The 115,343-nt window shown below is 53.7% G+C and carries 102 protein-coding genes and 1 pseudogene (1 of these 103 running past the window's edge); 57 read left to right on the forward strand and 46 right to left on the reverse strand.

The window, feature by feature from the left end:
- Nucleotides 1-119 precede the first annotated feature (119 nt).
- On the reverse strand, nucleotides 120-2,237 hold the full coding sequence (locus EYY67_RS01845; protein ID WP_095921776.1) for a TonB-dependent siderophore receptor: 2,118 nt from the start codon (nucleotides 2,235-2,237) through the stop codon (nucleotides 120-122).
- 353 nt (nucleotides 2,238-2,590) lie between these two features.
- Here EYY67_RS01845 and EYY67_RS01850 point away from each other — a divergent pair, with 353 nt between their 5' ends.
- The gene (locus EYY67_RS01850) at nucleotides 2,591-3,274 is read left to right on the forward strand and encodes an O-methyltransferase (RefSeq protein ID WP_131692688.1); all 684 of its coding nucleotides are present in this window, start codon (nucleotides 2,591-2,593) and stop codon (nucleotides 3,272-3,274) included.
- 146 nt (nucleotides 3,275-3,420) lie between these two features.
- Here EYY67_RS01850 and EYY67_RS01855 read toward each other — a convergent pair whose 3' ends face one another.
- Nucleotides 3,421-3,939, reverse strand: a complete 519-nt coding sequence (locus EYY67_RS01855) for a chromate transporter (protein ID WP_131692689.1) — start codon at nucleotides 3,937-3,939, stop codon at nucleotides 3,421-3,423.
- On the reverse strand, nucleotides 3,939-4,523 hold the full coding sequence (locus EYY67_RS01860; RefSeq protein ID WP_095921779.1) for a chromate transporter: 585 nt from the start codon (nucleotides 4,521-4,523) through the stop codon (nucleotides 3,939-3,941). Before EYY67_RS01860 ends, EYY67_RS01855 begins: the two co-directional genes overlap by 1 nt.
- A gap of 123 nt (nucleotides 4,524-4,646) precedes the next feature.
- On the opposite strand from EYY67_RS01860, the gene EYY67_RS01865 reads away from it, so the two are divergent.
- Nucleotides 4,647-5,564, forward strand: a complete 918-nt coding sequence (locus EYY67_RS01865; protein WP_195817035.1) for a LysR family transcriptional regulator — start codon at nucleotides 4,647-4,649, stop codon at nucleotides 5,562-5,564.
- On the opposite strand, the gene EYY67_RS01870 is transcribed toward EYY67_RS01865, so the two are convergent.
- Nucleotides 5,561-5,914, reverse strand: a complete 354-nt coding sequence (locus EYY67_RS01870; RefSeq protein WP_013575288.1) for an ArsR/SmtB family transcription factor — start codon at nucleotides 5,912-5,914, stop codon at nucleotides 5,561-5,563. The genes EYY67_RS01865 and EYY67_RS01870 overlap by 4 nt on opposite strands.
- Nucleotides 5,915-6,151: 237 nt before the next feature.
- On the opposite strand from EYY67_RS01870, the gene fusA reads away from it, so the two are divergent.
- The 3 genes from fusA (at nucleotide 6,152) to EYY67_RS01885 (ending at nucleotide 8,944) form a co-directional block, all read left to right on the forward strand.
- Complete coding sequence (gene fusA, locus EYY67_RS01875) at nucleotides 6,152-8,257, forward strand: elongation factor G (protein WP_131692690.1); 2,106 nt, start codon at nucleotides 6,152-6,154, stop codon at nucleotides 8,255-8,257.
- A gap of 139 nt (nucleotides 8,258-8,396) precedes the next feature.
- Nucleotides 8,397-8,633, forward strand: a complete 237-nt coding sequence (locus EYY67_RS01880; RefSeq protein ID WP_119262237.1) for a type II toxin-antitoxin system CcdA family antitoxin — start codon at nucleotides 8,397-8,399, stop codon at nucleotides 8,631-8,633.
- A complete protein-coding gene (locus EYY67_RS01885) occupies nucleotides 8,633-8,944 on the forward strand; it encodes a CcdB family protein (RefSeq protein WP_095921782.1) in 312 nt (103 codons plus the stop codon). The genes EYY67_RS01880 and EYY67_RS01885 overlap by 1 nt, the downstream gene beginning before the upstream one ends.
- Nucleotides 8,945-8,979: 35 nt before the next feature.
- On the opposite strand, the gene wrbA is transcribed toward EYY67_RS01885, so the two are convergent.
- The 4 genes from wrbA to EYY67_RS24650 form a co-directional block, all read right to left on the reverse strand.
- Nucleotides 8,980-9,579, reverse strand: coding sequence for an NAD(P)H:quinone oxidoreductase (gene wrbA, locus EYY67_RS01890; protein WP_165497931.1), 600 nt, complete (start codon nucleotides 9,577-9,579; stop codon nucleotides 8,980-8,982).
- A gap of 304 nt (nucleotides 9,580-9,883) precedes the next feature.
- A complete protein-coding gene (locus EYY67_RS01895; protein WP_095921784.1) occupies nucleotides 9,884-10,108 on the reverse strand; it encodes a hypothetical protein in 225 nt (74 codons plus the stop codon).
- On the reverse strand, nucleotides 10,105-10,410 hold the full coding sequence (locus tag EYY67_RS01900; protein WP_242675558.1) for a hypothetical protein: 306 nt from the start codon (nucleotides 10,408-10,410) through the stop codon (nucleotides 10,105-10,107). Before EYY67_RS01900 ends, EYY67_RS01895 begins: the two co-directional genes overlap by 4 nt.
- Before the next feature lie 159 nt (nucleotides 10,411-10,569).
- Nucleotides 10,570-11,721, reverse strand: a complete 1,152-nt coding sequence (locus EYY67_RS24650; RefSeq protein ID WP_242675559.1) for a YadA C-terminal domain-containing protein — start codon at nucleotides 11,719-11,721, stop codon at nucleotides 10,570-10,572.
- Nucleotides 11,722-12,081: 360 nt separating this feature from the next.
- On the opposite strand from EYY67_RS24650, the gene EYY67_RS01910 reads away from it, so the two are divergent.
- Nucleotides 12,082-12,408: a hypothetical protein gene (locus tag EYY67_RS01910; RefSeq protein WP_131692692.1), complete on the forward strand. Its 327-nt coding sequence runs from the start codon at nucleotides 12,082-12,084 to the stop codon at nucleotides 12,406-12,408.
- A gap of 112 nt (nucleotides 12,409-12,520) precedes the next feature.
- Here the strand turns inward: EYY67_RS01910 and EYY67_RS01915 are convergent, their stop codons facing one another.
- A complete protein-coding gene (locus tag EYY67_RS01915; protein ID WP_242675560.1) occupies nucleotides 12,521-12,925 on the reverse strand; it encodes an EthD family reductase in 405 nt (134 codons plus the stop codon).
- Nucleotides 12,926-12,979: 54 nt separating this feature from the next.
- On the opposite strand from EYY67_RS01915, the gene EYY67_RS01920 reads away from it, so the two are divergent.
- Nucleotides 12,980-14,359, forward strand: coding sequence for a cation:proton antiporter (locus EYY67_RS01920; protein WP_119827218.1), 1,380 nt, complete (start codon nucleotides 12,980-12,982; stop codon nucleotides 14,357-14,359).
- Between the two features lie 32 nt (nucleotides 14,360-14,391).
- Here EYY67_RS01920 and znuB read toward each other — a convergent pair whose 3' ends face one another.
- Together znuB and znuC are read right to left on the reverse strand one after the other, a co-directional pair.
- Entirely contained in the window at nucleotides 14,392-15,177 is a 786-nt protein-coding gene (gene znuB / locus EYY67_RS01925; RefSeq protein WP_131692693.1) for a zinc ABC transporter permease subunit ZnuB, read from the reverse strand.
- Entirely contained in the window at nucleotides 15,174-15,932 is a 759-nt protein-coding gene (gene znuC, locus EYY67_RS01930; protein ID WP_131692694.1) for a zinc ABC transporter ATP-binding protein ZnuC, read from the reverse strand. Before znuC ends, znuB begins: the two co-directional genes overlap by 4 nt.
- A gap of 95 nt (nucleotides 15,933-16,027) precedes the next feature.
- On the opposite strand from znuC, the gene znuA reads away from it, so the two are divergent.
- From znuA to lpxM, 3 genes are all read left to right on the forward strand, one after another.
- Nucleotides 16,028-16,960 carry a zinc ABC transporter substrate-binding protein ZnuA gene (znuA, locus tag EYY67_RS01935; RefSeq protein WP_095921790.1) on the forward strand — a complete coding sequence of 311 codons (933 nt, stop codon included), beginning with the start codon at nucleotides 16,028-16,030 and terminating at the stop codon, nucleotides 16,958-16,960.
- Nucleotides 16,961-16,980: 20 nt separating this feature from the next.
- The gene (gene mepM, locus EYY67_RS01940; protein ID WP_119827214.1) at nucleotides 16,981-18,315 is read left to right on the forward strand and encodes a murein DD-endopeptidase MepM; all 1,335 of its coding nucleotides are present in this window, start codon (nucleotides 16,981-16,983) and stop codon (nucleotides 18,313-18,315) included.
- Between the two features lie 93 nt (nucleotides 18,316-18,408).
- Nucleotides 18,409-19,389 (forward strand): lauroyl-Kdo(2)-lipid IV(A) myristoyltransferase, encoded by a 981-nt coding sequence (gene lpxM, locus EYY67_RS01945; RefSeq protein WP_095921792.1) that lies wholly within the window; start codon nucleotides 18,409-18,411, stop codon nucleotides 19,387-19,389.
- A 45-nt stretch (nucleotides 19,390-19,434) separates the two neighbouring features.
- Here lpxM and EYY67_RS01950 read toward each other — a convergent pair whose 3' ends face one another.
- The 6 genes from EYY67_RS01950 to EYY67_RS01975 all read right to left on the reverse strand — a co-directional run bounded on the left by EYY67_RS01950 (nucleotide 19,435) and on the right by EYY67_RS01975 (nucleotide 29,206).
- Entirely contained in the window at nucleotides 19,435-20,655 is a 1,221-nt protein-coding gene (locus tag EYY67_RS01950) for an MFS transporter (protein ID WP_131692695.1), read from the reverse strand.
- Between the two features lie 81 nt (nucleotides 20,656-20,736).
- Nucleotides 20,737-23,121: a GNAT family N-acetyltransferase gene (locus tag EYY67_RS01955; protein ID WP_131692696.1), complete on the reverse strand. Its 2,385-nt coding sequence runs from the start codon at nucleotides 23,119-23,121 to the stop codon at nucleotides 20,737-20,739.
- A gap of 14 nt (nucleotides 23,122-23,135) precedes the next feature.
- Complete coding sequence (locus EYY67_RS01960; RefSeq protein ID WP_131692697.1) at nucleotides 23,136-24,446, reverse strand: lysine N(6)-hydroxylase/L-ornithine N(5)-oxygenase family protein; 1,311 nt, start codon at nucleotides 24,444-24,446, stop codon at nucleotides 23,136-23,138.
- Between the two features lie 13 nt (nucleotides 24,447-24,459).
- Nucleotides 24,460-26,028, reverse strand: coding sequence for a pyridoxal phosphate-dependent decarboxylase family protein (locus EYY67_RS01965; RefSeq protein WP_131692698.1), 1,569 nt, complete (start codon nucleotides 26,026-26,028; stop codon nucleotides 24,460-24,462).
- Nucleotides 26,029-26,661: 633 nt separating this feature from the next.
- Nucleotides 26,662-28,104: a pyruvate kinase gene (pyk, locus tag EYY67_RS01970; protein ID WP_095921797.1), complete on the reverse strand. Its 1,443-nt coding sequence runs from the start codon at nucleotides 28,102-28,104 to the stop codon at nucleotides 26,662-26,664.
- A 232-nt stretch (nucleotides 28,105-28,336) separates the two neighbouring features.
- Complete coding sequence (locus EYY67_RS01975; protein WP_013575314.1) at nucleotides 28,337-29,206, reverse strand: MurR/RpiR family transcriptional regulator; 870 nt, start codon at nucleotides 29,204-29,206, stop codon at nucleotides 28,337-28,339.
- Between the two features lie 372 nt (nucleotides 29,207-29,578).
- On the opposite strand from EYY67_RS01975, the gene zwf reads away from it, so the two are divergent.
- Together zwf and EYY67_RS01985 are read left to right on the forward strand one after the other, a co-directional pair.
- Nucleotides 29,579-31,054 carry a glucose-6-phosphate dehydrogenase gene (gene zwf / locus EYY67_RS01980; protein ID WP_131692699.1) on the forward strand — a complete coding sequence of 492 codons (1,476 nt, stop codon included), beginning with the start codon at nucleotides 29,579-29,581 and terminating at the stop codon, nucleotides 31,052-31,054.
- 266 nt (nucleotides 31,055-31,320) lie between these two features.
- Nucleotides 31,321-31,962, forward strand: a complete 642-nt coding sequence (locus tag EYY67_RS01985) for a bifunctional 4-hydroxy-2-oxoglutarate aldolase/2-dehydro-3-deoxy-phosphogluconate aldolase (protein WP_131692700.1) — start codon at nucleotides 31,321-31,323, stop codon at nucleotides 31,960-31,962.
- A 65-nt stretch (nucleotides 31,963-32,027) separates the two neighbouring features.
- On the opposite strand, the gene EYY67_RS01990 is transcribed toward EYY67_RS01985, so the two are convergent.
- Nucleotides 32,028-32,372 (reverse strand): RidA family protein, encoded by a 345-nt coding sequence (locus EYY67_RS01990; protein ID WP_119827204.1) that lies wholly within the window; start codon nucleotides 32,370-32,372, stop codon nucleotides 32,028-32,030.
- A gap of 142 nt (nucleotides 32,373-32,514) precedes the next feature.
- Between EYY67_RS01990 and yoaA the strand changes: the two genes are divergently transcribed.
- The 5 genes from yoaA (at nucleotide 32,515) to rnd (ending at nucleotide 39,227) form a co-directional block, all read left to right on the forward strand.
- Nucleotides 32,515-34,428, forward strand: a complete 1,914-nt coding sequence (gene yoaA, locus EYY67_RS01995) for a DNA repair helicase YoaA (RefSeq protein ID WP_095921800.1) — start codon at nucleotides 32,515-32,517, stop codon at nucleotides 34,426-34,428.
- Nucleotides 34,429-34,558: 130 nt separating this feature from the next.
- The gene (gene tsaB / locus EYY67_RS02000) at nucleotides 34,559-35,260 is read left to right on the forward strand and encodes a tRNA (adenosine(37)-N6)-threonylcarbamoyltransferase complex dimerization subunit type 1 TsaB (protein WP_095921801.1); all 702 of its coding nucleotides are present in this window, start codon (nucleotides 34,559-34,561) and stop codon (nucleotides 35,258-35,260) included.
- A gap of 62 nt (nucleotides 35,261-35,322) precedes the next feature.
- Nucleotides 35,323-35,955 carry a Slp family lipoprotein gene (locus EYY67_RS02005; RefSeq protein ID WP_131692701.1) on the forward strand — a complete coding sequence of 211 codons (633 nt, stop codon included), beginning with the start codon at nucleotides 35,323-35,325 and terminating at the stop codon, nucleotides 35,953-35,955.
- Between the two features lie 355 nt (nucleotides 35,956-36,310).
- On the forward strand, nucleotides 36,311-38,008 hold the full coding sequence (gene fadD / locus EYY67_RS02010; protein WP_131692702.1) for a long-chain-fatty-acid--CoA ligase FadD: 1,698 nt from the start codon (nucleotides 36,311-36,313) through the stop codon (nucleotides 38,006-38,008).
- Nucleotides 38,009-38,105: 97 nt separating this feature from the next.
- A complete protein-coding gene (rnd, locus tag EYY67_RS02015; RefSeq protein ID WP_131692703.1) occupies nucleotides 38,106-39,227 on the forward strand; it encodes a ribonuclease D in 1,122 nt (373 codons plus the stop codon).
- Nucleotides 39,228-39,604: 377 nt separating this feature from the next.
- On the opposite strand, the gene minE is transcribed toward rnd, so the two are convergent.
- From minE to minC, 3 genes are read right to left on the reverse strand one after another with little or no spacing between them, the layout of a single operon-like run.
- Nucleotides 39,605-39,874 carry a cell division topological specificity factor MinE gene (gene minE, locus EYY67_RS02020; protein ID WP_095921805.1) on the reverse strand — a complete coding sequence of 90 codons (270 nt, stop codon included), beginning with the start codon at nucleotides 39,872-39,874 and terminating at the stop codon, nucleotides 39,605-39,607.
- A gap of 3 nt (nucleotides 39,875-39,877) precedes the next feature.
- Nucleotides 39,878-40,690, reverse strand: a complete 813-nt coding sequence (minD, locus tag EYY67_RS02025) for a septum site-determining protein MinD (RefSeq protein ID WP_013575324.1) — start codon at nucleotides 40,688-40,690, stop codon at nucleotides 39,878-39,880.
- A gap of 24 nt (nucleotides 40,691-40,714) precedes the next feature.
- Complete coding sequence (minC, locus tag EYY67_RS02030) at nucleotides 40,715-41,404, reverse strand: septum site-determining protein MinC (RefSeq protein ID WP_095921806.1); 690 nt, start codon at nucleotides 41,402-41,404, stop codon at nucleotides 40,715-40,717.
- A 136-nt stretch (nucleotides 41,405-41,540) separates the two neighbouring features.
- On the opposite strand from minC, the gene EYY67_RS02035 reads away from it, so the two are divergent.
- From EYY67_RS02035 to EYY67_RS02050, 4 genes are all read left to right on the forward strand, one after another.
- A complete protein-coding gene (locus tag EYY67_RS02035; RefSeq protein WP_095921807.1) occupies nucleotides 41,541-41,813 on the forward strand; it encodes a YcgL domain-containing protein in 273 nt (90 codons plus the stop codon).
- Between the two features lie 122 nt (nucleotides 41,814-41,935).
- Nucleotides 41,936-43,099, forward strand: a complete 1,164-nt coding sequence (locus EYY67_RS02040; protein WP_131692704.1) for a lytic murein transglycosylase — start codon at nucleotides 41,936-41,938, stop codon at nucleotides 43,097-43,099.
- A 25-nt stretch (nucleotides 43,100-43,124) separates the two neighbouring features.
- Nucleotides 43,125-43,781 (forward strand): fumarylacetoacetate hydrolase family protein, encoded by a 657-nt coding sequence (locus EYY67_RS02045; protein ID WP_119827196.1) that lies wholly within the window; start codon nucleotides 43,125-43,127, stop codon nucleotides 43,779-43,781.
- Nucleotides 43,782-43,887: 106 nt separating this feature from the next.
- Nucleotides 43,888-44,337, forward strand: coding sequence for a YcgN family cysteine cluster protein (locus tag EYY67_RS02050; protein ID WP_119827194.1), 450 nt, complete (start codon nucleotides 43,888-43,890; stop codon nucleotides 44,335-44,337).
- Nucleotides 44,338-44,409: 72 nt separating this feature from the next.
- Here the strand turns inward: EYY67_RS02050 and iraP are convergent, their stop codons facing one another.
- From iraP to nhaB, 4 genes are all read right to left on the reverse strand, one after another.
- Entirely contained in the window at nucleotides 44,410-44,751 is a 342-nt protein-coding gene (gene iraP, locus EYY67_RS02055; RefSeq protein WP_119827192.1) for an anti-adapter protein IraP, read from the reverse strand.
- Nucleotides 44,752-44,877: 126 nt separating this feature from the next.
- Entirely contained in the window at nucleotides 44,878-45,987 is a 1,110-nt protein-coding gene (locus EYY67_RS02060) for an AI-2E family transporter (protein WP_131692705.1), read from the reverse strand.
- 167 nt (nucleotides 45,988-46,154) lie between these two features.
- On the reverse strand, nucleotides 46,155-46,685 hold the full coding sequence (gene dsbB / locus EYY67_RS02065) for a disulfide bond formation protein DsbB (protein WP_095921813.1): 531 nt from the start codon (nucleotides 46,683-46,685) through the stop codon (nucleotides 46,155-46,157).
- A 139-nt stretch (nucleotides 46,686-46,824) separates the two neighbouring features.
- Complete coding sequence (nhaB, locus tag EYY67_RS02070; protein ID WP_095921814.1) at nucleotides 46,825-48,402, reverse strand: sodium/proton antiporter NhaB; 1,578 nt, start codon at nucleotides 48,400-48,402, stop codon at nucleotides 46,825-46,827.
- Between the two features lie 244 nt (nucleotides 48,403-48,646).
- On the opposite strand from nhaB, the gene fadR reads away from it, so the two are divergent.
- Nucleotides 48,647-49,369, forward strand: coding sequence for a fatty acid metabolism transcriptional regulator FadR (gene fadR / locus EYY67_RS02075; RefSeq protein ID WP_131692706.1), 723 nt, complete (start codon nucleotides 48,647-48,649; stop codon nucleotides 49,367-49,369).
- A gap of 67 nt (nucleotides 49,370-49,436) precedes the next feature.
- Here the strand turns inward: fadR and EYY67_RS02080 are convergent, their stop codons facing one another.
- On the reverse strand, nucleotides 49,437-50,972 hold the full coding sequence (locus tag EYY67_RS02080) for a SpoVR family protein (RefSeq protein ID WP_131692707.1): 1,536 nt from the start codon (nucleotides 50,970-50,972) through the stop codon (nucleotides 49,437-49,439).
- Between the two features lie 646 nt (nucleotides 50,973-51,618).
- Between EYY67_RS02080 and EYY67_RS02085 the strand changes: the two genes are divergently transcribed.
- Nucleotides 51,619-52,920, forward strand: coding sequence for a D-amino acid dehydrogenase (locus EYY67_RS02085; protein WP_131692708.1), 1,302 nt, complete (start codon nucleotides 51,619-51,621; stop codon nucleotides 52,918-52,920).
- Nucleotides 52,921-52,985: 65 nt separating this feature from the next.
- Nucleotides 52,986-54,059 (forward strand): catabolic alanine racemase DadX, encoded by a 1,074-nt coding sequence (gene dadX, locus EYY67_RS02090; RefSeq protein WP_131692709.1) that lies wholly within the window; start codon nucleotides 52,986-52,988, stop codon nucleotides 54,057-54,059.
- Nucleotides 54,060-54,069: 10 nt separating this feature from the next.
- Here the strand turns inward: dadX and EYY67_RS02095 are convergent, their stop codons facing one another.
- Together EYY67_RS02095 and nadE are read right to left on the reverse strand one after the other, a co-directional pair.
- Nucleotides 54,070-55,266: a multidrug effflux MFS transporter gene (locus EYY67_RS02095; protein WP_131692710.1), complete on the reverse strand. Its 1,197-nt coding sequence runs from the start codon at nucleotides 55,264-55,266 to the stop codon at nucleotides 54,070-54,072.
- Nucleotides 55,267-55,416: 150 nt separating this feature from the next.
- Nucleotides 55,417-56,247: an ammonia-dependent NAD(+) synthetase gene (gene nadE / locus EYY67_RS02100; protein WP_095921819.1), complete on the reverse strand. Its 831-nt coding sequence runs from the start codon at nucleotides 56,245-56,247 to the stop codon at nucleotides 55,417-55,419.
- 468 nt (nucleotides 56,248-56,715) lie between these two features.
- Here nadE and EYY67_RS02105 point away from each other — a divergent pair, with 468 nt between their 5' ends.
- Nucleotides 56,716-57,480: a DUF481 domain-containing protein gene (locus EYY67_RS02105; RefSeq protein WP_095921820.1), complete on the forward strand. Its 765-nt coding sequence runs from the start codon at nucleotides 56,716-56,718 to the stop codon at nucleotides 57,478-57,480.
- A gap of 143 nt (nucleotides 57,481-57,623) precedes the next feature.
- On the opposite strand, the gene EYY67_RS02110 is transcribed toward EYY67_RS02105, so the two are convergent.
- Nucleotides 57,624-58,898: a YeaH/YhbH family protein gene (locus EYY67_RS02110; RefSeq protein ID WP_119827182.1), complete on the reverse strand. Its 1,275-nt coding sequence runs from the start codon at nucleotides 58,896-58,898 to the stop codon at nucleotides 57,624-57,626.
- Between the two features lie 34 nt (nucleotides 58,899-58,932).
- Nucleotides 58,933-60,867 carry a protein kinase YeaG gene (gene yeaG, locus EYY67_RS02115; RefSeq protein ID WP_095921875.1) on the reverse strand — a complete coding sequence of 645 codons (1,935 nt, stop codon included), beginning with the start codon at nucleotides 60,865-60,867 and terminating at the stop codon, nucleotides 58,933-58,935.
- Nucleotides 60,868-61,400: 533 nt separating this feature from the next.
- Between yeaG and EYY67_RS02120 the strand changes: the two genes are divergently transcribed.
- On the forward strand, nucleotides 61,401-62,150 hold the full coding sequence (locus EYY67_RS02120; protein ID WP_131692711.1) for a MipA/OmpV family protein: 750 nt from the start codon (nucleotides 61,401-61,403) through the stop codon (nucleotides 62,148-62,150).
- A gap of 110 nt (nucleotides 62,151-62,260) precedes the next feature.
- The gene (locus EYY67_RS02125; protein ID WP_131692712.1) at nucleotides 62,261-63,115 is read left to right on the forward strand and encodes an aldo/keto reductase; all 855 of its coding nucleotides are present in this window, start codon (nucleotides 62,261-62,263) and stop codon (nucleotides 63,113-63,115) included.
- A 74-nt stretch (nucleotides 63,116-63,189) separates the two neighbouring features.
- On the opposite strand, the gene EYY67_RS02130 is transcribed toward EYY67_RS02125, so the two are convergent.
- Together EYY67_RS02130 and gapA are read right to left on the reverse strand one after the other, a co-directional pair.
- A complete protein-coding gene (locus EYY67_RS02130; RefSeq protein ID WP_095921878.1) occupies nucleotides 63,190-64,059 on the reverse strand; it encodes a D-hexose-6-phosphate mutarotase in 870 nt (289 codons plus the stop codon).
- A gap of 166 nt (nucleotides 64,060-64,225) precedes the next feature.
- Nucleotides 64,226-65,224, reverse strand: a complete 999-nt coding sequence (gene gapA, locus EYY67_RS02135) for a glyceraldehyde-3-phosphate dehydrogenase (RefSeq protein WP_165497932.1) — start codon at nucleotides 65,222-65,224, stop codon at nucleotides 64,226-64,228.
- Between the two features lie 349 nt (nucleotides 65,225-65,573).
- Between gapA and msrB the strand changes: the two genes are divergently transcribed.
- The 3 genes from msrB (at nucleotide 65,574) to EYY67_RS02150 (ending at nucleotide 67,051) form a co-directional block, all read left to right on the forward strand.
- Nucleotides 65,574-65,987, forward strand: coding sequence for a peptide-methionine (R)-S-oxide reductase MsrB (gene msrB, locus EYY67_RS02140; RefSeq protein WP_131692714.1), 414 nt, complete (start codon nucleotides 65,574-65,576; stop codon nucleotides 65,985-65,987).
- Nucleotides 65,988-66,082: 95 nt separating this feature from the next.
- Nucleotides 66,083-66,355 (forward strand): YeaC family protein, encoded by a 273-nt coding sequence (locus tag EYY67_RS02145; protein ID WP_013575364.1) that lies wholly within the window; start codon nucleotides 66,083-66,085, stop codon nucleotides 66,353-66,355.
- Nucleotides 66,356-66,448: 93 nt separating this feature from the next.
- Entirely contained in the window at nucleotides 66,449-67,051 is a 603-nt protein-coding gene (locus tag EYY67_RS02150) for a LysE family translocator (protein WP_131692817.1), read from the forward strand.
- 69 nt (nucleotides 67,052-67,120) lie between these two features.
- Here the strand turns inward: EYY67_RS02150 and pncA are convergent, their stop codons facing one another.
- The 3 genes from pncA to sppA form a co-directional block, all read right to left on the reverse strand.
- Entirely contained in the window at nucleotides 67,121-67,750 is a 630-nt protein-coding gene (gene pncA, locus EYY67_RS02155; RefSeq protein WP_131692715.1) for a bifunctional nicotinamidase/pyrazinamidase, read from the reverse strand.
- Between the two features lie 12 nt (nucleotides 67,751-67,762).
- Nucleotides 67,763-68,776, reverse strand: a complete 1,014-nt coding sequence (gene ansA, locus EYY67_RS02160; protein WP_095921882.1) for an asparaginase — start codon at nucleotides 68,774-68,776, stop codon at nucleotides 67,763-67,765.
- Nucleotides 68,777-68,924: 148 nt separating this feature from the next.
- Complete coding sequence (sppA, locus tag EYY67_RS02165; protein WP_131692716.1) at nucleotides 68,925-70,778, reverse strand: signal peptide peptidase SppA; 1,854 nt, start codon at nucleotides 70,776-70,778, stop codon at nucleotides 68,925-68,927.
- Nucleotides 70,779-70,957: 179 nt separating this feature from the next.
- On the opposite strand from sppA, the gene EYY67_RS02170 reads away from it, so the two are divergent.
- The 3 genes from EYY67_RS02170 (at nucleotide 70,958) to EYY67_RS02180 (ending at nucleotide 73,990) form a co-directional block, all read left to right on the forward strand.
- A complete protein-coding gene (locus EYY67_RS02170) occupies nucleotides 70,958-71,509 on the forward strand; it encodes an NAD(P)H nitroreductase (RefSeq protein WP_131692717.1) in 552 nt (183 codons plus the stop codon).
- A 224-nt stretch (nucleotides 71,510-71,733) separates the two neighbouring features.
- Entirely contained in the window at nucleotides 71,734-73,698 is a 1,965-nt protein-coding gene (locus EYY67_RS02175) for a DNA topoisomerase III (protein ID WP_165497933.1), read from the forward strand.
- Nucleotides 73,676-73,990, forward strand: coding sequence for a DUF1496 domain-containing protein (locus EYY67_RS02180; RefSeq protein ID WP_119827168.1), 315 nt, complete (start codon nucleotides 73,676-73,678; stop codon nucleotides 73,988-73,990). The genes EYY67_RS02175 and EYY67_RS02180 overlap by 23 nt, the downstream gene beginning before the upstream one ends.
- Before the next feature lie 68 nt (nucleotides 73,991-74,058).
- Here EYY67_RS02180 and EYY67_RS02185 read toward each other — a convergent pair whose 3' ends face one another.
- Together EYY67_RS02185 and xthA are read right to left on the reverse strand one after the other, a co-directional pair.
- Nucleotides 74,059-74,472: a pyrimidine (deoxy)nucleoside triphosphate diphosphatase gene (locus tag EYY67_RS02185; RefSeq protein WP_131692718.1), complete on the reverse strand. Its 414-nt coding sequence runs from the start codon at nucleotides 74,470-74,472 to the stop codon at nucleotides 74,059-74,061.
- Complete coding sequence (gene xthA, locus EYY67_RS02190) at nucleotides 74,472-75,281, reverse strand: exodeoxyribonuclease III (protein ID WP_119827164.1); 810 nt, start codon at nucleotides 75,279-75,281, stop codon at nucleotides 74,472-74,474. The genes EYY67_RS02185 and xthA overlap by 1 nt, the downstream gene beginning before the upstream one ends.
- A gap of 255 nt (nucleotides 75,282-75,536) precedes the next feature.
- Between xthA and tyrR the strand changes: the two genes are divergently transcribed.
- Complete coding sequence (gene tyrR, locus EYY67_RS02195; protein WP_095925130.1) at nucleotides 75,537-77,111, forward strand: transcriptional regulator TyrR; 1,575 nt, start codon at nucleotides 75,537-75,539, stop codon at nucleotides 77,109-77,111.
- Between the two features lie 84 nt (nucleotides 77,112-77,195).
- Here the strand turns inward: tyrR and tpx are convergent, their stop codons facing one another.
- Nucleotides 77,196-77,699 (reverse strand): thiol peroxidase, encoded by a 504-nt coding sequence (gene tpx, locus EYY67_RS02200; RefSeq protein WP_095921888.1) that lies wholly within the window; start codon nucleotides 77,697-77,699, stop codon nucleotides 77,196-77,198.
- Between the two features lie 118 nt (nucleotides 77,700-77,817).
- Between tpx and ycjG the strand changes: the two genes are divergently transcribed.
- Both ycjG and EYY67_RS02210 read left to right on the forward strand, forming a co-directional pair.
- The gene (gene ycjG / locus EYY67_RS02205; protein ID WP_131692719.1) at nucleotides 77,818-78,795 is read left to right on the forward strand and encodes an L-Ala-D/L-Glu epimerase; all 978 of its coding nucleotides are present in this window, start codon (nucleotides 77,818-77,820) and stop codon (nucleotides 78,793-78,795) included.
- A gap of 144 nt (nucleotides 78,796-78,939) precedes the next feature.
- A complete protein-coding gene (locus tag EYY67_RS02210; protein WP_131692720.1) occupies nucleotides 78,940-80,574 on the forward strand; it encodes an ABC transporter substrate-binding protein in 1,635 nt (544 codons plus the stop codon).
- Nucleotides 80,575-80,639: 65 nt separating this feature from the next.
- Here the strand turns inward: EYY67_RS02210 and EYY67_RS02215 are convergent, their stop codons facing one another.
- Complete coding sequence (locus EYY67_RS02215) at nucleotides 80,640-81,842, reverse strand: MFS transporter (RefSeq protein ID WP_095921891.1); 1,203 nt, start codon at nucleotides 81,840-81,842, stop codon at nucleotides 80,640-80,642.
- A 113-nt stretch (nucleotides 81,843-81,955) separates the two neighbouring features.
- Here EYY67_RS02215 and EYY67_RS02220 point away from each other — a divergent pair, with 113 nt between their 5' ends.
- From EYY67_RS02220 to EYY67_RS02230, 3 genes are all read left to right on the forward strand, one after another.
- Nucleotides 81,956-82,891, forward strand: a complete 936-nt coding sequence (locus EYY67_RS02220) for a LysR family transcriptional regulator (protein WP_095921892.1) — start codon at nucleotides 81,956-81,958, stop codon at nucleotides 82,889-82,891.
- A gap of 68 nt (nucleotides 82,892-82,959) precedes the next feature.
- On the forward strand, nucleotides 82,960-83,943 hold the full coding sequence (gene zntB, locus EYY67_RS02225) for a zinc transporter ZntB (RefSeq protein ID WP_095921893.1): 984 nt from the start codon (nucleotides 82,960-82,962) through the stop codon (nucleotides 83,941-83,943).
- Nucleotides 83,944-84,236: 293 nt separating this feature from the next.
- Nucleotides 84,237-84,914 (forward strand): hypothetical protein, encoded by a 678-nt coding sequence (locus EYY67_RS02230; protein WP_131692721.1) that lies wholly within the window; start codon nucleotides 84,237-84,239, stop codon nucleotides 84,912-84,914.
- A gap of 63 nt (nucleotides 84,915-84,977) precedes the next feature.
- On the opposite strand, the gene ttcA is transcribed toward EYY67_RS02230, so the two are convergent.
- On the reverse strand, nucleotides 84,978-85,913 hold the full coding sequence (ttcA, locus tag EYY67_RS02235) for a tRNA 2-thiocytidine(32) synthetase TtcA (protein ID WP_095921895.1): 936 nt from the start codon (nucleotides 85,911-85,913) through the stop codon (nucleotides 84,978-84,980).
- A gap of 82 nt (nucleotides 85,914-85,995) precedes the next feature.
- Nucleotides 85,996-86,121, reverse strand: a pseudogene (locus EYY67_RS24655) (site-specific integrase); the annotation flags it as partial.
- A gap of 616 nt (nucleotides 86,122-86,737) precedes the next feature.
- Here EYY67_RS24655 and EYY67_RS02240 point away from each other — a divergent pair.
- The 3 genes from EYY67_RS02240 to nudI all read left to right on the forward strand — a co-directional run bounded on the left by EYY67_RS02240 (nucleotide 86,738) and on the right by nudI (nucleotide 87,807).
- Nucleotides 86,738-86,971, forward strand: a complete 234-nt coding sequence (locus EYY67_RS02240) for a YgdI/YgdR family lipoprotein (RefSeq protein WP_131692722.1) — start codon at nucleotides 86,738-86,740, stop codon at nucleotides 86,969-86,971.
- A gap of 32 nt (nucleotides 86,972-87,003) precedes the next feature.
- Nucleotides 87,004-87,246 carry a YgdI/YgdR family lipoprotein gene (locus tag EYY67_RS02245; RefSeq protein WP_095921897.1) on the forward strand — a complete coding sequence of 81 codons (243 nt, stop codon included), beginning with the start codon at nucleotides 87,004-87,006 and terminating at the stop codon, nucleotides 87,244-87,246.
- 135 nt (nucleotides 87,247-87,381) lie between these two features.
- On the forward strand, nucleotides 87,382-87,807 hold the full coding sequence (gene nudI / locus EYY67_RS02250) for a nucleoside triphosphatase NudI (protein ID WP_131692723.1): 426 nt from the start codon (nucleotides 87,382-87,384) through the stop codon (nucleotides 87,805-87,807).
- Between the two features lie 40 nt (nucleotides 87,808-87,847).
- On the opposite strand, the gene EYY67_RS02255 is transcribed toward nudI, so the two are convergent.
- On the reverse strand, nucleotides 87,848-89,647 hold the full coding sequence (locus tag EYY67_RS02255) for a sodium:solute symporter family transporter (protein ID WP_131692724.1): 1,800 nt from the start codon (nucleotides 89,645-89,647) through the stop codon (nucleotides 87,848-87,850).
- Between the two features lie 256 nt (nucleotides 89,648-89,903).
- On the opposite strand from EYY67_RS02255, the gene EYY67_RS02260 reads away from it, so the two are divergent.
- The 7 genes from EYY67_RS02260 to EYY67_RS02290 all read left to right on the forward strand — a co-directional run bounded on the left by EYY67_RS02260 (nucleotide 89,904) and on the right by EYY67_RS02290 (nucleotide 100,225).
- Nucleotides 89,904-91,238: an alginate lyase family protein gene (locus EYY67_RS02260; protein ID WP_131692725.1), complete on the forward strand. Its 1,335-nt coding sequence runs from the start codon at nucleotides 89,904-89,906 to the stop codon at nucleotides 91,236-91,238.
- Nucleotides 91,235-93,373 (forward strand): heparinase II/III domain-containing protein, encoded by a 2,139-nt coding sequence (locus EYY67_RS02265; protein ID WP_131692726.1) that lies wholly within the window; start codon nucleotides 91,235-91,237, stop codon nucleotides 93,371-93,373. Before EYY67_RS02260 ends, EYY67_RS02265 begins: the two co-directional genes overlap by 4 nt.
- Before the next feature lie 36 nt (nucleotides 93,374-93,409).
- Nucleotides 93,410-94,186, forward strand: coding sequence for an SDR family NAD(P)-dependent oxidoreductase (locus EYY67_RS02270; RefSeq protein ID WP_095921902.1), 777 nt, complete (start codon nucleotides 93,410-93,412; stop codon nucleotides 94,184-94,186).
- A gap of 94 nt (nucleotides 94,187-94,280) precedes the next feature.
- Complete coding sequence (locus EYY67_RS02275; protein ID WP_095921903.1) at nucleotides 94,281-94,991, forward strand: FadR/GntR family transcriptional regulator; 711 nt, start codon at nucleotides 94,281-94,283, stop codon at nucleotides 94,989-94,991.
- 255 nt (nucleotides 94,992-95,246) lie between these two features.
- Nucleotides 95,247-96,116: a helix-turn-helix domain-containing protein gene (locus EYY67_RS02280; protein WP_095921904.1), complete on the forward strand. Its 870-nt coding sequence runs from the start codon at nucleotides 95,247-95,249 to the stop codon at nucleotides 96,114-96,116.
- A gap of 105 nt (nucleotides 96,117-96,221) precedes the next feature.
- Complete coding sequence (locus EYY67_RS02285; protein WP_131692727.1) at nucleotides 96,222-97,520, forward strand: MFS transporter; 1,299 nt, start codon at nucleotides 96,222-96,224, stop codon at nucleotides 97,518-97,520.
- A 47-nt stretch (nucleotides 97,521-97,567) separates the two neighbouring features.
- On the forward strand, nucleotides 97,568-100,225 hold the full coding sequence (locus EYY67_RS02290) for a glycoside hydrolase family 78 protein (RefSeq protein ID WP_131692728.1): 2,658 nt from the start codon (nucleotides 97,568-97,570) through the stop codon (nucleotides 100,223-100,225).
- A gap of 180 nt (nucleotides 100,226-100,405) precedes the next feature.
- Here the strand turns inward: EYY67_RS02290 and nifJ are convergent, their stop codons facing one another.
- Nucleotides 100,406-103,936 carry a pyruvate:ferredoxin (flavodoxin) oxidoreductase gene (gene nifJ / locus EYY67_RS02295; RefSeq protein ID WP_131692729.1) on the reverse strand — a complete coding sequence of 1,177 codons (3,531 nt, stop codon included), beginning with the start codon at nucleotides 103,934-103,936 and terminating at the stop codon, nucleotides 100,406-100,408.
- Between the two features lie 242 nt (nucleotides 103,937-104,178).
- Entirely contained in the window at nucleotides 104,179-104,838 is a 660-nt protein-coding gene (locus EYY67_RS02300; RefSeq protein ID WP_095921908.1) for an MgtC/SapB family protein, read from the reverse strand.
- 237 nt (nucleotides 104,839-105,075) lie between these two features.
- On the opposite strand from EYY67_RS02300, the gene EYY67_RS02305 reads away from it, so the two are divergent.
- Nucleotides 105,076-105,360 carry a putative hemolysin gene (locus EYY67_RS02305; RefSeq protein WP_095921909.1) on the forward strand — a complete coding sequence of 95 codons (285 nt, stop codon included), beginning with the start codon at nucleotides 105,076-105,078 and terminating at the stop codon, nucleotides 105,358-105,360.
- A 43-nt stretch (nucleotides 105,361-105,403) separates the two neighbouring features.
- On the opposite strand, the gene hslJ is transcribed toward EYY67_RS02305, so the two are convergent.
- Nucleotides 105,404-105,826: a heat shock protein HslJ gene (gene hslJ, locus EYY67_RS02310; RefSeq protein ID WP_095921910.1), complete on the reverse strand. Its 423-nt coding sequence runs from the start codon at nucleotides 105,824-105,826 to the stop codon at nucleotides 105,404-105,406.
- A 244-nt stretch (nucleotides 105,827-106,070) separates the two neighbouring features.
- On the opposite strand from hslJ, the gene EYY67_RS02315 reads away from it, so the two are divergent.
- From EYY67_RS02315 to EYY67_RS02335, 5 genes are read left to right on the forward strand one after another with little or no spacing between them, the layout of a single operon-like run.
- A complete protein-coding gene (locus EYY67_RS02315) occupies nucleotides 106,071-107,174 on the forward strand; it encodes an ABC transporter ATP-binding protein (RefSeq protein WP_131692730.1) in 1,104 nt (367 codons plus the stop codon).
- A gap of 59 nt (nucleotides 107,175-107,233) precedes the next feature.
- The gene (locus EYY67_RS02320) at nucleotides 107,234-108,514 is read left to right on the forward strand and encodes an ABC transporter substrate-binding protein (protein ID WP_131692731.1); all 1,281 of its coding nucleotides are present in this window, start codon (nucleotides 107,234-107,236) and stop codon (nucleotides 108,512-108,514) included.
- An 8-nt stretch (nucleotides 108,515-108,522) separates the two neighbouring features.
- A complete protein-coding gene (locus EYY67_RS02325; RefSeq protein WP_095921913.1) occupies nucleotides 108,523-109,434 on the forward strand; it encodes a carbohydrate ABC transporter permease in 912 nt (303 codons plus the stop codon).
- Nucleotides 109,431-110,246, forward strand: a complete 816-nt coding sequence (locus EYY67_RS02330; RefSeq protein ID WP_131692732.1) for a carbohydrate ABC transporter permease — start codon at nucleotides 109,431-109,433, stop codon at nucleotides 110,244-110,246. Before EYY67_RS02325 ends, EYY67_RS02330 begins: the two co-directional genes overlap by 4 nt.
- 20 nt (nucleotides 110,247-110,266) lie before the next feature.
- Nucleotides 110,267-111,196: a metallophosphoesterase gene (locus tag EYY67_RS02335; RefSeq protein WP_095921915.1), complete on the forward strand. Its 930-nt coding sequence runs from the start codon at nucleotides 110,267-110,269 to the stop codon at nucleotides 111,194-111,196.
- A gap of 63 nt (nucleotides 111,197-111,259) precedes the next feature.
- Here EYY67_RS02335 and EYY67_RS02340 read toward each other — a convergent pair whose 3' ends face one another.
- Nucleotides 111,260-112,246 carry a 2-hydroxyacid dehydrogenase gene (locus EYY67_RS02340; protein ID WP_095921916.1) on the reverse strand — a complete coding sequence of 329 codons (987 nt, stop codon included), beginning with the start codon at nucleotides 112,244-112,246 and terminating at the stop codon, nucleotides 111,260-111,262.
- A gap of 242 nt (nucleotides 112,247-112,488) precedes the next feature.
- Between EYY67_RS02340 and EYY67_RS02345 the strand changes: the two genes are divergently transcribed.
- Both EYY67_RS02345 and EYY67_RS02350 read left to right on the forward strand, forming a co-directional pair.
- Entirely contained in the window at nucleotides 112,489-115,215 is a 2,727-nt protein-coding gene (locus EYY67_RS02345) for a YdbH family protein (RefSeq protein WP_131692733.1), read from the forward strand.
- Nucleotides 115,212-115,343, forward strand: the 5' portion of a protein-coding gene (locus EYY67_RS02350) for a YnbE family lipoprotein (protein ID WP_095921918.1). The gene runs 63 nt beyond the window's last position; the window shows 132 of its 195 coding nt (coding positions 1-132); the start codon lies at nucleotides 115,212-115,214; its stop codon lies beyond the right edge, outside the window. The genes EYY67_RS02345 and EYY67_RS02350 overlap by 4 nt, the downstream gene beginning before the upstream one ends.

The following is a 115,343-nucleotide window of genomic DNA, read 5'->3' on the forward strand; positions in this document are numbered from 1 at the left end:
GGGTTGGGGTGGGGTATTAAGTAATAAATCAAAAAGTTAAGGTTTTCTTAAACAAGGTGTTAGCCCTTAAAACCCCCTCCCAGCCTCTCCCTTCGCAGGGGGAGGAGCTGAAAAATCTATCAGAAGTCATAACCTACAGTGGCTACCACGGTACGTTCCTGACCCCAGTAGCAGTAGCTGGTGCCGTAACAGGCTGCGACATATTTCTTGTCGAACAGGTTGTTGGCATTCAGCTGTACATACGCGCCTTTCAGCTGCGGATTAAACTGCACCAGATTCATACGCAGTGACGCATCGACCAGCGTGGCAGAAGGCATGTGACGGGTGTTTTCGTTATCCGCCCATTGTGTGCCGATGTAACGCACGCCCGCACCCATATCCACCCCAATCGGCGTGTTGTACTGACCCCAGATGGACGCCATTTGTTTTGGCGTCACATACGGCGTGTTGCCGTTGTTTTCAGCGGAATCACGGATACGCACTTTGTTATAGGTATAACCGGCCATGACGTTGAAGCGTTCGGTAACCTGTTTCTTGGCTTCCAGCTCCAGACCCTGCGAACGGATTTTCCCTGCCGGCTCATAATAACTGCCGACCACCACGCGGTTACCCACGTCTTTTTGCGTCAGATCATACAACGCCGCGCTGTACATATCGGAGGTGCCGACCGGTTGGTATTTGATCCCGGCTTCGTATTGCTCGCTCTGCATCGGTTTCAGCAGGGTGCCATCAGCGCCCGGCAGGGCAGACGGTGTCATCGCCTGGCTGTAGCTGACGTACGGAGAAATGCCGCTGTCAAAGGCGTACAGCAGGGAAGCACGGCTGTTGAAATGACTGTCTTTACGTTCGCTGTTGCTGGTGGTGCCGTAGATGCTTTCGTAGCTGCGGCTGGAGGTTTTCAGCGTGTCGTAACGGCCTGACAGAGTCAGATACCATTTGTTCCAGTTCATCTCATCTTGCAGATAAGTGCCCATCTGCTCATAACGGTTTTTACCGCGCTTAAGGCTGTAATAATCCAGCGCATCACCGCCCACACCGGTATACGGGTTGAGGTTTTCTGCGTAGGCACCGTCAGATTTCACGTCATTGATAAAGTGGGAGTAGTCAAAGCCCAGCACCACTTTATGCGCCAGTTCACCGGTGGCGAAATCGGCTTCCAGCTGGTTATCAATCGCGAAGGTATCCAGAGACGATTTTTCACCGGAATAGTAACGGCTCATCTCGGTACGATCCGCATTCCAGCCCGCCTGATACACCTGATCCAGTTCGGTATTGGAATGGGTGTAGTTGGCGTTCTGGCGGAATGACCAGACGTCGTTAAATGCGTGCTGGAATTCGTAGCTGTAGATTTGCTCCCAGCGTTTGAACTGGTTGCGCGTGCTTTCACCATCGAAGAATCCACGGCTCAGTTTCTGACCGTAGAGGCTGCCGTCAGCCGGAACCGCGGCGTGATAGCCACCGGACGGATCTTTTTGCAAATAAGCGCGCAGTAACAGCGAGGTGTTTTCATCCGGCGTCCACAGTAACTGTGGAGAAATCGCGTAACGCTCTTCACGCTGGTGATCGTACTGCGTGTCGCTGCTGCGGGTCATACCGGTCAGACGGAAGGCCAGCTGATCGTTGATGGCGTTGGTGTAATCGAACGCGCCACCTTTGGTATTTTGCGTGCCGCCGGAAAGCTGGAAGTGACCTTCTTCAGCAAACTGCGGGCGCTTGGTGGTTTCCACGACGACACCGCCGGGAATGCTCTGACCATAAAGGGCAGAGGACGGGCCTTTTACCACATCAATACGTTCGAGGAACCACGGATCCACCTGAATGGAGTTGTAGGTCGCGCCATCGCTGAGAATACGCAGGCCATCGAGGAAGGTGTTGTTGACGTCACCGCCGTGGAAACCGCGCAGGGAAATGGTGTCATAACGCGTGGCACCACCGGCAAAGTTGGTGAAGACGCCCGGCGTGTAGTTCAGCGCGGCGTTCACGGTGGTGGCGTTCTGGTCGGTCATTTGCTGACGGGTGACAACAGAAACTGCCTGTCCGGTGGTGATCAGTGGCTGATCGGTTTTCGTCGCGCTTTTACTGGTTTTCGCGCTGTAACCCTGCGTCGGTGCATCTGCGGTATCCGCAGGTGCGGCTTTGACAACGACGGTATCTTCAGCAGCCATAGAGGCAGCCGGCACAGCCAGCGCCAGGGCGCACATAAGCACCGAGCGTTTGAGGGGGAAAGCCAACAACATATTCATAGTCCCTATAAATAACTCAATTAATTATCGAGTGATTAATTTATGCGTGTGTAATAAACCCAAAAGCCAACATATGTTCCGCACGAAAGCCGCCGCACATTGAAGGGCGGCAACTTAACAGAATCGAGACGAATGTTAAACTTAATGATAATTGTTATCATTATTATTTTATAAACTCAAGGGAACTTTACGCCAAAAGTGTGAAGTGACGCATTTTTATCCGCATGAAATTGATGGTTTTTTGAGTGGCGGCAGAAAAAACTGAGCAAACTCGTCGGAAGAGATTAGGGTTAATAGTGAGTTTTTTAACGTTTTATTTACGCATAAGTCACGGCCGGGAGGCAGGAATGGTTCAGGAGAGGCAGGCGGAATACAGCGATAAATGGGCGGCGGTTGATCACTATCTGGTGAGCCATTTAGTCGAAAGCGATCCTGTGTTAGATCAGGTGCTGAAAAACAATCATCACGCCGGTTTACCCGCGCACGATGTGGCGCCGAATCAGGGGAAATTACTGGCATTGTTCGCACAGATCACTGGCGCGCAAAAAGTGTTAGAGATTGGCACTCTGGGTGCGTACAGCACCATCTGGCTGGCGCGGGCCTTACCGGCGCTGGGTAAAGTGGTGACGCTGGAAGCCGATCCGCATCACGCCCGTGTCGCGCAGACCAATATTGACCTCGCGGGTCTGCAGGACAAAATTACGTTGCATAGCGGACCCGCGTCAGAAACGTTGCCCACACTGGCGGCTGAAGCGCCGTTTGATCTGATTTTTATTGATGCTGATAAACCGAACAACCCGCTTTATCTGGAATGGGCGCTGAAATTGTCGAAGCCGGGAACATTAATTATCGGTGATAACGTGGTGCGGGACGGGGCGGTGGCCGATCCGCACAGCGACGACGCCCGGGTGCAGGGCGTGCGTCGCTTTATTGAGATGATTGAGCAGGAACCGCGGTTATCGGCGACCGCGCTGCAAACCGTCGGCAGCAAAGGCTGGGACGGGTTTGTGCTGGCGCGGGTGACCCGTTAACCGAAGGCTTTAACGCGCCAGACCAAAGCCAATGTCAAACAATGGATTTTCGCTGTCATGCGGCATATCAGACTGTTGTTTGAGTACGGCTTCCATGGATGACGGCAGTTTACCTGCTCAATATTGCGATCTGCTTCGCAATGATTTCAACCTAATAACAGCCCGAGCACTGCGCCGACGGCCAGTACCCACAGCGGATGAATGCGTTTATTGAGCGCGAGCAGGGTACACAGGGCGATCACGCCTGCCAGCGTCAGCGTGGTCGCCGAGGCTTTGGCAATCAGTAATCCGCTCGATACCACCAGCCCGACGGTCACCGGCACCAGCCCGCGCTGGATGGTCTGTCGCCACGAACGGTCTTTGTAACGCTTCCAGCCGCCCATCACGATCAGCGTGATAATGGAAGACGGTCCAAATTTTGCCAGCGAAGACACCAGCAATCCTGACCATCCCGCGACCTGCCAGCCAATCAGCGGCACGATCATCATATTCGGGCCAGGCGCCGCCTGCGCCAGCGCGAACAGGGCGCTGAATTCCTGCGCGCTCATCCAGTGATGCACGTCCACTACCGCACGTTGCATCTCGGGGAGAATGGTATTTCCGCCGCCAAAGGCCATCACGGAAAGTTCGGTAAATAACAGGGCAAGAGAAAGTAAAACCGGCATCAGAATTTACCTCTCGCGCAGATGAAAATACTGACCGGTGCCAGCACCAGCATCACCGGCAGCATCGGCATGCGGAACGCGGCAATGGCAATCACCCCCACCGCCACCAGCGCCAGTTGCAGCCATTTACCGCGCAAAGGGGCGAGCATTTTGATGCCGGTCGACAGCAGTAAACCGGCCGCCGCTGCCGCCATCCCTGCAAATAAATGTTCCACCAGCGGTTCATTCTGATAACGCGCATACACCAGCCCGAGCAGCACGACGCAAATCGTCGGTGCGAGGATCAGCCCGAGTAAGGCGGATAACGCACCGCGCAACCCGCGAAACTCCATGCCCAGCGCCACCGACAGATTAATGATATTGCCGCCTGGCAAGAACTGGCACAGGCCCAGCAGTTCGGTGAACTGTCCGGCGGTCAGCCAGCGGCGTTTATCCACCAGCATGTGTCGCGCCATGGGCAACACGCCGCCGAAACCGGTCAGGCCAAGGACGAAAAAGCCCATAAACAGTTGTCCGCAACCGGGGTGCGGCGCGGTCTGGTCATCAGTATCTGGCATTAATTTTTCCTGCGTTTGTGCTGACATTTTCACCCACTCCCTCAAATGTAATTCAAAGCCGCCAGAGGCGTAAATTCTGTTAAGGATCATGCGCGTGGATGTGCCATGATGTCTAATGCCTTTATTAATGCCAAAAGATACCCTGAGGGTATGGATATGATTGAACTGAAACGTCTGCATGCCTTCGTCACTGTGGTGGAAGCGGGCAGTATTACCCGTGCCGCAGAACGGCTGTTTATCCAGCAACCGCCGCTGACCCGTTTGTTACAGGGGCTGGAGCAGGAGTTGGGTGTTGCGCTGTTAAACCGGCTACCGCGCGGGGTGATCCCGACCGAAGCGGGCGAAGTGTTATTGCAGGAAGCGCGTGCGGTACTGGCGCGAGCCGCGCAACTCAGCGCCGCCATGCAGCGTGCCGCGCAGGGTGAGCAGGGGCGCGTGCGTATTGGTTTTACCAGCTCCGCCGCGTTGCATACTTTTGTGCCCGCACTGCTGCGGCGCTATCGGGAAATCTATCCGGCGGTCAGTACACAACTCGAAGAAAGCGGCAGCGGCGAGTTACTCAGCGCCGTGGTGGCGGGTGAGCTGGATGTGGCGTTTGTGCGTATGCGGGTCAAAGATATGCCGGAATTAGAGATGGAGAAAGTGCTGGAAGAACCGATGTGGGTGGCGGTGCCGGCCGGACACAAACTGGCGTCGCAAACCGCCGGTCAGCCGCTCAGACTGGAAGATCTGAGCAATGAGCCTTTTGTGTTATATCGCCGCCGCGCCGGGCAGGGGTTGTACGATGCCATACTGGCAGCGTATGTCCGCGCCGGTTTCAGCCCGCATATTGTGCAGGAAGCGCCGCGGTTAACCTCCTGTCTGAGCCTGGTCGGCGCGGGGCTGGGGATTTCGATTGTGCCGGGATCCATGACCCGTCTCGGCGGTGAGGGCGTGGTGTTTTTACCGCTGGATGCCGCCACGCAACTCAGTGCGCCACTGTATCTCGCGCGACGGGAAGACAGCCATTCATCGGCTATAATCAATACGTTTTGTGCGCTGGTAAAATCGCAGTTAACGCCAGATTAAAGATGTTGCTCAGAAATATGTTTCTGGGTGGATTCCAGCGTGATGCCGTCGGATTCGATGGCGCTGAGCAGGGAATCAAGCAGGCCGGGGAAACGGGCGTCGAGGTCTTCGCGGCGCAGGGAGAGCAAATTGGCGCGGCCATCCGGACGCTGCCAGATCACGCCGCTGTCCCGCAATACGCGCCAGTGGTGAGTCAGCGTTGATTTCGACAGGCCCTGCAATAAGGTGCCGCAGGGATGTTCGCCGCCTTTCGCCAGCGTGCGCACCACCGCCAGACGTAACGGGTTGCCCAGCGCAGTCAGGACATTTTCGAGGCGGATCTGCTCGCGCTCAGGGTGGTTGGCTATCATATTGTTCCTTTACTTTCACGTCGTTCATCGGCGGCCGCGCAATATAGCCTATCCCTTTGCTGCTGTACAACGCGACGGCCTCAGACCAATTTCATCGATAGAATAAAATAATTGTACGAATATACACGTACAATTGTAGTATACTCTCCGCATTAAGAATTTTAGTACTCAATACTTTGTGACGGGACGTGAAAACCACTCTCCGCCAACTTAGCCATCAACCAGTAAGGACGTTATATGGCTCGCAAAACGCCAATCGAGCGCTACCGCAATATCGGTATCTCAGCACACATCGACGCAGGTAAAACCACCACCACCGAGCGTATTCTTTTCTATACCGGCATGAATCATAAGCTGGGAGAAGTGCATGACGGCGGTGCGACCACAGACTGGATGGCTCAGGAGCAGGAGCGCGGTATCACCATTACGTCTGCCGCCGTGACCTGTTTCTGGCGCGGGATGGATCACTCGTTCGATGAGCACCGTATCAATATTATCGACACTCCGGGGCACGTGGATTTCACCATTGAGGTGGAACGTTCCATGCGTGTTCTCGATGGTGCCGTCATGGTGTATGACGCCGTCGGCGGCGTGCAGCCGCAGTCTGAAACCGTGTGGCGTCAGGCCAATAAATACAAAGTGCCGCGTCTGGCCTTCGTCAACAAAATGGATCGTCAGGGTGCCGATTTCTTCCGTGTCCGTCAGATGATGGTCGATCGCCTGAAAGCCAATCCGGTGCCGATTGTGATCCCGATCGGCAAGGAAGAGCATTTCACCGGCGTGGTGGATTTGCGCAAAATGCGCGCCATTTTGTGGGACGACGCGACACAAGGCATGACCTTCACCTATGACGCCATTCCGGCAGAATTGCAGGCGCTGGCGGAAGAGTGGCGTGAAAAAATGGTCTCCGCTGCGGCCGAAGCCAATGACGCGCTGATGGATAAATATCTCGAAGAAGGCACGCTGACCGAGGATGAAATTACCGAAGGCCTGCGCCTGCGCACCATCGCCGGTGAAATTCAGCCGATGTTGTGCGGCAGTGCGTTTAAGAATAAAGGCGTGCAACGGATGCTCGATGCCGTGATCGAACTGATGCCGTCTCCGCTGGATATTCCACCGGTTGCCGGTACAGACGAAGACGGTAACGAAGTGTTCCGTCATTCCGATGACAGCGAGAAGTTCTCGGCGCTGGCGTTCAAACTGATGACTGACCCCTATGTCGGCCAGCTGACGTTTGTCCGCGTTTATTCCGGCGTGCTGAAAAAAGGCGACAGCGTGTATAACCCGGTGCGCGGCAAGAAAGAACGTATTGGCCGTATCGTGCAGATGCATGCCAATGACCGTATCGAGATTGACGAAATCCGTGCCGGTGATATTGCGGCATGCGTCGGGCTGAAAGATGTGACGACCGGCGAAACCCTGTGCGACCCGTCGGATATTATTACGCTGGTGCGCATGGAGTTCCCGGATCCGGTGATCTCGCAGGCCATCGAGCCGAAGACCAAAGCCGACCAGGAAAAAATGGGCATCGCGCTGTCACGGCTGGCCTCGGAAGACCCGTCGTTCCGCATCCGTACGGATGAGGAATCCGGCCAGACGATCATTTCCGGGATGGGCGAATTGCATCTGGAAATCATCGTCGACCGTATGAAACGTGAATTCGGCGTGGAAGCCAACATCGGCAAACCGCAGGTAACGTACCGTGAAACGGTGCGCAAAACGGTGAAAGATGTCGAAGGCAAGTTTGTGCGTCAGTCCGGCGGTAAAGGTCAGTACGGTCATGTGGTCTTCACGCTCGAACCGTTGCCGGCAGGCACAGGTTTTGAGTTTGTCGATGCGACCAAAGGGGGCGTGGTGCCGCGCGACTATATCCCGGCGGTAGAAAAAGGGGTCACGGAAGCGCTGAACAACGGCATTCTGGCCGGTTATCCGGTGGTGGATGTGAAAGTCACGCTGACCTTCGGTTCCTACCACGAGGTCGATTCCTCGGAAATGGCGTTCAAAATGGCCGCGATCTTTGGTTTCAAGGAAGCGGCGAAACGTGCAGATCCGGTGATCCTCGAACCGATGATGAAAGTGGAAGTAGAAACACCGGAAGAGTATGCCGGTGGCGTGATGGGCGATTTGTCATCGCGTCGCGGCACCGTGCAGGGCATGGAAGAGATCGCGGGCGGCGGCGGTAAAATTATCAAAGCCGAAGTGCCGCTGTCTGAAATGTTCGGCTACTCCACCGTTTTGCGGTCGATGTCGCAAGGGCGTGCAACCTACAGCATGGAATTCAACCACTATGCCGAGGCACCACGCAATGTTGCTGAAAACATCATTGCGTCGCGTGGTAAATAAGCAAAAACGGCGTAATCTTCGCCAGAGACAAAACGGTCCGCAAGGGCCGTTTTTTTGGCCGTAGAAAAGGATTTAATAGTTTATGCCTTTATTGTGTGACACGATAATGCGCATCTCGGGTGTGTATGAAGAGGGTGTTATGTCATCAGTAGCCGGAAATAAAAAACGAACCAATGTCACGCTGAGTGCCGATTTACTAGAACAGGCCAAAGTGTTCGGCATTAATCTTTCAGCAACGTTTGATAAAGCGTTAGGAGAAGCGGTGAAAGAGAAGCAAAGGAAACTTTTCTTAGAGGAAAATCAGCAAGCAATGGATTCCTGCAACGCCTTCACTGAAAAGGCAGGACTCTTTTCTCAGGGACGCGGAGTGTTGTAATGGCGCAATTTGATGTATACGAAAATCAGGGAGAAGGAAAAAATCTTTATCCCTATTTTATGGATATTCAGAATCCCTTATTTGAAAGACTCAATGAGCGGATCGTGGTGCCGCTAACTGCACTTAGCAACCTGAAACCCATCAGGCATCTGCATCCCCTTATCAGGATCCAAAATCATCAATACGTGTTGATGACTAATCTCCTGACCAGCGTGAGTGCGACGCAGCTACGCCATGAACCTGTGTTAAATGCAGATATTCATCGTGCTGATGTTGTTGCAGCCCTGGACTTACTGGTGATGGGAATTTAAGGCGCAGAATTCTGCGCCTTATTTTACGCGGTTATCTAGCTGACCAGTTTACTGACGATGGTTGCCACGTGTTTGCCCTGATGCACGGCAATACGCAGTTCTTCCGCGCTTGGCTGACGGGAACCGTCGCCACCGGCGATCGTCGTGGCACCATAAGGCGTGCCGCCGCGAACCTGTGAAATATCGAACAGTTCAGGTGTGGTGTAACCGATCGGGACGATGATCATGCCGTGGTGGGCGAGGGTGGTCCAGGTCGAGGTGATGGTCATTTCCTGACCGCCGCCGGTGCCGGTTGAGCTGAATACGCTGGCGACTTTGCCTGCCAGTGCGCCTTTGGCCCACAGGCCTCCGGTCTGATCGAGGAAGGTGCGCATCTGGCCGGTCATGTTACCGAAGCGGGTCGGCGTACCGAAAATAATGGCATCGTAATCAGCGAGTTCAGCCGGAGAGGCGACTTCTGCCGTCTGGCCGGTTTTGCCACCGGCAGCCTTAAAGGCTTCTTCAGGCATGGTTTCAGGGACGCGTTTTATCGTGACTTCAACCCCGGGGACGCTGCGTGCGCCTTCAGCAACGCTTTGTGCCATTGTTTCAATATGACCATACATGGAATGATAGAGAACCAGTACTTTTGCCATCTTTAACTCCTCATGAGGTGATGTTTTTTCCGTATCTTGCGCGGGTTTCTGACCTGCAATACGGGCGAAAAATCCGCTTAAAAATCCCACGTTTACTCCTCCGCCAGCCCGGCGGTTGTGATGGGCAAGAGTGTCCATCGTCCGCCCACAGGCCGTGAGTTACAAACGCAAATTTTTGAACAGGCTCATCAATTAATTAGGGCAATGCGTGCAGAGAAGGTGGGTTTCGCACCTCTATATACTAGAACAGAAGTGCGGGACTGGCGGGAGAGAAGGGGGGAGATATAAACGTAGTCAGAGTGCATTATTCTCTTTCTTTTTCCCAGCTGACCAGCACTGAGACTTCATCCGGCTTCGCAATGAATTTGCTCAGCGTGGCTGTGTGTCCGTCCTTCATCATCACTGACACGGCGACGCCGGTCACCCCGTCGGTCAGCGGGGTTTCCTCGACGCGCTGTAACATTTTCAGGCAGGTATATTGCTGCCCCGGCGGCAGATGTCTGAACTGATCGGTGTGGTGTTTTTTCATATCGGCGTCCTTCCGTAGATTTGTCCGTCACGCATCAGAACCAGCTTATGGGTGCGTTTGTAATAAATCGCTGTGAAAATACCTTTGCGATAGACCTGAGCATCCGCGTTATCTTCATCAAGGTATGCTGCAGTCCCTTCGATATATCCCTGCTTGTCAGCGGGAAAGATTTTGACATCAATCCCTTTAATGCGGGCGTGAACGACTTTTTTGGTTGCCTGCGCATATTGCTTCGCCGAGTTTTCCATCGCCTGCTTCAGCGCCACGCTCTGAATGGACGTCTGACGATTTTGCTCTGCCATGTAACACGTATCTTTTGATATGCCTTGTGACTGACAGTCCGCCATTCTGGACGCCTGAGTGGAGCAGCCTGAAAGGAGGGTCAGCGCAGCAATGACTAGAAGTTTTTTCATTTTTTTTACCCGTATTGGAAAGATGGGGGACGAGTCCCCCCTGAATTTTTACCAGCCGACACTCACGCCAGCGCCGTAACCGAAGTTACTTTGCGTATCGTCGGAGACTGACATTTTGACAATGGTGGATCTGCTGGCATGGAATGAAGCGCCCACGGACAGGGCGTTTTGTGAATCATAACCGCCGACACCGGCACCCACCGCGAACTGTTGGGATTCCTGCACCTGAGGGATATTGGCCTGTGCCATAGCGGAAGCCGATCCGGCAGCGGCTTCTTTTTTGTTGTCATCAACCTCAGATTTTAACGCGGAGAATTTTGAGTTGGTGTAATCCTGCGATTGCTGCAACACCTGAGCATCTGCGGCTGCGCGGCTGTGAGATTCCGAAAGGACTTCAACGTGATCTTCTGCGGCTAATTGCTGAATTTGTTGACCATAATAAATGTGCTCAATTTGCTGCTCATGAGCGACTTTAGCCTGAACGGCAGCGATCTGTTTTTTCGTTTCTGCCTGTGTCTTTTGTGTAGAGCTCTGAGCCGTTTTAGCGAGTACATTAACATCCACATGTTGCATTGAAGTCCGCAGACGGTTCGCTTCTGACATTTCGTCGCTCTTAATCGCGTCGCTGTTGGCGTTGACTTTAGACATGTCGGCATCTTTGCCACCCGCGCCCGTCAAGCCGGTATCGCCCTTAACTCCGTTGATGCCATCTTTACCGTCTTTACCGTCTTTGCCATTAAGACCATCACGCGGTGCATTGGCCGCTGCATATCGTGCGGCAACTTGTTGAGCTTCTTTTTTCTGAATCTGTTTCTCAACGTCCAGTGGTTGACCCGTTGGATCATTTTTCTGACCGTAGTTGGCGAGATCAACTGCGTTTGGGTCGGGGTGCTGGTTTTCAGTGCGGCGCTGATTATCAATCACCAGAAGTTTGCCATTGATTTCGTTACTGACTGCCTGATGATCCACCGTGTCAGGGTGTGGTTGGGGACGCTCATCATAGTGAAGTGAATCGATGATCGATTGTTGCTGATCTTCCGTAAGGTTATGGAAAGCTGCGATTGCTGCAGCTGAGTAAAGATTTTCGTGCCCAGTGTTGTACTGATGTGCCCATGCTTCGGTGGTTATATCAGCATGAGCCACATTGACTGCCCCAATGATTAAAACGACGGCCAGTGCGATTTTATTTGTTTTCATCATTCGTGCTCTAGGGCTGCTATCAATCTTCATTTGTTTTTTCCAATCTTGAAATAAGTATCTGTTAGCGACAAATAAGAAGCGTTATCAGAACGCTATTTTTGTCTCCTTGCTAAAATCATACATGTGGTGAATGTGACTTGCTTCACGAATTCACCGAACGTTTGACTTATGTCAAGAAACGTAAACTTATAGCGCTACATGAATTTGTTTCACTTAGCGCGCTTGTTTGTCGCTAATGGACACAAATTTGAGTGTCTGGAATGTAAAGAATTAGGAATTTTCGTAGCGAATAGCGACGGGATGAAATCTCTATGAGATTCTTGTACAATATGCAGGGTTAAAAAAATGGGAGATAAGTGAATGGCAGATAACGCAAATGAGTTCCTGGACTATGTCCGGAGGCTGGATATCGATCAGCCCGCGTTGTGTATCCTGTTGGGACTGCCGCGCAGCACGTTAAATAAGTGGATCAACGGCACGGTGACGCAAATCCCACAAGTGGCCGTTACTGCTGTCAGAATGCTTTGGTACATGCGCAACAGTGATGAAGCATTATTTGAAAAGTGGGCGATAGTGCAGGATTTTGGTGTGACTGCCGACTATGCCGTCAATGACAGAGTGCAGGAGTTTTTGCATACGATTAAACGTGAACCCAGCCCGGCGATCAAAAAGCTATTGAACAAATAACGCAGCGGGCAGGATGTTTGCCGCAGCTGACGGGCGATAAAAAAGGCGATTAACTTTCGGGTTAATCGCCATTTTTATCAGAAGAGCAGGGTGACTTATTCAGACATCAACTTCAGACAACAACGTCGAAAATCATCTTCACCGGTTCGATATTCGTAAAGTTCGCCACATCCGCGACGAAATCTGCAGCATTATCTTTCATGCCTTTTTCGAAGTCTTCCATTGAGAGGCAATAGATATGGCAGGCAGCAATGAATGGGGTCTCTGCCGGTGCGCCCTCGGGCATTTTGTCGATGGCATAAGAATGGCAATACTCGCCCATGCGGCGTTTGATCAGCGGTAAATGCACATCGCGGTAATAATCATGGTCGAAGGTTCCGCCTTTAATGTTCGGGTAAAGCACGCTGTATTTAATCACGTCGTCTCTCGTCTGTTTACGGATAAAAACCAATTTTAGCGTACCGGCCACGGTCGCGCCTCGCCATTTGTGCCCGATGATATTTATCTGAAAAATCATTCATCTGCTCATATGTACTATGCTTAATGGATTGATATTTAGCATGGAATACGCATGGGATTTTTAGGTTGGACAGCGGCAGTCGGAGGACTGCTATTGATCATGTCACTGGCGTCGGGGTGGATTTCCCGCGGACCGGTGACGACGTTTGGTTTGTATCTGGCGGCGGGTATTGTCTGCGGCCCCTGGGTTCTGGATTTATTGCATATCGATCTGGTGGCGTATTCCACCCTCACCGCCCATTTCACTGAGATCGCCATGGCGGCGTCATTGTTTATTACCGGTCTGAAGCTGCGGCTGCCGTTTCGTGCGCAAAGCTGGCGCGTCGGCGTATTGCTGGCCTTTCCGGCGATGTTACTGACAGTGCTTTGTGTCGCGGTGATTGCCCATTACATCACCGGGATTTCCTGGCCGCTGGCACTGGCGCTGGGTGCGATTATCGCGCCAACGGATCCGGTGCTGGCCAGCATGATCGCAGTGAATGACGCTAATGACGATGACGGATTGCGCGTCGCGCTGTCCAGCGAAGCGGGAATGAATGATGGTTCCGCGCTGCCGATCCTGATGCTGGCCCTGATGCTGATTACCGCCCACGACGGGGTGTCCTCGCAGGAACTGTGGCACTGGGCGGGCCGCGATGTGGTGTGGGCTTTACTGGGCGGGCTGGCGATAGGATTTGCGATGGGGAAACTGGTGGGGCTGAGCGCGACACGTTTTCACAGCCGTCAGCGCACGGTCGCTCCCAGTGATTTTCTGGCGCTGTCGCTGATTGCGCTCAGTTATGCCGCCGCGCAGTCTCTCGATGCTTCCGGTTTTCTGGCCGCCTTTGCGGCCGGTGTCGGGCTGCGCAGCGCCGAGGTGCGGGTGGTTTCAATGCATCCGCCGGAGGATCTGACCGACGGCTCGCGTCCGCCACCGGCCGAAGGGATGGTCAATCCGCATCAGCGTCATTCGATGCAGGCAGAAATGCCGCGTAATTCTATCGGGCTGATGGTCGGCGATGCGCTTTCCTTTGGCGATACCATTGAACGCATTTTTGCCGCCGGGATTGTCATGGTGCTCGGCATCACGCTGGCTGAGCACTGGGAACCGATGGGATTACTGATCGCGGCGCTGCTGTTTATCGTCATCCGTCCGCTGGCGGTGTATATCACCACCCTTGGCGTCCATGTGCCTAAGGGCAGGCGGCTGATGATCGGCTGGTTTGGTATCCGGGGCATCGGCAGCATGAACTATATCGCCTACGCCTGGACGCACGGGTTGCATGGCGCGGACGCCAATTACATGACCAATATTGCCTTTACGGTGATTGTTACCAGCGTGGTGATCCACGGCGTAACGGTATCGCCGGTATTACACTGGCGTCAGGCGAGACAGGAAGCGGCGCGGGAAGAACGCGAAGAACGGGAAAAAAATCAGGAAAAAGAGGCATAAAAAACGGACGCCCGATGGCGTCCGTTTTGCTGTCAGGCGATCTGTTTTTTGCCCATACTGAGCATGAACAGCACGGCGGCACAGAGTACGACCGAAGGGCCTGCCGGAGTGTCATAAAACGCGGAGAAGGTCAGGCCCGCAGTGACTGCAATAATGCCCACGGCCACGGCAACGGAGGCCATCTGTTCCGGCGTTTTGGCGAAACGACGCGCCGTGGCAGCAGGAATAATCAGCAGGGAGGTGATGATCAGCGCACCGACAAATTTCATGGCCAGCCCGATGGTCAGGGCGGTGACCAGCATCAGAATGATCCGCGACCGTTGCAGGTTCACGCCATCGACATGGGCGAGTTCCGGACTGATGGTCATGGAAAGCAATGCGCGCCATTGCCAGCACAAGACCGCAATGACCACCGTGACACCGGCCGCAATCATCCAGATATCGCTGTAAGTGACTGACAGCAAATCGCCGAACAGATACGCCATCAGATCCACCCGCACCCCGGACATCAGGCTGACCACGACCAGACCGAGCGACAGCGCGCTGTGCGCCATGATCCCCAGCAGGGTATCCACCGCGAGATGCGGTTTGCGCTCTAGCGCGACCAGCAGGATAGCCAGTAACAGCGTGACGGCGATAACGGTATAAAACGGATTGATATTGAGCAGCAGGCCAAAAGCGACACCGAGCAGTGACGCGTGCGCCAGCGTGTCGCCAAAATAGGACATACGACGCCAGACCACGAACGAACCCAGCGGACCGGCCGCGACAGCCAGTAACACACCGGCCAGCCAGCCCGGTAATAACAGCGCAATCATGCGTCACGACCTCCGGTATTACGTAAAATGATCTTCCCTTTTAAATCATGACGATGGTTGTGATTGTGGCGATAAATCGCCAGTTGCTCCGCGCCACGGTTGCCGAACATGGCAATAAATTCCGGATGCGTGGAGACCACTTCCGGCGAGCCGGAACAGCAGATGTGCTGGTTCAGGCACAGCACTTCATCCGTTTTTGCCATCACCAGATGCAAATCATGCGACACCATCAGCACCGCACAACCCAGTTCGCAGCGCAGGCTGTCGATCAGGTTGTAAAGCGCGAGTTGCCCGTTGACGTCAACGCCTTGCGTCGGTTCATCCAGCACCAGCAATTGCGGGCTGTTCATTAATGCACGCGCCAGCAGGACTCGCTGATTCTCACCACCGGACAATTTCTGCATCGGCTGATCCAGCAGATGCGCGGCCTGTACGCGTTTCAGCGCAGGCAGGATATCGTCTTTCTTCACGCCCGGTTTCAGGCGCATAAAGCGGCTGACGGTCAGGGGCATGGTCGGATCGAGATGGATTTTTTGCGGCACATAGCCGATGCGTAAACCCGGTTCACAGATCATCGTGCCTTCCGTTGGCGGGATCAGGCCAAGCACAACGCGCACTAATGTCGATTTTCCCGCGCCGTTCGGGCCGAGAAGGGTCAGAATTTTTCCCGGCTGCAAGCTGAGCGAGATGTTAGACAACACGCGTCGCGAACCGAAGGTCACTGAAATATTTTGGAGCGTAGCTAAAGTGGGCATGTCATAGGGTCTTGCAGAACAAATCGGATGTTATAATATTGCGTTTCGCGAAAAATAACCAGTTTTCCCCCAACCTGAAGATGAGTTCACCCCGCATGATACAGAAAAAAAGCGTTAAACGGATGTTTCTGGCCGCCGCAATATTGAGTTCAGGAGCCGTTTTCAGCGCGCAGGCTGCCGTTCTTGCCTCCGTCCGTCCGCTGGGGTTTATCGCATCAGCCATTGCTGACGGGGTGATGCCGACCGAGATTTTGCTGCCGGATGGCGCATCGCCACATGATTTTGCCCTGCGTCCTTCCGACATTCAGCGTATGCGCAGCGCCGATCTGGTGGTGTGGGTCGGGCCGGAAATGGAAGCCTTTATGACCAAGTCAGTGGCCCAGTTGCCACCAAACCGTCAGGTGGCGATCGCCACGTTACCGGCGGTGAAACCGCTGCTGCTCAAAGGCAGTGATGATGACGAGCATGACCATGATCACGGGCATGATCATGACGGCGATGAACACCATCATGGCGAATATAATATGCACGTCTGGCTGTCGCCGGAAATCGCCCGTGAAGCGGCAATTGTGATCCATGACCGGCTCGCAGAGCTGGTTCCGCAGAAAAAGCAACAATTAGATGCAAATTTGGCACGATTTGAAGACGGATTGACAAAAACTGACAAAAATATTGGTACTATGCTGCAGCCTGTGCAGGGTAAGGGATATTTTGTTTTTCACGACGCTTACGGTTACTTTGAAAAACACTTCGGCCTCGCGCCACTTGGTCACTTTACGATCAACCCTGAAATTCAACCCGGTGCACAGCGATTACACCTCATTCGAACACAGTTGGTTGAGCAAAAAGCGACCTGCGTTTTTGCTGAGCCACAATTCAGGCCAGCCGTCATCACGGCTGTTGCCCAGGGAACAAAAGTGCGTATGGGCACATTGGATCCGCTGGGGAGCGGCATTGCACTGGGTGCGGACAGCTATGTGAACTTTCTGTCACAGCTGACGAACCAGTACCTGAGCTGCCTGAAGTAAGCTAAAAGGACAGAATTTAAGTGCAGCTGATAGCCCGATCTATCGCTCTGGCGTATAGCAACCTTCCACGGCCCCACCGCATTATGCTGGGGTCACTTACCGTCGTCACACTGGCTGTGGCCGTATGGAAACCGTTAGCTTATCACCCGGACAACGACCTTTCTGATACCAGACCGCTGGTTAAAAACATTACCCTCGATAATCAGCAGTTGCGTTCATTGCTACCTGAAGCCAGTGAACCTATCGACCAGTCTCCTCCCGCTGACGACGATATCCCGCAAGATGACCTTGACGATAAAACCGTCAATGAAGCGGGTGTTCATGAATATGTCGTGTCAACCGGCGATACCCTCAGCAGTATCCTGAATCAGTACGGCATTGATATGTCGGAAATCGCCGCGCTGTCTGACGCTAACCGTGATTTACGTAACCTGAAAGTCGGGCAGCAGATCTCCTGGACACTCAATGATGCCGGTGATTTACAGCGTCTGACCTGGGAAAAATCGCGCCGTGAGACGTACACCTTTGACCGCTCCGGCAACAGCTTTAAAGCCTCGCTGGAAACCCTGAAAGGCGAATGGCGGGATTCCGTCGTCAAAGGCTCGCTGAACGGCAGCTTTGTCACCAGCGCGAAAGCGGCGGGGCTGAGCAGCGGCGAAGTCAGCGCGGTGATTAAAGCACTGCAATGGCAACTCGATTTCCGCAAACTGAAGAAAGGCGACGACTTTGCCGTGCTGATGTCCCACGAAGTGCTGGACGGTAAGAACGAGCAAAGCGAATTGCAGGCCGTGCGTATGCGTACCGGCGGCAAAGATTATTACGCCGTGCGTGCCGAAGACGGCAAGTTCTATGACCGCAGCGGCAGCGGGCTGGCGAAAGGCTTCCTGCGTTTCCCGACCGGCAAACAATACCGTGTCTCCTCTAACTTCAACCCGCGTCGTCTCAATCCGGTGACGGGCCGCATTGCGCCACACCGTGGTGTCGATTTCGCCGTCCCTGTCGGGACGCCGGTGCTGGCTGTCGGTGATGGCGAAGTGGTGGTTGCCAAAAATGGCGGCGCAGCGGGTAACTATGTGGCGATCCGCCACGGTCGTCAGTACATGACCCGTTATATGCATCTGCGCAAAATTCTGGTGAAACCGGGTCAGAAAATTAAACGCGGTGACCGCATCGCGCTTTCCGGTAATACCGGCCGTTCCACCGGTCCGCATCTGCACTTCGAAATGTGGATTAACCAGCTGGCAGTGAATCCGCTGACCGCTAAATTGCCGCGTACCGAAGGGCTGACAGGTAAAGATCGCAGTACTTATCTGGCCACCGTTCGTCAGGTTGTTCCTCAGCTGAAGTTTGACTGATCGCTTAGGTTTTAATGATTAGCCGCCGTGATTTATTGCAAAATAACTCACGGCACTTATCATTAAGCCAGAATTTGATATAAGAGCCTGAGCATGCAGCCAGAAAAAGAAAAACGATCCAACGTAGAGTTCATCCCACAGTTTCAGAAAACCTTTTATCATCCACGTTACTGGGGCGTCTGGCTGGGCGTCGGTGCGATGGCCGGTATGGCGTATTTGCCCGCAAAAGTCCGTGACCCGATCTTAGGCAGTCTCGGCCGTCTGGCCGGAAAGTTTGCCAAAGGCGCGCGTCGCCGTGCACAAATCAATTTGTTGTATTGCCTGCCGGAAACCCCGGAAGCTGAGCGTGAGCACATCATTGATGAGATGTTCGCGACAGCGCCGCAATCGATGGTGATGATGGCTGAACTGGCGATCCGCGATCCCAAAAAAGTCATGCAGCGCGTTCACTGGCACGGCAAAGACATTGTCGATCAGATGAAAGCGGAAGGTAAAAATGTGATTTTCCTGGTGCCCCACGGCTGGGCGGTGGATATTCCGGCGATGCTGATGGCGGCGGAAGGTCAGCCAATGGCGGCCATGTTCCATAATCAGAAAAACCCGCTGACTGATTATCTGTGGAATACCGTGCGCCGCCGTTTTGGTGGCCGCATGCATGCCCGCAACGACGGCATCAAGCCGTTTATCAGTTCGGTACGTCAGGGTTACTGGGGCTACTATTTGCCGGATCAGGATCACGGTGCGGAACACAGCGAATTCGTGGATTTCTTCGCGACCTATAAAGCGACATTGCCTGCGGTGGGTCGCCTGATGAAAGTCTGCCGCGCCGCGATCGTGCCGCTGTTCCCGGTGTATAACGGCCATGAACAACGTCTCGATATCTACGTACGCCCGCCGATGGACGATCTGGCAACGGCGGACGATAACCGTATCGCGCGCAGAATGAATGAGGAAGTGGAGGTGCTGGTCGGGCCGAATCCGGAGCAATACACCTGGATCCTCAAACTGCTGAAAACCCGTAAACCGGGCGAGCCGGAACCCTATTCGCGCAAAGAACTTTACCCTAAAAAGTAAGCGAATAAAGATCTGAAAAGCTGAGGCTCGCACCTCAGCTTTTTTTTAAGCTTTTTTCACGGAACGTCGGAGAAATACCGCGATCAGCACTGCCCCGGCCACGCCGGAGAACATGCCTGTGAGCATAAAAATCCCGTTGCCGCAGGCAAAATAGAGTTGCTTGGCGACTTCGATGCCCGCCGCAAACACGGCGATGGTGATCAGCCCCAGCGCGGCCGCGACGGTGCCTTTGCCGGTCGGGCTGGAAAAGAGCGTCAGGCGGTAAAGTCCGGCATTCACCAGCCCTGATCCCAGCGCATAAAGGCTCAGCCCGCCAATGATCCACAGCCAGGCATGCACCATAAACAGCGACGCATACGCGCTGATTGCAAGGCCGAGGACAATCGGAATGATGCCCGACCAGACCGGTGTGCGGATATTCACTTTTCCGCTGAGTTTGCTCAGGGTGATGTTACCGATGATCAGCCCGGTGAACACCGGCACCTGCAACCCTCCGTACTGAAGCGGCGTCATTCCCGCATCCTGAATCAGCCACACCGGCGACTGTGCCACCCAGGCCAGCAGAGGAAGGGTGATCAGCCCGATGGACAGCGAACCGAGCATCACGCCGGAATTGCTGAAGACTTCACGGTAATCGCTCAGCAGTCGGCGCAGGGAGAAGCGTTCGCCACGACCTGACACGGTTTCCGGCATGCTGCGCCATAATCCCCAGAATGACAAAGCCGAGACCAGAGCAAACAACGCAAACATCGCTTTCCACGGTGCGTAATGAATAAACGCCGCGCCCGCCAGCGGTCCGAGCAGCGGGGCGATCAGGGTAATGTTCGCCATCAGCGCCATCAGTTTGACGCTCAGGGTTTCGCTGAACGCTTCCTGAATGGCGGCGTACCCGACAGCACCGATAAAGCACAGACTCATGCCCTGCAAAAAACGCATCAGAATGAACTGTTCGATATTGCGGGTGAAAACGGTCAGCAAACAGGTGACGGTGAAAAAGGCCACGCCAGCCAGTAAAACCGGTCTGCGACCCAGCCGGTCGGACAGCGGGCCGAGCAGCCATTGCAGCAAAATTCCGCCGCACAGATAGGCGGTCAGCGAGGTCGACACCCAGTCGGCGCTGGCGCTGAAATCACTGATCACCTGCAACATGCCGGGCTGGATCATATCGTGGGCGATATAGGTGGCGAACTCGAATAATACCAGCGACAACGGGAACAGCCACTGGCGCGCGCTGAGTGTGGAGGCAGGCGGTGAAAGGGACGACATAACGATAATTCTCCGGTACTCAACATTGAAAAAGCGCGGCCTGTGAAAGCCGCGCTAAAGTGCATTACGTTAACGTTTTATTCAGTAGCGGTTAGCGTACGCCGCGATCGGGTTTTCCAGCGTTCCGGCAAATTTCAGGTTCTGTGCCGGGTCCGACAGGTTAATCATCTGCTGGTTATTCGCCAGTTGCAGACGGTTCAGGCAGGAGTGCGTGAATTCGGCACCGAACATGTCATAACGGGCAAATTTCTCCGCCAGTTCCGGATACTGAATCTGGTAATCACGCACCACGTCGGCGACCACCTGCCAGAACTGACCGGCCGGATAATCGCCATGCTCTTCAAGAATACGGGCGATAAAGCGGAACACACCGGCAAACACGTCGGTGAAGATCGACAGGATTTTCAGATCCTCCGGAACGTCCACCGCCAGACGTTTGGCTTTTTCAGGCAAATTGGCGTCCGGGTTCATTACCGCGATTTCTTCGGCAATATCCTTCATGAAGGCATTCACCGGGATGTTATTTTCAAAGCGCAGGATCAGGTTTTCACCGTGAGGCATAAACACCAGATCGTACTGATAGAAGCAGTGCAGCAGCGGGCTGAGATAGGCGTGCATGTAGCGTTTGAGCCAGTCACCGGTCGCCAGACCGGATGATTTGATCATCTCGACAATCAGCGCATCGCCATGTTTATCGGTATGCAGCAGGGCGGCCATGGTCATCAGACGCTGATTTGGCTGCAACCGGGCGACAGGGTTTTCGCGCCACAGCGCCGCAAACATTTTTTTATACGCGCTGTCGCCTTTAATGGCCTGTTCAAAGTAATGGTTGTGGTAACCGAGGGAAGCCACTTCCTGCAGGATGCTGAAACCGGTGGATTGCAGGTAAGCGTCGTTTTCGACCAGATCGGCCAGCCATTCGTTGATCCCCGGCGTGGTCGCCATGTAGTAAGGCGACAGGCCACGCATAAAGCCCATATTGAGGATCGACAACGCCGTTTTGACGTAGCGACCTTTGGGACGGCTGGCGTTATAGAAGGTACGGATTGACTGTTGTGCCAGATAGTTATCCTCACCTTCACCGAGATAAATCAGGAACTGGCGGGCGATGTCCGGGGCAAAAACAGTCAGCAGTTTGTTCTGCCACTGCCAGGGGTGAACCGGCATGAAATAGTACTTTTTCGGGTCAACACCGGTATCCACCAGCTTTTGCGTGAAGGCACAAATTTGCGCATCACCCAGTTCTTCAGCGATCAGTTTTTCATACGGCAAACCCGCGACGCTGGCGAAATGCGCTTTGTCGTGGTGAACCGCGACCCACACCAGTGGCAGCGGATTGGCGGCTTCCGGCGCATAGCGCACGTAGTCACCGGCATCGAAACCAATACGACCATTGTTGGCGATAAAGCTCGGATGGCCTTCAGTCATGCTGGCTTCTACGGTCTGGAAATCGGCTTCAGACAGCTGTTTGGCTGTGGTGTGGTTATTCACCAGTTTGTAGGCGCTGCTGTACAGCGTGCTGCTGATTTCTTCCAGATAGGTCGGCAGCATGGCCTGGGAAATGCCAATCTGATCGGCGAATTCAATGATGAATCTGACGGCATCCAGCGGCTGCGGGTTGAAATTATCCAGACGCTGAATGCTGTCGAGGTCAATCATCCAGTCGTTCAGGGGCAACTGACGCGCACGGAAGCGATATTCAATTTCCGACGCCGGCACTGCCAGCTGGTAATCCGTCCAGGTGCCGGTAGTTTTCAGTGCCTGCGGGGCCAGCAGACGTTCGTGCGTCAGTTCTGACAGGCATTTACGCAACAGCAGGGCATTGGCTTTCGCCCAGATGTCCGGTTGCAGGTGCTGACCGGTTTGCAGAGTCGCGGGAGTCATAGTGGTTTTTTCCTTCTGGCTGGCCTGAATGAAATCTTCACGCTGGCAAAATGCCAGCCATGCAGTTTTATGTGTCAGTTGAATCTGTTTCTGATAGCGGAAACCGGCGCGTTTATTCAGCTTGTGAATTTTCTCGTTGCGCACATCCGGCTCGACCACCACGCGTTTCACTTCCGGCTGGCTGAACAGGTATTCCATCACGGCGGAAAATACCTGCCAGCTGAAACCTGCGACAGGTTTGTCCGCCGGAGAGAGCAGAATATGCATGCCCATATCCCCCGGCTGCACCTCGTAATGCTCATGCAGCGGGTCGTCCTGCACCGGATAACATTCGATCAGAAATTGCGGCTGACCGTCGATTTCGCCCATCAGCGCGGCCTGAGGTTTTCCTCTGGTCAGGTCGCGGTAAAAACTGTCGACGTCGGCGACGGTACTGTTTTGCATGCCCCAGAAATGCGCATAAGGCTGGATCATCCAGCCGTGTAACACGGCCGCATCTTTTTGCAAATCCAGCGGGCGGAAGGTCACTGTTCCGGCGGCGCGCTGGCACGAATAGACGCGGGCGGATAAGGGTTCTGACATGGATACGTTCTCCGTTAGTTTCCGGCAAGGCCGCGGGTGCAGAAGGTCTGGAAAGCGATGGATTTCTCCACCGGATAGACTTCGCGCCCCAGCATTTCGCGAATAATGGTGCTGTTGCGGTAGCACGCCATGCCCAGATCGGGGGTGACGAAACCGTGGGTATGCAGCTCGGCGTTTTGCACAAAAATCTGGTTGTGTGCATCGATGCTGTAATTGCGGTTGACCGCATAACGGCCTGCCTCATCCCACTGAATGTGGGTGTAAATACCTTCGATAAATTGCGGCGGCTGATAGCCGTAACCGGTCGCGAGGATCACCGACTCGGTGCGGTGGCGGTATTCCTGCTGCTGTTCGTGATGCAGCAGGCTCATTTCCAGTTCGCCGCTGCGGTTGCGGGTCATCGCGGTCAGTTCGGAATGGGTGTACAGATCCACCTTCAGCGGACCGTCGAGGCGTTTGATGTACATCAGATCGTAGATATCGTTGATAAGGCTGATGTTAATGCCCTTATACAGGCACTTTTGCTCCCGGTTGAGCTGGTCGCGTTTGGCCATCGGCAGGTCGTGAAAATAGTCGATGTATTCCGGCGAGGTCATTTCCAGCGTCAGTTTGCTGTACTCCAGCGGGTAGAAACGCGGCGCGCGGGTGACCCACGTCAGGTGGTAATCGTGTTTATCGATGTCGGACAGCAGGTCGTAGTAGATTTCAGCGGCGCTCTGACCGCTGCCGACCACGGTGATGGATCGGGCGTTCTGTACCTGCTCTTTGTTCGGCAGATAGGCTGAGGAATGGTGCACGTTTTTGCCCGCATCACGGGCGCAGGCAGGCATCCACGGCGACGGGCCGGTGCCCAGTACCAGCCGTCTGGTGGGGTAAACCTGCTTATCGCCGCCTTTGGTAGAGCGCGCCGCGACCAGATAACATTCCTGTTCCGCATCCCAGGTCACCAGTTCCACGCGCGTGGAGAATTGCAGGCTGGTCAGTTGCTGGCAGGCCCACTGGCAATACTGGTTAAACTCTTTGCGCATCATGAAGAAATCTTCACGGATGTAGAAAGAGTAAAGTTTACCTTTCATTTTCAGGTAATTGAGAAAGCTGTATGGGCTGGTCGGGTCTGCGAGCGTCACCAGATCCGCCATAAACGGTGTCTGTAAATGCGCGCTTTCCAGCATCATGCCGGTGTGCCAGTCGAAGCTGTCATTCTGATCTAAAAACAGACCGTTCAGCTCTTTCACCGGCTCGGTCAGGCAGGCCAGCCCGAGATTGAACGGGCCGATGCCGATGGCGATAAAATCGTAGATTTGCGTGTCTGGGGTGATGTTCATGATGCAGCTCCTGTTACCGGTTTTTCGCGGCGCTCAGCGCGGCGGCTGTCAGTTCTTTGCCGTAATGCGTGATCAGGCTGAGCACGTCGGCAACGTCTTCCGTGGTGGTGGTCGGGTTCAGTAAGGTGAATTTCAGATACTGACGGTCATGCACTTTGGTACCGGCGATCACGGCACTGCCGTCGCGGAAAATCGCCTTGCGGATCCCGGCGTTGATCGCATCAATTTGTTCATGGTTCATCGACATACGCGGAACGAAACGGAACACCAGCGTGCTCAGTTCCGGCTTGTGCAGCACCTCGATATTCGGGTTCTGCTCCATCATCTGATGGGTTTCGGTTGCGCGTGCCAATAGCACATCGAAGGATTCACCCAGCGCCTGCTGGCCCATAATCCGCAGCGTCAGCCACATTTTCAGCGCATCGAAACGTTTGGTGGTCTGAATGCTTTTGTTCACCAGATTCGGCGTGCCTTCCAGTTTTGCACTCAGCGGGTTCAGGTATTCGGCGTGATGGGTGACGTGCTCCAGATGGCTGTGATCGTTAACCAGGAACGCGCTGCAACTGACCGGCTGGAAGAAGGATTTGTGGTAATCCACGGTGACGGAATCCGCCAGATGAATGCCTTCAATACGCTGGCGATGCTGAGGGGATACCAGCAGGCCACAGCCGTATGCGGCGTCAGCGTGCATCCAGATTTTTTCTTTGCGGCAGATTTCTGCAATGTCATTCAGCGGGTCGATGCTGCCAAAGTCTGTCGTACCGGCGGTGGCAACAACGGCAATCGGGATCAGCCCTTCGGCATGACAACGGTCGATTTCGGCTTTGAGCGCACTCATGTCCATACGGAAGGCGCTGTCACAGGCAACCGGCACCACGGCGTCATAACCCAGGCCGAGCAGGGCGGCAGATTTCTGAATGCTGAAATGGCTTACCTGGGAGCTGAAGATGCGCCAGCGGTTAGCTTCCGGCGGCAGCCCCTGATATTTTATGCTGTGTTGCGGGCGGGTACGTTTGCAGTGGCTGTCACGCGCCAGCAGCATCGCCATCAGATTTGACTGGGTACCGCCGCTGGTGAAGATGCCATCCGATTGCGCACCAAATCCGATACGGGCCAGTGTCCAGTCGATGACTTTTTGTTCGATTAAAGTGCCGCCTGCGCTCTGATCCCAGGTGTCTACCGAGGAGTTAATGGCGCTGATAAACAGTTCCGCCAGTTGGGAAGGGACCACCGTCGGACAGTTGAGGTGCGCGAGGTATTTGGGATGATGAAAATAGACGGCGTGTTGCAGATATAAATCATCCAGTTCCTCCAGCGCCAGCCGTGTTCCGTCTAAAGGTTTGGTCAGATCAATATGGCGAAATTGCTCGGCTAATTCCGCGGGGGAGACACCTGAAAAAGGTTTCTCAGTATGGTTAATATGGGATTTAATTAATTCAATCCCTTGCTCAATGTGTGCCTGCCATTCCTGCGTGCTGTGTTGGTTAAAAATATAACCCTCATTCTGGCTTATTTTCGCCTGAGACATAGTAAGGTCTTTGGCGCTGACCGGCATTATTTCCCAATTATTTATCTGGCTCATCATGGACCCTTAATGTGTGTCCTTTTTATCCGCAGCGGGCGTGGGGAGGCCGCCCGGATAAAGTCAGGATTTTTTCAGTGAACGTAAGCATCAGCAGGCAGGGCTGATGGCCACGCCTGTAAAGTGTATGGATATATGTGTTTTGTTATCTGAAATAATCAGTGATATGTCTTGTGTGATTTCCTTAATGCGGACGTATACAAGGTTTTAACGAATGAGAATCATTATAAATGCAAATCATTATCATTCAACAACGACATTGAACATTTGCCCATAACGGCATTTTTTGGTGTTCTAATGTGATCTGCTTCACATAAAAATCCTGCTATCACTAAGTTCAGCTAAGATCCCATGGGATGAATCTGTATTTGTTATTCGTTTATTGCTGTTATTTGTGAGGTTTTTTGATAGGAAAAGTTATATTTATACGCAGTGAATGTAGGTGTAATTAATTTACGCTATGTGATGGTTTATACGCCGGAGAGTATTATTTCAGGGAAATGGCAAAATAATGATCAAATTAAGATCACGGAAGCGAGGTGAAGAAGGTGAAACTAAACACTCGGACAGTGCAAAATAAAAAGACCGATCATGATGATCGGCCTTATATACATATTTTATTACATTTCGCTGTTATTCGACACGCAAAATACGGCTGGTATTCGTGGTGCCCACAGTGCTCATGACATCGCCCTGCGTGATGATGACCAGATCACCCGAAAGCAGGTAACCTTTATCACGCAGCAAATTCACTGCATCCTGCGCCCCTGCGACGCCGTCATTGACGCTGTCGAAGAAGACCGGCGTGACGCCACGGTAAATCGCCGTCAGGTTCAGGGTGTGTTCATGGCGGGACATGGCGAAGATGGGCAGGCCGGAACTGATACGGGAGAGCATCAGTGCGGTACGCCCCGATTCCGTCATGGAAATGATCGCGGTAACGCCTTTAAGGTGGTTCGCCGCGTACATCGCCGACATGGCGATCGCTTCTTCGATGTTATCGAATTCCACATCCAGACGGTGTTTGGAGACGTTAATGCTTGGGATTTTTTCTGCACCCAGGCACACGCGCGCCATGGCCGCCACGGTTTCCGCAGGATACTGACCGGCAGCCGTTTCGGCAGACAACATCACCGCATCGGTACCGTCCAGCACGGCGTTTGCCACGTCCATGACTTCCGCACGGGTTGGCATCGGGTTGGTGATCATCGATTCCATCATCTGCGTGGCGGTGATCACCGCACGGTTCAGCTGACGTGCGCGACGGATCAGTTTTTTCTGGATACCGACCAGTTCAGGGTCACCGATTTCAACACCCAGATCACCACGGGCCACCATCACCACGTCGGAAGCCAGAATGATATCGTCCATCGCTTCGTCCGTTGCTACCGCTTCAGCACGTTCAACTTTAGAGACGATTTGTGCGTTACAGCCTGCATCGCGTGCCAGACGGCGCGCATAGTTAAGATCTTCGCCGGTGCGAGGGAATGAAACTGCCAGATAATCTACGTCCATTTTGGCCGCAGTAATGATGTCTGCTTTGTCTTTCTCAGTCAGGGCTTCGGCAGAAAGACCACCGCCCAGCTTGTTGATGCCTTTATTGTTGGACAGCGGACCGCCCACAGTGACTTCAGTGAAGACTTTCATGCCCTGAACTTCCAGGACTTTCAGCTGCACACGGCCATCATCGAGCAACAGGATATCGCCCGGCACCACATCAGCAGGCAGACCTTTATAGTCGATGCCCACTTTTTCTTTATCGCCTTCACCTTTGCTCATGTTGGCATCGAGCAGGAATTTGTCGCCGATATTGAGGAAAACTTTGCCTTCCTTGAAAGTAGACACACGGATTTTAGGACCCTGCAGGTCGCCGAGGATGGCAACATGACGGCCAAGACGGGCCGCGATTTCACGCACTTTATTGGCGCGAAGGATGTGATCTTCAGGGGTACCGTGGGAGAAATTCATACGTACAACGTTTGCACCGGCAGCAATGATCTTCTCAAGATTATTGTCGCGGTCAGTTGCAGGACCGAGGGTGGTAACAATCTTCGTTCTTCTGAGCCTTCTGGACATGCCGTACTCCGTTAACTGATGAAACATGGTAGTGCAAAAAACAGCGAGCCCACATTGGGTTTGGTGTAATTGTAATACAAAAGGGTTTCACCTGCGTGACCCGCTGACCTCATGTCTGACTTTCTCCCTGCGCACGTTGCGCGTAGATTTCCCGCCAGACTCCCTATTAAATCAATGGTGCTTCGTTCATATAATCTGTGAATGATTCGGTATGCCAACCCGCAGGGCGAGCTTACTCTGGCAGGTTAGGGACGACCATCCCCTTATCAAAGCGCGATTCTTTCAACGCTTCTTTGACCCGCTTCAGGTTATCTCTGAATTTTGCGCCACGGCGCAAGGTAAACCCGGTTGCCAGCACATCAATCAGCGTCAGCTGAGCGATCCGTGAGACCATCGGCATATACACGTCGGTGTCTTCCGGGACATCCAGTAACAGCGCCAGGGTCGCTTCGTGCGCCAGCGGCGTATTAAAAGATGTGATAGCAATCACGGTGGCATCGTTTTCGCGGGCAAGTTGTGCCAGTTCCACCAGATTTTTGGTGCGGCCGGTGTGGGAAATCAGCACCACCACATCGCCTTCGCTGGAATTCATGCAACTCATGCGCTGCATGACGATGTCATCGAAATAGACCACGGGAATGTTAAAGCGGAAGAATTTGTTCATGGCATCATGCGCCACGGCAGCGGAGGCGCCCAGACCAAAGAACGAAATCTTTTTCGCCTGAGTGAGTAAATCCACCGCACGGTTAATGGCAGCAATATCGAGGGTATTTTTCACCTGATCGAGGCTGGCCATGGCCGATTCGAAAATTTTACTGGTGTAGGCGCTGACGCTGTCGCTTTCATCCACGTTGCGGTTCACATAAGGTGTACCGTTTGCCAGACTTTGTGCCAGATGCAATTTAAAATCTGGAAACCCTTTTGTGTCGAGGCGACGGCAAAAACGGTTTACAGTAGGTTCACTGACGTCGGCCATGCGGGCGAGAGTGGCAATACTGGAGTGGATAGCGATGTGAGGCGAGGCCAGGATAACTTCGGCAACTTTGCGTTCTGACTTGCTCAGAATGTCAAGGTGGGTCTGGATTTTTTCCAACGTATTCATAAGCATGACACTCATAGGTTTCAACGATTTCTTTGAAAAGAGGAAATCGTGTTGATTTGATGAAAATATACTACGCGCTTAATGCCGTTGGCAGCGTCAGTCAGGCGAAAATACCGCTTTTTTTGTCAGAGTTTGACCGAGATCTAACTTTCAGTATGGTAAATTCTGTTCAGTTTTGTCATAAAATTACAGAATGTTGTGGGTTTTAACAGCACCTGAGAGACTTATGATAAAAATAAGGTTTTCCGCAGAGTTATCCCCTTGTCAGATCAAGGTTTACGGCTCACGGGCAATCAGAGTACATTGTTGCTGAAATAAAATTACAATATGTACCCCAATAACTAAGGGTATTCCTGCATTGAGGAGAAGAACATGGCGGTAACTCAGACAGCCCAGGCTTGTGATCTGGTAATTTTCGGTGCAAAGGGTGACCTTGCGCGCCGTAAGCTGTTGCCTTCCCTGTATCAGTTAGAGAAAGCGGGTCACATTCACCCGGACACCCGCATCATCGGTGTCGGACGTGCGGAATGGGACCAAGCGGCCTATACCGAAGTGGTTAAAGAAGCACTGACCACCTTCATGAAAGAAAAAATTGATCCGGAACTGTGGGAAAAACTCAGTGCCCGTCTTGATTTCTGTAACCTTGATGTCAATGATCTGAAGCATTTCAAAGTGTTGGGCAAAATGCTCGACCAGCAAAATCGCGCCACCATTAACTACTTCGCCATTGCGCCAAGCCACTTCGGTGCGATCTGCCGGGGTCTGGGTGAAGCAGGGCTGAATAAAGAGCCTGCGCGCGTGGTGATGGAAAAACCCCTGGGACACTCTCTGGAGTCTTCCCAGGTCATTAACGATCAGGTGGCGGAGTATTTCGCCGAGTCTCAGGTGTACCGTATCGACCATTATCTGGGCAAAGAAACGGTTCTGAACTTGCTGGCACTGCGTTTCGCCAACAACCTGTTCGCCAGCAACTGGGATAACCGCACTATCGATCATGTGCAGATCACCGTGGCGGAAGAAGTGGGTATCGAAGGCCGCTGGGGCTACTTCGATGACGCGGGTCAGATGCGCGACATGATCCAGAACCACTTGCTGCAAATTCTGACCATGATCGCCATGTCACCACCGGCGGATCTGAGCACGGACCGCATCCGTGACGAAAAAGTGAAAGTGCTGCGCTCCCTGCGCCGTATCGACCAGTCCAACGTGCGTGAAAACACCGTGCGTGGTCAGTACACCGCAGGTTTCGTGCAGGGCAAGAAAGTGCCGGGCTATCTGGAAGAAGAAGGCGCGAAAAAAACCAGCAGCACTGAGACCTTTGTTTCTATCCGCGTGGATATCGACAACTGGCAGTGGGCGGGTGTGCCGTTCTATCTGCGTACCGGTAAGCGTCTGCCGAGCAAATGTTCAGAAGTCGTGGTGTATTTCAAAAACCCGGCACTGAACCTGTTCCGTGATTCTTATCAGCAACTGCCGCAGAATAAACTGACCATTCGTCTGCAACCGGACGAAGGTATCGAGATCGAAGTGCTGAACAAAGTGCCGGGTCTTGAGCACAAACACCGTCTGCAAACCACCAAGCTGGATCTGAGCTTCACTGAAACCTTCAATGAACAGCATATTGCCGATGCTTACGAGCGTCTGCTGCTGGAAACCATGCGTGGGATCCAGGCGCTGTTTGTGCGTCGTGACGAAGTGGAAGAAGCCTGGAAATGGGTCGACTCCATCATGAATGCGTGGGCGGCAGAAAGCGAAGCACCAAAACCGTATCAGTCCGGGACATGGGGTCCGGTAGCGTCTGTGGCGATGATCACCCGCGACGGCCGTTCCTGGAACGAGTTCGAGTAACGAATAATTCTTTAAGTCATTACTCCCCAAAATAATTGAAGTTGCAGCAAGGCGGCAAGTGAGAGAATCCCGATGAGCTGACATGAGTCAGTGATTCGGGTGAACAAGCGCAGCCAATGCCGCTGCGGCGTCAAGTATGACGGGGAGCGTAGTATCGTCCAATCGGGTGTGGTCGGTTTCTGGCAGGATTTTTTATTCTGCTGGTCCCTGTGGCAGGGGCGCGCCATCAATCACAACGGTGCCTGCGGGCATGAATGGAGAACAAGATGAAAAACTGGAAAACAAGCGCGGAACAAATTCTGACCTCAGGGCCGGTTGTTCCTGTGATTGTTATCAACAAACTGGAGCATGCGGTCCCGCTGGCCAAAGCACTGGTTGCCGGTGGCGTACGTGTGCTGGAAGTGACGTTGCGTACCCCGTGCGCGCTGGATGCGATCCGCGCTATCGCAAAAGAAGTACCGGACGCCATCATTGGTGCGGGCACGGTACTGAATCCTGAGCAACTGGCCGAAGTGACCGAAGCCGGTGCCCGGTTCGCCATCAGCCCGGGGCTGACGGATGCTTTGCTCAAAGCCGCCAACGCGGGTTCTATTCCGCTGATTCCGGGAATTTGCACCGTGTCCGAACTGATGATGGGTCTGGATGCCGGTCTGCGCGAGTTTAAATTCTTCCCGGCTGAAGCCAATGGCGGCGTGAAAGCGTTGCAGGCGATTGCCGGTCCGTTCCCGCAGGTACGTTTCTGCCCGACAGGTGGGATTTCACCGAAGAACTACCGTGATTACCTGGCGCTGAAAAGCGTGCTGTGTATCGGCGGTTCATGGCTGGTGCCAGCCGATGCGCTGGAAAGCGGTGACTATGCACGCATCACTGAACTCGCGAAAGAAGCTGTCGCGGGTGCAAAAGCGTAACCGGGCATTGCACGGATAATAAAAAACCTCCCGCGGGAGGTTTTTTTATGTCTGAAAATCAGAGATTAACGCGCGGCAATGATCTTGATTTCGATTTTGTATTTCGGGTTCATCAGGTTGGCCTGCACGGTACAGCGCACTGGTGCATTGCCCGGCGACACCCACGCATCCCAGGCTTCATTCATGGCCGGGAAATCTTCTTTATTCACCAGAAACAGCGTGGCATCCAGAATTTTGCTTTTGTCTGAACCGGCTTCAGTCAGCGCAGCATCAATAATGGCCAGCGTTTCCGCAGTCTGATCTTTCGCATTCGCCTCCAGATTTTCCGGCACCGCCGTGTAATAGATGGTGTCGTTATGGATAACAATGTCGGACATCCGTGGCTCAGGGCGGATACGTTCGATGGTCATATTTTTGGCTCCAGTTAGTCACTTTTTTTGATGGCGCTAAGGGTATCACAAAGGTTGAATGCGTTGGATTGGCAGATGGCGGTAGCCGTAACGGCGTTGGGTTGGCATAATCACTGCTGATCCGTACAGGTAGAGAGACAGAGTGACAGACGATTTCGCAACAGACGGCGCACTGGCGCAGAAAATTGAAGGTTTTAAACCCCGTGAACCTCAGCGTCTGATGGCGCAGGCTGTCAGCAAAGCCATCAGCGGTAAGCAAGGGCTGGTGGTGGAAGCCGGTACCGGGACCGGGAAAACCTATGCCTATCTGGCTCCGGCGCTGCGTTCCGGCAAAAAAGTCATCATCTCCACCGGATCCAAAAACTTACAGGATCAGCTGTATTCCCGCGATCTGCCCAAAGTGGCCAATGCGCTGAAATTTAAAGGCCGTCTGGCGCTGCTGAAAGGGCGTTCAAACTATTTATGTCTGGAACGTCTGGAGCAACAATCGCTGGCCGGCGGCGATCTCGCCAGTCAGGCGCTCAGCGAACTGGCACATCTGCGTCACTGGTCAAGCAGCACGGAAGAGGGCGATATCAGCACCTGCACCGTGGTGCCGGAAGACAGCTTTGTCTGGCCGCTGGTGACCAGCACCAACGACAATTGCCTCGGCAGTGACTGCCCGCTGTATAAAGAATGCTTCGTGGTAAAAGCCCGCCGTAAGGCCATGGACGCCGATGTGGTGGTAGTAAACCATCACCTGTTCATGGCGGATATGGTGGTGAAAGAGAGCGGCTTTGGTGAGCTGATCCCCGAGGCTGACGTGATGATTTTCGACGAAGCGCATCAGATCCCCGATATTGCCAGCCAGTATTTCGGCCAGCAGGTCACCAGTCGTCAGCTGCTCGATATGGCAAAAGATATCAACATCGCTTACCGCACCGAAGTGCGTGACTCCGTACAGTTGCAGAAAAGTGCTGACCGCCTGAGCCAGAGCACCATGGATTTCCGTCTGGCACTCGGCGAGCCGGGTTTTCGCGGCAATCTGCGTGATGTTCTCAGCCAGCCTGCCATCCAGCGAGCCTTGCTGCTGCTCGATGACGCACTGGAGCTGTGCTATGACGTGGTCAAATTATCACTCGGCCGTTCTGCACTGCTGGACGCAGCTTTCGAACGCGCCACGCTTTACCGCAACCGTCTCAAGCGCCTGAAAGATGTCTCCATTCCCGGCTACAGTTACTGGTACGAATGTAATTCCCGCCACTTTGTGCTGGCGCTGACGCCGTTATCGGTCACCGATAAATTCAGCGAGATGATGAAAGAAAAACCGGGAGCGTGGATTTTTACCTCGGCAACGCTTTCGGTGAACGATCAGCTGCATCATTTTACCGAACGTCTGGGTCTGGATCAGGCAGAAACGCTGCTGCTGCCGAGTCCGTTTGATTACGCCAAACAGGCCCTGTTATGTGTTCCACGTTTTCTGCCCGAATCGAACGTTCACGGCAGTTCGAAGCAGCTGGCACGAATGTTGCGTCCGCTGATTGAAGCGAATAAAGGCCGTTGTTTCTTTCTGTGTACTTCCCACAAAATGATGCGTGAACTGGCGGAAGAGTTCCGGGCCAGTCTGACGCTGCCGGTTTTATTACAAGGCGAAACCAGTAAGGGACAGTTGCTGGCGCAGTTTGTCGAAGCCGGTAATGCGTTGCTGGTAGCGACCAGCAGTTTCTGGGAAGGGGTGGATGTGCGCGGTGATGCGCTGTCGTGCGTCATCATCGATAAGCTGCCATTTACCTCACCGGACGATCCGCTGCTCAAAGCGCGCATAGAAGATTGCCGTCTGCGCGGCGGAGATCCTTTCAATGACGTACAATTACCGGATGCGGTCATTACCCTTAAACAGGGCGTCGGACGTCTGATCCGCGATACGGATGACCGTGGTGTGATGGTGATTTGTGACAACCGGCTGGTGATGCGTCCGTATGGCGAAGTTTTCCTCAACAGCTTGCCGCCGACGCCACGCACGCGTGATCTGACGCAAGCGATCCGCTTTTTACAAAACGTTGAAGAGCAGAATTAGCCCTTTGTTTATGCTAAGATGCCGCCCCGAAAAAGGCTCTTGTACCCGTCATATATCACGTTGCAGATGCGTTGACTGCGCGCGACGTATTGAGGGTATAACTTATTAATTTCCCCGCCTGAGGTTTGGCATGTCCACGCGAATTTTAGCAATTGATACGGCGACAGAAGCCTGTTCGGTTGCGCTTTATGATCAGGGCGAAACGCTCGCCCATTTTGAACTCTGCGCCCGCGAGCATACGCAGCGCATTCTGCCGCTGGTGCAGCAGATCCTCGCCGAAGCGGGGCTTTCCCTGAAACAACTCGATGCACTGGCATTTGGCCGGGGGCCGGGCAGTTTTACCGGCGTGCGTATCGGCATTGGTATCGCGCAAGGTTTATCACTTGGCGCAGAGTTGCCGTTGTTGCCCGTTTCCACCTTACAAACCATGGCGCAGGGTGCTTACCGCCAGACCGGCGCGGAACAGGTGCTGGCCGCCATTGATGCCCGCATGGGCGAAGTGTACTGGGGTGAATTTACCCGCAATGCACAAGGTGTCTGGAGCGGTGAAAATACCGAGACGGTCATCAAACCTGAACAACTGCTGGCGCGAGCCGTTGAGCTAAACGGACGTTTTGCCACCGTGGGTACGGGCTGGGAAGCCTATCCGCATTTGCTGGGTGAATCTCCGGCGGCGGATTTATTTGATGGCAAAATGTTACTGCCACAGGCGGAAGATATGCTGCCGCTGGCGCTTCAGCTCTGGGAAAACGGCGTGCGGGTCAATCCGGAAGATGCCGAACCTACCTATCTGCGTAATGAAGTGACATGGAAAAAGCTGCCAGGCCGGTAGGGGATGGCAACTTGTGCATTAAATAGCGGTCAAAATGAAGAGTTTGCACAGGAGTCATCGTAATGCGTAAGTGGTCTGTCATTCAGCAGTTATCAGGCAAGACGGGTAAGAGAATGGCCCTGAGTGCGGTGGCACTCAGCGTTCTGGTGTTATCAGGCTGTGTCACCGTACCGGAAGAAATTCGCGGCACGACGGCAACGCCGCAGATGAATTTACAAGCGGTACAGGGCGCCCCGAATTTGTATGTCGGGCAGGAATCGCGTTTTGGTGGCAAGGTGGTCTCTGTGACCAACCTGCAGAACAAAACACGTCTGGAAATCGCTACCGTTCCCCTTGATGATGCCGCCCGGCCGATATTAGGCGCGGCATCACGCGGACGCATCATGGCTTACATTAATGGCTTCGTCGATCCGGTCGATTACCGCGATCAACTGGTCACCGTGGTCGGGCCGATTACGGGTGTCGAAAAAGGCACGGTAGGGCAGACGTCTTATGACTTTGTCACTGTAAACGTCAACAGCTATAAACGCTGGCGGGTACAGCAGCAGGTGGTTATGCCTCCGCAACCTATCGGCCCGTGGGGCTACGGTTTTGGTGGGCCTTATGATTCCTGGGGGCGAGGGTTTGGGCCCGGTTGGGGTCCCGGCTGGTATGACACGACACCCGCACGGGTCGAAAGCGTCGTCACAGAATAAACCGCCGCCGCACGGTAGCCCGCCTCCTCATGGCGCGCCACCGCCAAAAGGAACGCCGCCACCCCCTCATGGCGCGCCCCCTCCGGCAGCAGTAAAACCGGCGGCGGCACACCCTGTTGTGCCGCCGCCAAAGAAAACACATTGAGACAAGATCGTTGTTAAGGCGGCTTAATTGCCGCCTTTTTCTTTTTTAGCCAGGGATGGCTGTAACGAGTGGTTGCAGAAATAGTGACCCGCCTCTCAACCTCGACATTGTTTGAAACGCAACTGGTAAGCTGAGTTAAAATATTGTTAAAGACGTGATAAAACTCGTCGAATAGAGACGGCAACAGAACATGATTTCAGGAGTGATACCTTGGAAAAGGTTTGGCTAAAACGTTATCCGGCAGATGTTCCCGAGAACATCGATCCCGACCGCTACAGTTCACTGGTCGAAATGTTCGAAAATGCCACGCTGCGTTATGCAGATACCCCGGCGTTTATCAACATGGGCGAGGTGATGACTTACCGCAAGCTTGAAGAGCGCAGTCGCGCTTTCGCTGCGTATTTGCAAAATGAACTGGGTCTGCAAAAGGGCGACCGCGTTGCCCTGATGATGCCGAATCTGCTGCAATACCCGATTGCCCTGTTTGGCGTGCTGCGCGCCGGTATGGTGGTGGTCAACGTCAACCCGCTGTATACGCCGCGTGAACTTGAGCATCAGCTCAATGACAGCGGTGCCAGCGCGATTGTTATCGTCTCCAACTTCGCCCACACCCTGGAAAAAGTGGTGTACAAAACTCAGGTTAAGCATGTGATCCTGACCCGTATGGGCGATCAGCTTTCTGCAGCGAAAGGCACGCTGGTTAACTTTGTGGTCAAATATGTCAAAAGACTGGTGCCTAAATACCATCTGCCGAATGCCATTTCGTTCCGTACCGCCTTACAGCGCGGGCGTCGTCTGCAGTACATCAAACCCGACATCATTAATGAAGATCTGGCGTTTCTGCAATACACCGGCGGGACGACTGGCGTGGCGAAAGGCGCAATGCTGACACACCGTAATATGCAGGCCAATCTCGAGCAGGCAAAAGCGGCGTACGCGCCGTTGTTGCAGCCGGGGCACGAACTGGTGGTTACGGCTCTGCCGCTGTATCACATTTTTGCATTGACGGTGAACTGCCTGCTGTTCCTCGAACTGGGTGGGAAGAGTCTGCTGATCACCAACCCGCGCGATGTGCCGGGGATGGTGAAGGAGCTGGGTAAATACCCGTTTACGGCGATCAGTGGCGTCAATACGCTGTTCAATGCGTTACTCAATAACGAAGATTTCCGCGAGCTGGATTTCTCCACGCTGCGCCTCTCAGTTGGCGGCGGAATGTCGGTGCAAAAATCCGTGGCCGAAAAATGGGAAAAACTGACCGGTAAACATTTACTGGAAGGTTACGGGCTGACCGAGTGTTCACCGCTGGTCGCCGGTAACCCGTATGACCTGAAACATTACAGTGGCAGCATCGGTTTGCCAGTGCCGTCAACAGAGGTACGTCTGGTCGATGATAATGGTCAGGATGTCGGGCCGGGATTACCGGGTGAACTCTGGGTGCGCGGTCCTCAGGTGATGCTGGGATACTGGCAACGGCCTGCGGCGACCGACGAGGTGCTAAAAGATGGCTGGTTATCGACAGGCGATATCGTTACAGTGGACGAGCAGGGCTTTTTACGGATTGTTGACCGCAAAAAAGACATGATTCTGGTTTCCGGTTTTAATGTCTACCCTAACGAAATTGAAGAGGTGGTTTCACAACATGACAAAGTGCTCGAAGTTGCCGCCATCGGTGTGCCAAACGAGTCGTCGGGTGAAATCGTCAAAATTTGCGTGGTGAAGAAAGACCCGTCGCTGACCAGCGAAGAGATCCTCGCGCATTGCCGCCGGTTATTAACCGGTTACAAAGTACCGAAGATTGTCGAGTTCCGCGACGAGTTACCGAAATCAAATGTCGGTAAAATTCTCAGAAGGGAGCTTCGTGACGAGCAGGCAAAGCCGAAGGCTGATCCGAAACAGGATGCGGCATAAACGTCAGCTCAGGGGTTCAGTGATAGTCAGTTTCTTAACGCCGGCGAAGTCCGGCGTTGTCACGTTATAACGTAGTAATGATTAAGAGAATTAAGATTTGAATTATCAGTTGATCACCACCAATGACGCGCTGGAGCAGGTTTGTCTTCAGGCAAAAGCGCACAGCAAAATTGCGCTGGATACCGAATTTGTCCGCACCCGCACTTACTACCCGCAACTGGGTCTGATCCAGTTATTCGATGGCGAACGGCTCACGCTGATCGACCCTTTGCCGATCACCGCCTGGCAGCCTTTTATCGATTTGCTGGTTAATCCTGATGTGATCAAATTCCTTCACGCGGGCAGTGAAGATCTGGAAGTGTTTCTGAATGCGTTTGGTGTGATGCCTTCGCCGTTGATTGATACGCAGATCCTCGCCGCGTTCAGCGGACGCCCGCTGTCCTGTGGTTTTGCGCGTCTGGTGGCCGAAACCACGGGTGTTGAGCTGGATAAAAGTGAATCGCGCACCGACTGGATCGCCCGCCCGCTGAGTGAAAAACAGTGTGTGTATGCGGCGGCTGACGTGTGGTATTTGCTGCCGCTGGCTGAACAACTGATGCGGGAAACAGAAGAAGCAGGGTGGATGGATGCCGCGCTGGATGAATGTCTGGCATTGTGCCGTCGCCGCAGCGAAGTGCTGCAACCGGAGCTGGCGTATCTGGAAATCGGCAACGCCTTCCAGCTGCGTCCGCGTCAACTGGGTTGTCTGAAGTTGCTGGCGGCATGGCGTCTTAATCAGGCTCGTCAGCGTGATCTGGCCGTTAACTTTGTGGTACGCGAGGAAAACCTCTGGCAGGTGGCGCGCTATCAGCCGACATCACTGGGCGAGCTGGAGGCACTGGGGCTGAGCGGCCCTGAAATCCGCTATCATGGACGTACGTTGCTGGCGCTGGTGGATGAATCCAATGCACTGGATGAATCAGAGCTGCCTGCACCTATTTCGAATCTGATTGATCAGCCGGGTTACCGTAAAGTCTTCAAGGATATCAAAGCACTGATCCAGACCGTCAGTGAAGAGAGTAAGCTGAGTGTTGAGTTGCTGGCTTCACGTCGTCAGATTAACCAGTTGCTCAACAGCCACTGGAAGTTAAAAGATAAAGAAGCGCAGCCTGAATTAATCAGCGGCTGGCGTGGAAAATTGTTAGCCGAAAGATTGAATGCCATTCTGAGCAATTATTGATTTCTTTTTCCTCAGCGGGGGATTAGCCATCAGGTCGTGATAATAAGAGCGGGTAATTCCCCGCTCTTTTTTTATTCAGGCTTCTGAAAATCTGCACTTTGAAGAATTAATTTCAGTAACTCAGGATAAAAAGCAGGGAATTAAGCCAGTGTAGGGATATTAATTTCCAGCCTGAATGAGATGAGTCTTAATCAAAATTTTCACGAATAGATGAAAATAAACGAATAATAGATCCGTTTAATGGTTATATATACAGTGGTTATTGGCGGTAAGGAATAATACGCGAAGGGAAATCAACAAAAAGTGAGTGGCCCCCTGAGGAAACAGAGGGCGCTATTCTGAAAAAAACACCTGCAAACAAGGCAAATAGACTGCTGTCATTTAGGCGCTTCTTCCGACTCTGGCAGGGTGACGTTAAGTTCCAGTACGGAAATATCGTCACCTTTTTGCTCGAACTGAACCTGCAACATTTCGGGGTCAATCTTAATATACTTACAGATGACCGCCAGAATGTCTCGTTTCAGATCAGGCAGATACGATGGTTCACTATCCCCTCGACGCCGTTCGGCTACGATGATCTGTAGCCGTTCCTTGGCTATATTGGCTGTCGATTTTTTGCGGGACAGAAAGAAATCTAACAATGCCATGGTTTATCCCCCAAAAAGGCGTTTCAGGAAACTCTTCTTCTCTTCCTCAATGAAACGGAATGCACGTTCTTCCCCAAGCAGGCGGCTGACAGTATCGTCATACGCTTTCCCTGCATCGGATTCCTGATCCAGAATGACCGGCTCGCCCTGGTTGGACGCACGCAGCACAGACTGATCTTCAGGGATAACCCCGATCAGAGGAATACGCAGGATTTCCAGCACATCTTCCATGCTCAGCATGTCGCCACGGCTGACACGTCCAGGGTTGTAACGGGTGAGAAGCAGATGTTCTTTAATAGGCTCTAAGCCCTGTTCCGCACGGCGGGATTTTGAAGACAAAATGCCCAAAATGCGGTCGGAGTCGCGAACGGAAGACACTTCAGGGTTGGTGGTGATCACGGCTTCATCGGCGAAATACAACGCCATCAGTGCGCCGGTTTCGATACCCGCAGGGGAATCGCAGACCACGAAGTCAAATTCCATTTCGGCTAAATCGTTCAGGATTTTTTCCACGCCTTCGCGGGTCAGCGCATCTTTGTCGCGCGTTTGCGAAGCCGGAAGAATAAACAGGTTTTCGGTGCGTTTATCTTTGATAAGCGCCTGATTCAACGTGGCATCGCCCTGGATCACGTTAACGAAATCATAAACCACGCGGCGCTCACAGCCCATAATCAGATCGAGATTACGCAGACCGATATCGAAATCGATAACGACGGTCTTTTTGCCTTTTTGAGCTAAACCGGTAGCAATGGCCGCGCTTGAAGTGGTCTTGCCAACGCCCCCTTTACCCGATGTAACAACTATGATGCGTGCCATGAATGGATTCCTTGTCAAAAGGGCTTAGTTTAAAGGTTGTATGGTTAACACATTATTTAACAGGCTGAGGCGCGCTGCCTGACCGAGGTAATCAGTCGGGATTTGATCACTCAACCAGTATTGCCCTGCGATAGAGACTAGTTCAGCGCCTAAATGCGTGCAAAAGATCTGACAATTTGCATCGCCTGCGGCACCGGCCAGCGCTCTGCCTCGCATCATGCCGTAGATGTGGATATTGCCATCGGCAATCAGTTCCGCACCTGCGCTGACACTGTTGGTCACGATGAGGTCGCTGTTACGGGCATAAATTTGTTGGCCGGATCTGACCGGGGTACTGACAATGCGGGTTTTGGCCGGGGCATTGTCGGGCACGACAGGAACCGGTGGCTCTGCGGCGATTCGCTGGGCACGACCTTCACTCAGCAGCGGTAAACCGGTGCGGGAAAGTGCGCGTTTTTGCGCTTCATCTTTGCAACCACTGATGCCAACAACGCGAAAGCCTGCAGAAGCGACAGCCTGTTGAATGTCTTTCCAGTTTGCTTCACCGGTCAGTGAGGCAACGTTGATAACAACAGGGGCATTTTTCAAAAAGGCTGGAGCTTGCTCCACTTTTTCCTGTAATGCCTGATAAATAACCTCAGGTTGTGAACTATGTAAATGAACAACCGATAAGGTAAAACTGCTGCCTTTTAGTTCTATTGGCGATTGTGACATCTATCCTGACTCAGTCTCAGCAACTCTAAATCCCCGGAATACCACTCGGGGGGCGATATTCCGATGTACGATAAGCATGTTATAGTTACAGTTATATCTAGGCAAGCCACCGTTTCAATAAAATAGAGTTAAAAAAATGCTTTGTGTGATCTATAGAAGTACTAAACGCGACCAGACTTATCTGTATGTCGAAAAAAGAGACGATTTTTCCCGTGTGCCAGAAGAATTACTCAAAGGCTTCGGTGTACCTCAGTTCTCCATGATGCTCAATCTGGCCGAACGCGAAAAACTCGCCACAGCCGATATTGTCAAAGTGCGTCAGTCGCTCGAAGAACAAGGTTATTATCTGCAGGTTCCGCCGCCGGCAGAAAGTTTATTGAATATCCATCTGGGTGATACCTCTAAATAACACATTCCTGACATTTGTTTCGGCAATTCTCGAACTTTCAGACGTCATGACTTGCATTCATCGTTGTCGTGCTCAAAGCTTACAACGATGAATCATTTGCAGAAGTCAAAAGGAAGAAATTGATGAAATTGTCGGCACTGGCCGTGTTAACACCGCTGATCATTCTGAGTGGTTGTGCAGCACAAAAAGCATCCTCCGGGCAAACGCCCGCACCGTCAGCCACCTCCACCCAGACGGCGGCACCTGCCGCCACCTCAGGCAAAACGTCACTGGCCGAACAGGGACGTGACCCTGCCGAGTTCCCGGCCTATGCCGAACAGCTTAAAGCCCAGGCGCTTTCACAAGGCATCAGCCAGCAAACCATCGACAGCACCTTCGCTAATCTTCATTTCGTTGATCGTGTGATCAATTCCGACCGCAATCAGCTCGAGAAGAAAGTGACCCTCGACGATTATCTGACCCGCGTTCTGCCTGAATGGAAGATTAAACAAGGTCAGGAACAGCTTCAGAACAATTTGCCCGCGCTGACCAAGGCCAGCGACCGTTACGGCGTGCAGCCACAGTACATCGTGGCGCTGTGGGCGATGGAAAGCAGCTTCGGCAAAATTCAGGGTAAAGAAGACGTATTCTCCGCCCTGGCCACGCTGGCGTTCGAAGGGCGTCGTGAAGCGTTCTTCACCAAAGAATTCATGTCGGCGCTTAAGATCGTCGATTCAGGAAAAGCCAGCAGTGACATGATGAAAGGTTCCTGGGCTGGCGCAATGGGGCAGTCGCAGTTTATGCCGAGTTCCTATCTGACTTACGGGGCTGACGGCAACGGTGACGGCAAAATTGATATCTGGAAAAACACTGACGACGTATTTGCCTCGACGGCCAATTACTTAGCAAAAGAAGGCTGGAAGGGCGATCAGGGCTGGGGTCAGGAAGTGAAATTACCGGCTAACTTTGATGGCACTCTGGCGGGACTGAAAAATAACCAGATGCATCCGGCCAGTTACTGGCAGCAATTGGGCGTGACGCAAGTGGACGGCACCCCTCTGACGTCAACGGCGACCCGCGCATGGGTTATCACACCGGATGATACGCAGGGGCGCGCGTTCCTGGTTTACGATAACTTCCGTACGATCATGCACTGGAACCGTTCAACCTATTTCGCATTGAGTATCGGCATGATGGCGGATGGCATCATGGGCGCGCAGACACCGCTGGCTTCGGGTGATACTGCACCGGCTCAGACCACACCTGCGCCCTTAGCGCCAGCGCCGCATAATCCGTTTAGCGGCTGATATTCCTCATACAAGGAGTAGCTGTATGTATCAACACAGAGACTGGCACGGCGCATTACTGGATTTCCCGGTCAATAAAGTGGTGTGCGTCGGCAGCAATTATGCCGATCACATCAAAGAAATGGGGGGGCAGAAGGCGGCGGAACCTGTTTTATTCATTAAGCCGGAAACCGCGCTGTGTGATTTCCGCCAGCCTGTCGCGATCCCGAAGGATCTGGGTTCGGTACATCATGAAGTGGAACTGGCTGTGCTGATCGGAACGCCTCTGAAACAGGCGACGGAAGACCGCGTTGCCAATGCCATTGCCGGTTACGGGGTGGCGCTTGACCTGACGTTGCGGGATTTGCAGTCGACGTTCAAACAAGCCGGACAACCCTGGGAAAAGGCCAAGGGGTTTGACGGCTCGTGCCCGATGAGCGGATTTATTCCGGTGAGTGAATTCGGTGATGCACAGCAGGCTGAGCTGCGTTTGGAAATCAACGGCGAAGTGCGTCAGCAAGGCAATACCCGCGACATGCTGACGCCGCTTTTACCGCTGATCGCTTATATGAGCCGGTTCTTCACACTGCGTGCCGGTGATATCATTCTCACCGGGACACCGCATGGCGTCGGCCCGTTAAAAGCCGGTGATGAAATCTCAGCTACACTTAATGGTAAGCAAGTTTCCACTCGCGTGATTTAGCGCAACGTTGCAGGTCGCCGGAGCGGATTTCCGGCGGCTTTGCTTGCATCTGTTCGCCAAAGCGTCTATATAAGCACCCTCATTTTATTTATACCGGATGCACACTATGACTGAACCCGCTTTTTGGCAGCACAAAACGCTGTCTGAAATGACTGACGAAGAATGGGAAGCATTGTGCGACGGCTGCGGACAATGCTGCTTACATAAGCTGATCGACGAAGACACCGATGAAATTTATTTCACCAACGTCGCCTGTAATCAGCTCAACATCAAATCCTGTCAGTGCCGCAACTACGAGCGTCGTTTTACGCTGGAAGAAGATTGCATCAAACTGACCCGCGAAAACCTGACCACTTTTGACTGGTTGCCGCCCACCTGTGCGTATCGCCTGATCGGTGAAGGCCGCCCGTTACTGCCGTGGCATCCACTGCTGAACAAAGCGTCTAAATCCGCCATGCACACCGCGCAGATTTCCGTGCGCTATATTGCCGTGCGTGAAGACGACGTAGAAGACTGGCAGGATCACATTATGAATAAGCCTAGCTGGGCGAGATAAGCGTTTTATTCCCTGTTTCGCAAACAAAAAGCCCCGGCAATTTGCCAGGGCTTTTTTCATGCTCGTCTGAGTTTAAATTTCTGAGTCCGGTCGTATACCGTTCAGGGCGTTCAGCGCATCTGAATCCAGTTCAGGATCCGCTTTATCAATCAGACGTGTCATGTCTATCAGGGCCTGAAACTGTTCAAATAAAATTTTGGCATCAGATTTAAGCACTTCATCCGCCGAATCCAGCGCAGAGTTAATCGCTTTATTCACGCTTTCGATGATTTCCTGCGGCCCGCCATTTTTCCCGACAGTCAGAAATACGGCACTCAACAGAAGTGACTGCGCTTCTACCTGTGCGGTAAGTTGTTTGGAATCGGCTTCCATCCGGGAGATTTTTGCAATCATTCCTAAGATGATATTTTTCATTTGTCACTCCTGCAGATCGAAAGGGTTGTGCCTTATATTTCTACGCCAGGTTCTGAAAACTGCATAATCATATTTCGTTAAACTGAGAGGCCCCTGATGAGACCGCTCAGTTTGCCGCAAAACACATCAGGCATCCGGATGGTTTTTGCCTTCCTCGATAAAATCTTCATCGATGACATCAGTGTTGTTCTGATGGTCCCGGCCTGAGAGGATATTCCAGCAGGCAATGAAGAGGGCAGCAATCAACGGGCCAATGACAAAACCGTTGATGCCATACACTTCCATACCGCCCAGGGTGGTGACCAGAATCAGATAATCCGGCATCTTGGTGTCTTTACCGACCAGCAACGGACGCAAGACATTGTCCACGATACCAATCACCACCACGAAGAAGACCACAATAAAGATCCCCTGCCACAGCATCCCTGAAGCAAAGAAATAAATCGCTGCAGGAACCCAGATAATCGCTGAACCTACTGCCGGAATGATGGACAGGAAAGCCATCAGCGCGCCCCACAGCAGACTGCCATCCAGCCCCGCAATATAGAACGCCAGCCCGCCCAAAGCCCCCTGTACGACAGCCACAACGACCGTACCTTTGACGGTTGCGCGTGACACTGCCGCAAACTTCATAAAAAGGTGATGTTTGACATGACGGGACAGCGGAAGGGCTTCCAGCGTCAGATTGACCAGATACGCACCATCCTTAATCAGGAAGAACAGGATGTAGAGCATAATGCCGAAGCCCACGACGAAGCTGAACGTGCTCTTACCGATGACAAAGACGCTTCCCGCCAGATACTGACTGCCCTGCATAGCCGCATCGGAAAGCTTCTTCTGGATCTCCGCCGTGCTGTCCAGATCGTGATCTGTCAGGAAATGCCGCGCCCATCTTGGTAAGTGATGGATGAAATCCGAAAGAACGACGGGCAGCTGGGTTTCATTGCCCTGAAGTTTGGTGTACACCGCGTTGAATTCAATCGCCAGCGAAGACGTAATGATCGCCAGTGGAGTAAAAACGATCAGGCAAATGACCAGGACGGTTATCAGCGAAATAATTCCGTTACGGTCACCTACATACTGTTTGAGCCTGTTTTTAAGCGGGTTAAAAATAACCGCCAGAATAATCGCCCAGAGTACGGAAGAATAGTAAGGCCGTAATACATCAAAAAAAGCCAAAGTCACGATGAGAAGAATCGCGATGAAAAAACCTTTTGAAAATCCTTTAACTACCATAATTGTTCCTCAGATGATCCTGTTGCCCTCGTAGCATAGAGCGCATTACTGAATTTACAAATAAAGAACAGTTTTTTATGAAGAGGCTGTGGCTGTCATATGGCGTTCAAACGGGCATAAAAAAAAAGCGCCCTGAGGCGCTTTCTAAACGGATTGCCCGGGCCTAATTAACGGCCGAACAAATCGCGGCGTTTCGGTTTCACGAACTGAGAAATCAGCACCAGAATCGCGATCACCATAAACACGCTGAAAATCACGACCAGCCACTGTGGCATACCCAATGACAGGAATTCCCACTGTTTTTCTGCGCAGTCACCGTTGGCGATAAACATCCACGGGAACCATTTATCCAGTGGCAACCAGGTCGGAAATCGTGCGGCGAAATCACAGGTCGCGAACGGTGAAGGGTGGAGCTGAATCATGGTGTGTTCCCATGACAGGCGGATCCCTTCGTAAGCGCTGTAAATCCATATCAGGATACCGGCATAACGCAACCAGGTTGAAGGCGCAATCGCACCCACCAGTCCTGCCAGCAGAATACCCATCAACGCGCAGCGCTCATAAATACACATGACGCACGGTTTTAGCAACATCACGTGCTGGAAATACAACGCTACCAGCTCCAGAGCCAGTGCGGTTAGCGCCATCAGAAGCCATGCACCGCGTCCTTGTGAGCAGCGGTTAAGATATTGCAACATAGAAAAATTTTCCCTGCAGTGAGCAACTGGTACGCAGTGTAAACCAATTGCACACTGCTGCCAGCCTGTCTGAATAAATATTCGGTAAATAATTACGATAAATCGGACAATTCGACTTTAACTTCAGTAAATCTCTGAATCAGTGTGCGGGCATCACTTCACTGACCGGTGGCAAGCTCAGCCATCCCATGTCGGTGTACCACTGCGTCATGTCCGGCAGCAGATACTGAACGCACAACAAGCCAACCAGCGTCATGACCACCGTGTAAGGCAACGCCATCCAGACCATTCTGCCATAGGAGAGGCGGATCAACGGGGCGAGAGCCGAGGTCAGCAGGAACAGGAATGCGGCCTGACCATTCGGGGTGGCAACCGACGGCAGGTTGGTGCCTGTGTTAATCGCTACCGCCAGCAGCTCAAATTGCTTCAGGTCGATCACGCCGCTCACCAGCGCAGATTTCGCTTCATTAATATAAACCGTACCGACAAAGACATTATCTGATACCGAAGAAAGCAATCCGTTGAAGAGATAGAACAACGAAAGCTGATTCGACGGCGCGGCCTGCAACACGAAGTGAATGATCGGGCTGAAAAGATGTTGCTCGACGATCACGGCGACGATGGCAAAAAATACCGTCAGCAGGGCGGTGAACGGCAGGGAATCCTGAAAGGCTTTACCGATCGCATGTTCATCGGTGACGCCACAAAACGCGGTAGCAAAAATAATGACGGTCAGTCCGATCAGGCCGACTTCGGCCAGATGGAAGGCCAGCGCGATAATCAGCCATACACCGATAACAGCCTGAATGACCAGTTTAATGCGTTCCTGTTTGGTATTGTTCTCACTGTTTTTTTGATCATATTGCCTGAGCACTTCAAACACGGGCTGCGGCAGTTGCGCGCCGTAGCCAAACCAGCGGAAACGTTCCACCAGGGCACACACGATAAAGCCGCAGAAAAACACGGGCACGGTGACGGGGGACATACGGATGAGGAAATCCACAAACTGCCAGTCCGCGCTTTTGGCGATAATCAGATTTTGCGGTTCGCCGACCATCGTCATGACGCCACCCAGTGCGGTACCGACACCGGCATGCATCATCAGGCTGCGTAAAAAGGCCCGGAATTGTTCCAGCACCGCGGCATGTTGCTGGCTGCCGGTAAACGAACTGTCGTCATCAACAGCGTCTTTTTCAGACTGGTTTGAGGCAACGTTGTGGTAAATCGTATAGAAACCCACGGAAACACTGATCACCACGGCGATCACTGTCAGCGCATCGAGGAAAGCGGATAAAAAGGCGGCCGCAAAACAAAACGCCATCGACAGGGCGATTTTATTGCGCAGGTTTAACAGCAGCTTGGTGAACACGGTCAGCAGCAACTGCTTCATGAAATAGATGCCTGCCACCATGAAAATCAAAAGCAGGATGACTTCCAGATTGGCCGAAATCTCTTCACGGATGCGCTCTGCACTGGTCATGCCGATCATCACGGCTTCGATAGCCAGCAAACCCCCTGGCTGAAGCGGATAGCATTTGAGTGCCATGCCCAGTGTAAAGATGAACTCAATGACCAGCAGCCAGCCCGCTAAAAACGGACTGACAAGAAAGAAAACCAGCGGATTAATGATCAGGAAAGCCAGAATAGTAATCTTGTACCAGTTGGGTGATTGACCCAAAAAGTTTCTGATGAATGCACGACTGAAGGTAGTTTCCATAGTCCCCAAAGATCCTTTATAAGTAATTTATAGATGTATCAAAACGATAGCCCAGTTTATTCTTCCGGCCAAAAATTTTCACCGCAAAAGACGAGGCAATCACATGCGAAGAAATGTGAAATTCTGCCAACCCCTGCACAGTTTCAACATTAGTTCCGCCGGAGCGCTATAACAGGCGATTTTCATCTGGTATGATGAGCTGAACTATATCCCTAATAAAAGTCCCACACGGAACGACAAACACATGGTTATTAAGGCACAAAGTCCTGCCGGTTTTGCCGAAGAGTATATCATCGAAAGTATCTGGAACAGCCGATTCCCTCCGGGTTCAATTTTGCCTGCTGAGAGAGAACTTTCAGAACTCATTGGCGTGACCAGAACCACATTGCGTGAGGTGTTACAGCGACTTGCCCGGGATGGCTGGTTGACAATCCAGCACGGAAAACCGACGAAAGTGAATAACTTCTGGGAAACGTCGGGGCTGAATATTCTGGAAACCCTTGCGCGCCTCGATCACGACAGCGTGCCGCAACTGATTGATAATCTGCTGTCAGTCCGCACCAACATCGCCACCATCTTTATCCGCAAAGCCATGCGCACCAATCCGGAAGAAACCCAACAGGTGCTGGCAAAAGCCGCTGAAGTCGAAGATCATGCAGAAGCGTTCACCGCGCTTGATTACGGTATCTTCCGTGGTCTGGCCTTTGCTTCCGGTAATCCGATTTACGGCCTGATCATCAACGGCTTGCGTGGGCTTTATACCCGCGTCGGACGCTATTACTTCTCCAATCCTGAAGCGCGTAAACTGGCGATCAGTTTCTACAAGAAACTGTCAGATATCTGCCACGAAAAAAGCTACGAGCAGATTGTGGATTGCGTGCGCAATTATGGACGTCAGAGTGGTGAAATCTGGCACAGCATGCAGAGCGCGATGCCCGGTGACCTGACTGAACAAAAGCATCGTTGAGTGTGAGACAGACAGATATCAGAAAGGGCGCTTAGCGCCCTTTTTTACTGGCTGAAAACGGCGCGGGTTAGAGTGGAGCGGGGCGCGGCGGGCAGCGTTCGAGCAATTCAACGCTGCCGTCTTCATTAAGCTGTTCGATGAACACATCGAACCCCCACAGACGATGAACGTGTTTCATGACTTCACGACGGCTCTTGTCCAGCGGCGCACGATCCTGCGGTATGTAACGCAGGGTCAGCGAGCGATCCCCGCGCAAATCCACATTCCAGACCTGAATGTTCGGTTCGTGATTACTCAGATTGTACTGCGCTGATAACTCCTGACGGATGGCGCGATAGCCTTCCTCGTTGTGGATCGCGGCGATCTCGAGATAATTATTGTGGTCATCATCGAGCACGGTAAACAGACGGAAATCACGCATCACTTTTGGCGACAGGAACTGACTGATAAAACTCTCGTCCTTGAAGTCACGCATCGCGAAGTGCAACGTATCCAGCCAGTCGGAACCGGCAATGTCCGGGAACCAGTAACGATCTTCTTCGGTCGGTTCCTGACAAATACGCTTAATGTCCTGCATCATGGCAAAGCCGAGCGCATACGGGTTGATCCCGCTGTAATAGGGGCTGTTATACGGCGGTTGATACACCACATTGGTGTGGCTGTGCAGGAATTCCAGAATGAAGCGGTCGGACACTTTCCCTTCGTCATACAGATGATTCAGGATGGTGTAGTGCCAGAATGTGGCCCAGCCTTCATTCATGACTTGTGTCTGTTTTTGCGGATAAAAATACTGACTGATTTTACGTACGATACGCAAGATCTCGCGTTGCCAGGGTTCCAGCAGAGGCGCATTTTTTTCCATGAAATACAGCAGGTTTTCCTGAGGTTCAGACGGGAAACGGCGCGCCTGTTCCGGTGCGTCCACGCTGTCTTTACGTGGCAGCGTTTTCCACAGTGTGTTTACCTGACTTTGCAGATATGCCTCGCGACTTTTTTGTCGGGCGAGTTCTTCCTGCAGGGAGATTTTTTGCGGGCGTTTATAGCGGTCGACACCGTAATTCATCAGCGCATGACAGGAGTCCAGCAGGCGCTCCACTTCATCGACACCGTAACGTTCTTCGCACTCACTGATATAACGTTTGGCGAACAGCAGATAATCGACGATGGAACTGGCGTCAGTCCAGCTCTTAAACAGGTAGTTGTTTTTGAAGAAAGAATTATGTCCGTAGCAGGCATGTGCCATCACCAGCGCCTGCATAGTAATGGTATTTTCTTCCATCAGATAAGCGATACACGGGTTGGAGTTGATGACGATTTCATACGCCAGACCCTGTTGCCCGTGTTTATACAGCTGTTCGGTTTCGATAAATTTTTTACCGAACGACCAGTGAGTGTAATTGATCGGCATGCCAATACTTGAATAGGCATCCATCATTTGCTCAGAAGTGATGATCTCGATTTGATGCGGATACGTTTCCAGCCGGTACGACTTGGCTACCCGGTCAATCTCTGCGAGATAGGTTTGCAACAACTCAAACGTCCAGTCCGGTCCATCGCTAAGACGTTTGTCCTCAGTTTTTTGCTTTTGGGTCACTGTCGTCATAAGCCGCACCCTCATTAGTTATGGACGCTACAGAGTGTTTGATTCACAACCTTTTCTTAAGATTTCGCACGTCCATTGATAATCGTAGCTCAATCTGAGTGTGCCGTTAGATAAACACCATGAATCCCTTCTTTCACAAATCTATATCCTTATGACCGGGACCTGTCAATCGTCGAATAAAAGAGCAGACAGCCCGGTCACAACGAGATACGGATGACAGTTTTCACAGACGTTGGATTTTCCTCGTTTCACCTGACCTTTATAAATACCCGGTCTGCCATCATCACCTCTTCCGTCACTCCCTGAGGTAATATCACGGGTAGCACGCTTTATAGCGTTTAATGCTAATTTAACCCTTGTATACAAGAATAATGCCCTGCAACGGAAGGCGCTTTCTTATCGGAAGGGGTGGGTGACTTCAATGAAGTCAATGCTGTCAAAAAACCATAAATTTCTCCTCCATCAGACGTAATGTTGCGGGATATCGTTATTTATTTATGACTATTGAAATAAATCTCGTCATGAACGATAAATAAATGTGAAATACCTCACGGTTATGCGTGCCTGTGTTGGTGATTTTTCTCAGTCAGGTTAATTTCCTGTCATCAGAATATTATGCTTTGTTTTGTCGTGGAGTGGAGTCGATATGCGTGTGGTGATTTTAGGCAGTGGTGTGGTCGGTGTCGCCAGTGCATGGTATCTGGCTAAAGCGGGTCATCAGGTGACGGTCATTGATCGTCAGTCAGGCCCGGCAGAAGAAACCAGCGCAGGGAATGCAGGACAGATCTCACCTGGCTATGCCGCGCCGTGGGCGGCTCCGGGCGTGCCGGTGAAAGCCGTGAAGTGGATGTTTCAGAAACACGCGCCGCTGGCAATCCGTCTCGATGGCACGCAGTTCCAGCTGAAATGGATGTGGCAGATGCTGCGTAACTGCGACATGGACCACTATCAGACCAACAAGAGCCGCATGGTTCGTCTGGCGGAATACAGCCGCGATTGCATGAAGGCCTTGCGCGATGACACCGGCATTCAGTACGAAGGGCGTCAGGGCGGCACGTTACAGCTTTTCCGCACCGCGCAGCAGTTTGAAAGCGCGGCGAAAGATATCGCCGTGCTGGAAGATGCTGGTGTGCCGTACCAGTTGCTCGAATCCGGCCAGCTGGCCAACGCTGAACCTGCCCTGGCGCAGGTTGCACACAAACTGACGGGCGGATTACGCCTGCCTAATGATGAAACCGGCGATTGCCAGATGTTTACCCGCAAGCTGGCGGAAATGGCGCGTCAGGCCGGGGTGGTTTTCGAATTCAACCGCACGGTGGATAAACTGCATGTGGTAAACGGCGAAATCACCGGCGTTCAGTGCGGCGAGGAAATAGTGAAAGCCGATGCGTATGTGGTGGCGTTCGGGTCGTATTCGACCGCACTGCTGGCCGACCTGGTTTCGATCCCGGTTTATCCGCTGAAAGGGTATTCACTGACGATTCCGATTACTGATCCGGCATCGGCGCCGGTATCAACCGTACTGGATGAAACCTATAAAATCGCCATTACCCGCTTTGACGATCGTATCCGCGTCGGAGGCATGGCCGAGATAGTCGGTTTTAACCTGAAACTGGCGCAGGCTCGCCGGGAAACGCTGGAAATGGTGGTGAGAGATCTCTACCCGAATGGCGGCAATATCGGGCAGGCCACGTTCTGGACGGGGTTACGGCCGATGACGCCGGACGGCACGCCGATTGTCGGGCGCACGCGCATCAGGAATTTGTACCTCAACACCGGCCACGGCACGCTGGGCTGGACAATGGCCTGCGGTTCCGGTCAGTTACTCTCGGATATTATGTCCGGCGTGACGCCCGCCATTCCTTCCGATGATTTATCGGTCGAACGCTACAGTCCAGGCTTTATCGCGCATCCTGCTGGCCCGCACAGTATGCATCCTGTGCGCTGAACCTGCCGTTACTCTTCGCCCGTGCAGCAGTGCACGGGCACGACTTTTCAATAGCCGGAGCTGGTATGCCTCGCCCGATTTCAGCCACATTATCTCTGTCCGCGTTAACTCAAAACCTCAATATCATTCGCGGCTTTGCGCCGGAAAGCAAAGTCTGGACGGTGGTGAAAGCCAATGGCTACGGCCACGGTATTTCCCGTATCTGGCGCAGTTTATCCGCCACCGACGGATTTGCGTTACTCGATTTCAATGAAGCCATTTTGCTGCGCGAGTCTGGCTGGCAGGGGCCGATATTTTTGCTCGAAGGGTTTTTTAGTGCTGCGGATTTACCGCTGGTAGCGCAATACCGCCTGACCACCGCCGTGCACAGCGAATGGCAGATCCGCGCACTGGCGGAGGCGCAATTCAGCCAGCCGGTAAACGTTTATCTGAAGGTGAACAGCGGCATGAACCGTCTGGGTTTTGCACCTGAGCGTACGACTGCCGCGTGGCAACAATTGCGTGAACTGAAGCAGGTGGGTGAGATCACCCTGATGAGCCATTTTGCTACCGCCGACAGCGTGGAAGGCGTTGATGCCCAAATGGCTGCCGTGAATTTCGCAGGGCAACATATCAGCGGCCCGCGATGCCTGGCGAACTCCGCTGCCACGCTCTGGCATCCGCATACCCATTACGACTGGATCCGTCCGGGCATCATTGTGTATGGCGCGTCGCCGAGCGGGGACTGGCAGGATATCGCTGATACCGGGCTGCAACCGGTGATGACGCTGAAAAGCGAACTGATCGCTGTGCAGGAACTCAATGCCGGTGCGCGGGTGGGCTATGGCGGCCGTTACAGTGTCACGCAAGCGCAACGGATAGGCGTGGTGGCCTGTGGCTATGCTGACGGCTATCCGCGCCATGCGCCTACCGGTACGCCGGTCTGGGTGGATGGCGTACGAACCACCACGGTGGGGACCGTCTCCATGGATATGCTGGCGGTGGATTTAACGCCTTGCCAGCAGGCGGGGATTGGCTCACCGGTTGAATTGTGGGGTAAAAACCTCCCGGCAGACGATGTGGCGACGGCAGCCGGTACGCTGGGCTACGAACTGCTGAGTGCGCTGGCACCCCGCGTACCGGTGACGACCATCGGATAACAAAAACGTATTACTTTTCCAGACGGGTCAGGCGACCCGTTGAAGTCTTACTGGCACGCCGCGCCAGCATCGCCAGACATCCTCCTGCCAGCATCACCAGCGCCAGACTCAGTTTTGGCTGCAACGGTAATGCCATCGCGATAAAACCGAGTAACGCGCCGCCTGCCATCTGCACCGACCCAACCAGCGCCGAGGCCACACCCGCTTCACTGGAAAACGGTTCGAGTGCGTAACTGGTAGCCGGACCGACCAGAAATGCCAGACCGGCACAGGCGCTCGCCACCGGCAGCATGTACAGCCAGGTTGCCGTCTGCTCAGCAGGCGGAACCAGCGTGATACCGGCAATCAGACCGAGACAACCGGCAAACATCAGAATGCCGCCCGTCGTCAGGCACACCGGACGGCCCACTTTATGGATGATGCGGTTGGAGATAAAACTCACTGCCATAATCCAGAAACCGTTCGCGCCGAAAACCAGGGAAAACTGCAAAGGCGTCAGCCCGGCAATATTCATCAATACGGTCGGCGCCAGCGAGACATAAGTCAGCGCCATGCCCATTGCACCGGCGTTGACTAAGGCAAAAGTAATGAACCGGGCATTAAACAAAATGCGTGCGTACTGACGAAACGGCAGGCCATTGTTGGTCTGAGTACCGGCAGGGCGGGTTTCCGGCAGTTTGATTATCACCAGCAGCAATACCGCCAGCGTATAACCGGCTAACGCCCAGAAAGGCGCACGCCAGCCATAATACTGTGCAATCAGCCCACCGATCAGCGGTGCCAGCGCGGGAATGATGTTCAGCGTACCGTTAAGAAAGCCATAGGCACGGGCCGCATCGTTACCATTCATCCGGTCACGTACGCCACTGAAAACCACCACCGACGTACAGCACACCGCCAGCCCCTGAATAATACGGGATAACAGAAACATCCACGGCGCGACGGCGGTTGCGGCCACTATTGCACCGGCCAGATAAACCACCACACCGATAATCGCGATCGGGCGGCGGCCAAATTTATCCACCAGCGGACCGGCCACCAGCTGACCGAGGCCCATCACCAGAATGAATAGCGAAATCGAGGACTGAATGACCGCCTCGGTACTCTGTAAACCGAGCGCAATGGCAGGTATCGCGGGCAGATATAAATCAATACCCAGAGGGCCGAGCAGCACCAGGCTCAGCAACAGAAAAAGAAACTTTTGCATTGAAAACATCACTGTCAGTCATCCGAAAGGACGCTAAGGGTAATGATTTAGTTAATGAATGGAAAGCGGCTTGTGATAAACAGGCGGGACAGGGCCGTGAATAAAAACGGACACCCTGAGGTGCCCGTCTGATGCGAAGAACCGCAGAAATTATATTTTCTGCCAAAAATCGTCGAATACGGTGATCGGCGGACGGCGTTTATGTTCCGTACGCAGATACCAGCCTTCAATAATGGCGGCAGCGTTATCGTCGATTTTCTTGCCTTCAAGATAATCGTCGATCAGTTCGTAGGTCACGCCCAGCGCGGCTTCATCCGGCAAGGCAGGGCGGTCTTCTTCCAGATCGGCCGTCGGGGCTTTGGTATAAAGATGCGCCGGACAACCGAGTTCTTTCAGCAATGCCTTTCCCTGACGCTTGTTCAGACGGAAAATCGGATTGATGTCCGTGCCGCCGTCGCCGTATTTGGTGAAGAAGCCGGTGACCGCTTCTGCTGCGTGGTCAGTGCCCACCACCACGCCTTTCTTCATCCCGGCGATGCTGTACTGGGCTTTCATGCGTTCGCGGGCTTTCTCATTGCCTTTGATGAAATCGCTCAGTTCAATGCCGATTTCACGCAATGTCGCTTCGCTTGCCAGCACCGCATTTTTGATATTCACGGTCAGAACCTGATCCGGCTGGATGAAGGTGATCGCGTCCTGACAGTCGGCTTCATCCGCCTGCACGCCGTAAGGTAAACGCACCGCAATGAACTGATAATCCGCTTCTGTCGTTTCCGCACGTAATTCGCTAATTGCTGTTTGGCAAAGTTTGCCGGTAAGAGTAGAATCTTGCCCGCCGCTGATGCCCAGAACCAGTGTCTTGATGAACGGATGGGCCAGCAGATAACTTTTGAGAAAATCGACGCTGACACGGACTTCCTGTGCGGCATCGATGTGCGGTTTAACGTGCAGAGCCTGAATAATCTCTTGTTGTAAAGCCATGACCACTCCTCCTGAAGGCTGCCTTCGAGGAACCCGAGGCAAAAATAAGACGTTATCAGGATAAAACTACCCCGCATCGCTCAAAAGGACAAGATTCAGCGACGAGTTCGGCGGAAATCTGTACGCTGCCAGCTCGCAATATTTCGAACGAAAGCGGCAGGAAAGAAGTAAAGTGTGGCGCGTTAAGATCGATTACTGACCCGCATTGAAATAAGAAATCAATGAAAGGAAGTGTAATGATTTTGTATGTTTCTATTGCCGGAAATATATGTCATTCGGAACTATCTAAAAAAGCCGCTTTATTAAGATATCCTGGGCTGAGTGCGTTATATTTGTTGCGGTAGAAATATTTGTATGCATGTGCCATCGAAATGGAGTTGCCAGGCTTGATTAACGGATCCTAATTAATGGCATACATCGTGTGGTTCTAATGTCGTTATTTGCCTTAAGTCTTATTGGGGAAACAAAATGTTTTTTCGGGTTGTACGTCGTTTACCAGCTTGTGCCGTAGTCTGCGGTGCAGCGCTGTTCAGTATTTCAAGCCTTGCAGACACCACAATCTTCACCGCGTTAGATGACCCTGCTCAGGCGAAAAAACCGTTCGAAGGCAACGTTCAGGCGGGTTACAGTGCGCAAACCGGTAACACCAGCAACTCCACGCTGAATGCTGATACCACCATGACCTGGTTTGATACCAACACGGCTTACAGCCTGTGGGGTTCTGCGCGTAACACGTCTTCGTCCGGTGTGCGTTCATCTGAAAAATATCAGGCTGGCGGCCGTACGCGCTACAACCTGGATACCGCGAACTATGTGTTTGGTCAGGCGAGCTGGCTGAGCGACCGTTATAACGGTTACCGTTCACGTACTGTCGGCGCGGTCGGTTACGGTCGTCAGATCTGGAGCGGCCCGGTTCATACGCTGAACCTGGAAGCAGGTCCTGGTGTTCGTCACGATGAGTTCGAACAGGGCGGTAACACCACCCGTGCTCTGGCCTACGGTTCCGGCACTTACGGTTATCAGATCAGCGACACGGCACGTTTCACCCAGGGCTTCTCCGTTTTAGCGAACGACGAAACCACGCTGAACTCTGAAACTGCACTGACTGTGGCAATCAATACCCACTTCTCATTGAAAGTGGCCTATGACGTCACCTACAACACTAAACCACCTGCCAGCGCACCGGATAAAACCGATACCGTGACGTCTGTGAACCTGGTTTACGGTCTGTAATTTTCCCGTCGGGAAATAATGCAAAAAGCCGGAGGAGAAATCCCCCGGCTTTTTTAATGGATTATTTTGGTGCATCGAAACGCGGTAAAAAAACATAAAAAAACCGGCGACAGATTCATCGCCGGTTGTATTTTATTTCGTTCTTAACCGTTTTCAGTTTGCTTATGGAAAAGTTCCCTGAACACCGGATAAATATCTTCCTGTTCCCGGATATGCTGCATAGCGAAATTATCGAATTTCTCCTGCAACACTTCGTATTCACGCCACAGCGTCTGGTGGGCGCGGCGGGTGATTTCGATATAGCTGTAATAACGTACCATTGGCAGGATTTTCTGTGCCAGCAACTGGTGGCACAGAGGGGAGTCGTCAGCCCAGTTATCGCCATCAGAGGCCTGCGCGGCATAAATATTCCACTGCGCCGGGTCGTAGCGTTCCTGAATGACGTCATCCATCAGTTTCAGCGCGCTCGAAACGATGGTCCCGCCGGTTTCCTGCGAGTAGAAGAACTCCTGTTCATCCACTTCTTTGGCCTGGGTATGGTGACGGATATAGACCACATCGACGTTTTTATACGTCCGGCTCAGGAACAGATAGAGCAGAATATAGAAACGTTTGGCCATGTCTTTGGTTGCCTGATCCATTGAACCGGAGACATCCATCAGACAGAACATCACTGCCTGGCTCGAAGGCTCAGGGCGACGCTCATAGTTGCGGTAACGTAAATCAAACGTATCGATGAACGGCGTTTTGGCGATTTTTGCCCGCAACTCAGCAATCTCTTTACGCAGACGTTCTTCTTCCAGCAATTGTGCCGGTTCACTGTGTTCGACCTCGGTCAGCGTCGATTCCAGTTCACGCAGCTCCCGTTTTTTACCCGCAGTCATCGCCGTGCGACGGGCCAGCGAGTTTTGCAAAGAGCGCACCACACTGATATTGGCCGGCACGCCGTTAGACGTGTAACCGGAGCGGTGGGTTTTAAATTCATTCAGCTGTTTATGCTGATTTTTACGCAGGTTAGGCAGCGCCAGATCTTCAAAAAGCAGATCGAGATATTCGTCTTTGGAGATCTGGAATGAAAATTCATCTTCGCCTTCACCGTCCTGGCTGGCATCGCCCTGACCACTGCCGCCACCACCGCCCCCCTGCGGTCGTTCGATGCGGTCATTCTGTACAAAGTGGTCGTTGCCGGGGTGAACACGGTGGCGCAAGCCACCGCGACCCTGATGAAACATGGGCTCGTTGATATCAGCGTTGGGAATCGATACCGATTCCCCGCTGTCTACGTCGGTAACCGAACGCTTGTTGATGGCCTCGGCAATCGACTGTTTGATTTGCGACTTATAGCGGCGCAAAAAGCGCTGGCGGTTCACCGCGCTTTTATTTTTGCCATTCAGCCGACGGTCAATAAAATACGTCATATTTCCCCCAAACGACGTTGCCAACGATCTTCTGTTACGAGGATTTTCTTACGCGCAGGTACCATTCACACAGCAGGCGTACCTGTTTGCGTGTGTATCCTTTCTCCATCATTCTGTCGACAAAATCATCATGTTTTTTCTGTTCATCGGTCGACGTCTTGGCGTTAAACGAGATAACCGGCAGTAATTCCTCGGTATTTGAGAACATTTTTTTCTCAATCACCGTGCGTAGTTTCTCGTAACTGGTCCAGTTTGGATTGCGGCCGCTGTTATTGGCGCGAGCACGCAGCACGAAGTTGACGATTTCGTTGCGGAAATCTTTTGGATTGCTGATCCCGGCCGGTTTTTCGATCTTTTCCAGCTCAGCATTCAGCGCTTCACGGTCAAACAACTGACCGGTATCCGGGTCGCGGTATTCCTGATCCTGGATCCAGAAGTCAGCGTAGGTGACATAACGGTCGAAAATGTTTTGTCCGTATTCTGAATAGGATTCCAGATAAGCCGTCTGGATCTCTTTGCCGATGAACTCAGCGTATTTCGGGATCAGATAGCCTTTCAGGTGCTCCAGATATTTCTCAGCGATGTCCTGCGGGAACTGTTCGCGCTCGATCTGCTGTTCCAGCACATAGAACAGATGAACCGGGTTGGCGGCCACTTCGGCATGGTCAAAGTTAAACACGCGGGAGAGGATTTTAAACGCGAAACGCGTCGACAGCCCGTTCATGCCCTCATCCACGCCCGCATAATCGCGATATTCCTGGTAGGACTTGGCTTTCGGGTCGGTATCTTTCAGGCTTTCACCGTCATACACCCGCATTTTGGAATAGCTGCTGGAGTTTTCCGGCGTTTTCAGACGCGAGAGGATCGAGAAACGCGCGAGCGTTTCCAGCGTTCCCGGGGCGCATGGCGCATGAGAAAGCTCACTGTTGCTGAGCAGTTTGTCGTAGATTTTCATCTCTTCCGACACGCGCAGGCAGTAAGGCACTTTCACGATGTACACGCGGTCAAGGAAGGCTTCATTATTCTTATTGTTACGGAACGTCACCCACTCAGATTCGTTAGAGTGCGCCAGAATAATGCCGTTGAACGGCAGGGCGGAAATACCTTCGGTACCGTTATAGTTACCTTCCTGCGTCGCTGTCAGTAACGGGTGCAGTACTTTAATCGGGGCCTTGAACATCTCCACGAATTCCATCACGCCCTGGTTTGCACGGCACAGTGCACCGGAATATCCGTAGGCATCAGGATCGTTTTGCGCGTGGTTTTCCAGTTTACGGATATCCACTTTCCCGACCAGCGCTGAGATGTCCTGGTTGTTTTCATCGCCGGGTTCTGTTTTGGCGATGGCAATTTGTTCGAGGATCGACGGCCAGACTTTCACGACTTTGAACCTGGTGATGTCGCCACCGAATTCATGCAGACGTTTTGCCGCCCATGGCGACATGATGGTGCCGAGATAGCGCGGAGGAATGTTGTATTCTTTATCGAGAATATGCGCATCTTCCTGCGGGTTGAACAGGCACAGAGGATGATCGTTTACCGGGCTGCGTTCGCCGTTGGCGCTCAGCACATAAATCGGTACGCGTTGCATCAGGGATTTCAGCCGTTCGGCCAGAGATGATTTACCGCCGCCCACCGGGCCCAGTAAATAAAGGATTTGTTTCTTTTCTTCCAGACCCTGCGCGGCGTGTTTCAGGTAGGAGACAATCTGTTCGATAGCCTCTTCCATGCCGTAAAATTCTTCAAATGCAGGGTAACGTGCAACAACACGGTTCGAGAATAAACGCGACAGGCGTGGTTCAAGCGCGGTATCTACCATCACTGGTTCACCGATGGCCATCAACAGACGTTCCGCCGCATTGACATAAGCACTGCGATCTTGCCGTGCAATGGTAAGAAATTCCTGCAGTGTGAACTCTTCGTCCTTGGCAGCCTCATAGCGCTGGCGATAGTGGTCAAATATGTTCATACGATGCCCGTCCTTCGTTATTTTACCCTTCGTCCCCGGAACCGCCGACTGGCTGCAATTCCAATGAGTTGGGTATAGCACAGGTTAATGAGAGCTTTTTTCAGCGCCCCCGGAAGAAAGATCTCCCACCTGAATACAGCAACCCTTATGCCAACTTGCAGAACCCCTTCAAAGCCGACAGATGCGATGATTTGTTCACTGTCAGACCCGGTGGGATGGGCAACCGTTCAGGCTAAGTCTTTCATCTATTTATAAGCGTAGTTTGGCATTAAGAAAATTTCCTCTATGCGTTTGCGGTTTTTTAAGTCATATCAATGACTCAGTTATCAGGAATGCTCTGAAAAGCCTTGCAGGACGTGCTTTGCAGAGCGGAAGTTGTTTCTTTAGTCATTTTTATTTCATATTTTGCAGTTAAATTGTGCGATCGACCCGGTTTTTCTGGATATGTCTTTTCATAGACCCAGATTTGCTAAGCGCGACGTTTACGGTTCATTTACACTAGCGGCGATTTTTTACTTAATGGAATTAAGACAATGAAAAAAATTACTCTTAAAACACTGTCCATCGTGGGCGCGGCAGTGATTTGCAGCCATGCTGCTGTTGCGGGAACCTGGCAGGTCGGTGGTTCCGCGCTGGTCGCCCCTGATCCGTACCGTGGCAATAACGACCACGTTTATCCCGTGCCGATCATCAATTACGACAATGATGACTTCTACTTCCACACCCTGATGGCGGGTTACTATTTGTGGAATGACGATGCGAACAAACTGAGCATCACCGCCAGCTATTTCCCGTTAACCTTCGACCCGAGTGACAGCGATGACAAGCGCATGAAGCGTCTGGACAAACGTCACTCCACCCTGATGGCGGGTCTGGCCTATTCTCATAACGCTGAGTGGGGTACGATTCGCGCCAGCTTTAACGCGGACACCCTTGATACCAGTAACGGTATGACCGCTGATCTGGGTTATCTGTATGCGATCAAAGGGTCTAACTGGGCCGTGGTACCAGGTTTTGGTGTGACCTGGTTCAGCTCGAATCTCAACGATTATTATTATGGCGTGACCAAAGACGAATCGCGTCGCAGTGGTTTCCACAGCTATTCTGCAGACGACAGTTTCAGCCCGTACGTTGAAGTTTCCGCGAAATACAATTTCACGCCTGCATGGCAGGGCTTCGTAACGGGCCGCTATCTGCGCCTCGGCAGTGAAGTGACTGACAGCCCGATCATCGAAAAAGACTGGACGGGTGTACTGTGGACAGGTGTTACCTACACCTTCTGATGCAATGCACCGTCAGAGTGAATGAGTTGCACATTAATGGGGCGTTTCGCCCCATTTGCACATTTATAGATCATCAGATATTGCAGTCATAACCCAACCGGAGGAAACAGATGAAAGCGAACACCGTGCAATTCCCCGACGGCAGGACCGTACCCGCAATCGGACAAGGTACCTGGTATATGGGAGAGCGAAACAGTGACATTCGCTCTGAAGTGAAAGCCTTGCAGCAGGGGCTGGATGCCGGTATGACCCTGATCGATACCGCAGAAATGTACGCCGATGGCGGCGCGGAAAGGGTGGTCGGAGAGGCCATCGCCGGACGTCGGGATGAGGTTTTTCTGGTATCAAAAGTGTACCCGCACCATGCCGGTGGCGCGAAAGCGATCGCCGCCTGTGAGCAAAGCCTGAAAAGATTACAGACAGATTGTATAGACCTGTACCTGTTGCACTGGCGTGGTTCGATTCCGTTACATGACACCGTGGCGGCGATGGAAAAATTGCAGCAGTCCGGCAAAATCCGTCGCTGGGGCGTGTCGAATCTCGATACTGACGAGATGCAGGCGCTGTGGAAAATCCCCGGCGGCAATGAATGCATGACCAACCAGGTGTTGTATCACGCAGCGGCCCGTGGGATCGAATTCGACCTGCTGCCGTGGTGTGAAGAGCACAGCGTACCGGTGATGGCGTATTGTCCTCTCGCACAGGCAGGTAAGTTACGCCACGACGTGCTGACCGCACCGGTGATGCTGGATATCGCCCAGGCACGCGGTGTCAGCAGTTCACAGATTGCGCTGGCCTGGGTAATACGCTCCGGTAACGTGATCGCCATTCCCAAAGCGGTACAGCCCCGGCATGTAAAAGATAATGCGGCGGCGCTGACGCTCAGCCTGACGGCAGATGAAATCGCACGCATTGATGCCGCGTTCCCGGCGCCACGCCATAAAATGCCGCTGGATATGGTCTGAAGTCTCTCCGCTTCCTATCTGCCATCAGACGACAAAAAGGGGCCTTCCGGCCCCTTTGTCATGCGCGCTGCAAACTACTTACGGAGGGAGAAAGTCACCGCCAGACGTGCAGGTGCTGCATGGGTAGACACATGTTTGTGGGAAACTTGTGCCGTTTCAACGCAGACCATGGTTTTGTAACCGTCGTCCGGCATATCCGCCATGCTGACTGACAGGGCAGAACCCGGGTTCCACGCAACCACGTCAGAATTGTTTTCATGTGCGACAACCAGCGTACGTTTCAGTACCGGGTCAACGATTTCGCTGGTGGCCTGCGGCTGGGTGTAAATGCGGTCAGTTTGGCCGGTGAAGGTCAGATCACCCGTTTCCTGCTTGGCTTTTGCGCCATCGACTTTATCGATAAAGTTGTTGCCCAGACCTTTTATGCTGACATCCGCGATATCGCCAATGTTGAAATAAGTGTGAAGGGCGCTGTTGGCTTCGAAATCACCGGTAGATTCCAGCTCAATATGGCAGGTTTCCCCCAGTGAAAAACGTGCGCTCAGCGTGAACTCATGTGGCCAGAGAGCCAGTGTTTCAGGAGAGCTTTTCAGCGTTAAGGTAAGAACGACGCCTTCGTCATTTTCTTTATGGTCAGTCAGTTCCCATGGAAGATTACGGGCGAAACCATGTGAAGGCTGACCCGCCGGACCGAACCACGGCCAGCAAATTGGAATGCCACCACGGATCGCGACGCCTTCTTTGAACGCACTGGCGCTGCTCATCCACAGCACAGGTTCTTCACCTTCAGGCTGCCATAACAACAGGTGCGCGCCTTGCAGGGCAATTGCGGCACGAACTTTCGGATGGGTGACAACGAGCACCGGCAGTTCGTCAATCTGACGCTGGCTGACGGAGGTAGAGATTTGGTTTACGACCGGAAGAGAAAAGAGTTGTTCTGTCATTATCTAAAGTCCTGTCAGGGTTAAACAATTACGATTTACAACCAAGACTACACATGAACCAAACCTGTCTGTTTGATCGCACTCATGTGCTGATAAAAAAGTGCATCCGACAGAAAGCAAAAGGGCGACTTGCGTCGCCCTTCAATCAGTTCATTCACATAACCAATTATTTGGAAACGTGAGCGATCAGATCCAATACTTTGTTTGAGTAGCCAGTTTCGTTGTCGTACCAGGAAACCAGTTTCACAAAGTTGTCGTTCAGCGCGATACCTGCTTTCGCATCAAATACGGAAGTCAGTTTTTCGCCGTTGAAGTCGGTAGAAACTACGTCGTCTTCGGTGTAACCCAGAACGCCTTTCAGGTCGCCTGCTTCAGAAGCTGCTTTGATCACTGCGCAGATTTCTTTGTAAGAAGCTGGTTTTTCCAGACGTGCAGTCAGGTCAACAACAGAAACGTTAGGGGTAGGAACGCGGAACGCCATACCGGTCAGTTTACCGTTCAGAGCCGGGATAACTTTACCTACTGCTTTAGCAGCACCGGTAGAAGAAGGGATGATGTTCTGGGATGCGCCGCGGCCGCCGCGCCAGTCTTTGTGAGACGGGCCATCAACAGTTTTCTGAGTTGCGGTAGTTGCATGAACAGTGGTCATCAGCGCTTCAACGATACCGAAGTTGTCGTTGATCACTTTAGCCAGTGGTGCCAGGCAGTTAGTGGTGCAAGATGCGTTAGAAACGATTTCCTGACCTGCGTATTCTTTATGGTTAACACCCATAACGAACATTGGCGTGTTGTCTTTAGAAGGGCCAGTCAGAACAACTTTTTTAGCGCCTGCAGCGATGTGCTTACGAGCAGTCGCATCATCCAGGAACAGACCAGTCGCTTCAGCCACAACGTCAACGTTAACTTCGTTCCATTTCAGGTTAGCTGGGTCACGCTCAGCGGTAACACGGATGGTTTTGCCGTTAACAACCAGGTGACCGTCTTTAACTTCAACAGTACCGTTGAAACGACCATGAGTTGAGTCGTACTTCAGCATGTATGCCATGTAGTCCGCGTCTAACAGATCGTTGATTGCTACGATCTCGATGTCAGAACGTTCTTGAGCAGCACGGAAAACAATGCGACCGATACGGCCAAAACCGTTGATACCTACTTTGATAGTCATATATTCCACCAGCTATTTTTTTAGTGAATAAAAGGTTGGTTGTAAAATTACAAAAACCTTGCTGAGCGTCAAGCGGAATCGTGTCAATTATTGCTGTAAGTCAAAGCGACGACCTACTGTTGCTCGCTTATTGCACGTTCCGTTTTTTTAATCGGCTCACAACCACATGGGGGCGAAAAACTGAATATAAAGTACCGGAAGAACAGGAGTGTGATCGCCATCACAAGTTGGAGCAGGGTAACGCCGATGCCATACAGTTTAGGACAAAACAGACAGACCTGTTGTTAATTTTTTGTTATTATAAACTGTTATTTTAGTTGATTTTTATATTCGTCAGAGAACGAGAATCATGAGCATTGAAGCCAAATCTTCCTCTACCCTTGAGCAACTCACTGAAATACAACGTTATGTCACGCAGGAACACGGAACAGAGCCTCCGTACTCTGGAAAGTTGCTGCACAACCGCCGCGAAGGGCTTTATCATTGCGTGGTGTGTGACTCGGCGCTGTTCTACTCCGATACCAAATACGATTCCGGCTGTGGCTGGCCAAGTTTTTATCAGCCCGTGACCCCTGATGCGATTAAATATCTTACTGATAAGTCGCATAATATGGCGCGTGTCGAGGTTCGCTGTGCCCGCTGTAACGCGCATTTAGGGCATGTTTTCCCCGATGGCCCGAAACCGACGGGCGAACGTTACTGTGTAAACTCGGCCTCGATGAGTTTCACCGACGGTCAGAATGGCGGGAAAACCACCGGTTAAGCCGCCAGAAAATGATGTTGTAATCTAACCGACAAAATCGATTCAGCTATTATTCAAAACCGCTTGAATAATAGTGATGAACACAAGGTGCTCAGATGGAAATTAATCAACTTATTGATGTGATGACGCCGGAAATCTACGCACGTCTCGCGCAGGCTGTCGAACTCGGTAAATGGCCGGACGGTGTCGCCCTGACGCCGGAACAAAAAGAGCACAGCCTGCAGGCCGTGATGCTGTATCAGTCGCGTCACAACGTCGATGCCCAGCATATGAGCATCGGCACGGACGGACAGATCGTCACCAAAAGTAAGCAGGAACTGAAACAGCAGTTTGCGCAGGACACGCTGATCAAACTCAAACCTGAGTGAACCCCGCAGGTGCAAAAAAGGGCGCTGAGCCGCGCCTTTAAAATTGATGTTAATCCACTTAAAAAGGAATTTACCCTAAATTCTTATCAGCCTATGGACATCAATTTAACCGGCTTCATCCCCGCATTACTTCCCGTTGCGCTTTCCCCCGGTGCGAGTTTCACGCTTGCCATGAACAGTGCACTGTCAGGTGGACGGAAAGGGCTTCTAAAGACGCTCACCGGCACGGCTCTCGGAATATATACCCATGCCATCCTTATCGGGCTTGGCATCACGTCACTGCTTGTGGCTTCTCCGACGCTTTTCAATATTCTGAAAATAGCCGGCACGGTTTATCTGCTTTGGCTCGGCATCCAGCTTATCCGCAGTGGCCTCAGCGCACGTGCAATGGTGTTCGACGGCAGCGGCGGCGCGGTGACGTTGAAAGAGGCCTGGATCGCGAATGTACTCAACCCGAAAGCCATCCTGTTTTACCTGACTGTGGTGTCGCAATTTGCGGGCAGCCAGGGAGAGATCGGGCATTATATGATTCTGGCGAGTGTGCACATTGCAGTGATGTCTGTGTGGCTTATCACCCTCAGTCAGACGCTTGTTTTCTCTGCCAGCAAGATGAACACTCGGACCCTGAAAAAGATAGTGAACGTTGCGGGCGGGGGAATGCTGGTTGTTTTTGCGTTGAGTAGTTTTCTGCATTGAAGTGGTGGGCTGGTTAAAGATTTTGCTGCTCTTTGTCGTCCTGCTATTTCTTTAGCAGGACGACAAAATTCACGCCGTCACCGCCCCGGACGTACTCACCTTCACACCTGCAACCCGCATCGCTTCAACCGCTTGTGCGCTGTCTTGTGGCTTTAAGTTCACACCCCGACAGCCATCGGTCAGCAACGTCACCTGATAACCCAGTTCCAGGGCGTCAAGCACAGTGAATTTTACGCAGTAATCCGTCGCCAGCCCCATCACATACAAATGCGTGATCTGCGCGGCTTTCAGCCAGTCATTCAGCACGGTGGCGGCGCGGTGGCCGTTGTCGTAAAAGGCGCTGTAACTGTCAATGTCCGGATTGGTGCCTTTCTGCACCACAAAATCTACCAGCGGCAGTTTCAGCGCCGGGTGAAATTCTGCGCCCGGTTCGTGCTGGACGCAGTGAACCGGCCACCAGACCTGTGGCAAACCGTTCAGATCCCCCAGCGTCCAGGGTTCGGCGTGGGAATTCGCGGCGAAACTGCGATGTCCGGCCGGATGCCAGTCCTGAGACGCCAGCACGGGGATGTCATGGCTTTTACACCACGCCATCATCTGATTGGCGACCGCAATCGTGGCATCGCCGTCAGTCACCGCCAGCGCACCGCCGTGACAAAAATCGTTTTGCAGATCGACCAGCAACAACGCAGATTTCATAATGCCCCTTATTTATTCGGTCAGTTCGCCACGCAGGTTTTGCTGCATCAGTTCGCGGATTTCTTCCGGCGTATGTGACTGGCTGAGCAGGTAATGCAGCTTGGTCAGCGCCGCTTCCACGGTCATATCAAAGCCGCTGATCACGCCGGAATGTGCGAGGGCGTTACCGGTGGCATATCCCCCCATATTGACGCGCCCTGAAATACATTGCGTCAGGTTAACCACCACAATGCCGCGCTCTGAGGCGTCTTTCAGCACTTTCAGCAGATCGCCTTTTTGTGGTGCGTTGCCGACGCCGTAGGAGCGCAGGATCAGCGCTTTCACCGGCTGCATCAGGAAATTCTGTACCACTTCGGCAGAAATGCCCGGATAAATCGTCACCACGCCGATAGGTTGCGGCGTAATGTGGTGCACTTTCAGTTTAGCGGCAGGGACTTCCGGCAGTGATGGCGTGGAAAGACGGCGGATGTGGATCCCGGCTTCCAGCAGCGGCGAAAGGTTCGGTGAGGCAAAGGCATCGAAACCATCGGCGTGTGCTTTAGTGCTGCGGTTGCCGCGATACAGACGGTTGTTGAAGAACAGGGTGACTTCGTTGACCGGATGGTTCGCCGCGATATACAGCGAGTTCAGCAGGTTGATTTGTCCGTCAGAACGCAGGGCTTCGAGCGGAATCTGTGACCCTGTCACAATGACCGGCTTGCTCAGGTTTTCAAGCATAAAGGAGAGTGCGGATGCGGTAAACGCCATGGTGTCCGTGCCATGCAGGATGACGAAACCGTCGTACTCGTCGTAATGCGCCTGAATATCGTCGGCAATGTGTTGCCAGTCTTCAGGCGTCATGTCGGAGGAATCCATCAGTGGCGCGTATTCTTTGATGGTAAATTCAGGCATCTCAGGGCGGTGGAATTCAGGCATCAGCGCCAGCTGGCGCTGCAAATGGCCGGAAACCGGAATGTAACCCTGTTCAGAACGTTGCATACCAATGGTGCCGCCGGTATAGGCAACGTAAATAGATTTTTTAGTCATTGAAGATGTTCTTTTTTTAGAAAGGTGAAAGCCACTCCGCTAAGTATAAAGGCTTATCTGCAGGTGTCCCACCCTAAAAAAGCCCGACGTTCTCAGTGAGAAGCGTCGGGCTGTGCATTCCGGTGAATCTTTATGCCAAATCGGGATGTTACTTCACGTCACCACAGGTCAGGCAAAGTGCGTAACGGTTTTGCGGATCGTTCATGTTGCTGAACAGGTCGGCCTGTGATTTCAGCTCCATCGCCATCTTGCTGACTGGCTCAGGCAGATAGGCCTGAATCGCCGCTGGCAACATCGCATGAACAGACGCGCTCACTTGCGAGAACAGCAGATCAGCCAGACCGGGTTCGCTGACATACCAGTTCAGTTGCCATTTTGGCAGTTTCGCCAGATCCGCCGCTTTCTTCACCGCGTCATCGAAATCGCCCAGTTCATCCACCAGACCGTTGGCTTTGGCATCAGAGCCGAGCCACACATGCCCCTGTGCAATCTGATCAATCTGTTCAGGCGTTTTATGACGGGAATCCGCCACCAGACCGAGGAAGGTTTTATAACCGTTCTCGATGTTCAGCTGCATCATCTGGGAGAACTCCGGCGGCAGCGCTTTGGTGGACGCAATATCCGCCAGCGGTGACGTCGCCACACCGTCGGTATGCACACCGGCGTAATCCAGCGTGTCCTGATAAGTGTTGATCACGCCGAAGATACCGATGGAGCCGGTGAGGGTGCTCGGGCTGGCGATGATGTAGTTAGCTGGCGTGGAGATCCAGTAACCGCCGGAAGCCGCCATGCCGCCCATAGAAACCACCACCGGTTTGCCTGCAGCTTTGGCCGCAGCCAGTTCGGAGCGGATCACTTCAGATGCGCTGACGCTGCCGCCAGGGCTGTTGACGCGCAGGACAATCGCTTTCACCTTCGGATCCAGACGGGCCTCACGAATTTGCTGTGCCGTGGTGTCGCCACCGACTGCACCCGGCTGTTCTTCACCGTCGTTGATTGCGCCCGTCGCGAAGATCACGGCGATTTGCGGATCGTTATTGTCCGGTTTTGGTTTCGGCGAGTAATCGTAAATGCTGGTGTAATTAAAGTCTTTGGTGGTTTTGTTCCAGCCAAAGGCTTTCACCATCTCGTTGTCCGCTTCGGTGCGTGATGCCAGCGCATCCACCAGTTTGGTTTTCAGCGCGTATTGCGCCATATCGCCACCGGTGGCCTGCATACCGGCCAGCACGCCCGCCGCGCCCGGGAACAATTGTTCAGGGGTGATCTGACGGTTAGCGGAAACGGTATTGAGATAGTTGGTCCACAATCCGCCAATCCAGCGGCTGTCAGCTTCGCGGGCGGCAGGGGACATATCATCACGGATCAACGGTTCTACGGCGGATTTATAGGTACCGACGCGGAAGATATTGGTGGTGACTTTCAGCTTATCCAGCAACGATTTGTAATAGAGATTGTTCGTGGCAAAACCGTGCAGATCGACCGCGCCCTGTGGCGACAGATAGATTTTATTGGCATAGCTGGCCAGATAGTATTGCGACTGATTATAGCTGTCGCCGATGGCATACACCGGTTTGCCTGCGTCGCGGAATTCGCGCAGTGCTTTGCCGATATATTGCATGGATGACTGGTCAGTACCGGTGAAATCGGTCAGTTGTAACACGATACCGGTGACGTCTTTATCATCTTTCGCGGCACGGATGGTATCGACTAAATCAAACAGCGAGTTTTCCTGCAAACGGCTGCTTGAGGTGCCGAGCAATTCGCGGCCCCACTGACGGACTTTATTATTGACCGACGGCTTGTCAACCACGGAACCACTGAGATCAACCAGCAGCGCACCTTTGGTCGTTTCCACCGGTTTGTCCTGCACGGCGTACCAGATGCCGACACCGGCCAGAATGATCAGAATAAGAAATACGTTGAGAATAAATTCTCTGACGAAATTAAGAAGACGCCAGGTCCACTTAAAAAAACCGGCGATAATTCGCCACAATGTGCGCATGGTCTCTCCAACAAGACGGATAAGTCCCGCTATCCTAATGACCTGCCGGAAAAATGTCAGCTTTAAATCATGTCAGGATTTGGCAGTGATGCATTATCTGAAAGCCATGTGTACGTTGGAAAAAGGCGTTACGCTTATGTTAACGTAATCCAAATAGCCCTTATTCTCAGGAGAACATCATGGATGCTTTGGACTTATTACTTAACCGCCGTTCTGCTTCCCGTCTGGCTGCTCCTGCACCGGCGGGCGAAGCGCTGCAAAACATCATTCATGCCGGTATGCGCGCGCCGGATCATGGGGCATTACAGCCGTGGCGGTTTGTGATTGCTGAAAACGACGGCCTGACCCGTTTCAGTGAAGTGCTGCGTGCAGCGGCTATTAAAGACGGCGCGGATGAAAAAGCCATTGAAAAGGCCACGCAGGCGCCATTACGTGCGCCACAAATCATTACCGTGATCGCCACCTGCAAAGACAGCCCGAAAGTGCCGCAGTGGGAGCAACTGCTGTCTGCCGGATGTGCGGTTCACGCCATGCAGATGGCCGCGCTGGCGCAGGGCTTTAACGGCATCTGGCGCACCGGCGCCTGGACCGACCATGCGGATGTGCGCCAGGCATTCAAATGCGGTGAAAACGACAAAATCGTCGGATTCCTCTACCTCGGCACGCCACAGCTGAAAGCCAGCCTGCAGGTGATCCCGGCCGACAGCACCCCTTTCGTCAGCCACTTCTAAATCCTGGCAGCACATTTATTAACCGGTTTTAATCGGCGTTTTCCGATTAAACCGGTTTTTTGCTGCCATAATGAGCGACTGCTGTCTCAGAAGCTTCTAACCGTCTTACTAATTACGCCGCCAGCGGCTAACATAGCCACCTCTGCATGATGAGGACGTAGTGAAATGAAGGATGGGACAATGGAAATCTCTGTAGCGATCACACCGCAAACGGGTGCATGTTGATGCGTCTGTTCATTGCCGAAAAACCCAGCCTTGCCCGCGCCATCGCGGATGTCCTGCCGAAACCTCATCGTCGCGGCGACGGTTATATTGCCTGTGGTAACGATCAGGTGGTGACCTGGTGCGTCGGTCACTTACTCGAACAGGCGCAGCCCGACGCCTACGACAGCCGCTTTGCGCGCTGGTCGCTGGCCGATCTGCCGATCATTCCGGAAAAGTGGCAACTTCAGCCGCGCTCTTCTGTCGCCAAACAACTCAACGTCATCAAACGTTTGCTGCTCGAAGCGACGCAGGTCGTCCACGCCGGTGACCCGGATCGCGAAGGGCAACTTCTGGTGGATGAAGTGCTCGATTACCTCGAACTGACGCCGGAAAAACGGCAGGCGACCCAACGCTGCCTGATTAACGATCTTAACCCGCAGGCCGTCGAACGTGCCATTGACCGCCTGCGTGACAACCGCGACTTTATTCCGCTGTGTGTGTCCGCGCTGGCCCGTGCCCGCGCCGACTGGCTGTATGGCATCAACATGACCCGCGCCTACACCATTCTCGGGCGTAATGCCGGTTACAACGGCGTGCTGTCCGTTGGCCGCGTGCAAACGCCGGTGCTCGGGCTGGTGGTGCGGCGTGATGAAGACATCGAAAACTTCATCCCGAAAGATTTCTTTGAAGTGAAAGCGCATATCGTGACGCCTGCCGAAGAGCGTTTTGTGGCGCTGTGGCAGCCGAGCGATTCCTGCGAGCCGTATCAGGATGAAGAAGGGCGTTTGCTGCACCGTCCGCTGGCCGATCATGTGGTGGCGCGCATTGCCGGGCAACCGGCGATGGTCACCGGCTATAATGATAAACGTGAGAACGACATCGCGCCGCTGCCGTTTTCGCTCTCCACTTTGCAGATTGAAGGCTCGAAAGCCTTTGGTCTCAGCGCCCAGCAGATCCTCGATATCTGCCAGAAATTATACGAAACGCACAAATTGATTACGTATCCGCGTTCGGATAGCCGATACCTGCCAGAGGAGCATTTTGCCGGGCGTCATGCCGTCATCAACGCCATCGGCATTCACCGGCCTGATCTGATGCCGCAACCGGTGGTGGATACCGATATACGCAACCGGTGCTGGGACGACAAAAAGGTGGATGCGCACCATGCGATTATCCCGACGGCGCGCAGCAGCAACGTCAACCTGACCGACGATGAACGCAAGATTTATGGTCTGGTGGCGCGACAATATCTGATGCAATTCTGCCCTGATGCGGTTTACCGCAAATGCGTGATCGACCTGGATATCGCGGGCGGTAAATTTATCGCCAAGGCGCGTTTTCTGGCCGAAGCGGGCTGGCGCACCTTACTGGGCAGTAAAGAACGCGACGAGGAAAACGAAGGCACGCCGCTGCCGGTGGTCGCCAAAGGTGACGAACTGCTGTGTGAACGCGGGGAAGTGGTTGAACGTCAGACTCAGCCGCCACGGCCTTTTACCGACGCCACATTGCTTTCAGCCATGACCGGTATTGCGCGTTTTGTGCAGGATAAAGAGTTGAAAAAAATTCTGCGCGCGACCGACGGGCTGGGTACGGAGGCCACACGTGCCGGGATTATCGAGTTGCTGTTCCGCCGCGAATTTTTGTATAAAAAAGGGCGCTACATTCATTCCAGCGACACCGGCCGCGCGCTGATCCATTCGCTGCCGGACATTGCCGCGCGCCCTGATATGACCGCTGACTGGGAATCCACGCTGACGCGTATCAGTGAAAAGAGCTGCCGTTATCAGGACTTTATGCAACCGCTGGTCGCCACGTTGCAGAATCTCATCATACAGGCCAAAACGAACCGCGTGTCTTCGGCTTTCCGCAGCCTGCCTTCCAAACCGGCGGGGGGCGCAGCGAAAAGCAAAAGCGCCCCTAAACGACGCAAAGCGAGCACCAAAGGGAAGGAAGCAAACAGTGATGAAAAACGTATTGATGAATAACCTGCTGATGGCATTGCTGGCAGGCTGCGCGCTGCTGGCGGTACCGGCCATGGCGAACCGCAGCAATATTGGCAACGGTGCGGATGTCGTGGTGCCGTTGCCGCCGCAGATCTGGGAGAACAGCGGCAACAACAATAACAGCGCGCCGACCTGCCACAATTGCTGTATCTACAACAATCAGAGTTACAGCGAGGGGGCGGTGGTCACCGCTGACAGCGTGGTATTACAGTGCTCACGCGATCCGAATGTGGTGGGTACCAATGAACTCAAATGGGAAGTGTTAAAGAAATAACGCTTTCTGAAACGTGACTGAAACGTGAAAAAAAGGCGCGGAACGGGAAACCTTCCGCGCCTTTTTATTTACCGCGAGGATGACGGGGTGGATTTCGTCAGATACGCATTGATCAGCGGAATATCTGCCGGAGCCAGTTCAAACGAACGCACCTCATCCGGCGAAACCCAGCAGTATTCTGAGTGACACTGTAACGTTATCACGCCGCTGAAGCCGCTGACCCGCCAGCCATGCAAACGGATTAACCGCGCCGGTTGCTGCCTCACGCTGGTGGCGATGAACTCTTCCACCGTCGCCGTAATGCCCATTTCTTCCTGCAACTCGCGCACCAGTGCGGCGGGCTGAGTTTCTCCGGCTTCGACTTTTCCGCCGGGAAATTCCCACAAACCGGCCTGATCGCCGGACGCATCCCGACGGGCGAGCAGCAATTTGCCTTCCCGCTCGATCAGGGCGGCGACCACGTCAATCGTCTTCATGGTCATTATTTCAGGTCGAACGTTGCCCAGATTGGCGCATGATCAGAAGGCTTTTCCATGGCGCGGATATCGTAATCAATACCGGTTGCGGTACAGCGCGCGGCCAGCGGTGTGCTTGCCATGATCAGATCGATACGCAGCCCCCGGTTTTCATCGAAGCCGCGTGAACGGTAATCAAACCACGAGAATTTGTCGGCAGTTTCAGGGTTCGCGGCGCGGAAGGTATCGATCAGACCCCAGCCTTTCAGGCGATCCATCCATTCACGTTCTTCCGGCAGGAAAGAACATTTGCCGGTGCGCAGCCAGCGTTTACGGCTGTCTTCGCCGATACCGATATCCAGATCCGTCGGGCTGATATTCACGTCACCCATCACTACTACCGGATTACTCACGGACAAACTGGTGGTCAGGTAATCCTGCAAATCGCGATAAAACTTCTCTTTGGCCGGGAACTTGGTCGGATGGTCGCGGCTTTCGCCCTGCGGGAAGTAGCCGTTGATCACCGTCAGAATGCCCTGCGGTGTCTCGATATCGGTCATGATGATCCGGCGCTGAGACTCTTCGTCATCACCCGGGAAACCACGGCGTACAGCCACCGGTTCCTGCTTCGTCAGCATGGCAACGCCGTAATGGCCTTTCTGGCCGTGATAAAACACGTGATAACCGTGCTGGCTGACTTCTTCCAGCGGGAACATGTCGTCATGCACCTTGGTTTCCTGCAAACCAATTACGTCAGGCTGGTGCTGTTCGATAATGGCGGCAAGCTGATGCGGACGTGCGCGCAATCCGTTGATATTAAAGGAGACGAACTTCATAGTCGGGAACCATTTGGCGATGAAATCAGAAGGGCGATAGTAGCAGAAAAAGGGCGAAGTGAGAAACCGGCATCCGCCTGTTGCTGCCAGCAGAAATCACTGTGACAGCGCAAGGCATGCAGGATCATCATGACAGCCGGATATCTGCCAGCGAATTATTTTGTCAACTTTTCGTGACAGTCTCTTCTTCCGGTGTACATGAAAGAGTATTATGCCTGCAGCGATTTCCGCACCGGCAGAAAAAGGTCAACACTGATGCGTCTGGAAGTTTTTTGCGAAGACCGCCTGGGTCTCACCCGTGAACTCCTCGATTTACTGGTTTTACGCAGTATTGATTTACGCGGGATCGAGATTGCCTCGATCGGCCGCATTTACCTGAATTTTTCCCAACTGGATTTTGATACTTTTCGCGCCCTGATGGCTGAAATCCGCCGTATCGATGGCGTGACCGATGTCCGTACCGTGTCTTTCCTGCCTTCCGAACGGGAGCATCGCGCACTGCGCGCGTTACTGGTTTCCATGCCGGAACCGGTTTTTTCCATTGATATGAAAGGCAAAGTCGAGCAGGCCAACCCGGCCGCGCTGGCATTGTTTGAACTCGATGAAGACAAAATCCGCAATGTAACCGCGGCCAGCTTGATCACCGGTTACAACGTCACGCGCTGGCTGGAAAGCGGCAACGCGCAACCGCATACCGAGCGCATTGTGATCCGCAGTCAGGATTTCCTGATGGATCTCACGCCGATCCGCATTGATAACGAAGACCAGCAAGGCGAAATCGCCGGTGCCGTGGTGATGCTGAAATCGGCGGCCCGTATGGGACGTCAGTTGCAGGATCTGACGGTGAACGATGACAGCGAGTTTGACCACATCGTGGCGGTCAGCACGAAAATGCGTCATGTGCTGGATCAGGCACGTAAACTCGCCATGCTGGATGCGCCGCTGTTGATTGTCGGCGACACCGGCACCGGGAAAGATTTGCTGGCTCACGCCTGCCATCTGCGCAGCGCACGCGGTAAAAAGCCGTTCCTCGGCCTCAACTGTGCGTCACTGCCGGATGACGTGGTGGAAAGCGAACTGTTCGGCTATGCCGCAGGGGCCTATCCGAATGCCCTTGAGGGCAAAAAAGGCTTCTTCGAACAGGCTAACGGCGGTTCGGTGCTGCTTGATGAAATCGGTGAGATGTCGCCGAGAATGCAGATCAAACTGCTGCGCTTCCTCAATGACGGCACTTTCCGTCGCGTGGGTGAAGAGCATGAAGTGAAAGTGGATGTCCGGGTGATGTGCGCCACGCAGAAAAATCTGGTGGAACTGGTGCAGCGCGGTGAATTCCGTGAAGACTTGTATTACCGCCTGAACGTGCTGAGCCTGACGCTGCCGCCGCTGCGTGACCGTCCTGCGGATGTGATGCCGCTGACCGAATTGTTTGTGGCGCGCTTCTCTGATGAACAGGGCATGCCGCGTCCGAAACTGTCCCCGCAACTGGCGAATTACCTGACGCATTACGGCTGGCCGGGCAATGTCCGTCAGCTGAAAAACGCCATTTATCGTGCGCTGACTCAACTGGAAGGCGGCGAGCTGCGTCCGCAGGATATCGTGCTGCCGGACTTCGACGCCGAAGTGACGATAGGTGAAGAAGCGCTGAACGGCTCGCTGGACGACATCAGCAAACGTTTCGAACGCTCGGTGCTGACCCGTCTTTACCGCACTTATCCAAGTACGCGTAAACTGGCGAAACGTCTGGGCGTGTCGCATACGGCTATCGCCAACAAACTCCGCGAATACGGTCTCAGCAGCCGTCGCGGTGAAACGGGTGAAAGCGAAGAATAATTCGCGTCTCAGGAAGAGCGCCCAATAAAAAAGCAACGGACTCAGCCGTTGCTTTTTTTTCATCTGTTGTCTGCTAAGAAGGGATTACTTCAGCACAGCCAGGGCAGATTCATAGTCAGGCTCGGTGGTGATTTCGTTCACCAGTTCGCTGTACAACACGTTGTCCTGACCATCCAGAACCACTACCGCACGGGCAGTCAGACCGGACAACGCGCCGTCGGTGATGCCCACGCCGTATTCAGATTTGAAATCACCGCCACGCAAGGTGGAGAGGGTGATCACGTTAGACAACCCTTCCGCGCCGCAGAAACGTGACTGGGCGAAAGGCAGATCAGAAGAGATGCACAGCACAACGGTGTTGTCGATTTCGCCTGCCAGCTGGTTGAATTTACGCACGGACGTGGCGCAAACGCCGGTATCAATGCTTGGGAAAATGTTCAGGACTTTACGTTTACCCGCAAAGCTGCTCAGGCTGACATCAGAAAGGTCTTTAGCGACCAGGCTGAAAGGCTTGGCAACGTCGCCTTTCTGAGGGATCTTGCCTGCAACGCTCACCGGGTTGCTCTGAAAGTGTACTGTCTGGGTCATGATTATTTCCTATTTCCATTGGAGTCAAACGGCTTTCAGTTTAGGGTAACATTTGTAGGTTGGATATATAATAATTGCTAAATAGTTGTATCCATTATGCATAACAAAAGGAACTGCTATGAGAAGTGTTCGCTTTTATCCGGAAGCCTGGCCGTTACATACGCCGTTTGTTATTTCCCGTGGCAGCCGCACCGAAGCGCGGGTGGTGGCGGTCGAAATTGAAGAAAATGGCATCCGTGGCGTCGGGGAATGCACGCCGTATCCACGTTATGACGAAAGTGAAACCTCAGTCATGGCGCAGATCGCCAGTGTGGTGACTGCGGTCGAACAGGGCGCCAGCCGCGAACAATTGCAACATTTACTCCCGGCGGGCGCTGCCCGTAATGCGCTGGACTGCGCGCTGTGGAATCTTGAATCACAGACCCTTGGCCTGAATTTATGGCAACTGACCGGCACTGAACCGCTGCCTTCCATCAGCATGGCGCAAACCGTGAGCATCGGATCGCCGGAAGCCATGGCGCAAGCGGCGCTGGCCCTCCAGCAGCAGGGCGCGACGCTGCTGAAAATCAAACTCGATGACCGTCTGATTGCCGAACGGCTGGTGGCAGTGCGCGCCGCCGTGCCGAACGCCTCGCTGATTGTCGATGCCAATGAAGCCTGGCAAAGCGACGGACTGGTGGCGCGCTGTCAGCTGCTGGCAGATCTCGGCATCCTGATGCTGGAACAGCCGCTGCCCGCCGGTGAAGATTCGGCGCTGGAAAACTTTATCCATCCGCTGCCCATTTGCGCTGACGAAAGCTGCCATACCGTGGAAGGGCTGCCGGCGCTGAAAAACCGCTATGACATGATCAACATTAAGCTGGATAAAACCGGCGGCCTGACCGGCGCGCTGGCGCTGGCCGTCGCCGCGCGTGAGCAGGGGTTTGAGATCATGCTTGGCTGCATGTTATGCACTTCGCGGGCGGTTCGCGCCGCCTTGCCGCTGACGGCGGGCGCGAAGTTTATTGATCTCGATGGCCCGACCTGGCTGGCGCAGGATGTGGATCCTGCCCTGAAATTCCATTGCGGCGGCATCGACATCGCCGGTTCAGCCTGATTTCACCCGGCATTTTTTCGCCAAATCCTGCGGTTTTGTGCGCGAAGGCAAATCTGGAATGATTTCTTATAGGGGATTATTCCCGATAATGATAAAACTCCTGAATGTTTCAGGGCGTAGCCCTTTGTCTGTTCAGGAGAATTTATGCCGCAGGGAAAATCATTTCCGCTTTTATCCTCTTCCTTATGCGCTGCGCTGGTGGCGCTGACTGCCGGTCAGGCTTTCGCTGCGCAGGTGCCAGCCGGTGCGCAACTCGCCGCCAGACAGGAAATTGTCCGCCATATCAAAGATGAACCCGCTTCACTGGATCCGGCAAAAGTGGTCGGCCTGCCGGAAGCGCAGGTCGCGCGTGACCTGTTCGAAGGGCTGGTGAATCAGGATGCCAGCGGCAAAAGTATTCCGGGCGTGGCCGAAAGCTGGCAAAACCAGAACAATCAGGTATTCCTGTTCACGATACGCAAAGACGCCCGATGGTCGAATGGCGATCCGGTTACGGCGCAGGATTTCGTTTACAGCTGGCAGCGTCTGGTCGATCCGAAAGGCTCGTCCTCCGGCGCGTTTTTTGCCGGGCTGGCGGGCATTTCCAATGCCGACGCCATCATCGCCGGTAAAATGCCGGTGGATAAACTGGGCGTCACCGCCGTCAGCCCGACATTGCTGCGGGTGACACTGGATAAACCGGTGCCTTATTTTGTCAGCCTGCTGGCGAATTTCAGTCTGTTCCCGGTGCATCAGGCCACCGTTGAAAAATACGGTAACGACTGGACCAAACCGGGCAATCTGGTGGGTAACGGCGCGTATGTGCTGAAAGACCGCGTGGTCAACGAAAAACTGGTGCTGGAACCCAATCCTCACTACTGGGATCACGCCCGCACGGTGCTGACCAAAGTCACTTTCGTGCCGATCAACAAAGAGTCGAATGCGACGAAACGCTATCTGGCCGATGATATCGATATCACCGAGTCATTCCCGAAAGATCAGTACCAAAAGCTGCTGCGCGATCTGCCGGGGCAGGTGTTTACACCCTATCAGCTTGGTACGTACTACTACGCCTTCAATACCCGCCGCGCACCGACCGACGATGCGCGCGTGCGTCAGGCGCTTTCCCTGAGTATCGACCGTAAAATCATCGCGGAAAAAGTGCTGGGCACCGGCGAGAAACCGGCGTGGCGTTTCACGCCTGACGTGACCAATGGCTTCAAACCGACCGAAAGTGAGCTGCAACAGTATTCGCAGGAAGAGCTGAATGCGCAGGCAAAAAGCCTGCTGGCGGCGGCGGGTTACAGCCCGGCGAAACCGCTGCGACTGACGCTGCTGTACAACACCTCAGAAAGCCATCAGAAAATCGCTATTGCAGTGGCCTCGATGTGGAAAAAGACGCTGGGTGCGGAAGTGAAACTGGTGAATCAGGAATGGAAAACCTATATCGACAGCCGCAACACCGGCAATTTTGATGTGATCCGCGCCTCGTGGATCGGCGATTACAATGAAGCCTCTACCTTCCTGTCACTGCTGACTTCCACCCATAACGGCAACATCAGCAAGTTCAGCAACGCGGAATACGACAAAGTGATCAGCGATGCCAGCCGGGAAACCAGCGACGCCCGTCGTAATGATGACTACAACAAAGCCGAGCAGATTATCGCCGGTCAGGCACCGATTGCGCCGATTTATCAGTACACCAACGGACGTCTGATTAAACCCTGGGTGAAAGGCTATCCGATCACCAATCCGGAAGACGTGGCTTACAGTCAGGAAATGTACATCATTAAACACTGATCTCACTGAGACGAAAAAGCGCCCGCGGAGTGAAAACCGCGGGCGCTTTTGTTTTATCTCAACACTCAGCTTTTACGGCTGAACAGACGCACCAGCAATGCCGCGCCCGCTGCGGCTGTTGCCAGCGCCACCACACCTGTCCAGCCCCCGGCGTCGAGTGCTTTACTGCCGAGCGCCGCACCGGCTGACATGCCGATGAATACCACGGTGAACAGCAGGGCGTTCAGGCGACCCCGGGCGGCCGGTTCAAGGCCATACACCAGCGTCTGATGGGCGACCAGCGTGGCCTGAATACCTAAGTCAAAACCGATGGCACTCAGCACAATCAATGCCAGCTGGGCATGTGGCGACAACAACGGCAGCAGGAACATGGCCGCGAATGACACCATCACCAGCGCCGACCCGACCTGAGTCACCCGCGCCGGACCTTTTTTATCTGCCAGTGCACCCGCCAGCGGTGCTGCCAGCGCACCGGCCGCCCCGGCCAGACCAAACGCCCCGGCAACCGCACTGCCGAGATGGAAATGTTCATTGAGCATGATGGCCAGCGTTGACCAGAATGCGCTGAAGGCGACGGATAACAACCCCTGAGCCAGTGCGGCATGGCGCAGCGTTTTATAGTTTTTCCACAGGCCAAACATCGAATGCAACAGAGCGGTATAACTGATACGGGTGTCCGGCGTGAAACGCGGTAATACCCGCCAGAGCGCCACGCCAATCAGCGCCACGCTGAGTGCCGCCAGCTGATACATCACCCGCCAGCCAAAATATTCGGCGACAAAGCCGCTGATAACGCGGGAAAGCAAAATCCCGACCAGTAAACCGGTCATCACGGTGCCGACGGTTTTCCCCCGTTGCGCCGCTGGCGCGAGATGGGCTGACGCAGGGACGATATCCTGCGCCATCGTCGCGCCGATACCGGTGATCAGGCTGGCGATCAGTAAACCGTGAATGCCCGGCACAAAACCGCAGAGCAGCAACGCAGCGGCCAGCAATATACTTTTCAGCAGGATAAGGGTGCGGCGGTCATGGCGGTCGCCCAGCGGGATAAGAAACAGGATCCCCAATGCATAGCCCGCCTGCGTCAGCGTCGGGATCAGCCCGACCGATGTGGTGCTGGCATTAAGATTACCGCCCATGATGCCGAGCATCGGCTGACTGTAATAGATTGAGGCGACGCTTAATCCGGCACCGGCGGCCAGGGTGAAAATGATTTTGCCCGACAGGGCAGATTCCGGAACAGCGGATGTGCTGGTAAGTTCTGACATAACGTGACCCCTGAAGAATTGATTTGTATGTTCGGTTGCGTGGAATGCATTCTTCACCTGAATGGTTATAAGTGGTAGCCTGCAGAAAGGTAAAACTGTTATACGTGAGGCGTATGAGCAATCCCGTCACCAGCGGTATCGACCGCATCGACCTGATGCAAACTTTCGTGAGGATCGTCGAGAGCGGCAGCCTGTCCGCTGCGGCCGCACAACTGAGCACCAGCCAGCCGACCGTCAGCCGCCGCTTGCAGTCGCTGGAACGCCTGCTGGGCGCGAAACTCATCCTGCGAACCACCCATGCGATGAAACTTACCGATGACGGCGAACGCTGTTATGAGCAGGCGAAATTATTGCTGGGACGCTGGACGGCACTGGAAGATCAGCTGCACGGTGCGGGGGATGAACCGGTGGGGATCCTGCGGGTGCGCGCGCCCCATGCATTTGGTCAGGATCAGCTGATCGCGCCGCTGACGGAATATCTGCAGCGTTATCCGCAGCTTTCGGTCGACTGGATGCTCAATGACCGGACGCCGGACTTTATGTCTGAAGATATCGACTGCGCCATTCAGGTGGGAAACGTCGCAGATCCCTCGATGGTTGCCATTCTGCTGGCTGAGGTGCCGCGAATTGCCGTCGCCACGCCCGCGTTGCTGCAACAGCATCCGGTGAATGACGTCAGCGAACTGCCGCAGTTACCCTGGATTGCATTAAGCACCTTTTACCGTAACGAGGTCACGCTGCGTCATGATATCGACGGCAGAATGGACAGTTGCACCATCATGCCGCGTCTGGCGACGGACAGCTTATACGCCGTACGCAAGGCCGCGCTTTCCGGGCTGGGGGCGGGCATTGTGTCCTCGTGGATTGTGAAAGAAGATCTCGCCGAAGGGCGTCTGCAACGGGTTTTACCCGGCTGGAATGCATTGCCGCTGCCGGTTTATCTGGTCTATCCGTATTCCAGCTATTACCCTGCACGGTTACGAAAATTCCTTGAAATGATGCGTAAGGTGATGCCCGCGCTGGCAGAAATGCAGGCACCCGGCGGGTAGATAAAATTGAATTTCAGACACTTAACGCTACTATCAGCAGAGATAACGAAGAAAAAGTGAGGAACGTCGTGGACGTCATCAAGGGAAAAGAGTTACAGGTTTCAGATGCGGTTTATGCCTTCCAGATGGACGGACAGGGCGGTGTGAACCACATCAGCCCGCAGTGTGTTGCCAGCGAAGATAAACCCTGCTGGTTGCATCTCGATTACACCCTTCCTGCCAGTGAACAGTGGATTAACAGCACGCCGGTGCTGCCGGACACCGTGCGTGAAGCGTTGGCCGGTGACAGCGTACGTCCGAAAGTCATGCGGGTCGGCGAGGGGACGCTGATCACCCTGCGCAGCATCAATCTTAATGCCGATGCACGCCCTGACCAACTGGTCACCATCCGCGTCTATCTCACCGATAAAATGATTGTCTCCACCCGACACAGGAAAGTGTTTTCCATGGAAGAGATGATCGGGGATATGAAACAGGGCAGCGGACCGACCAACACCGGCCGCTGGCTGGTGGAGATTTGCGATGCGCTGACCGATCACACCAGCAATTTCATTGAAGATCTGCACGATAAAATTATCGATATCGAAGACGACCTGATGGAACAGCAGGTGCCGGAGCGCGGCGCGATGGCCTTACTGCGCAAGCAACTGATTGTGCTGCGTCGTTACATGGCACCGCAGCGGGATGTGTTTTCCCGTCTTGCCAGTGAACGTCTGCCGTGGATGAATGACGATGACCGGCGTCTGATGCAGGAGATCTCCGACCGTTTAGGCCGTGGCCTGGATGACCTGGATGCCAGCATTGCGCGCACGGCGGTGCTTTCTGATGAAATCAGTTCACTGATGGCGGATTCCCTGAACCGCCGCACCTATACCATGTCATTGCTGGCGATGGTTTTCCTGCCTGCGACATTCCTGACCGGTCTGTTTGGGGTCAATCTGGGCGGCATTCCGGGAAATACCTCACCCTTTGGTTTCGGGATTTTCTGCGCCTGTCTGATTGCGTTGGGCGGCGGCGTGGCGCTGTGGCTGAAAAAGAGCAGATGGTTGTAGAGGCGTAGTACTGGTTGATGTTCTGAAAAAATGCAAAAAAAAAGCCGGTCAATAAGACCGGCGTCGTTCGAATTAAATTGTGCTATGCATTAATTCTAAAAATTTGGAAATAAGACAATATGGAGCACAACGCCCATCGCTTGACGTTGCATTCACCTGCGAAATAGATACTGCACCGATTCAGCGATTCTAATGTTGATTTCGCTCAATCTTTTTGAGGTTTATCCTCTGCAAGGTGCATTCAGAGCCGTTACTGTCGGTTTCATCTCATTTTCACTTATCAGGAGCCCGCTTTGCATACCAGGGAAATGATTCATCAGGCGTATGACAGCGCGAACGAAAAAACAGTTTCTGTATGGAATGACCACCCCGGGACCGGCGCCATCCGCACGGAGCCTTTCTATCATCCGACCCGGCTGGCCATCACCAGCGGCAACCTCGCCGGGGCGGCAATGGCGGGATTATTGCAGGAGCTGGAAACCGCCGCACAGGGCGATCCGCTGGCCGACATTGCCCCGCTGAACGGCATGCATTTCACCTTTTTCGCTGTCACTCAGGCGCTTTATGCGCGTCCGCAAGATGAACCCCGCCGCGCGGAACTGATCGCGATTTTCGAGCAACACTGCGCAGGACATATCATGCAAATCAGTGATCTGCGGCTGGTCGCGTTACCGGATCAGCTTCTGCTGGCCGGGACGCCGGATGAAAAAAGCCTGCAAATCAGACAGTCGCTGGTCGATCATCTGCTCGACACGCCGTGGGCGTCGAAAATCAAACAGCGTTACCCGAACGGGGCTATCCCGCAGATTTTCTGGCACAGCACGGTGCTGCGTTACAGCGCGCAATATTTACCGGAAGGGTTGCGGACGTTCTTTCTGAAAAATCAGCACCGGCACTTCGGCTCACTCAGCCTGCCGGTAAAACTTAAGATGACCAATTACAACTGGACAGATACCGTCACGCTGGCGTGAAAAACAAAAAAGCCCGCATTCGCAGCGGGCTTTTCAATGACGCGTCAGACGGGGCGCGGCAGGTTATTTGATTTCCAGCACGTTGAGACGTTCCACCGCAACTGCGGTTTCCTCGTCTTCCGGCTGCCAGCCCACTGGCTGCATCGGAATATCTTCACGGTCAAACGCCAGGTCTCCGCCGTCAACAACAGCGTCGCCATGACGGATCCCTTTAAAATCGAACAGGTTCATGTCGTTGAGATGGGAAGGCACTACGTTTTGCATCGCGCTGAACATGGTTTCGATACGGCCAGGGTATTTTTTGTCCCAGTCTTTCAACATGTCACCGATAACCTGACGTTGCAGGTTCGGCTGCGAGCCGCACAGGTTGCATGGAATAATCGGGTATTCGCGCGCAATCGCAAAACGCTCGATATCTTTCTCGCGGCAGTACGCCAGCGGACGGATCACGATGTGTTTGCCGTCGTCGCTCATCAGTTTTGGTGGCATGCCTTTCAGTTTGCCGCCGTAGAACATATTGAGGAACAGCGTCTGCAGGATGTCATCGCGGTGATGACCGAGCGCAATCTTGGTACAACCCAGTTCAGTGGCGGTGCGGTACAAGATCCCACGGCGCAGACGTGAACACAGCGAACAGGTGGTTTTGCCTTCAGGAATTTTATCCTTAACGATGGAATAGGTGTCTTCGGTGACAATCTTATATTCCACGCCCTGGGTTTCTAAATACTCAGGCAGAATGTGCGCCGGAAAGCCCGGTTGTTTCTGGTCAAGGTTGACCGCCACCAGGGAAAAATTCACCGGCGCGCTTTGTTGCAGATTGCGCAAAATTTCCAGCATGGTGTAACTGTCTTTCCCGCCGGAGAGACACACCATGATGCGATCGCCTTCTTCGATCATGCCGAAGTCAGCAATCGCTTTCCCTACGTCACGACGCAGGCGCTTTTGCAGCTTATTGAGGTTGTACTGCTCTTTCTTGTTAACTGACTGAGTATCTGACATTTTTTGATGTTCAATTCGTCTGGTGGCGAAGCAGGGAAACCTGCCACGCGAGTTTCTTGTTCAGCATGCCGGTCGGGTCGCGTTCATGCTCCCGCTGGCCGATGATAAAAGGCGGTTTCGCTCCCGCAGTCAGCATCCGGCACGCGTACGTGTGGCGCGTATGATACGGATTAAGACGCAAAAAGTCAGCGCGTTTTATTGCACTGGAGGGCAGGAGGCATACATTGCACCGTCGGAGGCTAAAGCTCAGCGGGGGAGCGCCGATAAACTCTATAGCGGAAGGTTGAAAGCCCGGGCTTTGACCTGCAAAAATTTAACGTATTTAGAAGAGGTCATCCTCAATGACTCTGCAACACATCCGGATTGCATTTTTTGTTATTTTGTCAGGGATAATTTTGTTCTCAGGGCACCTTATCCACTCCGCCTGTAATTACAGCCCTGAATGGTTAATGACATCATTCTGCACGTGGATTACGCCATGAAAGCGCAATATTTCTGCAGTCACTAAAACACCCGTAGCGTATTTATCCTGCGCGATTACCCGGGGTTATTATTATTTTATGGCGCAGGCGAATAATTAAGCATCCCGTTAACATACTATTAGTTAATAAGATTCACTGCCCGCTCAAAACCAGTAAGAATGCTTTTTCTTACTGCTATTCAGAAACTTATTATGCTCTTTACCACCCCCTCCAACCCTCCCGGTTTTGCCTGATAATTCACCAAAAACTTCCAATTGTCCTATTTTGAAAACCGCTCCGGCAGGGCGACTATAATTACCTGACACATACTTCTAATCAGAATCCCGTTTCAGGAGAAACATCATGAAGAAAGCAAACCTTATTGCCGCATCACTTGCCGCTGTGTCCATTTTTTTTGTCGCAGGTTGTGCGTCGAATCAGGCAATTAAAACGACGGACGGGAAAACCATCGTCACCGACGGAAAACCGCAGGTCGATGACGATACCGGTCTGGTGTCTTATAAAAACGCCGAGACGGGTCAGACTGAGCAAATTAACCGCGACCAGGTGAAGAACATGAGTGAACTGGATAACTGATTTATCCGGAAATCATGACAAAGGAGAGAAAGATGAACAGGACTTTATTGCCGCAAAAAATGCTTTTACCTTTAGCCGCCATCATGTGTGTCGCCGCGCTGTCGGGTTGTACCCGTACAAGTTATGCGATTCAAACCAATGATGCGCGTACCATCATTAGTGACGGTAAACCGAAAGAAGCCGACTCCGGTCTGCTGGAATATACCGATGCGAATGGTGTGAAACAGCAAATCAGCAAAACGGAAGTGAAACAGGTGTCAGAGCTTCCCAAATAAATATGCTGCGTCATCATTTTTGTTTGCCATCAAAACCCGCTGCCAAAGCGGGTTTTTTTATGACCTGAATCGCAGGGCGGAAGGCGTCTTTATGATACTTTTGGCTTCTGAAAATTGTCACTAAGGAAAGTCACTGTGCGCCAGAGAACCATTGTCTGTCCGTTAATTGAACATCAGGGAACCTATTTGTTGTGCAAAATGCCCTCCGGCCGTGGTGTATTTCCCGGTCAGTGGGCATTGTCCGGGGGAGGCGTTGAGCCGGGCGAAACCATAGAACAGGCTTTGCTGCGTGAAGTGCGGGAAGAACTCGGTGAGGCGCTGGAACTGACACATATCACGCCATGGACGTTCCGTGATGATGTTCGCACCAAAACCTACCCGGATGGACGGACAGAGGAAATCTACATGATTTACCTGCTTTTCACCTGTCATGCGAAAAATACTGCGATCACCCTCAATGATGAATTTGAAGACTATGCATGGGTACGCAAAGACGATTTGCCCGGATATGATTTGAACGACGCCACGCGCATAACGTTAATACAGCGTGGGTTGTTGTAAAAAAAAGCAGGGCTTCTACCAAAAACCCTGCTTCATTTATCTACCGTTGTGACGTCGCCACATGGCGTTTAGCCGCTTTACCGGCCTGCGCCGCTTTCATGCCTTTCTCCGCGCTGCGGTGCAAAATCCAGCCGAACAGCAAAATAGCCAGCGCACACAGCAGGAACAGGATCCGTCCCCAAAGCGGGTTCGGCACCAGCACCATCAGCAATAACCCCGCGCCCATGTACATCGAAATACGGCCGATTTTATCGCGCTGCAACCGGTCAAACTCATCCTGTTCATGGTCGGCATACACCGGCGTTTCCATGTCAGTGAAGAATTTACGACGCTGGGTATTTCTTGCCGAATCGGTTTCGCGCCAGAACAGTTGCGTCAGGCAGAAGAACCCGCCGGTAAACACCAGATGCGCAAAGATATTCCACATGATCGCCACATCCAGCAGTTCACGCGACGTCAGGGTGATGCCCAGCAGACGGGCGACGTCCGGCGCGGTGAACAGGTTCGCCACCACATACGACACGCACAATCCAAACAGCACCGTCACCCACGCCGCCCAGTCCGGCGTCTTGCGGATAAACACACCGAGGAACAGTGGCACGACAATCGGTGCCTGCATCAGCGTGCCGACTTTCATCATCAGATCGAACAGGCTGACGGTCTGCATGGTGTGCATGTATTGCGCCACCAGAATGACCAGTACGCCGTTGACCACACAGGCAATCTGACCGACGCGCAGCTGATATTTATCGCTGCGTTCGCTGTTGCGGTTCACCACCGGCGTCCAGAAGCTGCGGACAAAAATCCCGGAGTTACGGTTCAGTGCGCAGTCCATGGAAGACATGGTGGCGGCGAACAATCCGGCCATCAGCAGACCCACGGTGCCCATCGGCATGGCGCGTTCGGCAAAAATCAGATACACCGCATCCGTGGCATTTTTGCCCAGTTCAGGGTGTGCGGTTGCCGCGTCCGGATACAGGATCGCCACAGCCCACGGCGGGATGAACCAGATGATTGTCCCCACCAGCATCAGCACCAGCGCGAAGAGGGCCGCTTTTTTGGCATTGAAACTGTCTTTGGCATTCAGGAAACGGTAGGAATCCTGCAGGTTATTGATGCTCTGCACATTCTTGATAAAGAAGAACAGGAAACAGGCCACCAGCAGCGAGATGTAATGCGGGCCGACGTCCGGGCCGGTGAGGAATCCGGAAGGAAACTCAGTGACCAGTTTCACCGGGCCGCCGACTTTAAACAGCGCCACCACCGCACAGGCAACCGAAATAATCGCCACCACCAGCGTCTGCACAAAATCACTGGCGACCACGCCCCATGCGCCGCTGAGCAGCGAAATCACCAGCACCACAATCCCCGTGACCCACAGCGTCAGCGTGATGTCATGATGGAATACCGCGCTGGCAAACACCGCCAGACTGTTCAGCCATACCCCCGCGCTGAGAATGCTCAGCGGAATGATCATCCAGGTGAAAAACTGTTCATTACCTTTGCCGAAGCGATGATTAATCGCCTCTGTTGCCGTATCAACACGCAACTGGCGGAAGCGGGCGGCGAACCACCACCAGGCAACCAGATAACCAAACACGTTACCGGCGAACACGCTGACCACGTTGAAACCGTAGCGGTAAGCCTGACCGGCCGCGCCGGTAAAGGTCCAGGCGCTGAACTGGATCATAAAGGCGGTCGCGCCGACCATCCACCAGAGCATTCGCCCGCCGCCACGGAAATAGTGACTTGAGGAGCCGGAAGCCATTTTCTTGAACGCATAACTGATGGCAATCATTAAGACGAAGTAACCGATCATGACCAGAACGTTGATATCCATTGTCGTTACTCTCTCGTTTGTAGGGTGAGATGTTTTTGGTTATGTATTGAGCAAGCGTAGAAGAGGGATTTGAAATTAAAAGTCGGACAAATAAGAAATGCTTAGTTTGTTATCAAATTGTGATTTTGGTCACTTGTTAGGCTTATTGTCGGCATTTAAGCCAATTCTGACTGGCGAAACCCGGGGTTCATTGCTTTATTAGTATGACTAAAGAGTGAAATAACAGCAGATGAACGCCGCGAGGCCGGGAGAAAACATGACGTTAATGCGGTGCGGTAAGCAGAAGGGAATCACGGCGGGTATCGCCCTGATGCTGGGGCTGATGGCGGGCGCACAGGCGGCGGAACCGGCATTTCTGAACCCGGCGCAAATGGTCGTGGTTCGCCAGCAACTTCACCAACACACGGCCGCGCCACAAACGGCACTGGCGTATCAGCAACTTTTGGCTGCTGCGGATTCCGCCCTGAAGAAACCCGCACTGAGCGTGACCGACAAAGGCATGACGCCGCCGGGCGGGTCAAAACATGATTACCTCAGCCTGAGCGCCTACTGGTGGCCGGATGACAGCAAACCCGACGGGCTGCCGTGGATCCGCAAAGACGGGCAGGTGAATCCGGCCAGCAAAAACGATCAGAGTGACGGCGTAAGGCTGGCGGATTTTACCGCGCGGGTGCAGAACCTGACGCTGGCCTGGTATTTCTCCGGTGAGCAGAAATATGCCGATAAAGCCGCCAGCCTGCTGCGTGCCTGGTTTATCACGCCGGAAACACGCATGAACCCGAACCTGAATTTTGCTCAGGGCGTGCCGGGGATTTCGCCGGGGCGTAACGCGGGCGTGCTGGATGGTCGCTATTTTTCCACCCGGATTGTGGATTCTGTCGTGTTGTTGCAGGGCAATCCGGCCTGGACGGATAACGATGAACAGCAGATGCGGGCGTGGATGCAGGATTATCTGCACTGGTTGCAGGGCAGCAAAATTGCCAAAAAAGAAGGGCGCACGGAGAACAACCACGGTAACTGGTACGTGACACAGGTGTCCGGCATTGCGTGGTATCTCGGTGATAAACCGCTGATCGGTGAAATGGCGACGTTGATGAAAAGTAAGCTCGACGTGCAGTTGAAACCCGACGGCACCCAACCTGCCGAACTGGCGCGCACCCGCTCATTTCATTACAGCTATTTCAACTTACAGGCCATCAGCATGATGGCGGTGCTGGCGCAGAAAAACGGCATCGATCTCTGGCATTACCGCACGCCTCAGGGCGGCAGCGTGCTGACCTCGCTGGATTTTATGGCCCGCTTTACCGATCCCGGCGTGGCGTGGCCGTACAAATCGCTTGATCAGATCCGCGTGCGTCCGGTGCCGTTACTGTCGTGGGCGGATAACGCCACCGGCGAAAAACGTTACGAACAACAGATCCGCCGCGCGACTTTTACCTTACCGCCTGCCGGTCAGTCCGCTTCCGGCGGCTATCATCAAGACGTCACACGCGGTGCGGTGATGGAAGCCGGACGCGAAACCTGGCTGCTGTCGCTGCCGTCCTTCGCGGCAGGGTATGTCGCCCCGGCGACGCAGGAGGAGAAAAAATGAATCACTGGCAACCGCTGCTGATCAGTATCGATGAAGCGAAAAAATTACGCGCCGCCTGTGAAACGGACTCGGTTCTGGGTGACGCGCTGCGGGCGCAAATCGCCACGCTGGAAAACACGCTGAAACAGCCGGTGGCGATCCCCGGTCACGGCGAAGCGGGCGGTCCTGAGCATACGCAGCATAAACAAAATTATCTGACCCTCAATCTTGCCGGACGCTTATTCCTGATCACCGGCGAACCGCGTTACCGCGAGCGGGCGCTGGCGCTGCTCAACGGGTATGCGGAAATGTATCCGTCGCTCGGCAGCGCGACCAGCAAAGACAGCAATGCGCCCGGCAGACTGTTCCACCAGACGCTGAATGAAAATATGTTCTGGCTGTATGCCGTCGAAGGGTATCACTGCGTGATGGCTTCGCTGGACGCCGCGCAGCGTGAAACCATTGAAACCCGCCTGTTCCGCGTGATGGCGGACGATGCGCTGAACCGCCATACCGCTGATTTTGATATCGTGCATAACCACGGGATCTGGTCGGTAGCGGCGGCGGCGATCAGTGGTTACGTTCTGGGCGATGCCCCGCTGGTGGAAAAAGCCCTGTATGGCCTGAAGGGCGACCGGGAAAGCGGCGGCTTCTTTGCCCAGCTCAGTCAGCTGTTTTCACCGGACGGATATTACATCGAAGGGCCGTATTATCACCGTTTCGCCCTGCGTCCGTTGTTGTTGCTGGCGGAAGCCATTGAACGGCGACAGCCGGAATTACAGATTTATCAGTTCCGCGATCAGATTATCCGCAAAACCTGCGAAGCCCTGATGCAGACGGCTTTCCCGGATGGCGTCTGGCCTGCGCTGAACGACTCCTCAAAAACCATTAATATCCGCGATGACGGCGCAGTCATTGCCGCCAGCGTCTGCTATGCGCGCTATTCACAGAACCCGGTATGGGTCGCTGTCGCTCAACAGCAGCAAAGCGTATGGGTCAGTGCGGCTGCGCTGCCACTTTCTGCAGCGCTGAAAAATGCCCCGCCAACCTCCGCTGACTGGGGCAGTGTTGCGCTGCGCGACGGCCCCGAAGGCACACAAGGGGGCATCGGTATTCTGCGTCATGGTACGCACGATCAGAGCATGGCGCTGATGTGGTACGGCCAGCATGGCAGCATTCCGCGTCTGCATTCCGCCCTCAATCACGGGCACTTCGACGGTCTGCACCTCAGCCTGTTCAGTCACGGGCGTGAATATCTGCGCGATTACGGTTTTGGCCGCTGGGTCAATGTCGAACCTAAATTCGGCGGGCGCTACATCCCGGAAAATAACACCTACTGCAAACAGACCGTCGCGCATAACACGGTGGTGGTGGACGGGCAGAGTCAGCATGGCGGAAACAGCCTGCAAGCGGAAACCCGCTGGGGCGAGTCGCACTTCTTCGTGACTGATCATCCGGCGGGACAGGGCATGAGCGCGCGCCTGCGGGACTATTATCCCGGCGTGAATCAGCAGCGAACGGTGCTGATGCTGAATTTGCCGGAATTACCGTCGCCGCTGATGGTCGATGTTTTCCGCCTCACCAGTCATCAACCGCACCGTTACGATTATTGCCTGCATCATCTCGGCCAGTTTGTCCGTTGCGACCCTACGCCGGATGCCGCCCGCGAGCTGAAACCGCTGGGTGAACAGCAGGGTTATCAGCATCTGTGGGATTGCGCCCGTGCGAAGATTGCGGCGGGAGCGTCAGCCTTATTCAGCTGGCTTGACGGCGACCGTTACCGGACGCTGACCAGCGCGTTTCCTGAGGGCGGTGAACTGATTGTCGCCCGCACCGGTGCCGGCGATCCGCATTTCAACCTGCGCAGCGAACCGGCATTGCTGTTACGCACGGACGGCACCAACGCCATTTTCGCCAGCGTGTTCGAAACCCACGGCTATTTCGATGAAGCCACCGAAACCTCGCTCAGTGCGCGCGGGCAGGTGGAACGCGTTAGCGTGACGGGTCACGACGACGTCCGCACAGAACTGAAGGTATTTCTCACCGGCAACCGCATCCTGAATATTCGTATCAATAACGGCGACGCACCGGCAGCGGAAGACGCTTTCCGCGTGGCGTGGCAATCCGTCTCACCTCTGAGTATCCCTGAAGAATAAACCTGAAGAATAAATTTGAAGAATAAAGGAGTTACCATGTTTAACGATTTGAAAGGCCAGCGTGTTCTGATCACCGGTTCCACCAAAGGCATTGGTCTGGCAGCGGCACAGGCATTCGCCGCCGCAGGGGCCAAAGTCGGCATCAACGGCCATCGCCACGATGCCAGCCTCGATAAACTGGCGGCAGAGATCGCCCAACATGGCGGTGAAGTGGCGTATTTTGGCGCGGATGTCACCCAGTCCGCAGAATGCGAGGCGCTGGTGGCGAATTTCGTCGAACGCTTCGGCGGCATTGACGTGCTGATCAATAACGCGGGCGGTCTGGGCGGACGTCAGGGGCTGGAAAACATCGATGACGATTTTTATGATCATGTGATGGATCTTAACGCCCGTTCGGCGCTGATGGTCACCAAATTTGCCATCCCGCATCTGCGCCACGCCGCGAAGCAGAGCGGTAAAACCACCTCGGTGATCAGCACCGGTTCGATTGCCGGTCGTGAAGGCGGCGGCCCCGGTGCCAGCCTGTATGCGGCCTCTAAAGCCTGGCTGCATAATGTGCACCGCAACTGGGTGAAAGAATTCACCAAAGACAATATCCGCTTCAACGTGATTGCGCCGGGGACCATCGACACGGTTTTCCATGCGGATAAAACGGCCGAAGTGCGCGAAAAAATCTCCGGCACCATCGCCATGGGACGTTTTGGCACATCGGAAGAGCTGGCACCGTCTTACCTGTTTTTTGCCTCCCATGCGTGCAGCGGCTATATCACCGGTCAGATCCTTGACGTCAATGGCGGGCAGATGGCGCCATAGCGCACAGTTCGGGAGATTCATGGCGGCGGGGGCATGCAGCGCACCGTCGCCTGAACTATGATGTCGGCACTCTGCACAGGAAAAAGGGAAGCGAATGAGCATGCAGTTTGAAACCGCCGCAGGCATGACCCGTGGCCTGAACACCCATATCGCCCGTGATATCGCCCGTAAAATTCTCTCCGGCGAGCTGGCGTGCGGCGCGATCCTGCCCAATGAAATCGAACTCGGCGAACAGTTTGGCGTCAGCCGCACCGCGTTGCGGGAAGCCCTGAAGTTGCTGACCTCCAAAGGGTTGCTGGAATCGCGTCCGAAAATCGGCACCCGCGTGAAAGAGCGTCCGCAGTGGAACATGCTGGATCCGCAGTTACTGGAATGGATGCAGGGAATGGAAGCGACGGAAGAAATTTATCACCAGTTTCTGGAGTTCCGCAAAGCCATCGAACCCCACGCCACCGCGCTGGCCGCAGTGAACGCCAGCAAAGAGCAGCGTATCGAACTTTCACGTATCTATCGCCAGATGTGTCATGTCGCGGAAAATTTCGATGCGGCGCAGTGGGTGGATATCGATACCCAGTTTCACCGCATGATTTTCATCTCCTCCGGCAACTGTTTTTATGTGCCTTTTGGTAACGTGCTGACCACGATTTTCAAATGGTTCTTTGAATACTCCTCCAAGGAAGGCGGCATGTGTCTCAATGAACACAAACGGATTTATGAAGCGATCATGGCCGGTGATGAAGGCGCAGCATTTTCAGCCTCGCTGAGCCTGATGAAAGGGCACAAGCATCGTTTGCACAAGCCGTAACCTTGACGAAATAGCAGACGTTTTCCGACGTCAATAAAATGCGCAGATTATTCTGCGCATTTTTTTGTCCTGTGGCTGAAATGAGATTTCAGATACAAAAATGAAACAAATATCACGGCCGGTTACGCCACAGTGCCAGTTCGTCGTATAGACTTGTCATAATTATTACGGTCTAATCATTTCATCAGGAAATGGTATTTTTATTACGCACAGTGATCAAAGGGATTTTATTTTAGTCATTAACGCGGTGAATACATGAAAATACTCAAGGTCAGTGATTTCTTTCTTTCGGAGCGCCATGCTTTCAGTTTATTCGATATGAACCGTCAGTCGCTGGAAGATGTTCACCGGCACGAATTTGATGAACTGGTTATTGTCCGTCATGGCAGCGGATTTCATATCATTAATGATCAGGTGGAATTTATTCATAAAGGTGATTTCTTCATTGTCAGTGCCAATGACGTTCACTGTTATGAATCCACGAATAAGTTGTCAATTACCAATATTCTGCTACATAAAGCACGGCCATTTCATTTTATTCATCATATCAGCCAGCTGACTGCGGGGATCCACCAGCATACCTCGCCACTGAAAAAACGGCGTGCAGGACTGACGAATGAAGAATTAGACAAAATTACCGAGCTGACGGAAAAAATGAATACCCTGTGTGATGCTGTTTATGATGATTCTTACTTTGCCACGGTGGAATCCTATTTATTGTCTATGATCGTGATGATGTTTCAATGTGCCCGCCGCAGGGAATGCCGTACCAGCCATGCGGACTCAGGCAAGCGTCATCTGTTAAATTACTTACGGGAGAATTATACATGCAATATTAACTGGGACTATTTATGTGAAGAAAGCGGCGTGGCAAAGCGAACCATGTTCCGCTTTATAAAAGAGATCACCGGGTTTACCCCGGAGAAATTCCAGCAACGTTACCGTTTACTTAAAACACAGGAGTTATTACGCACATCCGATTTAACGATAGGAAAGATCGCCAGACTGTGCGGATTTTCTACCACATCCCGACTGACGGAAGCTTATAAAAAACAATTTAACCGCACACCTACTCAGGAGCGTATGCGGGTCAGTAACAGTGTGATTGAAACCGTTCATCAGTAATTCGCGTTAATAATATAAATTAATTACATAAAACCATAATAACAGTAAAGAGAAAGGAACACTCACGCCCTTTATTATTCACCGTTACCTCTGAAGGACATTATTATGTCAACCGCTAAAAAACTTAATCCCTGGTATGTCGGGGTGGTTTCCGGCATGGCGTCATATATTGATTCTGCCGCCATTGTTTCCAACGGGACCGCGCTGGTTATTTATCAGAAAACGATCGGCACCACGGCCGTACAAATCGGTATACTCTCCGGCATATTAACCCTGAGTATTGCGCTGGGCGCATTTCTCGGCGGCAGACTTGGCGACTGTTACGGCAGACGCAAAGTGTTTATTGTCACCATGGTGATGATCATATTGGGTACCTTGCTGCTGGCCTTCGGCAATACGTTCCCGGTGCTGTTTATCGGCACGCTGTTGGTCGGGCTGGCTACCGGCGCGGATTTACCGGTCTCTCTGGCGACCATTGCTGAAGCTGCCACGGACAAAAATCGCGGGAAAATTATCGGCCTGTCGAATCTGCTGTGGTTTCTGGGTATTGGCACCACGATGGCGATTTCCGCGCTGGTCGGCGGCTGGGGACGATCCGGTGCGCAGATTATGTATTTGCATGTCTGCGCCGCGGCCGCGATTTTACTGTTGCTGCGCTGCACGATCCCGGAGTCGCCATTATGGCTGGTTGCCCGCAATGAACGCCGCGCCGGGATCGTGACCATCCGTGCGCAGAACGCGCGGTTTAAAGATCTCCTGCATGGAAAATACCTGTGGCCGTTTGTTGCCCTGTGCCTGTTTTACGCCTTCACCAACCTTGCCGCCAATACCGGCGGGCAGTTTGGTACTTATATTGCGGTTAACGTCGTGGGGATCAGCGTCGCGCAAAATTCCCTGTGGAACCTGCTGACCATGCCGGTCGGGGTATTGGCGGGGATCTTATTTATGCGCTTCGTCGATACGCCGAAACGTATTCCCGCCTTTATTTTTGGTGCCTGTTGTTTCGCGGGCGGATTCTTCCTGCCGGTGTTATTTAATTTCTCGCCGGCTTCCTGGTTCTGTTGTTTATTCTTCACCGCACTCGGCAGCGGACTGGCTTTCGAGGGGATCATGAAAGTGTGGTCGCAGGAATCTTTCCCGACCATGCTGCGTTCCACGGCGCAAGGCATTATCGTCGCGATTTCCCGTTTATTATGCGGCGTGCTGGCCTTTGTTACCCCGTTATTACTTGATGCCGGTCCGCTGGTGTTGTATTCCATTTTGTCCGCCACCGTGGCGTCAGGGTTATTCATTGGCTGGATATGTTTCCACGGCAAACACCGTAATGAATTTGCCGATGAAGGCGGGGTGCTTATTCGTGAGCAATCGTCTGAATATCCGGCATCAGCGGCAAAACAAATGTAGTTATCCCTTTTATCGCGCAACGTTAATTACACGAGGAGTCATGCATTATGCTCGCAGTCATCAGAGTTACACTGGATCAGGAATCCGCTTTGTCGGGTGTGCAGGAACTTCCTGTTCTGGGTTGGGAAATAGAAAGCGATAACAGAAATGTTCAGCAAACGGCGTATCGTATCCAGATAAGCTACGACCACCATTTTGACCCCATTATTCATCATGGCGAATGGCAGGAAACCTCCCGTTCAAATAACCTCGAGCTGACCGAATTAATGCTGACGTCTTCTCAGCGTTATTTTATCCGGGTTCAGGTGCGGGATAATTACGGCGAGGTCAGTCCGTGGAGTCCGCCTGCACACATGATTTCCGGCGTGCTGTATTCCCATGAATGGAACGCGGAATTTATTACGGCGGAATCGCCGGAAGATAAAGATCGCTCCGCTGCCATGTTATTGCGGAAATCTTTTGTCCTGAACCGCGCGGAGGATATTCAGTCCGCGTTTATTCACGTCAGCGCGCTGGGGCTTTATGAATTACATCTCAACGGCCATCAGGTCGGCGAAGATGCCCTGACTCCCGGCTGGACAAGTTATCACCACCATTTACGTTATCAGACTTATGATCTGACCGGTCATCTGCAAAACGGCGAGAATGTCATCGGCGCGATAACCGGCGCTGGCTGGTATAAAGGGGATATGGGCTTTACCCGCCACAGAAATTATTACGGTGAACGGGCGGCGCTTATTTCACGGCTGGTGATTAATTATAAAGACGGTTCGCAGGACACTGTGGTCAGCGATGAAAGCTGGAAAGGCCACGATTCTGCCATTCTGTTTTCTGAAATCTATGACGGCGAAATTTATGATGCCCGCAGGGAAATTCCCGGCTGGTGCGACAGGCAGGGTTCAGCGGCATCATGGCGGCCGGTCAGCGTGGTGGCGCACGATAAATCCACGCTGGTCGCGCAGGGCAGCAACACTGTCAGACAAATAGAAAAACTGAAACCTGTCGCGCTGATCACCACGCCGCAAGGCGACACGGTCCTCGACTTCGGCCAGAATTTAAGTGGCTGGGTAGAATTTAAGGTGCGCGGAAACGCAGGCGATAAAGTGGTGTTGCGCCACTTTGAAGTGCTGGACGCAGAGGGCAATGTTTATCTGGATAACCTGCGTTCCGCGAAACAGCGGACGGAGTACGTGCTCCGGGGCGAGGGCGAGGAAATCTGGCATCCGCACTTTACCTGGCAGGGTTTCCGTTACGTGAAAATCGAGAAATATCCGGCGGAGCTGGACCGGAATAATTTCACCGCCATTGTGCTGCATTCCGCCATGCAACAGACCGGGCATTTCGCCTGTTCCGACCCGGATCTGAACCAGTTACATCACAACATCTTGTGGGGGCTGAAAGGCAATTTTGTCGATGTACCGACTGACTGCCCGCAGCGCGATGAGCGTCTGGGCTGGACGGGCGATGCCCAGATTTTTTGCCGCACGGCGAGCTATCTGATGCAGACGCGAAATTTCTTCGCCAAATGGCTGACCGATCTTCGTTATGATCAGACGGAAGAAGGCGGCGTGCCACACGTCATTCCCGACATCCTCACCGGATATTGCGCCAAAGACCGTTTGCTGGCCGAGGGCGGCACCCACTCGGCATCGGCCTGGGCTGATGCGGCGGTGATCAACCCGTGGACGATGTACCTGATGTACGGCGACATCCGGGTGCTGGAAAATCAGTATGCCAGTATGAAGGGGTGGATCGATTTTATGACCGCACACGCCGACAACCATATCTGGCAGTACAACTTACAGTTTGGTGACTGGGTGGCGCTGGATGCAAAAGAGGGCAGTTATTTCGGTGCCACACCTAACGACCTGACCTGTACGGCGTATTACGCCTATTCCACCCAGCTGTTTGCTAAAGCGGCCAAAGTACTGAACCGGCTGGACGATCATCAGCATTACGAGGCATTACATCAGGCGATTGTCCGTCGTTTTCAGCAGGAGTTTTTCACGCCATCCGGTCGCCTGGCGGCAAGAACCCAAACCGCGCACATTCTGGCGCTGTATTTCAATCTGGTGCCGGAAGATTTCCGCCAGCGCACCACCGACACGCTGGTTGAATTGCTCAATGAGCACGACGGACATCTGGTCACCGGTTTCGTCGGCACGCCGTATTTCTGCCATGCGCTGAGCCAGAACGGACGCACGAAGGAAGCGTGGAATTTACTGCTGAAAGACGATTTCCCGTCATGGCTGTATCAGGTGAAAGCCGGTGCCACCACCATCTGGGAACACTGGGACGGCATCAAACCGGACGGCAGCATGTGGAGCGCGGACATGAACTCCTTCAACCATTACGCCTATGGCGCGGTGGGCGAATGGCTCTACCGCGTGGCTGCAGGGATTGAAGCCGACGAGGCGCAGCCGGGATTCAAACATTTCATCATCAATCCGCTGACCGGCGGCGGCCTGAGCTGGCTCGATACTCGTTATCAGTCAATCTACGGCAGCATCGGCGTGCGCTGGGAAGTCAGTGGTCAGACCGTGTTCCTTAACGTCAAGGTTCCGGCGAATACCTCCGCCACCGTGATCCTGACGGACGGTCAATCTGTGCAGGAAGCGGACGGGATTGATTTTGTGCGCTGTGCTGACGGGTATACGGCTGAGGTGGGATCGGGGGAATATCGGGTGGAATACCGGTTAGTTTAGTGAGGCAGCTTGTTTGCTCCTCCCCCTGCGAAGGGGGAGGCCGGGAGGGGGTTTAGCAGACAAAACGGCCGTCAAAGCTCAGGTTAACTTTTTGATTTGTCTATGATACCCCACCCCAACCCTCCCCTTCGCAGGGGAGGGAGCCGACCACGTTTTTATCTCAACCCACAGTTTAAAGACTCAAGACTCCGGTTCGGTCTTCTTCCCCGCCAGCATGGCCAAAAAGTCATATTTGGCCTGCAATTCTTTCTCCGCTGCGGCATACAACATTTCTGCCACGTCCGGCTGTTGGGCATTCAGCCTTCTGAAGCGTTGCTCATTGTTGAGCGTATCCGTCAGTCCGCTGGATGGCGGTCTGGAATCCAGCGCCAGTGCCGGTTTGCCTTCTTCCGTGCGACGTGGATCGAAGCGATATAGCGGCCAGAAACCGGTGGTGGTCAGCTGTTTCATCTGGTCGTGGCTGAGCGCCAGATCGTAGCCGTGCTCCTCGCACGGGCTGTAGGCGATAATCAGCGACGGTCCCGGATAGGCTTCGGCTTCCTGAATGGCTTTGACGGTCTGATTGAACTGCGCGCCGAGCGAAATCTGTGCCACATACACATGACCGTACATCATCATGCTGACACCCAGATCTTTGCGCGATTTGCGTTTACCCTGTTCGGCAAATTTGGTCACCGCACCCAGCGGGGTGGCTTTCGACTGCTGCCCGCCGGTGTTGGAATAACACTGGGTATCGAGCACCAGCACGTTGACGTTTTCGGTCAGACTCAGCACGTGATCCAGCCCGCCGAAACCGATGTCGTATGCCCAGCCGTCGCCGCCAATCAGCCAGATGGATTTATCCACCAGATAATCAGCATCCGTGGCTAACTGACGGGCATCCGGCGTGTCGATCTCAGCCAGAATTTTGCGCAGCGCGGTGACATGTTCGCGTTTCACTTCCGGCGTGGCGCTGTCATCACGCAGACCGCCCAGCACGTCAGCCGGAATATGTTCTTCCAGCGACGCGACCAGACGTAATACCCGGCGGCGATGCTGATCCACTGTCAGGCGGAAGCCCAGCCCGAACTCGGCATTATCTTCAAACAGTGAGTTTGCCCAGGCCGGACCACGGCCATCCGCGTTGGTGGTGTACGGCGTGGAAGGCAGGTTGCCGCCATAAATAGAGGAACAGCCGGTGGCGTTAGCGATCAGCAAACGGTCGCCATACAACTGCGTCAGCAGCTTGATATACGGCGTTTCACCGCAACCGGAACAGGCACCGGAGTACTCGAACAACGGCGTGATCAGCTGCGATGTGCGGATATCAATGCGTTCCAGCGTGGTTTTATCGATCTCCGGCAGTTTGAGGAAGAAGTCATAATTGGCGCGTTCTTCTTCCAGATGTTCGATACGATCGGCCATGTTGATGGCTTTGATGGAAGGATCCTGACGATCTTTCGCCGGACACACTTCCACGCACAAATTACAGCCGGTGCAGTCTTCCGGCGCGACCTGCAACACGTATTTCTGACCGCGCATGTCGCGGGACTTCACATCCAGCGATTGCAGCGCGGAAGGGGCGTTTTCCATAAATTCCGGCTGAACCACTTTGGCGCGGATCGCCGAGTGCGGACAGGCGGCAACACAGTGGTTGCACTGGGTGCACAAATCCGGTTTCCAGATGGGGACTTCTTCGGCAATGTTGCGTTTTTCCCACTGCGTGGTCCCGGTCGGCCAGGTGCCGTCCGGCGGGAAGGCCGAAACCGGCAGTGCGTCGCCAAGACCCGCCAGCATGGTGGCGGTGACGGTTTTGACGAAGTCCGGTGCCGCGTCGGAAACAATCGGCGGGCGTTTACGCGGATTTTCCGGGACAGGTTGCAGCGGTACCGCCACCAGTTCTTCCAGCGTGGCGGCCAGCGCCATCCAGTTGCGGGTGACCAGTTCCTCGCCTTTACTGCTGTAGCTGCGGGCAATCGCGCCCTGTAATTCTGTCAGTGCCTGATCGCCCGGCAGAATCTGTGTCAGATGGAAAAACGCCATCTGCATAACGGTGTTAATGCGTGCACCGAGTTTACATTCGCGGGCAATTTTGGCGGCATTAATGACATAGAAGCGTGCCTCGCGCTGAAGCAGGGTTGCCTGCACTTCCAGCGGCAAACGCTCCCAGACTTCAGCGGCGCTGAACGGCGTATTGAGCAGGAAAATCCCGCCGTGACGCAGGCGTTCGGCCATCTGGTATAAATCGATAAACTGCCACTGGTGACAGGCGACAAAGTGCGCCTGACTCACCAGATACGCAGATTTGATCGGCTTTTCACTGACGCGCAGATGCGACACTGTCAGGCCACCGGCCTTTTTGGAGTCGTAAACGAAATAACCCTGCGCGTACATCGGCGTGCTGTTACCGATGATCTTGATGTTGTTTTTGGTGGCCGACACCGAACCGTCACTGCCCAGCCCGTAAAACAGGGCTTCGAGCGACGCGTGCTGCGGCAATTCTTCTTCCACCACCGGCAATGACAAACCGGTGACGTCGTCATAAATGCCGACAGTAAAGCGCGGACGCGGCTGGCTCAGCGACAGCTCGCGGAACACCGAAAGCACGCAGTCCGGGCCGAATTCTTTCGAGGATAATCCGTAACGGCCACCGGTCACTTTCGGCAGCGTATCGCGTTCGCCACGGCTGTAGGCTTCGGCCAGGGCGGTCATCACGTCGAGATACAACGGTTCGGCCAGCGCGCCCGGCTCTTTGGTGCGATCCATCACCGCGATGCTTTTCACGCTTTGCGGCAGCACCGACAGCAGATGGGCGGCGCTGAACGGCCGGTATAAACGCACTTTCAGCACGCCGACTTTCTCGCCGCGCGCATTCAGGGTGTCGATCACTTCTTCGGCGGTGCCGATGCCGGAACCCATCAGCACAATCACCCGTTCTGCCTGCGGATCGCCGACGTATTCGAACGGCTTATATTCGCGGCCGGTGAGGGCGGCGAAGGCATCCATGGCGTCAATGACGTGCTGGCAGGTGGCGTTGTAATACGGGTTGGTGGCCTCACGCGACTGGAAATAGGTGTCAGGGTTGGCGGACGTGCCACGGATCACCGGATGGTCCGGCGACAGCGCACGGGCGCGGTGCGCGTCAATCTGCGCCTGCGGCAACATCTGCTGGAGCGTGTCATCGCTGAGTGGCGCAATCTTGTTGATTTCGTGCGAGGTACGGAAGCCGTCAAAAAAGTGGATAAACGGCACGCGGCTGTTCAGACTGGCGACCTGAGAGATCAGCGCGAAATCCTGCGCTTCCTGCACGCTGGCGGCAGAGAGCAGGGCGCAACCGGTCTGGCGCACGGCCATCACATCAGAATGATCACCAAAAATCGACAAGGCGTGCGTCGCGACGGTACGCGCCGCCACATGCAATACAAACGGCGTCAGTTCACCGGCCAGTTTGTACAGCGTCGGGATCATCAGCAGCAGACCCTGCGACGAGGTAAACGACGTCGATAACGCACCGGTCTGTAGTGCGCCATGGACGGTGGAAATCGCGCCTGCTTCAGACTGCATTTCCATTACCGTCGGGACATCGCCCCACAGATTTTTCTTCCCTTCGCCTGACCAGGCACCGGCAATTTCGGCCATGGTTGAACTGGGGGTGATCGGGTAGATGGCAATCACTTCGTTGGTGCGATAAGCCACGGAAGCGACTGCGTTATTACCGTCAGTGGTGATCATGGAATATCCTTTTGCTTTGCTCACAATGGCGGCCAGCAGGAAAGTGTTTTTGCTGGCAAGAATGATAAAAGCTTAGCAGAGGGCGGATTAATCGATTTATCCTGATTGTGTGCAGGGCTATTTCGCCTGATATTTTAAGTGGTTACTCTGTAAACGATCAGATTGGGATTATTATTAGCCACCGGGGAAATAACGATTTCTGCCGGTGGCTAAACAGCGGATAAGGGAAGGGGAAAAACGGGTTAATTAATATCGATTCTTTTTATTCCTTTCACCGACATCAGCGCCTCATACAATTTATCCACACTCTGTTTCGGCCGCAGGATCACATCCAGAACCAGTTCGCATTTTCTTTCATCTTCTTCATCGCGCTGATTGATTTTGATCTGACCGGGGCGGATACGCATTTTCTGCAAGGCCATCAGCACGCCCGGCACGCTTTCCGGCAGCAGCCGGATTTCTATTAAATGATGATGCCCGACCCAGTGATTACTTATCTGGCGGAACACTTCCAGCACAATTAAGGTCATGAACGCGCCATAAATGCCGATCTGATACAGCCCGCTGCCAATCACCAGACCAATCGCCGCCGTCACCCATAAACCCGCGGCGGTGGTTAATCCTTTCACAATTTGTTTCTGAATAATGATCGTCCCGGCACCGAGGAAACCCATGCCGCTGACCACCTGTGCCGCCACGCGGCTGGGGTCGAAGCTGACGTGAGTTTGCAGCAGAATATCGGCAAAGCCATATTTCGACACAATCATAAACATGGCGCTGCCGATACCCACCAGAATATGGGTGCGCAATCCGGCTTCTTTGGCGCGTAACTGACGCTCAATGCCGATTAATCCACCCAGGGCACCGGCGAGGGCAATCCGGAGTAAAAAATCTGTCAGCATGTCTGCTCCTTTATCATTATATTTTCCGGGTCATACAGAGGGTAAAGAGGTTAATAACGGTTAATTTTATTCGTCAAAGAAATAACCGGACGAAATAAAATGTGTCTGAGTGTTTAAATTTGAGATTATTTTAGGAAAAAGTTGATGTTATTTCACCGCAGGACTCGACGCGGGCGAAAAACGTCGGATATGATGGCGATTCGAAAAAAATCCCCGTTATATTCAGGAGCAGGACAGATGATCACTGCGTTTCGCGTGTTACTGGCCGCAGGTGTACTGGTGTTAGCCGCATGCAGCAGCCACGATGAGCCGGCTGAGGTTGTGCAAAAAGGCAACAGCGTCAATGTCGGTCAGCGTGCCGTGAATATGGACAGCCCGGCGTATGCGGCCTGTTCGATGGCGGGCGGGCAATTGCGTCTGGCGCCACAGCTTGATGGCAGCCGCGTCGGCATGTGTTCGATGGCGAACGGACGTCAGTGTTCTGAAGCCGCACTGATGCAGGGTCGCTGCACCGCAGGCTAAACGCCAGAATGATCTCTGGCGTTTTTGCAGGGTCAGCCCGTGATTACATCCGGTCTTTCTGGCGATAGATCAGCTGATGTTTGCCCTGCGTCAGGGTCAGCTTACGATCCTGCAAGCTGAGCGCCGCGCCGTTGTTCAGTACGTCGCTGATCACGTGATCCCATTTATTCAGATTCTCATCCGGGCACATCATCATGGTGGAGGCCAGACCTTTCACGGTCAGCACATTGTTGTGCAGCTCGCCCTGACCCATGAAGTTATTACACATCTTACCGGAAACGTGCATGTTGGCGCCGAACTCAATCTCCGGAATGCGCCCCTGTGCGGCTGGCACGGTCTGACCATCCACACTCAGCAATTCGAAGCGGTGATGCTGTAAATCGTTTTGTTTAATGGCGGTATTCTGATTCATGCTGCATGCGCTTAACGTGATAGCGGCGGCCAGAACAAACAGTGACTTCTTCATCTTCTCTCCTGAGAAATATTCCTTCAGCACTCATCCTGTCGATACATTCAACTGATTTATGCAATATTTAGTGGTGCATTATAGCGTGAATGAATTGAAATTTTAAGCCCTTAACGCCCTCCCGCTGCACAGGGCGAGGCGCTTAAAATATCGCTGATCTTTATCCCGTCATCTGCCCATCATAAAAGCGTCATTTTACGCCGTTAGGTTATGCCCATCACAGGTCAGAGAGACATACAGCGGCATGAGCTATCTATCACTGCATCACATCCGCAAATCCTGGGGCAACAAAGTGGCGCTCGACGACATCAGTTTTGATGTGCAGGAAGGCGATTTTATTGCCTTGCTGGGGCCTTCCGGCTGCGGCAAATCCACGTTGCTGCGCACTATTGCCGGGCTGGAAACGGCCGATCAGGGCACCCTCCGTTTTCAGCACACCGATGTCACGGCGCTGACGCCAGGCGAACGCAAACTGTCGATGGTATTTCAGTCGTACGCGTTATTCCCGCACATGAATGTCCGTGAAAACCTGCTCTTCGGCTTGCGGGCGCGGGGCGAAGACAAGCGCCAGTTTGCCTCGCGGCTGGCGGACGTCAGCAGGCTGATGGAACTGGAACCGCTGCTCGACCGCCTGCCAGCGCAGCTTTCCGGCGGGCAGCAACAGCGCGTGGCGCTGGGCCGTGCGGTGATCGCCAATAATAAACTGTGCCTGATGGACGAACCGCTTTCCAATCTGGACGCCAAGCTGCGCCAGAGTATGCGCCGCGAAATTCGTGCGATTCAGAAAAAGCTCGGTCTGACCCTGCTGTATGTCACCCATGATCAAACCGAAGCGATGAGCATGGCGGACAAAATTATTCTGCTTAACGATGGACGCATCGAACAGCACGACACGCCGGACAACCTTTATAACAACCCGACCAGCATTTTCGCCGCGCAATTCATTGGCGCGCCGCCGATGAATATTCTGCCGCTGGCGCAACAGGGCCAACATCACTTTCTGGCCGGCATGCCGCTGCCGGTGGTGGAAAATGTCCACGGCAACGCCCTCAGCCTCGGCCTGCGCGCGGAAGACATTCAACTGACGGCTGCCGCACACGCCAGCCTGACCGCGCAGGTGCTGAGCCACGAATACATGGGGGCCGATACACTGGTGGCCTGTGTGTTACCGGGATATGGGGAACCGCTGACGGTAAAAGTGGCGGGGATGCAGCGTTTTGCCGAAGGCCAGACGGTCGGCCTGCAATGGAGCACGGGCGCGCAATATTTTTTCAACACAGCGGACGGAAAACGCTGTTATCAGGCTGAGCAAACTTGTTTGCCATCAGAGCAACGGGTTGCCGTGTAGTTTTTTGCTGTTTTGCACTTTTACTGACTCATACCACCTCCATTGCCGAAGGGAAAACCATGTCACGTATTCACCGTTTTTCACGTCTTGCCTGCGCTGTTCTGCTGCTTACCGGTACTTCCGCTTTCGCCGCGGATCCGGTGAAATTACAAATGTATTACCCGATTGCCGTCGGCGGAAAAATCAGCCACACGGTGGATACGCTGGTGGAAGATTTTCAGAAAACGCATCCGGATATCCGTATTCAGCCGGTCTACACCGGGGATTACGCCACGACGGTGACCAAGGCGCTGACGGCATTTCGTGGCGGTAACGCCCCGCAAATCGCGGTGATCGGCGATATCGAGGCTTATTCCCTGATCGACGCGGGCGCTATTCTGCCGGTCAGCGATCTGGCGAACGACGCAGAGGGTAAGCAGTGGATCGACGGCTTCTATCCGGCGTTTATCCGTCACATTCAGGACAAAGTGTGGGGCATCCCTTTCCAGCGTTCGACCGTGGTGTTGTACTGGAACAAACAGGCGTTTGAAAAGGCCGGGCTGAACGGCGACACGCCGCCCGCCAGCTGGCAGCAGGTGGTGGATTTTGGCAAAAAGTTAGTGGTGCGTGACGGATCCGAAGTGAAGCAGTGGGGGATTGAAATTCCGTCCACGCCGAACGGTTACTGGAATTTCCAGGGGATTGCGGCCACCAACGGCAGTCATCTGGATAACGGTAAAGGGACGGCGGTGACCTTTGACACGCCAGCCAACGTGGAAGCTTTGCAATGGCTGACGGATCTGGCGCAAAAAGAGGCGGTATCACCGAAAGGCACCATTGCCTGGGGCACCACGCCGCAGGACTTTATCGACGGCAAAACCGCCATGATGGTCACCACTACCGGTAACCTGACGACGGTGCGTGACAACGCCAAATTCCCGTTTGGCGTGGCGATGCTGCCGGAGAAAACGCAGCGCGGCAGTCCGACCGGCGGCGGCAATTTATACGTGTTTAAAAACACCACCCCGGCGCAACAGAAAGCGGCGCTGGAGTTTATCCGCTGGGTATCCGCACCTGAACAGGCGGCGCGCTGGAGCATTGCCACCGGTTATGTCGCGACATCGCCTGCCGCGTGGGAAACCCCGGTGATGCAGGAATATGTGAAGCAGGTTCCGCAGGCGCTGGTCGCCCGCGAACAGCTGAAATATTCTCAGCCGGAACTTTCGACCTACAACAGCGTGCAGATCCAGGAACTGATGAACCACGCGATTGAAGCGGCCGTCACGCAGGTGAAAACGCCTGCCGAGGCGCTGAGTTCGGCGCAGAAACAGGCAGACCGCCTGCTGAAACCCTATCAGTAAGGAAGGGCATGAGCACACTTCACGCAGTCCTTCCGGCCACCCGCACACGCGGGTTGTCTTTACAGCTTTACGGCTATCTGTTGCTGCTGCCTGCGCTGAGTTTTCTGCTGCTGTTTACCCACTATCCGGCGCTGGCCACGGTGTGGGAAAGCCTGTTCAGCGCCGCCCGCAGCGGCCATGCGGCTCAGTTTGTCGGGCTGGATAATTACCGGGCGCTGCTGGATGACGACGTGTTTATGTTGTCGTTACGCAACAATCTGCTGTACGCCCTGATCACCATTCCGCTGTCGGTGGCTCTGGCTTTACTGATGGCGCTGGCAGTGAACCGCCGTCTGCGCGGCAACGCACTGACCCGCGCGGCGTTCTTTATCCCTTCACTGCTGCCGATGGTGGCGATTGCCAATCTGTGGTTGTTTTTCTATACCCCGCAGTTGGGTTTGCTTAATAAAATGCTGGCGCTGTTTTCGCTGCCAGCCGTCAACTGGCTCGGCGAACCGGGTACGGCGCTTTACAGCCTGATGGCGGTATCGGTGTGGCGCGAAGCCGGATTCTTCATGATTTTCTATCTTGCCGCATTGCAGCAAATTGATCCGCGACTGGCCGAAGCGGCAGACATCGAAGGGGCGTCGCGCCGCTATTTCTTCCGGCGCGTGCAGTGGCCGTTACTGATGCCGACGACCTTGTTCGTGCTGATTAATGCCTCGATGAACGCCTTCAGGATTGTCGATCAGGTGATTGCCATGACCAACGGCGGCCCGAACAACAGCACCAGCTTGCTGCTGTTTTACATCTACCGCACGGCATTCAGTTACTGGGATTTACCGGCGGCGTCGGCGATGACCGTGGTGCTGCTGGTGATCCTCGCGGCCATCGCGCTGATCAAATTCAACCTGCTGGACAAAAGGACGCACTATCAGTGAAACCCTTTTCTTACCGCCGTCTGTCCCTGGATCTCGCCATCTGGCTGGCGGCGGTGCTGTGGTTGTTACCGGTGCTGGTGGCGGTCTGGATCGCTGTCCACCCGGCGTCGGCGCAGGGCAGTTTTTCGCTGTTTGCACCGCTGACCGTGCAGAACTTTATCAATGCCTGGCAGGCGGCACCCTTTGCCCGCTATTTCCTCAACACGACCCTGCTGGTGCTGATGATTGTGGTCTGCCAGCTGATCCTGGCGACGCTGGCCGCTTATGCGCTGGTGCGGTTCAAACTGAAAGGCGCAGGATTGATCTTCGCGCTGATCCTGCTGCAACTGATGATCAGCCCCGATGTGCTGATCCTGAATAATTACAAAACCATCGGCGCGCTGGGATTACGCGACACGCTGACCGGCATCGCGCTGCCGTATTTCGCCTCAGCGTTTGCCATTTTTCTGCTGCGTCAGACCTTCAAAAGTATTCCGCTGGTGCTGGAGGAAGCCGCCATTGTGGAAGGTGCCAGCCGCCTGTATATGCTGGGCAAAATTTATATTCCGCTGGCGAAACCGGTGTATGTCGCGTTCGCACTGGTGTCCGTCAGCTTCCACTGGAACGATTTTCTCTGGCCGCTGGTGATCACCGATTCGGTGACCGTGCGGCCGGTCACCGTCGGGCTGCAACTGTTTTCCGCGCCGGAGCAGGGCGTGCAGTGGGCGCTGATCAGCGCGGCGACCCTGATGACGGTGATGCCGTTGCTGGTGCTGTTCCTGATCTTTCAGCGCCAGTTTGTCCAGTCCTTTATGCGGGCAGGTATCCGATAAAATCCTGACAGGAGAACGTTATGACCGTGATCTCGCCATCCCTCTTATTGTCTGACGAACAGGCACAGGCGCTCGGCAATGTGAGCGCGTTATATCAGCCACCGGAAATGCATGATGCGCTGGTGAACGGTGCGCGTTTACGCTTCGGGCTGATTGCCGATCCGCAATACGCCGATGCGGACAGCCAGAAAGAGCGCCATTACCGCAACAGCCTGAATAAGCTGGCGACGGCCATTACTGAGCTGAATGATTCAAAGCTGGATTTTGTGGTTACGCTGGGCGATCTGGTCGATCGCGACTGGGGCAGTTTTGATCCGGTGTTATCGCGCTACGCGGCCTTGCGTCATCCGCATGCGGCAGTGATCGGCAATCACGATGCGGAGGTGATTACCCGGCATCTGGCATCACAGACACCGGCGCTGGGTTTACCGAAAAGTTATTACGCATTCAGCCTGCCGGGCTACCGTTTTCTGGTGATCGACGGCAACGACATCAGCCTGTATTGCAATCATGCCAATGGGGATGACCGGCAGATGGCAGAATATATGCTGGATGAACTGAATGAATGCCAGCAACCGCAGGCGCAGCCGTGGAACGGCGCGGTCGGGCCGGTGCAGCTGAAATGGCTGGAGAAACAGCTGCGGGAAGCCCGTGCGCAGCGCGAGATCGTGCTGGTGTTCGGCCATTACCCGCTGACGCCGGTCAACAGCCATAATCTGTGGAACTGTGAAACGCTGGTGGAGTTGTTGTGCCGCTATCGCGTGCGGGCTTATTTTGCCGGTCACGATCACCGTGGCGGTTACGACCGTGTCGGGGATACCGATTTCATTACCCTGAAAGGCATGGTGGACGGCGAAAGCAGCCTGCCGTTTTCCTCCGTCACGCTGGCCGATGATGTGCTGACCCTCACCGGCTATGGCACCGAAATCAGCCGGGTGCTGAGCCGCTGAGCGGTTGCAGAACGTAAAAAGGCTCACCGGAGTGAGCCTTGAAAGCCTGTGCGGATCAGCAGGTCAGAGCATATTCGGGCAGGCGACGCCTTTCGCCAGCTGATCAATATTCATCAGCGTGGTTTCTGAAATGCTGGTCAGCGCGTCACTGGTCAGGAACGCCTGATGGCCGGTGAACAGCACGTTGTGGCAGGATGACAGGCGGCGGAATACGTCATCCAGGATCACTTCGTTAGAGTTATCCTCAAAGAATAAATCGCGTTCGTTCTCATAAACATCCATACCCAGCGCACCGATTTTTTGCTTTTTCAGCGCATCAATCGCGGCGGTGGCATCCAGCAGGGCGCCACGGCTGGTGTTCACAATCATCACGCCGTCTTTCATTTTGGAAAACGCTTCGGCGTTGAGCAGATGGTGGTTTTCCGGCGTCAGCGGGCAGTGCAAAGAAATCACGTCGGACTCTGCATACAGCGTATCCAGATCGACATATTCCGCACCGAGTTCCAGCGCCAGCGGGCTTGGATACGGATCAAACGCCAGAATACGCATACCGAAACCTTTCAGGATACGCATGGCCGCCACGCCGATTTTACCGGTACCGATAATGCCTGCGGTGCGCTGATACATATTAAAACCGATCAGACCTTCCAGTGAGAAGTTAGCTTCACGGGTGCGTTGATAAGCGCGATGAATGTGACGGTTAAGACACATCATCATGCCCACGGCATGTTCCGCCACGGCTTCCGGCGAATACGCCGGTACGCGCACCACGGAAATCCCCAGCTCTTTTGCGGCGTCCAGATCGACGTTGTTAAAGCCCGCACAGCGCAGCGCCAGCGTTTTAATGCCGAGTGAGGCCAGTTCCTGCAACACTTCACGGCCACCATCGTCATTGACGAAAAGGCAGACAGCATCTGCTCCCACCGCCGTTTTCGCCGTCTGCGGGGTCAGCAGAAAATCGAAAAATTCCAGTTCATAGCCATAATGCTCGTTGACCAGTTCCAGATATTTCCGGTCGTAATTTTTAGTACTGTAGACAGCCACTTTCATGGTGTTTCTCCGCAGTGAGTTTGAATCTCTGGCGAAACGGCTTCCGCCTGTTTTATAAGGATTAAACAGTTTCAGAAACAATTCGCAATATGCACACAAACTAGCAGAGCGCAGGAAGCCAGACAATTTTTCCTGTGCTATTTGGGCGGGAGGCTCTGGCAATCCCGTCATCAGTTGTTACGCTAATTATGATATCTTGCGGGCGGTTAGACACTTTGGTGAAGCATAAGACAAGGCACGTCATGAGGAACGGACTGAAGAAAAGCGCGCAGATACTCCTGAGTATAGTGGTGATTATTGCGCTGCTGTTGTGGGTGTTATGGAAAACCGTGCCGCGCTGGTTACCGCCGGTCGCCAGCCACTGGTTGCCTGCCGGTACGCAACTGGTGCTGACGGGGTCGCCACACTGGTCGCACGGTGTGTTGCAACTGCCGGGTGTGCGCTATCTGGCGGGTGACTGCACCCTCGCCACGGCGCGCAATGCCCGCCTCAGCAAGGTTTCCGGGCAATGGTCGCTGAAACTCGATGCCCTGAATGTCGATACCGCCTGTCTGGCTCAGTTGCCGAAAAGTGACAGCCAGTCCACGCTTTCCCTCGCGGATATTCAGCACAGGCTGCCTGCCGGTGCGGTCAGTATCGATCATCTTTCCGTCACGCCGTGGCAGCGTTACGCCGGTAAACTGGTGATCAGTAATGCCGGCGGTCAGCAGCATCTTTCCCTCAACGGTGAATCCCTGACACTCGACGCGGTGCTCGACAGCAACCGTCTGCTGGCGATTCATTCGTTCAGCCTGACGCCACCGGGCAGCACACAGCCGGTGACCCTGAGCGGCAAACTGTTGTTGCCCGCGACGCTCGATATGCTGCCGGAATCCGGTGAACTGCACGCGGAAATACAAACCGCTCAGGTGCCGCAACCTCTGGACATCACGCTCAGCTGGCAGGCGACGGAAGGTGTGATAACCCTGACGGAGAAGGGCAGCGAACAGCCGCTTGCCACGCTGCCGTGGAAACTCAACAACAACGAATTACAGATTAGCCAGGGTCAGTGGCGCTGGCCTTATGCCACACAGCCGCTGGCCGGTGGCATCAACCTGACGCTCAGCGACTGGTCGCCTGCGTTTGATCAGACCAGCATCACGGCGCGGCTGAACGTGCTGACGCAGGGGCATAACGGCAAGGCCAATGTGGTGCTGACGCTGGGGCCGGGGCGTATCGGCCTGCTCGACAGCGATTTAGGTTTCCGTCTGACCGGACAGGCCAATTTACAGGCCACTTCCCTGAGTGCGTCACTGCCGGGGCAACTGAGCGGTTCAGTGCTCAATCCGACCCTTTCACTGCGCAGCGGATCGCTGTTGCGGGCGTGGGGCAAACCGACACCTGAACTGACCATCACGGATGCGCGCTGGCCGCTGGCGGGTGTCAGGGTCTCGGCAGAAGGTGTCAGCGGGCCGTTGCAGGCGATCCTCAAAGCCCGTCACCGTTTCTGGGGCGCGTTTGACCTGCATCTGAGCGGTAAATCGCTGGCCTTCTGGCCGGACGTCGGGCTGTGGAATTTCAATTACTGGGGCAACGGCCATCTGCCGCCGCTGAACGGTCGCTGGGACATGTCCGGTAAAGGCCAGTGGCACGATAATCTCATCACCCTTAATTCGCTCTCGACCGGATTCGACCGGCTGCATTACGGGCTGGTGGATGTTGATGCGCCACGCCTGACGCTGGAACATCCGCTGGCGTGGTTGCGTCCGCCCGCGTCACGCTTCAAAAAGCAGTACCCGGAACAGCCGACCGAATTTAAGGGCGACATCCGGCTGGTGGCGAAAAAAATCGCTCTCGCCAACGGCGGTTATCTGCCGCCCGCCACGCTGGCCTTACAACTGAAGGGCATCAGTCCCGACAGCTTCAATATGCGCGGTATGCTCGATGCCAAACCGATTGGCCCGATCCGGCTCAATGGCCGCTGGGACGGCGAACGTCTGCGCGGTGAAGGCTGGTGGCCGAAACAACAACTCACCGCATTCCAGACGCTGCTGACGCCGGATCTGAACATCAAATTACGTGAAGGATCCTTCTACGCGCAGTCGGCATTTTCGGCAGCACGCGAACAGGGCTTCGTGGCCGGTGGTCACTGGGTGGTGAAAAACGGCGGTTTCTGGATGAAAGACGGCGATCTGAGCGGGCTGGATTTCAGTCTGCCGTATCGCTTGCAGGATCAGGTCTGGCAGCTCGGGGTGAAAAAACCGGTCACACTGCGCATTGGTGAAGTGAACAATCTGGTCAAAATGCAGAACGTGACGGCGGATTTACAGGGGCATTATCCGTGGAGCGAGAAGACACCGCTGACGCTGAGTAATCTGGGCGTGGATATGTTGCGCGGGCACCTGAGCCTTTCCGCGCTGCGGATGCCGCAGCACGACGCGGCGGTGCTGAAGTTCGACAAGATCAACCTCAGCGAACTCTTCACGGCGCTGAAACCGAAACAACTGGCGATGTCCGGCGTCGTCTACGGTGAACTGCCGCTGTACGTGGAAAACCCGCAATGGATCATCCATAACGGCTGGATCAAAAATGACGGTGGCCTGACGCTGCGTCTGGATCCGCAATTTGCGGATGCCATGGCCAGCGGCAATTTTGCCAACAACATGGTGATTGGCCTGCTGCGTTATCTGGAAATCAGCCGTTCGGATGCACTGGTGAGCCTGGATAATCTCGGTGTGCTGACCATGAATGCCAAAGTGGACGGGGTGAACTACACCGACACCACGCACGGCGGCGACAAAGTTAAACGTGAAATCGCCCTCAATTATTCCCATGAGGAAAATATCTACCAGCTGTGGCGCAGCTTGCGCTTTGGCGACAATCTTCAGGAATGGCTGCAACAGCAGATGTCTTTGCCTGCTGATGCGCTGTCAAAAACCCCCGCGACATCCGGGCAGAAAAAGGATCCAACAGTGAGGAAGGAACAATGAAACTGCGACTTGCCGGCCCGTGCGTGGCGCTTGGTGTGATGATGCTCAGTGGCTGCGTGCCGCGTATCGAACTGGCCGCGCCGAAAGAGCCGATCACCATCAATATGAACGTGAAAATTGAGCACGAG

The organism is Rahnella victoriana, from assembly GCF_004330295.1.
Classification (GTDB): Bacteria; Pseudomonadota; Gammaproteobacteria; order Enterobacterales; family Enterobacteriaceae; genus Rahnella; species Rahnella victoriana.

Bases quoted from the DNA above. Each gene is read 5' to 3' on its own strand.
- EYY67_RS02035 (WP_095921807.1), top strand. From the start codon at position 41,541: ATGCTTTGTGTGATCTATAGAAGTACTAAACGCGACCAGACTTATCTG.
- pncA (WP_131692715.1), bottom strand. From the start codon at position 67,750: ATGAAATCTGCGTTGTTGCTGGTCGATCTGCAAAACGATTTTTGTCAC.
- EYY67_RS02285 (WP_131692727.1), top strand. From the start codon at position 96,222: ATGTCAACCGCTAAAAAACTTAATCCCTGGTATGTCGGGGTGGTTTCC.
- EYY67_RS02270 (WP_095921902.1), top strand. From the start codon at position 93,410: ATGTTTAACGATTTGAAAGGCCAGCGTGTTCTGATCACCGGTTCCACC.
- EYY67_RS02210 (WP_131692720.1), top strand. From the start codon at position 78,940: ATGCCGCAGGGAAAATCATTTCCGCTTTTATCCTCTTCCTTATGCGCT.
- EYY67_RS02265 (WP_131692726.1), top strand. From the start codon at position 91,235: ATGAATCACTGGCAACCGCTGCTGATCAGTATCGATGAAGCGAAAAAA.
- znuC (WP_131692694.1), bottom strand. From the start codon at position 15,932: ATGCCCACTTTAGCTACGCTCCAAAATATTTCAGTGACCTTCGGTTCG.
- yeaG (WP_095921875.1), bottom strand. From the start codon at position 60,867: ATGAACATATTTGACCACTATCGCCAGCGCTATGAGGCTGCCAAGGAC.
- EYY67_RS01880 (WP_119262237.1), top strand. From the start codon at position 8,397: ATGTCATCAGTAGCCGGAAATAAAAAACGAACCAATGTCACGCTGAGT.
- EYY67_RS02305 (WP_095921909.1), top strand. From the start codon at position 105,076: ATGATCACTGCGTTTCGCGTGTTACTGGCCGCAGGTGTACTGGTGTTA.
- EYY67_RS01845 (WP_095921776.1), bottom strand. From the start codon at position 2,237: ATGTTGTTGGCTTTCCCCCTCAAACGCTCGGTGCTTATGTGCGCCCTG.
- EYY67_RS02175 (WP_165497933.1), top strand. From the start codon at position 71,734: ATGCGTCTGTTCATTGCCGAAAAACCCAGCCTTGCCCGCGCCATCGCG.
- EYY67_RS01985 (WP_131692700.1), top strand. From the start codon at position 31,321: ATGAAAAACTGGAAAACAAGCGCGGAACAAATTCTGACCTCAGGGCCG.
- EYY67_RS02275 (WP_095921903.1), top strand. From the start codon at position 94,281: ATGAGCATGCAGTTTGAAACCGCCGCAGGCATGACCCGTGGCCTGAAC.
- tyrR (WP_095925130.1), top strand. From the start codon at position 75,537: ATGCGTCTGGAAGTTTTTTGCGAAGACCGCCTGGGTCTCACCCGTGAA.
- EYY67_RS02170 (WP_131692717.1), top strand. From the start codon at position 70,958: ATGGATGCTTTGGACTTATTACTTAACCGCCGTTCTGCTTCCCGTCTG.
- EYY67_RS01865 (WP_195817035.1), top strand. From the start codon at position 4,647: ATGGATATGATTGAACTGAAACGTCTGCATGCCTTCGTCACTGTGGTG.
- EYY67_RS02245 (WP_095921897.1), top strand. From the start codon at position 87,004: ATGAACAGGACTTTATTGCCGCAAAAAATGCTTTTACCTTTAGCCGCC.
- EYY67_RS02185 (WP_131692718.1), bottom strand. From the start codon at position 74,472: ATGACCATGAAGACGATTGACGTGGTCGCCGCCCTGATCGAGCGGGAA.
- EYY67_RS02290 (WP_131692728.1), top strand. From the start codon at position 97,568: ATGCTCGCAGTCATCAGAGTTACACTGGATCAGGAATCCGCTTTGTCG.
- EYY67_RS02340 (WP_095921916.1), bottom strand. From the start codon at position 112,246: ATGAAAGTGGCTGTCTACAGTACTAAAAATTACGACCGGAAATATCTG.
- EYY67_RS02335 (WP_095921915.1), top strand. From the start codon at position 110,267: ATGACCGTGATCTCGCCATCCCTCTTATTGTCTGACGAACAGGCACAG.
- dsbB (WP_095921813.1), bottom strand. From the start codon at position 46,685: ATGTTGCAATATCTTAACCGCTGCTCACAAGGACGCGGTGCATGGCTT.
- EYY67_RS01950 (WP_131692695.1), bottom strand. From the start codon at position 20,655: ATGTCGTCCCTTTCACCGCCTGCCTCCACACTCAGCGCGCGCCAGTGG.
- EYY67_RS02005 (WP_131692701.1), top strand. From the start codon at position 35,323: ATGCGTAAGTGGTCTGTCATTCAGCAGTTATCAGGCAAGACGGGTAAG.
- nadE (WP_095921819.1), bottom strand. From the start codon at position 56,247: ATGGCTTTACAACAAGAGATTATTCAGGCTCTGCACGTTAAACCGCAC.
- EYY67_RS01960 (WP_131692697.1), bottom strand. From the start codon at position 24,446: ATGAACATCACCCCAGACACGCAAATCTACGATTTTATCGCCATCGGC.
- EYY67_RS01965 (WP_131692698.1), bottom strand. From the start codon at position 26,028: ATGAGCCAGATAAATAATTGGGAAATAATGCCGGTCAGCGCCAAAGAC.
- EYY67_RS02125 (WP_131692712.1), top strand. From the start codon at position 62,261: ATGAAAGCGAACACCGTGCAATTCCCCGACGGCAGGACCGTACCCGCA.
- msrB (WP_131692714.1), top strand. From the start codon at position 65,574: ATGAGCATTGAAGCCAAATCTTCCTCTACCCTTGAGCAACTCACTGAA.
- lpxM (WP_095921792.1), top strand. From the start codon at position 18,409: ATGCAGCCAGAAAAAGAAAAACGATCCAACGTAGAGTTCATCCCACAG.
- EYY67_RS02240 (WP_131692722.1), top strand. From the start codon at position 86,738: ATGAAGAAAGCAAACCTTATTGCCGCATCACTTGCCGCTGTGTCCATT.
- pyk (WP_095921797.1), bottom strand. From the start codon at position 28,104: ATGTCCAGAAGGCTCAGAAGAACGAAGATTGTTACCACCCTCGGTCCT.
- EYY67_RS01885 (WP_095921782.1), top strand. From the start codon at position 8,633: ATGGCGCAATTTGATGTATACGAAAATCAGGGAGAAGGAAAAAATCTT.
- sppA (WP_131692716.1), bottom strand. From the start codon at position 70,778: ATGCGCACATTGTGGCGAATTATCGCCGGTTTTTTTAAGTGGACCTGG.
- EYY67_RS01910 (WP_131692692.1), top strand. From the start codon at position 12,082: ATGGCAGATAACGCAAATGAGTTCCTGGACTATGTCCGGAGGCTGGAT.
- EYY67_RS02345 (WP_131692733.1), top strand. From the start codon at position 112,489: ATGAGGAACGGACTGAAGAAAAGCGCGCAGATACTCCTGAGTATAGTG.
- EYY67_RS02325 (WP_095921913.1), top strand. From the start codon at position 108,523: ATGAGCACACTTCACGCAGTCCTTCCGGCCACCCGCACACGCGGGTTG.
- znuB (WP_131692693.1), bottom strand. From the start codon at position 15,177: ATGATTGCGCTGTTATTACCGGGCTGGCTGGCCGGTGTGTTACTGGCT.
- EYY67_RS01915 (WP_242675560.1), bottom strand. From the start codon at position 12,925: ATGATTTTTCAGATAAATATCATCGGGCACAAATGGCGAGGCGCGACC.
- EYY67_RS02105 (WP_095921820.1), top strand. From the start codon at position 56,716: ATGTTTTTTCGGGTTGTACGTCGTTTACCAGCTTGTGCCGTAGTCTGC.
- EYY67_RS01990 (WP_119827204.1), bottom strand. From the start codon at position 32,372: ATGACCATCGAACGTATCCGCCCTGAGCCACGGATGTCCGACATTGTT.
- EYY67_RS02085 (WP_131692708.1), top strand. From the start codon at position 51,619: ATGCGTGTGGTGATTTTAGGCAGTGGTGTGGTCGGTGTCGCCAGTGCA.
- EYY67_RS02110 (WP_119827182.1), bottom strand. From the start codon at position 58,898: ATGACGTATTTTATTGACCGTCGGCTGAATGGCAAAAATAAAAGCGCG.
- EYY67_RS02320 (WP_131692731.1), top strand. From the start codon at position 107,234: ATGTCACGTATTCACCGTTTTTCACGTCTTGCCTGCGCTGTTCTGCTG.
- EYY67_RS24650 (WP_242675559.1), bottom strand. From the start codon at position 11,721: ATGATGAAAACAAATAAAATCGCACTGGCCGTCGTTTTAATCATTGGG.
- EYY67_RS01900 (WP_242675558.1), bottom strand. From the start codon at position 10,410: ATGGCAGAGCAAAATCGTCAGACGTCCATTCAGAGCGTGGCGCTGAAG.
- EYY67_RS02145 (WP_013575364.1), top strand. From the start codon at position 66,083: ATGGAAATTAATCAACTTATTGATGTGATGACGCCGGAAATCTACGCA.
- EYY67_RS02060 (WP_131692705.1), bottom strand. From the start codon at position 45,987: ATGGTAGTTAAAGGATTTTCAAAAGGTTTTTTCATCGCGATTCTTCTC.
- tsaB (WP_095921801.1), top strand. From the start codon at position 34,559: ATGTCCACGCGAATTTTAGCAATTGATACGGCGACAGAAGCCTGTTCG.
- EYY67_RS02050 (WP_119827194.1), top strand. From the start codon at position 43,888: ATGACTGAACCCGCTTTTTGGCAGCACAAAACGCTGTCTGAAATGACT.
- EYY67_RS01975 (WP_013575314.1), bottom strand. From the start codon at position 29,206: ATGAATACGTTGGAAAAAATCCAGACCCACCTTGACATTCTGAGCAAG.
- EYY67_RS01870 (WP_013575288.1), bottom strand. From the start codon at position 5,914: ATGATAGCCAACCACCCTGAGCGCGAGCAGATCCGCCTCGAAAATGTC.
- EYY67_RS02215 (WP_095921891.1), bottom strand. From the start codon at position 81,842: ATGTCAGAACTTACCAGCACATCCGCTGTTCCGGAATCTGCCCTGTCG.
- EYY67_RS02220 (WP_095921892.1), top strand. From the start codon at position 81,956: ATGAGCAATCCCGTCACCAGCGGTATCGACCGCATCGACCTGATGCAA.
- EYY67_RS02045 (WP_119827196.1), top strand. From the start codon at position 43,125: ATGTATCAACACAGAGACTGGCACGGCGCATTACTGGATTTCCCGGTC.
- EYY67_RS02130 (WP_095921878.1), bottom strand. From the start codon at position 64,059: ATGACAGAACAACTCTTTTCTCTTCCGGTCGTAAACCAAATCTCTACC.
- EYY67_RS01855 (WP_131692689.1), bottom strand. From the start codon at position 3,939: ATGCCGGTTTTACTTTCTCTTGCCCTGTTATTTACCGAACTTTCCGTG.
- minE (WP_095921805.1), bottom strand. From the start codon at position 39,874: ATGGCATTGTTAGATTTCTTTCTGTCCCGCAAAAAATCGACAGCCAAT.
- EYY67_RS01955 (WP_131692696.1), bottom strand. From the start codon at position 23,121: ATGTCAGAACCCTTATCCGCCCGCGTCTATTCGTGCCAGCGCGCCGCC.
- EYY67_RS02255 (WP_131692724.1), bottom strand. From the start codon at position 89,647: ATGGATATCAACGTTCTGGTCATGATCGGTTACTTCGTCTTAATGATT.
- ttcA (WP_095921895.1), bottom strand. From the start codon at position 85,913: ATGTCAGATACTCAGTCAGTTAACAAGAAAGAGCAGTACAACCTCAAT.
- gapA (WP_165497932.1), bottom strand. From the start codon at position 65,224: ATGACTATCAAAGTAGGTATCAACGGTTTTGGCCGTATCGGTCGCATT.
- nhaB (WP_095921814.1), bottom strand. From the start codon at position 48,402: ATGGAAACTACCTTCAGTCGTGCATTCATCAGAAACTTTTTGGGTCAA.
- EYY67_RS02260 (WP_131692725.1), top strand. From the start codon at position 89,904: ATGACGTTAATGCGGTGCGGTAAGCAGAAGGGAATCACGGCGGGTATC.
- ycjG (WP_131692719.1), top strand. From the start codon at position 77,818: ATGAGAAGTGTTCGCTTTTATCCGGAAGCCTGGCCGTTACATACGCCG.
- tpx (WP_095921888.1), bottom strand. From the start codon at position 77,699: ATGACCCAGACAGTACACTTTCAGAGCAACCCGGTGAGCGTTGCAGGC.
- EYY67_RS02040 (WP_131692704.1), top strand. From the start codon at position 41,936: ATGAAATTGTCGGCACTGGCCGTGTTAACACCGCTGATCATTCTGAGT.
- wrbA (WP_165497931.1), bottom strand. From the start codon at position 9,579: ATGGCAAAAGTACTGGTTCTCTATCATTCCATGTATGGTCATATTGAA.
- minD (WP_013575324.1), bottom strand. From the start codon at position 40,690: ATGGCACGCATCATAGTTGTTACATCGGGTAAAGGGGGCGTTGGCAAG.
- fusA (WP_131692690.1), top strand. From the start codon at position 6,152: ATGGCTCGCAAAACGCCAATCGAGCGCTACCGCAATATCGGTATCTCA.
- EYY67_RS01920 (WP_119827218.1), top strand. From the start codon at position 12,980: ATGGGATTTTTAGGTTGGACAGCGGCAGTCGGAGGACTGCTATTGATC.
- EYY67_RS02180 (WP_119827168.1), top strand. From the start codon at position 73,676: ATGAAAAACGTATTGATGAATAACCTGCTGATGGCATTGCTGGCAGGC.
- zwf (WP_131692699.1), top strand. From the start codon at position 29,579: ATGGCGGTAACTCAGACAGCCCAGGCTTGTGATCTGGTAATTTTCGGT.
- EYY67_RS02095 (WP_131692710.1), bottom strand. From the start codon at position 55,266: ATGCAAAAGTTTCTTTTTCTGTTGCTGAGCCTGGTGCTGCTCGGCCCT.
- iraP (WP_119827192.1), bottom strand. From the start codon at position 44,751: ATGAAAAATATCATCTTAGGAATGATTGCAAAAATCTCCCGGATGGAA.
- EYY67_RS02300 (WP_095921908.1), bottom strand. From the start codon at position 104,838: ATGCTGACAGATTTTTTACTCCGGATTGCCCTCGCCGGTGCCCTGGGT.
- EYY67_RS02120 (WP_131692711.1), top strand. From the start codon at position 61,401: ATGAAAAAAATTACTCTTAAAACACTGTCCATCGTGGGCGCGGCAGTG.
- xthA (WP_119827164.1), bottom strand. From the start codon at position 75,281: ATGAAGTTCGTCTCCTTTAATATCAACGGATTGCGCGCACGTCCGCAT.
- dadX (WP_131692709.1), top strand. From the start codon at position 52,986: ATGCCTCGCCCGATTTCAGCCACATTATCTCTGTCCGCGTTAACTCAA.
- nifJ (WP_131692729.1), bottom strand. From the start codon at position 103,936: ATGATCACCACTGACGGTAATAACGCAGTCGCTTCCGTGGCTTATCGC.
- EYY67_RS01850 (WP_131692688.1), top strand. From the start codon at position 2,591: ATGGTTCAGGAGAGGCAGGCGGAATACAGCGATAAATGGGCGGCGGTT.
- minC (WP_095921806.1), bottom strand. From the start codon at position 41,404: ATGTCACAATCGCCAATAGAACTAAAAGGCAGCAGTTTTACCTTATCG.
- EYY67_RS01895 (WP_095921784.1), bottom strand. From the start codon at position 10,108: ATGAAAAAACACCACACCGATCAGTTCAGACATCTGCCGCCGGGGCAG.
- fadR (WP_131692706.1), top strand. From the start codon at position 48,647: ATGGTTATTAAGGCACAAAGTCCTGCCGGTTTTGCCGAAGAGTATATC.
- EYY67_RS02080 (WP_131692707.1), bottom strand. From the start codon at position 50,972: ATGACGACAGTGACCCAAAAGCAAAAAACTGAGGACAAACGTCTTAGC.
- ansA (WP_095921882.1), bottom strand. From the start codon at position 68,776: ATGACTAAAAAATCTATTTACGTTGCCTATACCGGCGGCACCATTGGT.
- znuA (WP_095921790.1), top strand. From the start codon at position 16,028: ATGATACAGAAAAAAAGCGTTAAACGGATGTTTCTGGCCGCCGCAATA.
- EYY67_RS02315 (WP_131692730.1), top strand. From the start codon at position 106,071: ATGAGCTATCTATCACTGCATCACATCCGCAAATCCTGGGGCAACAAA.
- hslJ (WP_095921910.1), bottom strand. From the start codon at position 105,826: ATGAAGAAGTCACTGTTTGTTCTGGCCGCCGCTATCACGTTAAGCGCA.
- EYY67_RS02150 (WP_131692817.1), top strand. From the start codon at position 66,449: ATGGACATCAATTTAACCGGCTTCATCCCCGCATTACTTCCCGTTGCG.
- EYY67_RS01860 (WP_095921779.1), bottom strand. From the start codon at position 4,523: ATGTCAGCACAAACGCAGGAAAAATTAATGCCAGATACTGATGACCAG.
- EYY67_RS02280 (WP_095921904.1), top strand. From the start codon at position 95,247: ATGAAAATACTCAAGGTCAGTGATTTCTTTCTTTCGGAGCGCCATGCT.